General features: G+C 59.1%; 96 protein-coding genes, 1 tRNA gene and 1 pseudogene (1 of these 98 running past the window's edge). 59 read left to right on the top strand and 39 right to left on the bottom strand.

The genetic code is table 11. The features are described 5' to 3' along the window. From ACM6IO_RS05105 to wecB, 7 genes are all read right to left on the bottom strand, one after another. Positions 1 to 354: the 5' end (the start) of a heparinase II/III family protein gene (locus ACM6IO_RS05105; protein WP_414911061.1), read on the bottom strand. It extends 1,293 nt beyond the left edge of the window; the window shows 354 of its 1,647 coding nt (coding positions 1–354); its start codon is at positions 352 to 354; its stop codon lies beyond the left edge, outside the window. A gap of 55 nt (positions 355 to 409) precedes the next feature. Further along, complete coding sequence (asnB, locus tag ACM6IO_RS05100; protein WP_192226158.1) at positions 410 to 2,248, bottom strand: asparagine synthase (glutamine-hydrolyzing); 1,839 nt, start codon at positions 2,246 to 2,248, stop codon at positions 410 to 412. Continuing rightward, positions 2,248 to 3,795, bottom strand: a complete 1,548-nt coding sequence (locus ACM6IO_RS05095) for an O-antigen ligase family protein (RefSeq protein ID WP_192226160.1) — start codon at positions 3,793 to 3,795, stop codon at positions 2,248 to 2,250. The genes asnB and ACM6IO_RS05095 overlap by 1 nt, the downstream gene beginning before the upstream one ends. A 21-nt stretch (positions 3,796 to 3,816) precedes the next feature. Beyond that, positions 3,817 to 4,278 carry a serine O-acetyltransferase gene (locus ACM6IO_RS05090; RefSeq protein ID WP_008042166.1) on the bottom strand — a complete coding sequence of 154 codons (462 nt, stop codon included), beginning with the start codon at positions 4,276 to 4,278 and terminating at the stop codon, positions 3,817 to 3,819. A 2-nt stretch (positions 4,279 to 4,280) separates the two neighbouring features. Continuing rightward, positions 4,281 to 5,525, bottom strand: coding sequence for a hypothetical protein (locus tag ACM6IO_RS05085; protein ID WP_207285330.1), 1,245 nt, complete (start codon positions 5,523 to 5,525; stop codon positions 4,281 to 4,283). 144 nt (positions 5,526 to 5,669) lie between these two features. Continuing rightward, the gene (gene wecC, locus ACM6IO_RS05080; protein WP_192226166.1) at positions 5,670 to 6,935 is read right to left on the bottom strand and encodes a UDP-N-acetyl-D-mannosamine dehydrogenase; all 1,266 of its coding nucleotides are present in this window, start codon (positions 6,933 to 6,935) and stop codon (positions 5,670 to 5,672) included. 3 nt (positions 6,936 to 6,938) lie between these two features. Beyond that, on the bottom strand, positions 6,939 to 8,072 hold the full coding sequence (gene wecB / locus ACM6IO_RS05075) for a non-hydrolyzing UDP-N-acetylglucosamine 2-epimerase (RefSeq protein WP_008042169.1): 1,134 nt from the start codon (positions 8,070 to 8,072) through the stop codon (positions 6,939 to 6,941). Positions 8,073 to 9,250: 1,178 nt separating this feature from the next. Here wecB and ACM6IO_RS05070 point away from each other — a divergent pair. From ACM6IO_RS05070 to fabF, 4 genes are all read left to right on the top strand, one after another. Further along, entirely contained in the window at positions 9,251 to 11,245 is a 1,995-nt protein-coding gene (locus tag ACM6IO_RS05070) for a polysaccharide biosynthesis protein (RefSeq protein WP_414911060.1), read from the top strand. A gap of 112 nt (positions 11,246 to 11,357) precedes the next feature. Next, complete coding sequence (locus ACM6IO_RS05065; RefSeq protein ID WP_008042174.1) at positions 11,358 to 11,693, top strand: ComEA family DNA-binding protein; 336 nt, start codon at positions 11,358 to 11,360, stop codon at positions 11,691 to 11,693. Positions 11,694 to 11,897: 204 nt separating this feature from the next. Next, the gene (locus ACM6IO_RS05060) at positions 11,898 to 12,692 is read left to right on the top strand and encodes an SDR family NAD(P)-dependent oxidoreductase (protein ID WP_008031779.1); all 795 of its coding nucleotides are present in this window, start codon (positions 11,898 to 11,900) and stop codon (positions 12,690 to 12,692) included. 32 nt (positions 12,693 to 12,724) lie between these two features. Next, entirely contained in the window at positions 12,725 to 13,999 is a 1,275-nt protein-coding gene (gene fabF, locus ACM6IO_RS05055; protein ID WP_008042175.1) for a beta-ketoacyl-ACP synthase II, read from the top strand. Here fabF and ACM6IO_RS05050 read toward each other — a convergent pair. Continuing rightward, entirely contained in the window at positions 13,996 to 14,553 is a 558-nt protein-coding gene (locus ACM6IO_RS05050) for a TetR/AcrR family transcriptional regulator (protein WP_008042176.1), read from the bottom strand. The two genes, fabF and ACM6IO_RS05050, sit on opposite strands and share 4 nt — an antisense overlap. Positions 14,554 to 14,729: 176 nt before the next feature. Here ACM6IO_RS05050 and ACM6IO_RS05045 point away from each other — a divergent pair, with 176 nt between their 5' ends. Then, positions 14,730 to 15,383, top strand: a complete 654-nt coding sequence (locus tag ACM6IO_RS05045; protein ID WP_008042177.1) for a GntR family transcriptional regulator — start codon at positions 14,730 to 14,732, stop codon at positions 15,381 to 15,383. 15 nt (positions 15,384 to 15,398) lie between these two features. Continuing rightward, a complete protein-coding gene (locus ACM6IO_RS05040; protein WP_223436454.1) occupies positions 15,399 to 16,250 on the top strand; it encodes an urea carboxylase-associated family protein in 852 nt (283 codons plus the stop codon). A gap of 123 nt (positions 16,251 to 16,373) precedes the next feature. On the opposite strand, the gene ACM6IO_RS05035 is transcribed toward ACM6IO_RS05040, so the two are convergent. Together ACM6IO_RS05035 and eat are read right to left on the bottom strand one after the other, a co-directional pair. After that, a complete protein-coding gene (locus ACM6IO_RS05035; RefSeq protein ID WP_008031772.1) occupies positions 16,374 to 16,541 on the bottom strand; it encodes a DUF2897 family protein in 168 nt (55 codons plus the stop codon). 125 nt (positions 16,542 to 16,666) lie between these two features. After that, positions 16,667 to 18,031, bottom strand: coding sequence for an ethanolamine permease (gene eat, locus ACM6IO_RS05030; RefSeq protein WP_008042179.1), 1,365 nt, complete (start codon positions 18,029 to 18,031; stop codon positions 16,667 to 16,669). A gap of 394 nt (positions 18,032 to 18,425) precedes the next feature. Between eat and kdpF the strand changes: the two genes are divergently transcribed. The 6 genes from kdpF (at position 18,426) to ACM6IO_RS05000 (ending at position 26,549) form a co-directional block, all read left to right on the top strand. Further along, entirely contained in the window at positions 18,426 to 18,515 is a 90-nt protein-coding gene (kdpF, locus tag ACM6IO_RS05025) for a K(+)-transporting ATPase subunit F (protein WP_007899818.1), read from the top strand. 8 nt (positions 18,516 to 18,523) lie between these two features. Next, a complete protein-coding gene (kdpA, locus tag ACM6IO_RS05020) occupies positions 18,524 to 20,218 on the top strand; it encodes a potassium-transporting ATPase subunit KdpA (RefSeq protein WP_008042180.1) in 1,695 nt (564 codons plus the stop codon). Between the two features lie 10 nt (positions 20,219 to 20,228). Further along, positions 20,229 to 22,286 (top strand): potassium-transporting ATPase subunit KdpB, encoded by a 2,058-nt coding sequence (gene kdpB / locus ACM6IO_RS05015; protein WP_414911059.1) that lies wholly within the window; start codon positions 20,229 to 20,231, stop codon positions 22,284 to 22,286. A gap of 174 nt (positions 22,287 to 22,460) precedes the next feature. Further along, entirely contained in the window at positions 22,461 to 23,006 is a 546-nt protein-coding gene (gene kdpC / locus ACM6IO_RS05010; protein WP_008027289.1) for a potassium-transporting ATPase subunit KdpC, read from the top strand. 130 nt (positions 23,007 to 23,136) lie between these two features. Next, positions 23,137 to 25,794, top strand: a complete 2,658-nt coding sequence (locus ACM6IO_RS05005) for a DUF4118 domain-containing protein (RefSeq protein WP_414911058.1) — start codon at positions 23,137 to 23,139, stop codon at positions 25,792 to 25,794. A gap of 56 nt (positions 25,795 to 25,850) precedes the next feature. After that, on the top strand, positions 25,851 to 26,549 hold the full coding sequence (locus ACM6IO_RS05000; protein ID WP_032828669.1) for a response regulator: 699 nt from the start codon (positions 25,851 to 25,853) through the stop codon (positions 26,547 to 26,549). 130 nt (positions 26,550 to 26,679) lie between these two features. On the opposite strand, the gene ACM6IO_RS04995 is transcribed toward ACM6IO_RS05000, so the two are convergent. Further along, positions 26,680 to 27,720: a patatin-like phospholipase family protein gene (locus ACM6IO_RS04995; RefSeq protein ID WP_008042183.1), complete on the bottom strand. Its 1,041-nt coding sequence runs from the start codon at positions 27,718 to 27,720 to the stop codon at positions 26,680 to 26,682. Positions 27,721 to 27,942: 222 nt separating this feature from the next. Between ACM6IO_RS04995 and ACM6IO_RS04990 the strand changes: the two genes are divergently transcribed. From ACM6IO_RS04990 to ACM6IO_RS04980, 3 genes are all read left to right on the top strand, one after another. Continuing rightward, positions 27,943 to 28,221, top strand: coding sequence for a hypothetical protein (locus ACM6IO_RS04990; protein ID WP_008027298.1), 279 nt, complete (start codon positions 27,943 to 27,945; stop codon positions 28,219 to 28,221). A gap of 95 nt (positions 28,222 to 28,316) precedes the next feature. Then, positions 28,317 to 29,075 (top strand): CHAD domain-containing protein, encoded by a 759-nt coding sequence (locus ACM6IO_RS04985; protein ID WP_414911057.1) that lies wholly within the window; start codon positions 28,317 to 28,319, stop codon positions 29,073 to 29,075. 242 nt (positions 29,076 to 29,317) lie between these two features. Then, positions 29,318 to 30,115: an acyl-CoA thioesterase gene (locus ACM6IO_RS04980; RefSeq protein ID WP_192226186.1), complete on the top strand. Its 798-nt coding sequence runs from the start codon at positions 29,318 to 29,320 to the stop codon at positions 30,113 to 30,115. Here the strand turns inward: ACM6IO_RS04980 and ACM6IO_RS04975 are convergent, their stop codons facing one another. Next, positions 30,116 to 30,481: an Mpo1-like protein gene (locus tag ACM6IO_RS04975; protein WP_008027303.1), complete on the bottom strand. Its 366-nt coding sequence runs from the start codon at positions 30,479 to 30,481 to the stop codon at positions 30,116 to 30,118. Positions 30,482 to 30,685: 204 nt separating this feature from the next. After that, the gene (locus tag ACM6IO_RS04970) at positions 30,686 to 32,167 is read right to left on the bottom strand and encodes a methyl-accepting chemotaxis protein (protein WP_192226188.1); all 1,482 of its coding nucleotides are present in this window, start codon (positions 32,165 to 32,167) and stop codon (positions 30,686 to 30,688) included. Positions 32,168 to 32,346: 179 nt separating this feature from the next. On the opposite strand from ACM6IO_RS04970, the gene ACM6IO_RS04965 reads away from it, so the two are divergent. The 8 genes from ACM6IO_RS04965 (at position 32,347) to ACM6IO_RS04930 (ending at position 38,906) form a co-directional block, all read left to right on the top strand. Next, entirely contained in the window at positions 32,347 to 32,877 is a 531-nt protein-coding gene (locus ACM6IO_RS04965; protein ID WP_008042186.1) for a hypothetical protein, read from the top strand. A gap of 67 nt (positions 32,878 to 32,944) precedes the next feature. Next, complete coding sequence (locus tag ACM6IO_RS04960; protein ID WP_008042187.1) at positions 32,945 to 33,136, top strand: PLDc N-terminal domain-containing protein; 192 nt, start codon at positions 32,945 to 32,947, stop codon at positions 33,134 to 33,136. A 151-nt stretch (positions 33,137 to 33,287) separates the two neighbouring features. Beyond that, complete coding sequence (gene speE / locus ACM6IO_RS04955) at positions 33,288 to 34,163, top strand: polyamine aminopropyltransferase (protein WP_008027310.1); 876 nt, start codon at positions 33,288 to 33,290, stop codon at positions 34,161 to 34,163. A 216-nt stretch (positions 34,164 to 34,379) separates the two neighbouring features. Next, a complete protein-coding gene (locus tag ACM6IO_RS04950) occupies positions 34,380 to 34,613 on the top strand; it encodes a hypothetical protein (RefSeq protein WP_008042188.1) in 234 nt (77 codons plus the stop codon). Positions 34,614 to 34,832: 219 nt separating this feature from the next. Continuing rightward, positions 34,833 to 35,174, top strand: a complete 342-nt coding sequence (locus tag ACM6IO_RS04945) for a ribonuclease E inhibitor RraB (protein WP_008027314.1) — start codon at positions 34,833 to 34,835, stop codon at positions 35,172 to 35,174. A 553-nt stretch (positions 35,175 to 35,727) separates the two neighbouring features. After that, positions 35,728 to 37,137: a circularly permuted type 2 ATP-grasp protein gene (locus tag ACM6IO_RS04940; protein WP_008027316.1), complete on the top strand. Its 1,410-nt coding sequence runs from the start codon at positions 35,728 to 35,730 to the stop codon at positions 37,135 to 37,137. 12 nt (positions 37,138 to 37,149) lie between these two features. Then, positions 37,150 to 38,100 carry an alpha-E domain-containing protein gene (locus tag ACM6IO_RS04935; RefSeq protein WP_008042189.1) on the top strand — a complete coding sequence of 317 codons (951 nt, stop codon included), beginning with the start codon at positions 37,150 to 37,152 and terminating at the stop codon, positions 38,098 to 38,100. Next, the gene (locus ACM6IO_RS04930; protein WP_008042190.1) at positions 38,097 to 38,906 is read left to right on the top strand and encodes a transglutaminase family protein; all 810 of its coding nucleotides are present in this window, start codon (positions 38,097 to 38,099) and stop codon (positions 38,904 to 38,906) included. The genes ACM6IO_RS04935 and ACM6IO_RS04930 overlap by 4 nt, the downstream gene beginning before the upstream one ends. A gap of 120 nt (positions 38,907 to 39,026) precedes the next feature. Here the strand turns inward: ACM6IO_RS04930 and ACM6IO_RS04925 are convergent, their stop codons facing one another. After that, complete coding sequence (locus tag ACM6IO_RS04925) at positions 39,027 to 39,848, bottom strand: c-type cytochrome (protein WP_414911065.1); 822 nt, start codon at positions 39,846 to 39,848, stop codon at positions 39,027 to 39,029. A gap of 591 nt (positions 39,849 to 40,439) precedes the next feature. Between ACM6IO_RS04925 and ACM6IO_RS04920 the strand changes: the two genes are divergently transcribed. The 3 genes from ACM6IO_RS04920 (at position 40,440) to ACM6IO_RS04910 (ending at position 44,633) form a co-directional block, all read left to right on the top strand. Next, positions 40,440 to 41,645 (top strand): acetyl-CoA C-acetyltransferase, encoded by a 1,206-nt coding sequence (locus ACM6IO_RS04920; RefSeq protein WP_414911056.1) that lies wholly within the window; start codon positions 40,440 to 40,442, stop codon positions 41,643 to 41,645. A gap of 25 nt (positions 41,646 to 41,670) precedes the next feature. Further along, entirely contained in the window at positions 41,671 to 43,815 is a 2,145-nt protein-coding gene (locus ACM6IO_RS04915; protein ID WP_414911055.1) for a 3-hydroxyacyl-CoA dehydrogenase NAD-binding domain-containing protein, read from the top strand. 95 nt (positions 43,816 to 43,910) lie between these two features. Continuing rightward, positions 43,911 to 44,633, top strand: coding sequence for an amidotransferase (locus ACM6IO_RS04910; protein WP_008027324.1), 723 nt, complete (start codon positions 43,911 to 43,913; stop codon positions 44,631 to 44,633). Positions 44,634 to 44,739: 106 nt separating this feature from the next. Here the strand turns inward: ACM6IO_RS04910 and ACM6IO_RS04905 are convergent, their stop codons facing one another. The 3 genes from ACM6IO_RS04905 to ACM6IO_RS04895 all read right to left on the bottom strand — a co-directional run bounded on the left by ACM6IO_RS04905 (position 44,740) and on the right by ACM6IO_RS04895 (position 47,474). Then, positions 44,740 to 45,711, bottom strand: a complete 972-nt coding sequence (locus ACM6IO_RS04905; RefSeq protein ID WP_414911054.1) for a magnesium and cobalt transport protein CorA — start codon at positions 45,709 to 45,711, stop codon at positions 44,740 to 44,742. A gap of 137 nt (positions 45,712 to 45,848) precedes the next feature. Continuing rightward, complete coding sequence (locus tag ACM6IO_RS04900; protein ID WP_008027326.1) at positions 45,849 to 46,571, bottom strand: 1-acylglycerol-3-phosphate O-acyltransferase; 723 nt, start codon at positions 46,569 to 46,571, stop codon at positions 45,849 to 45,851. A 213-nt stretch (positions 46,572 to 46,784) separates the two neighbouring features. Beyond that, the gene (locus ACM6IO_RS04895) at positions 46,785 to 47,474 is read right to left on the bottom strand and encodes a crotonase/enoyl-CoA hydratase family protein (RefSeq protein WP_008027327.1); all 690 of its coding nucleotides are present in this window, start codon (positions 47,472 to 47,474) and stop codon (positions 46,785 to 46,787) included. A gap of 310 nt (positions 47,475 to 47,784) precedes the next feature. Between ACM6IO_RS04895 and ACM6IO_RS04890 the strand changes: the two genes are divergently transcribed. The 11 genes from ACM6IO_RS04890 to ACM6IO_RS04840 all read left to right on the top strand — a co-directional run bounded on the left by ACM6IO_RS04890 (position 47,785) and on the right by ACM6IO_RS04840 (position 56,450). Continuing rightward, positions 47,785 to 47,874 (top strand) — tRNA-Ser (locus ACM6IO_RS04890). A gap of 356 nt (positions 47,875 to 48,230) precedes the next feature. Then, on the top strand, positions 48,231 to 49,421 hold the full coding sequence (locus tag ACM6IO_RS04885; RefSeq protein ID WP_414911053.1) for a hypothetical protein: 1,191 nt from the start codon (positions 48,231 to 48,233) through the stop codon (positions 49,419 to 49,421). Next, on the top strand, positions 49,418 to 49,999 hold the full coding sequence (locus ACM6IO_RS04880) for an adenylyl-sulfate kinase (RefSeq protein WP_414911052.1): 582 nt from the start codon (positions 49,418 to 49,420) through the stop codon (positions 49,997 to 49,999). The genes ACM6IO_RS04885 and ACM6IO_RS04880 overlap by 4 nt, the downstream gene beginning before the upstream one ends. Further along, the gene (locus tag ACM6IO_RS04875) at positions 49,996 to 50,745 is read left to right on the top strand and encodes a class I SAM-dependent methyltransferase (protein WP_192416939.1); all 750 of its coding nucleotides are present in this window, start codon (positions 49,996 to 49,998) and stop codon (positions 50,743 to 50,745) included. Before ACM6IO_RS04880 ends, ACM6IO_RS04875 begins: the two co-directional genes overlap by 4 nt. Before the next feature lie 5 nt (positions 50,746 to 50,750). After that, on the top strand, positions 50,751 to 53,066 hold the full coding sequence (locus tag ACM6IO_RS04870; RefSeq protein WP_414911051.1) for a PEP-utilizing enzyme: 2,316 nt from the start codon (positions 50,751 to 50,753) through the stop codon (positions 53,064 to 53,066). Beyond that, positions 53,063 to 53,677: a gamma-glutamyl-gamma-aminobutyrate hydrolase family protein gene (locus ACM6IO_RS04865; protein WP_414911050.1), complete on the top strand. Its 615-nt coding sequence runs from the start codon at positions 53,063 to 53,065 to the stop codon at positions 53,675 to 53,677. Before ACM6IO_RS04870 ends, ACM6IO_RS04865 begins: the two co-directional genes overlap by 4 nt. 28 nt (positions 53,678 to 53,705) lie before the next feature. Beyond that, complete coding sequence (locus ACM6IO_RS04860) at positions 53,706 to 54,419, top strand: phosphocholine cytidylyltransferase family protein (protein ID WP_192226198.1); 714 nt, start codon at positions 53,706 to 53,708, stop codon at positions 54,417 to 54,419. 46 nt (positions 54,420 to 54,465) lie between these two features. Next, entirely contained in the window at positions 54,466 to 54,786 is a 321-nt protein-coding gene (locus ACM6IO_RS04855) for a YbjQ family protein (protein ID WP_192226200.1), read from the top strand. 178 nt (positions 54,787 to 54,964) lie between these two features. After that, positions 54,965 to 55,153 carry a hypothetical protein gene (locus ACM6IO_RS04850; RefSeq protein WP_032828671.1) on the top strand — a complete coding sequence of 63 codons (189 nt, stop codon included), beginning with the start codon at positions 54,965 to 54,967 and terminating at the stop codon, positions 55,151 to 55,153. A 312-nt stretch (positions 55,154 to 55,465) separates the two neighbouring features. After that, the gene (locus ACM6IO_RS04845; RefSeq protein WP_008027331.1) at positions 55,466 to 55,837 is read left to right on the top strand and encodes a hypothetical protein; all 372 of its coding nucleotides are present in this window, start codon (positions 55,466 to 55,468) and stop codon (positions 55,835 to 55,837) included. A 190-nt stretch (positions 55,838 to 56,027) separates the two neighbouring features. Beyond that, the gene (locus ACM6IO_RS04840) at positions 56,028 to 56,450 is read left to right on the top strand and encodes a glycine zipper domain-containing protein (protein ID WP_008027332.1); all 423 of its coding nucleotides are present in this window, start codon (positions 56,028 to 56,030) and stop codon (positions 56,448 to 56,450) included. 266 nt (positions 56,451 to 56,716) lie between these two features. On the opposite strand, the gene ACM6IO_RS04835 is transcribed toward ACM6IO_RS04840, so the two are convergent. Together ACM6IO_RS04835 and ACM6IO_RS04830 are read right to left on the bottom strand one after the other, a co-directional pair. Beyond that, the gene (locus ACM6IO_RS04835) at positions 56,717 to 57,112 is read right to left on the bottom strand and encodes a hypothetical protein (protein WP_223437745.1); all 396 of its coding nucleotides are present in this window, start codon (positions 57,110 to 57,112) and stop codon (positions 56,717 to 56,719) included. After that, positions 57,109 to 61,983 (bottom strand): RHS repeat-associated core domain-containing protein, encoded by a 4,875-nt coding sequence (locus ACM6IO_RS04830; protein ID WP_414911049.1) that lies wholly within the window; start codon positions 61,981 to 61,983, stop codon positions 57,109 to 57,111. The genes ACM6IO_RS04835 and ACM6IO_RS04830 overlap by 4 nt, the downstream gene beginning before the upstream one ends. Positions 61,984 to 62,244: 261 nt before the next feature. Between ACM6IO_RS04830 and ACM6IO_RS04825 the strand changes: the two genes are divergently transcribed. Beyond that, positions 62,245 to 62,940, top strand: coding sequence for an HAD-IA family hydrolase (locus ACM6IO_RS04825; RefSeq protein WP_414911048.1), 696 nt, complete (start codon positions 62,245 to 62,247; stop codon positions 62,938 to 62,940). A gap of 123 nt (positions 62,941 to 63,063) precedes the next feature. On the opposite strand, the gene ACM6IO_RS04820 is transcribed toward ACM6IO_RS04825, so the two are convergent. Then, the gene (locus ACM6IO_RS04820; RefSeq protein ID WP_008042294.1) at positions 63,064 to 63,810 is read right to left on the bottom strand and encodes a 3-oxoacyl-ACP reductase family protein; all 747 of its coding nucleotides are present in this window, start codon (positions 63,808 to 63,810) and stop codon (positions 63,064 to 63,066) included. Between the two features lie 126 nt (positions 63,811 to 63,936). On the opposite strand from ACM6IO_RS04820, the gene ACM6IO_RS04815 reads away from it, so the two are divergent. Then, the gene (locus tag ACM6IO_RS04815; RefSeq protein WP_008042295.1) at positions 63,937 to 64,860 is read left to right on the top strand and encodes a LysR family transcriptional regulator; all 924 of its coding nucleotides are present in this window, start codon (positions 63,937 to 63,939) and stop codon (positions 64,858 to 64,860) included. Between the two features lie 107 nt (positions 64,861 to 64,967). Here ACM6IO_RS04815 and ACM6IO_RS04810 read toward each other — a convergent pair whose 3' ends face one another. The 3 genes from ACM6IO_RS04810 to ACM6IO_RS04800 all read right to left on the bottom strand — a co-directional run bounded on the left by ACM6IO_RS04810 (position 64,968) and on the right by ACM6IO_RS04800 (position 68,591). Next, on the bottom strand, positions 64,968 to 65,696 hold the full coding sequence (locus tag ACM6IO_RS04810) for an aspartate/glutamate racemase family protein (protein WP_008027338.1): 729 nt from the start codon (positions 65,694 to 65,696) through the stop codon (positions 64,968 to 64,970). 57 nt (positions 65,697 to 65,753) lie between these two features. Then, positions 65,754 to 67,280: an NCS1 family nucleobase:cation symporter-1 gene (locus ACM6IO_RS04805; RefSeq protein WP_008042296.1), complete on the bottom strand. Its 1,527-nt coding sequence runs from the start codon at positions 67,278 to 67,280 to the stop codon at positions 65,754 to 65,756. Between the two features lie 570 nt (positions 67,281 to 67,850). Continuing rightward, positions 67,851 to 68,591 carry a phosphoadenylyl-sulfate reductase gene (locus ACM6IO_RS04800; RefSeq protein WP_008042297.1) on the bottom strand — a complete coding sequence of 247 codons (741 nt, stop codon included), beginning with the start codon at positions 68,589 to 68,591 and terminating at the stop codon, positions 67,851 to 67,853. A 173-nt stretch (positions 68,592 to 68,764) separates the two neighbouring features. Between ACM6IO_RS04800 and thrH the strand changes: the two genes are divergently transcribed. Continuing rightward, positions 68,765 to 69,382, top strand: coding sequence for a bifunctional phosphoserine phosphatase/homoserine phosphotransferase ThrH (gene thrH, locus ACM6IO_RS04795; protein WP_280163376.1), 618 nt, complete (start codon positions 68,765 to 68,767; stop codon positions 69,380 to 69,382). 87 nt (positions 69,383 to 69,469) lie between these two features. On the opposite strand, the gene pabB is transcribed toward thrH, so the two are convergent. The 5 genes from pabB to ACM6IO_RS04770 all read right to left on the bottom strand — a co-directional run bounded on the left by pabB (position 69,470) and on the right by ACM6IO_RS04770 (position 74,943). Continuing rightward, positions 69,470 to 70,807, bottom strand: coding sequence for an aminodeoxychorismate synthase component I (gene pabB / locus ACM6IO_RS04790; RefSeq protein WP_414911047.1), 1,338 nt, complete (start codon positions 70,805 to 70,807; stop codon positions 69,470 to 69,472). Between the two features lie 234 nt (positions 70,808 to 71,041). Next, the gene (locus ACM6IO_RS04785; protein WP_008027343.1) at positions 71,042 to 72,028 is read right to left on the bottom strand and encodes an alpha-L-glutamate ligase-like protein; all 987 of its coding nucleotides are present in this window, start codon (positions 72,026 to 72,028) and stop codon (positions 71,042 to 71,044) included. Then, complete coding sequence (locus tag ACM6IO_RS04780; protein ID WP_008042311.1) at positions 72,028 to 73,563, bottom strand: inactive transglutaminase family protein; 1,536 nt, start codon at positions 73,561 to 73,563, stop codon at positions 72,028 to 72,030. The genes ACM6IO_RS04785 and ACM6IO_RS04780 overlap by 1 nt, the downstream gene beginning before the upstream one ends. Before the next feature lie 5 nt (positions 73,564 to 73,568). Further along, the gene (locus ACM6IO_RS04775; RefSeq protein WP_008042313.1) at positions 73,569 to 74,105 is read right to left on the bottom strand and encodes an ATP-dependent zinc protease; all 537 of its coding nucleotides are present in this window, start codon (positions 74,103 to 74,105) and stop codon (positions 73,569 to 73,571) included. 712 nt (positions 74,106 to 74,817) lie between these two features. After that, entirely contained in the window at positions 74,818 to 74,943 is a 126-nt protein-coding gene (locus ACM6IO_RS04770) for a hypothetical protein (RefSeq protein WP_414911046.1), read from the bottom strand. A 420-nt stretch (positions 74,944 to 75,363) separates the two neighbouring features. On the opposite strand from ACM6IO_RS04770, the gene ACM6IO_RS04765 reads away from it, so the two are divergent. The 6 genes from ACM6IO_RS04765 (at position 75,364) to prpD (ending at position 83,940) form a co-directional block, all read left to right on the top strand. Continuing rightward, positions 75,364 to 76,083: a GntR family transcriptional regulator gene (locus tag ACM6IO_RS04765; RefSeq protein WP_177318157.1), complete on the top strand. Its 720-nt coding sequence runs from the start codon at positions 75,364 to 75,366 to the stop codon at positions 76,081 to 76,083. Next, positions 76,080 to 76,970, top strand: a complete 891-nt coding sequence (prpB, locus tag ACM6IO_RS04760; protein WP_414911045.1) for a methylisocitrate lyase — start codon at positions 76,080 to 76,082, stop codon at positions 76,968 to 76,970. Before ACM6IO_RS04765 ends, prpB begins: the two co-directional genes overlap by 4 nt. A 136-nt stretch (positions 76,971 to 77,106) precedes the next feature. Further along, positions 77,107 to 78,234: a 2-methylcitrate synthase gene (prpC, locus tag ACM6IO_RS04755; protein WP_008027431.1), complete on the top strand. Its 1,128-nt coding sequence runs from the start codon at positions 77,107 to 77,109 to the stop codon at positions 78,232 to 78,234. A 193-nt stretch (positions 78,235 to 78,427) separates the two neighbouring features. Then, positions 78,428 to 81,025: a Fe/S-dependent 2-methylisocitrate dehydratase AcnD gene (acnD, locus tag ACM6IO_RS04750; protein WP_192226214.1), complete on the top strand. Its 2,598-nt coding sequence runs from the start codon at positions 78,428 to 78,430 to the stop codon at positions 81,023 to 81,025. A 56-nt stretch (positions 81,026 to 81,081) separates the two neighbouring features. Continuing rightward, the gene (prpF, locus tag ACM6IO_RS04745) at positions 81,082 to 82,272 is read left to right on the top strand and encodes a 2-methylaconitate cis-trans isomerase PrpF (RefSeq protein WP_414911044.1); all 1,191 of its coding nucleotides are present in this window, start codon (positions 81,082 to 81,084) and stop codon (positions 82,270 to 82,272) included. 183 nt (positions 82,273 to 82,455) lie between these two features. After that, a complete protein-coding gene (gene prpD / locus ACM6IO_RS04740; RefSeq protein ID WP_414911043.1) occupies positions 82,456 to 83,940 on the top strand; it encodes a 2-methylcitrate dehydratase in 1,485 nt (494 codons plus the stop codon). Positions 83,941 to 84,033: 93 nt separating this feature from the next. Here the strand turns inward: prpD and ACM6IO_RS04735 are convergent, their stop codons facing one another. Next, a complete protein-coding gene (locus ACM6IO_RS04735; protein ID WP_414911042.1) occupies positions 84,034 to 84,972 on the bottom strand; it encodes a DMT family transporter in 939 nt (312 codons plus the stop codon). A gap of 94 nt (positions 84,973 to 85,066) precedes the next feature. Between ACM6IO_RS04735 and ACM6IO_RS04730 the strand changes: the two genes are divergently transcribed. After that, positions 85,067 to 86,476, top strand: a complete 1,410-nt coding sequence (locus ACM6IO_RS04730; RefSeq protein WP_414911041.1) for a PLP-dependent aminotransferase family protein — start codon at positions 85,067 to 85,069, stop codon at positions 86,474 to 86,476. Between the two features lie 111 nt (positions 86,477 to 86,587). Here the strand turns inward: ACM6IO_RS04730 and ACM6IO_RS04725 are convergent, their stop codons facing one another. Next, on the bottom strand, positions 86,588 to 87,406 hold the full coding sequence (locus ACM6IO_RS04725; RefSeq protein ID WP_008027418.1) for a pyruvate, water dikinase regulatory protein: 819 nt from the start codon (positions 87,404 to 87,406) through the stop codon (positions 86,588 to 86,590). Positions 87,407 to 87,580: 174 nt separating this feature from the next. On the opposite strand from ACM6IO_RS04725, the gene ppsA reads away from it, so the two are divergent. From ppsA to ACM6IO_RS04685, 8 genes are all read left to right on the top strand, one after another. After that, complete coding sequence (gene ppsA / locus ACM6IO_RS04720; RefSeq protein WP_008027416.1) at positions 87,581 to 89,956, top strand: phosphoenolpyruvate synthase; 2,376 nt, start codon at positions 87,581 to 87,583, stop codon at positions 89,954 to 89,956. Positions 89,957 to 90,134: 178 nt separating this feature from the next. Further along, positions 90,135 to 91,124 carry an alpha/beta fold hydrolase gene (locus tag ACM6IO_RS04715; protein ID WP_032832384.1) on the top strand — a complete coding sequence of 330 codons (990 nt, stop codon included), beginning with the start codon at positions 90,135 to 90,137 and terminating at the stop codon, positions 91,122 to 91,124. Between the two features lie 121 nt (positions 91,125 to 91,245). After that, entirely contained in the window at positions 91,246 to 91,737 is a 492-nt protein-coding gene (gene rraA, locus ACM6IO_RS04710; RefSeq protein WP_008037775.1) for a ribonuclease E activity regulator RraA, read from the top strand. 26 nt (positions 91,738 to 91,763) lie between these two features. Then, positions 91,764 to 92,759 (top strand): zinc transporter ZntB, encoded by a 996-nt coding sequence (locus tag ACM6IO_RS04705; RefSeq protein ID WP_008027409.1) that lies wholly within the window; start codon positions 91,764 to 91,766, stop codon positions 92,757 to 92,759. A 63-nt stretch (positions 92,760 to 92,822) separates the two neighbouring features. Next, complete coding sequence (locus ACM6IO_RS04700; RefSeq protein ID WP_007944521.1) at positions 92,823 to 93,071, top strand: hypothetical protein; 249 nt, start codon at positions 92,823 to 92,825, stop codon at positions 93,069 to 93,071. A 2-nt stretch (positions 93,072 to 93,073) separates the two neighbouring features. After that, the gene (locus ACM6IO_RS04695) at positions 93,074 to 93,898 is read left to right on the top strand and encodes a mechanosensitive ion channel family protein (protein WP_008027407.1); all 825 of its coding nucleotides are present in this window, start codon (positions 93,074 to 93,076) and stop codon (positions 93,896 to 93,898) included. An 86-nt stretch (positions 93,899 to 93,984) separates the two neighbouring features. Continuing rightward, positions 93,985 to 94,575 (top strand): RNA polymerase sigma factor SigX, encoded by a 591-nt coding sequence (gene sigX / locus ACM6IO_RS04690; RefSeq protein ID WP_017337463.1) that lies wholly within the window; start codon positions 93,985 to 93,987, stop codon positions 94,573 to 94,575. A 107-nt stretch (positions 94,576 to 94,682) separates the two neighbouring features. Beyond that, positions 94,683 to 95,717 carry an OmpA family protein gene (locus ACM6IO_RS04685; protein WP_008027405.1) on the top strand — a complete coding sequence of 345 codons (1,035 nt, stop codon included), beginning with the start codon at positions 94,683 to 94,685 and terminating at the stop codon, positions 95,715 to 95,717. Between the two features lie 151 nt (positions 95,718 to 95,868). Here the strand turns inward: ACM6IO_RS04685 and cobA are convergent, their stop codons facing one another. From cobA to ACM6IO_RS04650, 7 genes and pseudogenes are all read right to left on the bottom strand, one after another. Then, positions 95,869 to 96,639 (bottom strand): uroporphyrinogen-III C-methyltransferase, encoded by a 771-nt coding sequence (cobA, locus tag ACM6IO_RS04680; RefSeq protein ID WP_414911040.1) that lies wholly within the window; start codon positions 96,637 to 96,639, stop codon positions 95,869 to 95,871. A 10-nt stretch (positions 96,640 to 96,649) separates the two neighbouring features. Continuing rightward, complete coding sequence (locus tag ACM6IO_RS04675) at positions 96,650 to 99,367, bottom strand: molybdopterin-dependent oxidoreductase (protein WP_414911039.1); 2,718 nt, start codon at positions 99,365 to 99,367, stop codon at positions 96,650 to 96,652. Between the two features lie 20 nt (positions 99,368 to 99,387). Next, a pseudogene (locus tag ACM6IO_RS04670) lies at positions 99,388 to 100,587 on the bottom strand (NAD(P)/FAD-dependent oxidoreductase); the annotation flags it as partial. A gap of 413 nt (positions 100,588 to 101,000) precedes the next feature. Continuing rightward, positions 101,001 to 102,671: a bifunctional protein-serine/threonine kinase/phosphatase gene (locus tag ACM6IO_RS04665; protein WP_008037772.1), complete on the bottom strand. Its 1,671-nt coding sequence runs from the start codon at positions 102,669 to 102,671 to the stop codon at positions 101,001 to 101,003. Positions 102,672 to 102,678: 7 nt separating this feature from the next. After that, positions 102,679 to 103,890 carry a nitrate/nitrite transporter gene (locus ACM6IO_RS04660; protein ID WP_008027395.1) on the bottom strand — a complete coding sequence of 404 codons (1,212 nt, stop codon included), beginning with the start codon at positions 103,888 to 103,890 and terminating at the stop codon, positions 102,679 to 102,681. A 315-nt stretch (positions 103,891 to 104,205) separates the two neighbouring features. Continuing rightward, entirely contained in the window at positions 104,206 to 104,781 is a 576-nt protein-coding gene (locus ACM6IO_RS04655) for an ANTAR domain-containing response regulator (RefSeq protein WP_008027390.1), read from the bottom strand. Positions 104,782 to 104,796: 15 nt separating this feature from the next. Continuing rightward, positions 104,797 to 106,008, bottom strand: a complete 1,212-nt coding sequence (locus tag ACM6IO_RS04650) for a CmpA/NrtA family ABC transporter substrate-binding protein (RefSeq protein WP_414911038.1) — start codon at positions 106,006 to 106,008, stop codon at positions 104,797 to 104,799. A gap of 229 nt (positions 106,009 to 106,237) precedes the next feature. On the opposite strand from ACM6IO_RS04650, the gene ACM6IO_RS04645 reads away from it, so the two are divergent. After that, positions 106,238 to 107,257: a quinone-dependent dihydroorotate dehydrogenase gene (locus ACM6IO_RS04645; RefSeq protein ID WP_032832392.1), complete on the top strand. Its 1,020-nt coding sequence runs from the start codon at positions 106,238 to 106,240 to the stop codon at positions 107,255 to 107,257. Between the two features lie 243 nt (positions 107,258 to 107,500). On the opposite strand, the gene rmf is transcribed toward ACM6IO_RS04645, so the two are convergent. Then, positions 107,501 to 107,716, bottom strand: coding sequence for a ribosome modulation factor (rmf, locus tag ACM6IO_RS04640; protein WP_003223300.1), 216 nt, complete (start codon positions 107,714 to 107,716; stop codon positions 107,501 to 107,503). 531 nt (positions 107,717 to 108,247) lie between these two features. Here rmf and rlmKL point away from each other — a divergent pair. Both rlmKL and ACM6IO_RS04630 read left to right on the top strand, forming a co-directional pair. Further along, positions 108,248 to 110,518 carry a bifunctional 23S rRNA (guanine(2069)-N(7))-methyltransferase RlmK/23S rRNA (guanine(2445)-N(2))-methyltransferase RlmL gene (gene rlmKL / locus ACM6IO_RS04635; protein ID WP_414911037.1) on the top strand — a complete coding sequence of 757 codons (2,271 nt, stop codon included), beginning with the start codon at positions 108,248 to 108,250 and terminating at the stop codon, positions 110,516 to 110,518. 143 nt (positions 110,519 to 110,661) lie between these two features. After that, a complete protein-coding gene (locus ACM6IO_RS04630) occupies positions 110,662 to 113,052 on the top strand; it encodes a diguanylate cyclase (protein ID WP_414911036.1) in 2,391 nt (796 codons plus the stop codon). Between the two features lie 127 nt (positions 113,053 to 113,179). On the opposite strand, the gene dacB is transcribed toward ACM6IO_RS04630, so the two are convergent. Beyond that, entirely contained in the window at positions 113,180 to 114,640 is a 1,461-nt protein-coding gene (dacB, locus tag ACM6IO_RS04625; protein WP_414911035.1) for a D-alanyl-D-alanine carboxypeptidase/D-alanyl-D-alanine-endopeptidase, read from the bottom strand. Between the two features lie 234 nt (positions 114,641 to 114,874). Here dacB and ACM6IO_RS04620 point away from each other — a divergent pair, with 234 nt between their 5' ends. Beyond that, entirely contained in the window at positions 114,875 to 115,219 is a 345-nt protein-coding gene (locus ACM6IO_RS04620; RefSeq protein ID WP_008027379.1) for a YggL family protein, read from the top strand. Positions 115,220 to 115,343: the final 124 nt, after the last annotated feature.

Genomic DNA, 115,343 nt, shown 5'->3' with positions numbered 1-115,343 from the left:
CACAATCCAGCTGTTGACCAGGCGGGTGTCGAATGCAGTGGATGCCTGGTCGGATGCCGCCAAATGGTCGAGGTAATGCAGGTTGTATTGCCAGATTTTCGGGAGTGTCGTGTTGCTCCACTCGATGGGCGCTTTCATGCCCATGAAGTCGAACTGCTCGTCCGTCGTAAAGCGGGACGCACTCCAGCCCGGGGCTTTTGCCAGATCAAAGGCCGATCGCTTGCCGAATCCGGTTGCCGTAAATGGTTTTACTTTGGCGAAACGGTAATAGATCCGGTAGAAAATCTGCTTCAACCGTAACATTTTGGCTGTGTGGTAGAGCTTGAAAAGCCGAGATGTCAGCGCATTGCCCATAAAAATCACTTAAATAATGAAAGATGTCGTCGTTTACAAGCGGACCTGGAAGCTTTTACGCAAAGTTCAGTTTCAACCAACGTTCAAAGTACAGCACCTGCCACAGCTTGTACGTGTTGTTGATTGCGCCCGAAAAATGATTCGTCACCAGCTTTTCCACTTCTTCGCGCTCTAGATACTGATAAATCCGCTCGAACTCGCTGAGCAATCGCTCCGCTCCTATCCGACGGATAATGCCGTCGAGGGGAGGGTTGAAGCCGGTTTTCGGGCGATCCACAAGAGCGGCTGGAAGCAGGCTTTTCAATAGGCTCTTCAGAGGGGCCTTTGGCGCGCCATCCTTCAGCAGTTCTGCACTTGAGGTGGCGAAACCATTGGCAACGACTCGCTCATCGAGCAAAGGCACACGTAACTCGATACTGGCGAGCATGCTCGCTTTATCGGAAACACTGAGGTTGTGGCTTAGAAAGCCTGTCAGGTCAAAGTGTTGTGCACATTTTACTTTGTCTGCGGGATCGCCCTTGTAATTGACGAGCACGGACTCAAGGCGTTGCTTGTAATGCTGTTCCCGTTTCGAGTAATCGGGGAAAAAGCCTTTCAACTCCTGCCTGGAGAAATATCCCAGCATTCGTGAATACGCCAAAGGCCAGTAACTTTCCTGGGCATAGGACACCAGTCGTTCGAATTTTTTGTCGAGCTGCTTGGGAAACAGCTTGAATTTCAGCAGAGCATTCAGCACTGGGTAGAGCCGCCGAATCAGCCCGTGATGCTTCAGGACCTTGTAGCGTGGATAACCGGCGAATGCCTCGTCCCCACCCATCCCGCTGAGCATTACGGTGTATCCGCTCTTCCTGGCTTCTGTTGATAACCGATAGGTAGCCCAGAATGTGTAATCGGAAACCAGCTCTTCCGTATTCGCTGCCACGAAATCGATCGACTCGAACACGTTGGTGTTCGAATCGAGAATCTCCGTCACCACAAGTTTCTTGCCCAGGTGTTCAGCGATATCAGCCGAGAACTTCATATCGACAGCAGAATCTTCCGTCGCTTCGTACTTGGCGAAAAACAGATCTGCCTCACCCGTGTAACTGGCCAGAATACTGGAGTCAGCGCCGCCACTGAAAAATACGCCAACCGGAACATCCGCCTCCAATTGCCGTGTCACCGCGCTGCTCACATCTGCGGCGAGGTTTTGCTCGGTCTTGAAGTTCATCACGGTCTGGTAACGCTGGGTCTCGCAAGCGCCCGTGAGCAGATCGAACTCAAGGTAAGTCCCGGGCATCAATTTTTTGATGGCTTTGTAGCCGGTGTTCGGTTCGTAGAGGAAACCGTTATTGAAGAACTCGAAAACGTCATCGTGATCAATATCGGCGGTGACCTCCGAATAACTCTTGAGGCCGCGTATTTCCGAGCAGGCGTAGATGCCGTTCGCGCTGGAATAGCAGTACACAGGCTTGATCCCGATAACATCTCTTACCAGGAAGAATTTATTTCTGGCTTCATCCAGGATGACAAAAGTGAACATGCCTTCAAGCAGTTTGAAAGCGTGTTCCTTGTGCTCAACATAAAGCTGAAGAATGACCTCTGTATCCGAGGTGCCCTTGAATGAGTAGCCTTTTTCGATCAGCTGATTACGCAGTTCATGATGGTTGAATACCTCACCATTGAATACGATGCTGACGCCATTGCCGGCGAACATTGGCTGACTGCCGGTCGGCGAAAGGTCCAAGATGCTGAGCCTGTTATGTCCGAGGCCTACCTGGTAGTCCCCGACACTGGCGAAGTAAGTACCAGACGCATCCGGGCCGCGATGTTTGGTGACGGCCAGGCTTGATTCCAGCTGGCTCTGAACTCCGAGGACCTCGCGTTTAACAGCAAAAAAACTTAGGCCGCACATTATACAGATAGCTCCACATTTTTTTGATCGGCAGGCTCATGCCCAACAGGCTTTTCTTTGGTTTGAGTCGAGGCCGTGTGTGAATGTACGGCATGGGCGCTAGACGCACGGTTCTCTCGGGACCACTTATGCGCGAAGACCACTCCCCAGGCAGCAGCAAGCAACAGGTTGAACGAAATCAGACGGAATACCGCGAAAAACAAACCATAGACCGCCAGTGTCATGACGGCTGCACGAACAACTGTTAAATGTGCAGACTCAGATCTGAGGGACGTAAGACGATAGAGGACGGGGCCGGCGATGACCAACGAATAAACCAGAAAACCCAGAAGTCCGCCAACCATCAGCATGTAGAGCGGCCAGTTGTGTATGTACGCAACCATCTCGGTGAAGGAGACACCTTCAGAAGTTTCCCAGCGCATTCCATGCTTGATACCCATCCCGTTGCCCAGCACTGGATGGCTCAAGAACATTTCCCAGGCGATTTTGTATTCTTCAAGCCGGGACATTACGTTGAAGTCACCTTTTCGTTTCCAGGCGGCCCCCGATAACAAACTCAAGCGTCCGAGCCAAACCTGATCCATGCCAGTGGAAAAGATGAATGCAACGCCAAATACGCCCTGAGTGACCAAATTGGCCGACAACTTTACGCGCAAGTTTTTATGGGCGAAAAATGCATAGAGCGAAAAGAGCAGCATGACCAAAAGGGCGCTGATCAGCATGCTTCTTGTGAAGGTGATCAGTACGGCTGCCATGCAAAGCATGGCCACCAAAGCGCCGACAATAGTAATCCGCCGGTCTCGTGCCAACGTACTTACAACGAACCCCACAACCATGCCGACAGGCAGCAACGCATCTGTTGCTTGTGCCAGCAGCATGGTGATCCGGTCGCGCATCGGCCCCATGGCGTTGACGTTGTTCAAGGCCGCTTCTTGAGAGATTTTGACTTCCTCTCCGTTAGTCAGGATGAGCCAGTACGGTTGCCACATGTCGTGGTAGAAGTAGTAGAAAACGATGTAGCCGGCGGTCAGGAAAATCAGGGTTCCCACTGAAGCGCCGACCCAGCGGATCTTGCTTTCGTCACCGCTGACCAGTGCGCAGACAGGTATCAGTGCATATATAAACAGAAAGGGAATGACGCCCCTGATCCAGTCCAGCATCGGCACATGATTGTGCATGGCCACGGCCAGGTTGATGCTCAATATTCCCGCGCCTATAAGCAGCGGGATCCCGAAAAGGCGCAGTACGGACCTGATTCCGCAAGTGCGAAGCAACTTGATCAATGCAGCAATGAATATCACTGCCAGCAAAGCGGCGAACGATATTTCTTGAGCCCCTACTGACGGTGGGGCCGGGCGCAAGGCAAAGGCCAGCGGGAATAACGCCAACAGGCCCAGCCAAGGCGAAATAATGGCCGTCAGCACAAGCAGGGAAACACCAACAATGCCGGTGTAGAAAAGAACGCCAGGATCCTGCATAAGCAGAATGGAAATGCACGCGGCCGCTGCAATTGCCATGCTGTTTTTCATGCAGTCGTTACTACTCATTGCGATACTCCGTTCGCCATTTCAGGGGCGTATAGCTTTATAGTCTACAGAGGTCTGTCCAATCACTCGGGCTGGAATGCCGACAACGATTGAATTGTTGGGTATGTCTTTCAGTACTACGGCCGATGCTCCAATCTGGCAGTTATCCCCGATTTTAATATCGCCAATGATCTTTGCACCTGCACCGATGTAGCAGTTGTCTCCAATCACCGGGCACTTGTTGATCTCGCTGGTGACATAGCCTTCTGCAGCACCAATCGTAATTCCTTGGCCTAATACACAGCCCGTCCCGACTTTAGCGTTCGCGTGAAGTACGACACCAATGGCGCCGTAAGCGAAAATGGTGCCTTTTCCAAGATTGGCGGACACCGGAATGTATGAATTGAACAAAAGAAAAATCAGGTTGCGAATCAGGCCAGGTACGACGGGTACACGACGCTGATAAAACCAGTTTCCTACGCGATACAACTTAACTGCGTTCATTGTCAAAACCTCAAGGTGCGAAAGTCAGCCGGACGAAGCCGAAGTATCCCAACCGCAATGATCAAAAGAGAAAGCATGTAAAGAACGCCCCAGATCAAATTGACGTCTTTCAATACGATTGCGAAGGGGGAGAGTACAGAGACCCAGAATATGACCGGTAGACGGATTCCTGGTCGGCACAGCAAGTGCAAAAACAATAAATAGGCAGAGAACCCAAGCGCATAAAACAGTTCTGCCTGTTTCAGGCCCTGAACGAACAGGATCATCCCGGCCACAGCCAGTGCGCCCAGGACGAGGTTGGCGATGATGACTTTACGATGAAGCCCGGAAGCAACGAGATACCTTTCTGTCACCACGGCCCAGTACAGGACTGGCAGGCAAGGAAGCATCGCCAGGTAAGCGGAGTATTGCGGGAACAGCCATCCCATCGCATACCCGGACAAGCCAACCAGTGCGAAGTAGAAAAGGGCGACGGACATGATGATTCTGTATTGCTCTTGACGCTGTCCCCCGGAGACAAACGCAACAAATACAGCCCTGACATTTATAGGGAACAGGCTCGTCGCTGACTGAATGATCGACACGATCACCCGGAAGAGTCCAAGGTCCCGAACGGGCAGACTCTTCGAAAGAATGTAGGGCAGGATATTGGTAAACAGATTGAAGACCAGAGTGATGGATACCATTCTAGGCAACAAAAACAAGACGTTCTTGCAGGTGGACAATAACTGCCTGCCCACTGGCAGTTTTGCGCCATGGCTAAACAGCACCGCCACGGCAAACAGGCACGGTATCAGATTCGTCAGCAGCAGAATGTCCACGATGCTCAGCGGCAGGATCTGTTGATAACTGATGAACAAGAGGACGAAAAAAACACACAGAAAGAGAACGAGGTATCCGACTATCCAGCGCTGCAAACGGAGCCCGAACAGGGAAAGCAGGCACGCTGAACTGAGCAGCATGACACTCAGCAATAAAGGATTACCGATGTCGTCTACCAGACTGACCACACTGAACAGTAAAAAAATCAACGTCGCCATAAATAATGAGGTGACGAGGATGTACTCGGCTTCGACACTGGCAATAAGCTGCTCGTTAACGATGTCGAGAAGTTTTTGAAATAAAAATACCAGCACGTTGGCCTTGATGAACGCGCCATACGCATCCAGTCCATACAGGCCAGGAATAACAAAGTTTACAACCAGGCCACTTATCAGCGTCAGCACCTGAATTAGTAGATTGACCATGCCGGAACCTCTTAAACCTCATCATGACAAATTCGAGCACACGATCATCTAGAGTAAAAATCGCTGTCGCTTTATAGCGCAAAAAAATCAGGTGAGTGTATGACCCACCTGATTTCTGTACGCAATCAAGTTACCCCTGATTTTTCAGGTCCAGACTCCGCGGGTATCGATAACTTTCAGCGATGACAAGCGGGTTTTCGGGATGGTTTTAAACGCACTGTGATCTACGAGCAGAACGATAACGTTGGCCGAAGACAGGGCCTGATCGACTGGGCTCAGGGTTGCGATGCCTTCCAGGCGAGCAGGGAGGCGCTCGATGTTCGGCTCAACGGCCAGAACGGTGCCCGGATGATTTTTTGCAATCTGCACAGTGATCTCAAGGGATGGGCTTTCGCGCAGATCATCGATGTCCGGCTTAAACGCCAGGCCCAGACAGGCGACAGTGACGTCCTTCGCTGTTTTAGCCGGGTTCTCTTGCAGATACTTGCCGATTGCGAGTGCGACCTGATCGAGCACCCATTGCGGCTTGCTGTCGTTGACCTCCCGCGCAGCGCGAATCAAGCGCGCTTGATCCGGGGTCTTGCTCACGATAAACCAAGGGTCGACAGCGATGCAGTGACCGCCTACACCAGGGCCAGGTTGCAGGATGTTGACTCGCGGGTGGTGATTAGCCAGGCGGATCAGTTCCCATACGCTGATGTCGAGCTTGTCGCAGATGATCGACAGTTCGTTGGCAAAAGCGATGTTGACGTCGCGGAAGCTGTTTTCGGTCAGCTTGCACATTTCTGCAGTGCGCGCGTCGGTGATGATGCATTCACCTTCCACGAACGTTTTATACAGACGCATTGCAGCATCCGAGCACTTGGCGGTCAGGCCGCCGATGATGCGGTCGTTCTCGATCAGCTCGCGCAGCACATGGCCCGGCAAGACGCGTTCAGGGCAGTGTGCAATACGAACGTCAGAGTCTTCGCCATGCGTTTGCGGGAAGCTCAAGTCCGGGCGCGCTTCAGCCAGCCATGCGGACATTTGCTCGGTTGCGCCGACCGGAGAAGTCGATTCAAGGATGACCAGATCGCCTTTCTTCAAGACTGGAGCGATGGCTTTGCTGGCTGACTCGATGTAAGACAGGTCCGGTTCGTGGTCGCCCTTGAAAGGGGTCGGTACCGCAATAAGGAACGCATCGGCCGGTTCGGCAATGGTGGTTGCGCGCAGATAACCTTCGGTTACCGCTGCCCGCACGACAATGTCCAGATCCGGTTCGATGATGTGAATTTCACCGCGATTGATCGTTGCAACGGCGTGAGGATTCACATCGACGCCTATGACTTTTTTCTTGCGTGCGGCAAAAACTGCGGCAGTGGGCAGTCCGATGTAGCCGAGGCCGACTACGGAAATGGTTTCAAAGCTCATAGGTTAGCCTCTTTTAAATTGGGAAAGAGTTTCAAGAATCCGCGCGCACGCCTTGCCATCACCGTAGGGGTTGTGAGCGAAGCTCATCTGGCTGTAAGCGTTGGAGTCCGTCAGCAGGCTGCGCAAGTTGCCCGTGATAACGTCTATGTCGGTGCCCACCAGTTTGACAGTGCCTGCCTCGACGGCTTCCGGGCGTTCAGTGGTGTCACGCATGACCAGAACGGGTTTGCCCAGCGAAGGTGCTTCTTCCTGGATGCCGCCCGAATCGCTGAGGATCAGGTAGGAGCGGTCCATCAGGTACACAAAAGGCAAATAATCCAGTGGTTCAATCAAGTGAACGTTGTCGATGCCGGCCAGGAGTCGATTGACGGGCTCGCGAACATTCGGATTGAGGTGGACGGGATAAACGATTTCGACGTCGGGAAATTCTTTCGCCGTCGTGAGCAGTGCCTGGCAGATTTTTTCAAATCCGTCACCGAAGCTTTCGCGGCGATGGCCGGTGACCAGGATGATTCGCTTCCCTTCACCCAGGAAGGAGAATTGTTGGTGAAACTGTTGCTGCAGGGTGGCGCTGTTTTTAATTCTCGCCACGACGTCCAGCAGGGCATCGATCACTGTGTTGCCCGTGACGTGAATGCTTTGAGCAGCTACCCCTTCCCGGAGCAGATTCTGACTGGAGGTGTCTGTCGGGGCAAAGTGCAGGGCTGCCAGAGCGCCGGTCAACTTGCGGTTGGCTTCTTCTGGCCAGGGCGAATAGAGATTGCCCGTGCGCAGGCCGGCCTCGACATGAGCGACAGGGATTTGCTGGTAGTAGGCCGCCAGGGTAGTGGCGAAAGTAGTAGCAGTGTCGCCATGCACGAGGACGATGTCGGGCTTGAACTCGGCGAAGACCGATTTCATGCCTTGCAAAATAGTGGTGGTGACGTCCGTCAAGTCCTGGCCAGACTTCATGATGTTCAGATCGAAGTCAGGCGTGATCTCGAAAAGATTCAGTACCTGGTCCAGCATCTCGCGATGCTGGCCGGTTACACATACCTTGGCTTCGAAGCGTTCGTCCGCCGCGAGGCTTAACGCCAAAGGGGCCATTTTGATTGCTTCGGGGCGCGTGCCAAACACACACAAGGTTTTCAAAGTCATAGCTACACCGCTATTAAAAAATAAAAAAAATTATTGCGTGCACAGGCCTATCACGCGAATGAGAGAAGGGCGAATTCGATTGGTTTTTGCACTGTTTCCTTGTGCTGCACAGAACCGCTATTTACCGCTAACGGAGTAGCGGCGCAGGCACGCAGGGTTTTGCCGGGAGTCTGATCCACAGGCAGCCCGGTGTGCGGGCGCAGGATCATTGTCTGGCGCAGATTGTCTCTGGTTGCCAAGCGGCCATCGCCGAACCCTTCCAGTATCAGAGGAGCAAAAAACATGGGCGTCGGCGAGTGTAGGAGATGGATATCATTGTCCTTTGGGGCGCGCTGTTCAATCGATCTAATCCACCCCTTCCTGGAGACAGCCTGATCCCTCTCGAGAAGGTGCTCGCAGCGGGTCTGTTTACTTCCGCTGGCATGATCTCGATCGCGGAGTGACATCTTTGTCATCGGGGGTCAACCGTTCAGTTCGTGTTAGCCGGGTCTTTCGTCGGAGACAGAAGTTTCTTACAGCGTGTCCCTGCTCGCTCTTCTTTATCGCTAAGAACTGGAAAGCTTTTTAGGCGCCGCGGATTATAGCCTTCTTTGTCCGATGCTTTCCAAGGTTGCAGCTTGATGCGTCTTCGATGCAGTGAATTTTCTTCCGGATTGGTTGTCAGGGGGCCGGCCGATTGCCAGATGTGCCTCGCCAATCGTGAAAGGCCTGATGGCGAGAGACTATTCCTTGTGGTCATCTTGATCAGTTTTGATACAACACCGGAGGGGCGTAGCTGCGATTCTTATAGGCTGCGTGCAGTTCGGGGCATTGTATCAGGTAGGAACCGCGATTCCGGCACGTTCGTCATTTTTTACCGGCACCTGTCGGGGTAACCGAGGCCGCCCGGGTTGCCCTTGCGATTGATGGCAGTAATTTTGCCTGCAATCAGGGATTTCTGACGCAACACAGGTATTATATCGGGATTGCCTTCGGTAGCCTGTCAGGCCCTGCCTCCCTCCAGCTGTTTTGGTACAAGGGTGCCTGATCGAAGTTTCTTTTTTTGATGCAGTCCTTACGCTGGTGCGGCATTTGCCCGCGCTGGTATTTCATCGTAAATCGGCCGGTTTTCTTTGCGGGTTCAAAGGCAATAGTTTATTTTTTGATTTCAGGAGCTTGGTGAGGTGTTCGATAGGGTTATGGATAAAATAAGAGCTTTTTTGTTGAGCCTTCCGCGCCGACACAAGCGGGTCCTGCAGGTAGTTGCCGATGTTGGTTTGGTTTGGGTCTCGTTATGGATGGCTTTTGTCGTTCGTCTAGGGATCGACGAAATGAACAGCCCTGTTCAACAGCACCTCTGGTTATTTCTTAGTGCTCCCGTCGTTGCCATCCCGTTGTTTATTCGATTTGGCATGTATCGCGCCGTGATGCGTTATTTCGGTAATGATGCACTTATCGCGATAATTAAAGCCGTCAGCCTTTCTTCGCTTATTCTTGGCGTCATCGTCTATTTATATAGCAATCATCAAACGGTCGTGCCCCGCTCGATTATGTTCAACTACTGGTGGTTGAGCCTGATCATGATTGGTGGCTTGCGTTTGGCAATGCGCCAGTACTTTTTGGGTGATTGGTTCGCGGCGGCGCAACATGTGCCTTTTGCCAATCGTGATAATGGTTTGCCGAAAGTGGCCATTTACGGCGCTGGCGCCGCAGGTAACCAGCTTGTTGCGGCGCTGCGCATGGGCAGGGTGATGCGCCCGGTTGCGTTCATCGATGATGACGGAAGTATTGCCGGTCGTGTCATTTCCGGGTTGCAAGTGTTCAAGCCCAAGCATATCCAGCAACTGATTGACACGACAGGTGCTCAGGAAATCCTGCTTGCAGTCCCTTCGGCCAACCGTGGGCGCCGCCGGGAAATTCTGGGCTACCTGGAGCGCTTCCCGCTTCATGTGCGCAGCGTGCCCGGATTCATGGATCTGGCCAGTGGCCGGGTCAAGGTCGACGATATCCAGGAAGTGGACATTGCCGACCTCCTTGGGCGTGATGCGGTACCGGCTCAAGAGGACCTGCTGGAGCATTGCATCACCGGCCAGTCAGTGATGGTTACCGGTGCGGGCGGATCAATCGGTTCGGAACTGTGCCGGCAGATACTTGCTTTAAGGCCTACGACCCTGTTGTTGTTCGAACACAGCGAGTTCAATCTTTACAGCATCCTGTCCGAGCTTGAGCAGCGAATTGCGCGTGAATCGTTGTCCGTCAAACTGCTGCCGATCCTGGGTTCTGTCCGTAACGAGAACAAGTTGCTGGACGTCATGAAGACCTGGCATGTCGATACGGTTTACCACGCCGCAGCGTACAAACATGTACCTATGGTCGAGCACAATATTGCAGAAGGCGTGTTGAACAATGTCATGGGCACGTTAAATACGGCCCAGGCTGCACTTCAGGCCGGAGTTGCAAACTTTGTACTGATTTCCACCGACAAGGCTGTTCGCCCCACCAATGTAATGGGGAGTACCAAGCGACTTGCAGAGTTGACATTGCAGGCACTCAGCCGTGAAAAAGCCCCTGTGTTGTTTGGCGACAAGTCCAGTGTGTCTCGCGTCAACAAGACCCGTTTCACCATGGTCAGGTTCGGTAATGTGTTGGGCTCGTCAGGTTCCGTGATCCCGCTTTTCCACAAGCAGATCAAGGCTGGCGGACCGTTGACCGTCACACACCCGAAAATCACCCGGTATTTCATGACCATTCCCGAGGCCGCTCAGTTGGTGATCCAGGCCGGGTCGATGGGGCGGGGCGGGGACGTTTTCGTGCTGGACATGGGCGAGCCGGTAAAAATCATCGAGTTGGCAGAGAAAATGATTCATCTGTCAGGGTTGAGTGTCCGGTCGGACAAAAATATCCACGGTGACATTTCGATCGAATTTACCGGCCTGCGCCCGGGTGAAAAGCTCTACGAAGAGCTGCTGATCGGCGACAACGTTGCGGCGACCTCGCATCCGATGATCATGACGGCCAGCGAAGATTACCTGACCTGGGATGTGCTGAAGGCGCGGTTGGGCGAATTGCTGGCAGCGGTTGATCAGGATGATTATTCAAGAGTCCGCCAGCTTCTGCGCGAAACGGTCAGCGGCTATACCCCTGACGGCGAGATCGTCGACTGGATCTATCAGCAGCGTCGCCTCGAGCCCTGATTGTTTCACATCCTGTAACTGACACATTTTTGACAGGCTCCAGACATCACCTAAGTTTGGAAGGCAGCTTCGGAAAAGCTGCTTTCCCAATTGATGTCATGGAGCTTCATTTATGCGTACTGGCTACTTCTACTCTCTGATTTTTGCCCTCCTGAGCACTGCCTCTGTCGCCGCTATTGCTGCACCTGCGGCCAAGACGGAGGCGGGCACTGCACCTCTGGTCATGGAGGTCGCTCCCAAGGTTCAGTCCGAAAAGGTTGATTTGAATCAGGCCGACGCGTCGACGCTGCAACGGGAGTTGTCCGGCATCGGGGAAGCCAAGGCCAAGGCGATTGTTACCTATCGTGAGAGTAATGGGCCGTTTGCATCGGTGGACGAGCTGCTCGAAGTGAAGGGTATCGGCAAAGCCATTCTGGATAAGAACCGCGAAAAGCTTGAGGTGAACTAAGCTTGTAATTCAGCGCCATGGGCCGGTCATTGACCGGCCTTTTTGCATTCTGGCGTACGTGGCGATTTAGCGCCTTCCGTCGGCAGGTAAAAAATTACGGCTATCATATTGTGATTAGATTATGTCTATAATAAATTCGTTATCCGGCTTGGCGCTCTGAAGCGCAAGCGCTTTTCTTTTCCTTACGCATTCCAGGAGCACGTCATGAATTCTGTCCAGACCCAAGGTACAGCTCTTGTCACCGGTGCTTCATCCGGGATTGGTGCCATTTACGCTGAGCGCTTGGCAGCGCGCGGTTTTGATTTGTTGCTGGTTGCACGTGACGAACAGCGTCTTCAGGCCGCGGCGAGCAAGCTGCGCGCTGAGCATGGTGTTCAGGTCGAGGTGCTGAAAGCGGATCTCACGCAAAAGGATGATGTGCTGAAACTTGAGCAGCGCCTTCGCAGCGATTCGAGTATCAGTCTGCTGCTGAATAACGCGGGTGTCGCGGCAGATGGCTTGCTGGCCAACGCTGATCTGGATCAACTGGAACGTTTGATTCAATTGAACGTAACGACGGTCACGCGCCTGGCTTCGGCGGCGGCCGCCAGTTTTGCAAAAGCCGGCCGGGGTACGATCATCAACATCGCCTCGGTGGTGGCGTTGTTCCCCGAGCGCTTCAACGCCACTTACAGTGCCAGCAAGGCTTATGTGTTGAGCCTGACCCAGTCGTTGAATGCCGAGCTGGATGGCACCGGGGTCAAAGTACAAGCGGTGTTGCCAGGCGTGACGCGCACCGAAATCTGGGAGCGTTCCGGTATTGACGCAAGCCAGATCCCGGCGGACATGGTCATGGAAGCGGGCGAGATGGTCGATGCATCGTTGTCGGGGCTGGACCAGGGAGAACTGATCACCATTCCTTCGTTGCCGGATGCCTCCGACTGGGATGCGTTTGTCGCGGCGCGTCTGGTGATGGCGCCGAATCTTTCCAAAAGCAAGGCCGCTTCGCGTTACAAGTGAGGCACCCTCCATTGGCTTGAGGTAGTTGCGGTATGAGTGAACGTCGAGTGGTTGTAACGGGCATGGGTTTGGTGTCTCCGCTGGGTAGCGGGGTCGAAGCCGTCTGGGAGCGTCTGTTGGCCGGGCGTTCGGGATTGCGCAACCTGCCGGACGAAGTCGTGGCTGATCTGCCGGCCAAGGTCGGTGGCGCAGTGCCGACGCTGGCCGAAGATGCCGAGGCGGGTTTTGACCCGGATCGTGCGACGCCACCCAAAGAGCAGAAGAAGATGGACCGCTTCATTATGTTTGCCATGGAGGCGGCACGTCAGGCGCTTGAGCAGGCCGGTTGGCAGGCACAGGACGCCAATGCCCAGGAGCGTACGGCGACCATTATCGGTTCGGGGGTCGGTGGTTTCGGCGCGATTGCCGATGCGGTCCGCACCACCGACAGTCGTGGCCCGCGGCGTTTGTCGCCTTTCACCATTCCCTCCTTTCTGGTCAATCTGGCCGCGGGCCATGTGTCGATCCAGCACGGATTCAAAGGCCCCCTGGGTGCTCCGGTAACGGCGTGCGCGGCCGGGGTTCAGGCGATTGGCGATGCGGCGCGGCTGATCCGTTGCGGGGAGGCGGACATTGCGGTGTGTGGCGGTGCGGAGGCGTCGATCGATCGTGTCAGTCTCGCCGGGTTCGCTGCGGCTCGCGCGTTGTCCAGTGGATATAACGAAACCCCGGAGCGTGCTTCGCGTCCGTTCGACCGTGACCGCGATGGTTTTGTCATGGGTGAGGGCGCAGGTCTTCTGGTGATCGAATCCCTGGAGCATGCATTGGCCCGTGGCGCGCAACCGCTGGCGGAACTGGTCGGTTACGGCACCAGCGCCGACGCCTATCACCTGACCGCCGGCCCCGAAGATGGCAGTGGTGCGCGACGGGCGATGTCACTGGCGCTGGCTCAGGCGGGCGTTGCTGCGGCACAGGTGCAGCACCTCAATGCTCACGCAACCTCGACGCCGGTTGGAGATCTGGGCGAGTTGGCGGCCATCAAATCGTTGTTCGGCACGGATAACAAGATTGCGGTCACGTCGACCAAGTCGGCCACCGGGCATTTGCTCGGCGCGGCGGGCGGGATCGAGGCGATCTTCACGTTGTTGGCGATCCGTGATCAGATCGTGCCGGCCACCCTCAACCTGGATAACCCGGATCCGGCGGCGCAAGGCGTGGATATCGTCCGTGGTCAGGCGCGACCGATGGCCATCGAGTATGCGCTATCCAACGGTTTCGGCTTTGGTGGGGTCAATGCCAGCGTGCTCTTTAAACGCTGGCAGGGTTAATCCCGGGGCTTTTTGAGAAAATCGCGCGTGACGTCGAGAATCCGCTGGGCCAGATCGGCGCTCTCGACACTGCGCGACAACAGCAGCGCCCCGACCATTGCGGACATGATGAAGATGCTCTGGTCGGCGGCATCATCACCTTCAAGGGTGCCTTGTATTTGTTCGAGCCGCGCATTGAGTACTACATCGGAGGTCGGACTTGGCTGTCCGCGCAGGCCGAGTTCCGATGACATTGTCGGCAACGGGCACCCTTCATGGGGCGAAGTCTGGTGCCATTCGGACAAGTACGCGTCAATGAATGCCTCGAGTGGGCGTTCCTGAGCGAACAGTTCGGCGCAGATGACTTCCACCTCGGCGCCTGCAGCCTGCAGGGCCTTTTCTACCAGCTCATCCTTGGACTTGAAATGCGAATAGAAGCCGCCGTGAGTCAAGCCCAGCGCTTTCATCAGGGGCTGCAAGCCGGTCGCGCCAATACCGTCGCGGCGAAATCGCGCTGAAGCTTCCTTGATGATGCGTTTGTGGGTCTGAGCTTTATGGTCCTGCGAGTAACGCATCTGGTATCTCCGCAACAATGCGCCATCTTAACCAATGGAAATGGGATGGTGACTGTACTTCTATTTCTAAAAAGCATGCAGATGCGTCCAACTCCTTCATGACGTCTCGAATGAATTGGCACGGATAGTGATTACCCGTTAGCTGACGATTGTTGAACAATCATGAGGCGATAAGTATGAACAGCGGACTGTCCCTGGCCGACCACATCACCCTGGAGTTACGCGCTGACATCATTGGCGGTCGTTTACTGCCCGGCATGGCGCTGGTGGAAAACGATCTGGTGTCAGCCTACAACGCTTCCCGCAACACCATTCGCGAAGCCTTGCATCGGCTGGGGCAGGAAGGTCTGACCCGTTATGTGCGCAACAAAGGTGTGATGGTGCGTCGCTTGGGCGTCGACGATGTGCGGGATCTGTTCAACGTCCGCCGCACGCTAGAGTTGCAGGCCATCAGTGCCAGTCAGCCGCTGCGCGATTATCAGTCCGACCGGATGCTCGAAGCCCTGGAAGCCACCGAACTGGCCCGGGAGCGCGAGGACTGGCGCGCCGTGGGCACGCACAGCCTGGCGTTTCATCAACACATCGTCGGGTTGCTGCGCAGCCCGTTGTTCGATGAGTTCTTCACCAATGTCGTCGCGCAACTGCGCCTGGTGTTTTGCGCCGCGCCCGATGAATCACGGTTTCAGGCGCCCTGGCTGGCGCGTGACCGGCAGATTCACGAGCTGCTGGCCGAAGGCGACAAACGCGCCGCCGAGGACGCCATGAGCCGCTATCTCGACGATTCCGAGCACCTTCTGTTGCAAATGCTTGCCCCTTCTTCCCATCACTGATCGAGGATTCGTGCCATGTACAAAGACTATCCAGCGGCCTACCAAGTCAGCAAAGGTTCGGCCTTGCAGGTGGACAAAGCCTTCTATGAAAAGATCCGGGATGCGAAGGAGGGGCGCACGCTGATCGAGCAGTTCGAAGTGCCGATCCGCACCGGCCGCGCCTGGCATGTCCCGGCCGGGCACGTGTTTCGCGTGACCACGCCGGTCGGCCCGCAAGTCGGGGATTTCAACGTCTGGAATGCCAACGATCCGCGTGAACGCTTGTGGGCTTCACGCACGCGGCAGTTGCAGGGGGCGCATGTCAGCACTCACGACCGGCTCTGGTCGAACCTGCCATTCTTGCGGCCGCTGGTGACCATCACCGATGACAGCCTGGCCGACTACGGCATTGACGAACATGGTGGGCGCCTGCACGACTTGCTCGGCACCCGCTGCGATCCCTATGTGAACAAAATGCTCACCGGCGAAGACTTCCACCATCACTGCCACTCCAACCTGACCCGCGCAGTGTTGCCCCATGGCCTGACCGAGTTCGACGTGCATGACGTGCTGAACATTTTCCAGTGCACCGGCCTCAATCACGACGACATGTACTTCATGAAAGCCTGTCCGGCGCAGAAGGGCGACTACCTGGAATTCTTTGCTGAGATTGATCTGTTGTGTGCGCTGTCGACCTGCCCGGGGGGCGATCTGTCGCTGGCCATGTGGGGGCCGGACGCGCAGGACCCGCTGAGCGTGTGTCGCCCGCTTGGGGTGGAGATCTACAAACTGGAGGATTCACTGCTCGAAGGCTGGAGCCAGCCGGAGCGTGCGGCGTACAAAGGGCTGCATGGCTTGCACATCGCCAAGGCCGATTGGGAAAAATAGCCGTCACCTGTAGGAGCGAGCCTGCTCGCGATGGACGTTAACGATAACGCGTTTATTCTGAATAAACGCGTTGTTCTCAGGTGCATCGCGAGCAGGCTCGCTCCTGCAGGGATCAGGTTTTTTTCAGCGGTCCTGCGCATCCTTGGCATCCGCTTGCGCGTTGCGTTCAGCGACGCGCTTGCGTTGCTCATCGGTCAGTTCGACCTTGTGGGCGGTGTCGCGCAACAACATCAAACCACCCACGATCGAGCCGATTGCAACGATCAGAATCAACCAGGCATACCAGGGCATAGGGCTCTCCTTGAGGGCAGGCCGATTGGCGGGTTTCGCCAATCGATCGTGCATACCACTTTGAGCGATTCAATTTCGCAGTGGTTCCATTCTATGCCTGATCGACTCGCAACACCTGCTGCGATTCAGAGCCCGGTCAACATCGCGTCCGCCGGTGCATCGGCGCGCAATTGCGCGGTCAGCATGAAGTACACGAAACCCACGGCCATGAAGCCGAGGAAAATCAGGCCGATCAGCGCGTTGAACCACGCCATCGCCACCAGGCACACCACCGCCAGCGCCAGTGCAATGGCCGGCACCAACGGATAGCACGGCGCGCGGAAAGTGCGCTCCAGGTTCGGCTCGGTTTTACGCAGCTTGAACAGGCTCAGCATGCTCATGATGTACATCACGATCGCGCCGAACACTGCCATGGTGATCATCGCGGCGGTGAGCGTCATGCCGCCGAGGTTGATCAAGCCGTCGCTGTAGATCGCCGCGATCCCGATGACACCACCGGCGATGATTGCCCGGTGCGGCGTCTGGAAACGCGAGAGTTTGGCCAGCGACGCCGGCAGGTAACCGGCTCGCGCAAGGGCGAAGAACTGCCGCGAGTAACCGAGGATGATCCCGTGGAAACTCGCCACCAGACCGAACAGGCCGATCCACACCAGCATGTGCAACCAGCCGGAGCTTTCACCGACCACGGTTTTCATCGCTTGCGGCAGCGGGTCGTTGATGTTCGACAAAGTGCGCCAGTCGCCGACGCCGCCGGCAAAGAACATCACGCCCATGGCCAACAAAACCAAGGTCAAAATGCCGCTGATGTACGCCTTGGGAATCGTGCGTTTCGGGTCCTTGGCTTCTTCGGCGGCCATGGCGGCGCCTTCGATGGCGAGGAAAAACCAGATGGCAAACGGAATCGCCGCGAACATCCCGGCAATCGCCGGTGCGCCGAACACATCGGAGCCGGCCCAGCCGTTCAGCGCGAAGTTACTGAAGCTGAACGCCGGCGCAACCACGCCCATGAACACCAGCAATTCAGCCACCGCGAGTACGCAGACGACCAGCTCGAAGGTTGCCGCCAGTTTCACCCCGAGGATGTTCAGGCCCATGAACACGATGTAGGCGCCGACCGCTGCGTGTTTCGGGTCGAGGGCGGGGAATTGCACGTTGAGGTAGGCGCCGATCGCCAGTGCGATGGCCGGTGGGGCGAAGACGAATTCGATCAGCGTCGCCAGCCCGGCGATCAATCCGCCTTTCTCGCCAAAGGCGCGGCGGCTGTAGGCAAAGGGACCGCCGGCGTGGGGAATCGCCGTGGTCAGCTCGGTGAAGCTGAAGATGAAGCAGGTGTACATCGTGGCGACCATGAAGGACGTCACCAGAAAACCAAGTGTGCCCGCCACGCCCCAGCCGTAACTCCAGCCGAAATACTCACCGGAAATCACCAGCCCGACCGCGATGCCCCACAGGTGCAGCGTGCCCAGCGTGGGTTTGAGTTGTGTGTTCATGCGTTTGCTCCCTGAACGGTTTGGACAGCTCGGGGGAGGGCGTGTGCAGTGGGCGTGCCAGTGTGGTGATGGCAGTCGTAAAGCGTAAAAAGGTGTCGTATCGGGGATGTTCGGCGCTGGATGGATGGGTTTTATGCATCAGTTGGGGGCGTTGGTGTCTGTTATGCCGTCTTCGCGGGCAAGCCTCGCTCCTACAGGGGATCGGCGCATTCAAAACTGTAGGAGCGAGGCTTGCCCGCGAAGGGGCCCGCCCAAACACCGCTGTAACAAAGGCATAAACCCACTCTTTACACTTTCTTTATGCACAGCCAACCCCCTCGATCTCGCTCCTTTACAGCCTTCCTTCCGACAATGACTCCACACGCGGCAATACGCCGTAACACGGAGAACTTCCATGAGCGTTCTGGACGGGGTGTCACTGCTGTTGGCAGTGGGGCTGTTCATTTATCTGTTGGTTGCGCTGTTGCGCGCGGACCGGAACTAGGAGCGGCTATGCACAGTTATGACTATTGGCTGATCCTGGCCTTCTTCGCCGTGGTGCTGATCCCGGCACCGTTTCTCGGGCGGTTCTACTACAAGGTCATGGAAGGCCAGCGCACCTGGCTGACACCGATCCTGGGACCTGTGGAGCGTGGCTGTTATCGGGTGGCCGGCGTTGATCCGCAAGCCGAACAGAGCTGGCAGAAATACACCCTGGCCTTGCTCGCCTTCAACCTTGCGGGCTTTTTGCTGTTGTTCGTGATCCTGTTGTTCCAGGACCACTTGCCGCTCAACCCGCAAAACCTGCCGGGTCAGGAGTGGACGCTGGCGTTCAACACCGCCGTCAGTTTCATGACCAATACCAACTGGCAGGGCTACAGCGGCGAAGCCTCGCTGAGCTACCTGAGCCAGATGGTCGGCCTCACCGTGCAGAACTTCGTCAGCGCCGCCACCGGCCTCGCTGTGCTGGTTGCGCTGTGTCGCGGCATCGGTCGCAAATCGACCAAAACCCTGGGCAATTTCTGGGTCGACATGACCCGCGCCACCCTCTACGGCCTGCTGCCGCTGTGCCTGCTGCTGGCGCTGTATCTGGTCTGGCAGGGCGTGCCGCAAACTTTCGCGCAGTACGTGAATGCGGTGACGATGCAAGGCGTCGATCAGGTGATCCCGCTCGGCCCGGCCGCCAGTCAGATTGCGATCAAGCAACTGGGCACCAACGGTGGCGGCTTCTTCGGCGTCAACTCGGCGCACCCGTTCGAGAACCCGACAGCGTGGAGCAACCTGTTCGAAGTGGCCTCGATCATTCTGATCCCGGTCGCCCTGGTGTTCACCTTCGGTCATTACGTCAAAGACCTGCGTCAGAGCCGCGCGATCATCGCCTGCATGCTGGCGCTGTTCCTGATTGGCGGCGCGACTTCGCTGTGGGCTGAATACCAACCGAACCCGACCCTGAACAACGTCGCCGTCGAACAGACCGCGCCGCTGGAAGGCAAGGAAGCGCGCTTCGGCACCACCGCCACGGTGTTGTGGTCGGTGACCACGACCGCCGCGTCCAACGGCTCGGTCAACGGCATGCACGACAGCCTCAACCCGCTGAGCGGCATGGTCGCGATGGTCAACATGATGGTCGGCGAAGTGATCTTCGGCGGCGTCGGTGCCGGGCTCTACGGCATGTTGCTCAACGTACTGATCGCGGTGTTCCTCGCCGGCCTGATGATCGGCCGCACCCCGGAATACCTCGGCAAGAAACTGCAGGCCAAAGAAGTGCAACTGCTGGTGGTGACTTTGCTGGTGATGCCGGTCGGCGTGCTGGTGCTTGGCGCGATTGCCGCGAGCCTGCCCGGTCCGGTGGCCTCGGTGAGTAACCCCGGTGCCCACGGTTTCAGCCAGTTGCTGTACGCCTACACCTCGGCCAGCGCCAACAACGGTTCGGCATTCGGCGGCTTCGGTGCCAACACCGCGTTCCACAACCTGATGCTCGGTCTGGGCATGTTGATCGGTCGCTTCGGTTACATCCTCCCGGTACTGGCCCTGGCCGGCAGCCTGGCGATGAAGAAAACCGCACCGATCGGCCAGAACAGTTTCCCGACCCACGGCCCGCTGTTTGTGACGTTGCTGACCGTGACCATTTTGCTGGTGGGTGGTTTGACCTTCCTGCCGACATTGGCGCTGGGTCCTATCGCTGAACATTTGAGCATGGGCTTCTAAGGAGTCAATGATGAATATGCCCGTAAGTAAAGCCGCCACCGTCAAGGCGCCGGAACAACCGAAAACCGCGATCTCGGCCCTGTGGCGTCCGGCGCTGGTGCAAGCCTTCGTCAAGCTCGACCCACGGCAATTGCAACGTGCGCCGGTGATGCTGGTGGTCGAACTGACCGCCGTCCTGACCACCGTGCTGTGCTTCATTCCCGACAGCGCCGTGCCGACCTTCGTCGCTGCGCAAATCGCCTTGTGGCTGTGGTTCACCGTGCTGTTCGCCAACTTCGCCGAAGCCTTGGCCGAAGGTCGCGGCAAGGCTCGCGCCGACAGCCTCAAGGCTGGCAGCGAAGGCTTGAGCGCACGCCGTAAAACCGGCAACGGCGCCTTTCAAGTGGTGCCGGCCACCAGCCTGCGCAAGGGCGATGTGGTGCGCGTCGAAGCCGGGGAAATGATCCCCGGCGACGGCGAGGTCATCGAAGGCATCGCGGCGGTCAACGAAGCGGCGATTACCGGTGAATCCGCGCCGGTGATCCGTGAATCCGGCGGCGACCGTTCGGCCGTCACCGGCAACACCCGACTGGTCTCCGACTGGCTGCTGGTGCGCATCACCGCCAACCCTGGCGAGTCGACACTGGACCGCATGATCGCTTTGGTCGAAGGCGCCAAACGCCAGAAAACCCCGAACGAAGTGGCGCTCGACATTCTGCTGATCGGCCTGACGCTGATCTTCCTGCTGGTGGTCGTGACCCTGCAACCGTTCGCCCACTTCGCCAACGGCAGCCTGCCGCTGGTGTTCCTGGTGGCGTTATTGGTCACGCTGATTCCGACCACCATCGGCGGTTTGCTCTCGGCCATTGGTATCGCCGGCATGGACCGTCTGGTGCGCCTGAATGTGATCGCCAAATCCGGGCGCGCCGTGGAAGCGGCGGGGGACGTGCACGTGTTGCTGCTGGACAAGACCGGCACCATCACCTTCGGTAACCGTCGTTGCACCGCGGTGTATGCCACACCGGGTGTGAGCGCCAAGGAGCTGGCCGAGGGTGCGCTGTTCGCTTCGCTGGCCGATGACACCGCGGAAGGCAAGTCCATCGTCGAGTACCTGCGCGGCATTCATCCACAACCCGAGCCTGCCACCGAAGTGCTGACGGCGGTGCCGTTCAGCGCCGAGACTCGCTTGTCCGGTGTCGACTATCAGGGCCGTGTGTATCGCAAGGGTGCGGTGGATTCGTTGCTGGCGTTCGTCGGCCTGAAACGCACCGATCTCGCCCCGGCACTGTCCCGGGAAATCGACAAGATCGCCCAGAGCGGCGGCACGCCGTTGCTGGTGTGCGCCGACGGTAAATTGCTCGGCGCGATCCACCTCAAGGACGTGGTCAAGCCAGGCATCCGCGAGCGTTTCGCCGAGCTGCGCAAGCTGGGGATTCGCACCGTCATGGTGACCGGCGACAACCCGCTGACCGCCGCGGCGATTGCGGCCGAAGCCGGTGTGGACGACGTGCTGGCTGAAGCTACGCCGGAGAAAAAACTGGCGCGCATTCGTCATGAGCAGAACGACGGTCGTCTGGTCGCCATGTGCGGCGACGGCGCCAACGACGCCCCGGCACTGGCCCAGGCCGACGTCGGCATGGCGATGAACGACGGCACGCAAGCGGCGCGCGAAGCGGCCAACATGGTCGACCTCGACAGCGACCCGGCCAAGCTGCTGGACGTGGTGCAGATCGGCAAGGAATTGCTGGTGACTCGCGGTGCGCTGACGACGTTTTCGATCGCCAACGACGTCGCCAAATACTTCGCGATTCTGCCGGCGCTGTTTGCCTCGATCTACCCGCAACTGGGTGTGCTCAACGTCATGCAACTGAGCAGCCCACAGAGCGCGATCCTGTCGGCGATCGTGTTCAACGCCTTGATCATTGTGGTGCTGATTCCACTGGCCTTGCGTGGCGTGCGCGTGCAAGCGGCGAGTGCGGCGGCGTTGCTGCGCCGCAACCTGTTGATCTACGGACTGGGCGGGATTCTGGTGCCGTTCGTGGGCATCAAGGCGATCGACATGCTGTTGACGGCGTTGCATCTGGTTTGACCCGATTTGGCGGTGTGTCAAACACACTGCCTTCGCGGGCAAGTCGAAACGTCGCACCGCTCGCTCCTACAGGTGTTCACACCGCCCTGTAGGAGCGAAGCTTGCTCGCGAAGAATGCACCACGGTTCATCTATATGAACACCGAATCTGTTCACCGAATTCGAGGATTTTGAAATGTCCACAATGATACGTCCGGCCCTGAGCCTGCTGGTCCTGATGACCCTGATCACCGGCGTCGCTTACCCGTTGGTGGTCACTGGCGTCGCGCAGGTCGCGTTCCCTGACCAGGCCAATGGCAGCCTCGTGCGTGACGCCGACGGCAAAGTCCGCGGCTCTTCGCTGATTGCCCAGGATTTCACCGGTGACGCCTGGTTCCATCCGCGCCCGTCGGCCGGCGCTTTCGCCACGGTATCGAGCAGTGCCAGCAACCTGTCGCCAAGCAACCCGGCCCTGGCCACTCGGGTGATCGACGATGCCAACAAACTGCTGGTGCCAGGCCAGGGGCCGGTGCCGTTGGCGCTGCTGACCACTTCTGGCAGCGGGCTTGATCCGCACTTGCCACCAGCGGCGATTGCCTATCAACTGGCGCGTGTTGCGGCGACGCGGAATCTGCCGGTGTCTACGCTTCAGAATCTGCTGGCCGCGCACATCGAACAGCCGTTGGTGGGGCCGCCGGTGGTGAATGTGTTGGCGCTGAACATGGCGTTGGAAAAGTTGTAAATCGGTGGCGCCGCCAATCGCTAGCAGGCTAGCTCCCACATGGAATGCATACCCCCTGTGGGAGCTAGCCTGCTAGCGATGGCGATAGAACAATCACCACATCAACACCTGAAATAAGAGATCCCCAAACATGAGTGACTCCGGCCGCGCCGACGCGCTGTTAGCAGACCTGCCCCGCGATGGCCGTGGCCGGCTCAAGGTTTTCCTCGGTGCCGCGCCCGGTGTCGGCAAGACCTACGCCATGCTGCAAGCGGCCCACACTCAACTGCGCCAGGGCGTAAAAGTCATCGCCGGCGTGGTCGAAACCCACGGCCGTGCCGAAACCGAAGCGCTGCTCGGCGGCTTGCCGCAGCAACCGCTGGTGCGCTCGGAATACCGTGGCGTGATGCTCGAAGAAATGGACCTCGACGGCCTGCTCGCAGCCAAACCGAAACTGGTGCTGGTCGACGAACTGGCCCACAGCAACGCGCCCGGCAGTCGACACGCCAAGCGCTGGCAAGACATTCAGGAATTGCTCGCCGCCGGCATTGACGTGTTCACCACGGTCAACGTCCAGCACCTGGAAAGCCTCAACGACCAGGTGCGCGGCATCACCGGCGTGCAGGTCCGCGAAACCTTGCCGGACTGGGTGCTGCAAGAAGCCTATGAACTGCTGCTGATCGACTTGCCGCCACGCGAGCTGCTCGAACGACTGCGCGACGGCAAGGTCTACGTGCCGGAGCAGGCGCGGGCGGCCATCGATGCGTTTTTCACCCAGACCAACCTCACCGCCCTGCGCGAATTGGCGATGCAGACGGCGGCGGCCCAGGTCGATAACGATCTGGCGCAAGGGTATCGCCAGCTCGGCCAGGCGGCACCTGCGGTACGCGGTCGGCTGCTGGTCGGTGTCGATGGCGATGCTCAGGCCGAACGCCTGGTGCGTCACGCCAGTCGTGTCGCCCAGCGTCGGCATTTGCCGTGGAGCCTGGTGCACGTGGATAACGGCAGCGTGCGCGACGAGCAATCGCGCCTGCGTCTGCAAAGTGCCCAGCAACTGGCCGAACGTCTCGGTGGCGAAGTGGTGTTGTTGCGTGCCGGCGAAGTTGCGAAAACCCTGATCCAGCACGCCGCCGAACGCCGCGCCAGCCTGGTGTTGGTCGGTCAGTCCCGGCAGCGTTTGCGTCGGCGCCTGTTCGGCGGTGGTCTGGCGTCACGCTTGCTGCGCGATGCACGTGGACTGGAAATCAACGTCCTCGACAGCGATCACGAACAGCATCAGCCGCGCCAGCGTTCGGCGCAGTCACTGGTGTGGTTCGACTATGCGCTGGCGCTGGTTGCAACCGTGCTCGCCAGCGCACTGGCCTGGGCCGTGGCGAGTGTCTTGCCGCTGCCGAACATCTCGCTGGTGTTCCTCGCCGCCGTGTTGCTGGTGGCGGTGCGCAGCAGCCTCGGCCCGGCGCTGGCCTGTGCGGCGCTGTCGTTTCTGACCTATGACTTTCTGTTCATTCCGCCGAATTTTTCCTTCAGCATCCAGCGCGAAGAAGACGTACTGACGCTGCTGTTTTTCCTGCTGATGGCTGCGCTCACCGGCAACCTCGCGGCGCGCCAGCGCCGGCAATTGCAGGCGTTGCGCGATACGCAGGAAGAGACCACCGAACTGCTCGACCTGTCGCGCAAACTCACCGCCGCCACCGACCGCCAGGCCGTGGTCAGCGCCGCCGCGCAGCACCTCAACGGCTGGAAAGACGTGCAGCTGTGCCTGCTCAATCGCGACGGTCAGGCGGGTTGGAAAGTCGAAACCGGTGGCCCGCTGGAATTCACCGAAGCCGAACGCGCCGCCGCCGATTGGGCCTGGCAACACGATCAACCGGCGGGCGCGGGCACCGGCACGTTGCCGTTCGGGCGTTGGTGGTGGTGGCCGCTTTCGGTGGAAGATGGGCCGCTGGCGTTGCTCGGCGTCTGTGCCAAAGAAGGGCAGACCTTGAGCGGTCAGCGTCGACGCTTGTTGACTGCGCTCAGTCAGCCGCTGGCCCAGGCGCTGGCACGCGCACAATTGGCCGAAGACCTGGAAGCGGCGCGGCTGCACGGCGAAACCGAGCAACTGCGCAGTGCCTTGCTGGCCTCGGTGTCTCACGATCTGCGCACGCCGCTGACCTCCATGCGCGGCAGCATCGACAGCCTGTTGGCGCTCGGCGAAGCCATCCCGCTGGAGGATCGCCGCGAACTGCTTGAAGGCACGCGTGATGAAGCCGAGCGCCTTGATCGCTACATTCAAAACCTGCTGGACATGACCCGCCTCGGTCACGGTGCGCTGAAGCTCGCGCGGGACTGGGTGTCACCGGCCGACATCGTTGGCAGTTCGCTCAATCGCCTGCGTGCGGTGCTGGCACCGTTGCAGGTCAACACCGATGTGCCCGCGCAACTGCCGCTGCTGTTCGTCCACGCCGCGCTGATCGAGCAGGCGCTGGTCAACGTGCTGGAAAACGCCGCACGGTTTTCACCGGTGCATGGGCGTTTGCAATTGCGCGCCGGCGTGGATGAAAGCGAACTGTTCTTCTCGGTCAGCGATGAAGGCCCGGGCATTCCGGAGGAGGAGCGGGCGAAGATTTTCGACATGTTCTACACCGCCGCACGCGGTGATCGTGGCGGGCAGGGGACCGGGCTGGGGCTGGCGATCTGTCAGGGCATGGTCGGCGCGCACGGCGGGCGCATCAGCGTCGATGACGGCATCGACGGGCGCGGCACCTGCATCACCCTTCACTTGCCCTTGCAGGAACAACCTTCCTTTGAAATCGAGAGCGGACAGTGAGCACTGAAAGTGAAGCCTGATACCCTTTGGACATCTCCATGCCGCGACCGGAAACCATGAGCCAGACCGCGACCATTTTGGTCATCGACGACGAACCGCAGATCCGCAAGTTCCTGCGCATCAGCCTCGCCTCCCAAGGCTACAAAGTGCTGGAAGCCGGCACCGGCACCGAAGGCCTGGCGCAAGCGGCATTGAACAAACCCGACTTGCTGGTGCTCGACCTCGGCCTGCCGGACATGGACGGCCAGCAAGTGCTGCGCGAGTTCCGTGAATGGTCGACGGTGCCGGTGCTGGTGCTGTCGGTGCGCGCCGGTGAAGGGCAGAAGGTCGAAGCGCTGGATGGCGGCGCCAATGACTACGTGACCAAGCCGTTCGGTATCCAGGAATTTCTGGCGCGGGTGCGTGCCCTGTTGCGTCAGGCGCCGGTGGGCGAGGCGCAACAAGCGGCGTTGACGTTCGGCCCGTTGACGGTGGATCTGGCGTATCGCCGGGTGCTGCTCGAAGGCGTCGAAGTGGCGTTGACCCGCAAGGAATACGCAGTGCTGGCGCAACTGGCGCGGCATCCGGGAAGGGTCATCACCCAGCAGCAATTGCTCAAGGATATCTGGGGGCCGACCCATACCGAAGACAGTCACTATCTGCGGATTGTGGTGGGGCATTTGCGGCAGAAGCTGGCGGATGATCCGACGCAGCCACGGTTTATCGTGACCGAGGCGGGGGTTGGGTATCGGTTGTTGAGTGAGGGTGGGCTTTAGTTTTGTGTTGGGTGGGATGACGCTTTCGCGGGCAAGTCGGATCGCCGCACCGCTCGCTCCTACAAGGCTGCACTCGACCCGTAGGAGCGAGGCTTGCCCGCGAAGAGGCCCTCACATTCACCCGAGACCCTCAGGAATCCCGCTCATTCTCATACCGATCCAAGGTGTCCCGCGCAATCTCGCGCCCCAGCGCGATCAACTCCGGTGCCTTGTAAAACTCGAAGAACCGGCACACCCGCTTCGGCACGTTGATCAGAATATCCGGCGGATAGCCGGCGATCTTGTACTGCGCCAACGACGTCTGCATCACCTCGAAACTCTGGTTGATCAAATCCAGCAAGGACGCCGGTCCCACGTTGTCGATGATGAATGAACCGGTGGCCGACTTCGGCGCGCCGTCGCGTTCAGGGGCGGCTGCCGGTTGCTGGGCTTCGGGTTCGGCGGACTCGACCCAGGGATTGATCTCGGCCGCCTCGGCCATCAACGCTTCCTTTTCCAGCAACAGCAATTGTTCTGCCTGTTTGCGGCGGAACGGCATTTTCGAACCCAGCGAGTTGATCAGGCTGTCGAACCGGGTCCTGAACGCGGCAGGGCGCTGGATCACCGGCAATTGATAGTGACGCTGGTTGGTGGAGTTGAGGTTGACCGCAATGATCAGGTCGCAATGGCTCGACACCACGGGCACGATCGGTAAAGGGTTGAGAATGCCGCCGTCCACCAGCATGCGATTGCCTTGCATCACCGGGGTGAACAGGCTCGGGATGGCCGCCGAGGCGCGCATCGCCTGGTGCAGACAACCTTCCTGAAACCAGATTTCCTGTTGGTTGGTCAGGTCGGTGGCCACCGCCGTGTAGGGGATGCGCAAGTCTTCGATATTGATTTCGCCGACGATCTTGCGGATCTGCCCGAAGACCTTCTCGCCGCGAATCGCCCCCAGCCGAAAACTGACGTCCACCAGGCGCAACACGTCGAGGTAATCCAGGCTTTCGATCCAGTTACGGTATTCGTCCAGTTTGCCGGCGGCATAAATCCCGCCGACCACCGCACCCATCGAACAGCCGGCAATGCAGGAGATGTCGTAGCCACGCCGTTCGATCTCTTCAATGACCCCGATATGGGCATACCCTCGGGCCCCACCTGAGCCCAGCACCAGTGCGACGCGCTTTTTCATGAATCGCCCTCGTCTGACAAGGTTCAACAATGCACCCATCGAGGGGCGCGCTTCAATCGTCAAGGTCGCTTGGCAGGGTGAAGGCGTCGTTTTTTCGACACTCCATGGCGGCAGATGGTTATTCTCCCGAGCGCTATAGTTTCGGCGGCGGGAGCAAGGCACTTTTCACGCGCCGGACCGTCTTACCTGCAAGACTGTTTTCCTATTGTTGAGGTGTGAGTGATGAAAGCTTGGATCTGTGTGCCCTTGATTGCGCTGGCACTCGCCGGTTGTGCCGGCAAAACCGCTTACCGTGACAGCTGCGGCAACGGGCTCGATGCGGCGTGGCGTGAGCTGGACCTGGCCAAGGCCGAAGGTTTTGCCGGCACCGTCAGCTACTCCAAGGCCCTGTCGTTGCTGACCGGCGCCAAGACCCAGCAGCAATTCGAAGCGTTCGAAGGCTGCGCCAGGAAAGCCGAGAAGGCGCGCTTTTATATTCGTGAGTCACGCGCTGGCCGTTAAACAAGGCGCTAATCTGTAGGAGCCGGCTTGCTGGTGAAGGCGTCATCACGGCCGCCATCGCCAGCAAGCCGGCTCCTACAATTGGAGTCAATCACATGATTAATCGGTTGGTGGCTCAAGTTCTGGGCCTGGAAGTCCGTTTGCTGGCCTGTCAGGCCCGATTGAATGCCCGCACCGACCCGGAAGCGTTGCACGATCTGCGCACCACGGTTCGCCGTTTGCGCAGCCTGCTGCGACCATTGCGTGGCTTGCCCGGTGTCGAGCAACTGGAAGCGGCAGCATCGGCCGTGGGGCAATTGACCACGCCGTTGCGCGATCGCGAAGTGCTGGCGGCGTATTTGCTCGAGCACGATCAACCCGAGGCGGCGCAACGGCGCATGGCGCAGATGGCCGAGGCTTACCCGGCGGTTGCGGCGAGTCCTGAGCTGTTGCAGTTGCTGATGATCCTTGACGCCTTTCCGCGCTTTATACGCGCCTCGCAGCGTCAGGGTTTGCTCAAGGGTTTGCGTCAACGCATCGAGAAACGCCTGGCCAAACAATGGAAGAAACTCGATCAGGCACTGCACGATCCCGCCCATGATCGCCATCGCCTGCGCTTGCTGATCAAGCGCGTGCGTTATGGCATCGAGGCGTATCCCGAGCTGGATCGCTTGCCGAAACCGGCGCTGCCCAGATTGAAGTCGGCCCAGGCCTCTTTGGGCGATTGGCACGACTGCTGGCAATGGTTGGCCCGGGCCGAACAGGAACCCGATTTGCAACCTTGCGTGGCGGTCTGGAAAACCACCATGGCCCAGGCCGAGGGCCGTGCGGATCGTGTGCTCGACAAACTCAGTGCCAGCTGTTTCAGATCCTGAAACCACCACAAATCAAAATGTGGGAGCGGGCTTGCTCGCGAAGAGGCCTTGTCAGTCGACATAAATGTTTAATGTGACGGCCTCTTCGCGAGCAAGCCCGCTCCCACAATGGATCATCGTTGAATTTGAAATCGATGTTCGACATGCGGCTCATCTGTCAGTAATTTTGGCCAGAATAGGCGCTGTGCCATCCTCGCAGGCTGGTTAACATCCCTTCATCCTTTTCTGCCCTTGAGGTTTCCATGCGCTTTTCCGATCTGCTCGACGCCGTCCGCAGCCAGCCGCTGGAGCTGTCTATTCCGGCCGAATGGGCGCAGGGTCGCGCCAGTTTTGGTGGCCTGGTGGCCGCCTTGCAATACGAAGCCATGCGCGCGAAGGTGCCGGCGGATCGTCCTGTGCGTTCGCTGGCGATCACCTTTGTCGGGCCGGTCGAGCCTGAAGTGCCGGTCAGTTTTGAGGTCGACGTCCTGCGCGAAGGCAAGGCGGTCAGCCAGGTACTGGGTCGGGCGATGCAGAAGGGCCAGGTGGTGACACTCATCCAGGGCAGCTTCGGCGCTTCGCGACCGTCCGAAGTGGCGGTAACAGCCACGCCGGCCCCCGAAATGAAGCACTGGGACGATTGCCAGGAGCTGCCATTCATCAAAGGTGTACTGCCGGAATTCATGCGCCATCTGGCGATGCGCTGGAGTGTTGGCGGCCTGCCGTTCACCGGCAATAAATCCCGCGAGATGGGCGGTTGGGTGCGCTTGCGCGGGGATGTGAAGGAAGAGGCGGTCAGTGAGGCGCATATTCTGGCGCTGGTGGACGCCTGGCCCCCATCCTTGATGCCGCACCTGACGAAACCGGCGATGGGCAGCACGCTGACCTGGACCATCGAATTCGTCCAGCCGGTGCTGGAATTGAGCACGCTGGACTGGTGCAAATACCTCGTTGAAATCGAACATGCCGCTGACGGCTACGGTCACGCGGCGGCGCAGCTGTGGAACGCAGAAGATCAGTTGATTGCCATGAGCCGGCAGACGGTGACGGTTTTCGCCTGATCAGTGACGACGGTGGCGCTCACGCCAGGCGCGCCACCAGCCGCCGCTGAGGAAAAACCGTGGAAAGGTCAGGAACTGCTCGACCAACAAGCGCGACACCGCGTCTTTGCGATCACTGAACGGCTCGGAGGCTTGCGCCTCCAGGCTGTGACCGTGGCGTTGCAGGCCCAATGCCGCGAGCAGGCCGATGACGCCAATCGCGAAATTCGCAAAGCTCAGGCTGAACACCCCGCAAACCAGCAGCAGAAACGCCACGATGAACAGCGGCACGGCAATCAGGTGCAACACCAGATTGGCCGGGTGCTGGTGATTGTCCGGGTACGCGCGCCATTGCCAGGCGGGAAGGTTGGGGTGACGTTTGCCCATGATGCTGATCCTCGATCCATGTTGAACACATGATTGAAGAATAGGCGCGGCATGGGCGGGCGGCGAATCAAGGATGGCTATCGGAGTGATAGGTGTTCATGTTCGGAATTGATGTTGCTCACACAGACGTCTTCGCGGGCAAGCCTCGCTCCTACAAAGGCTGCGCACGACTTGTAGGAGCGAGGCTTGCCCGCGAAGAGGCCCTTAAAGTTTCAACTGCCCAATGGCCTTGCTCAACTCCCCGGCCAGCGCCGCCAATTCATTACTGGTCGTCGCCGAGTCCACGGTCTGCTTAACGGTGTTCTCGGTCACATCGCGAATACTCACCACCGCCCGATTCATCTCTTCCGCCACTTGGCTCTGCTGTTCCGCCGCCACGGCGATCTGCGTATTGCTTTCGCGCATCTGCGCCACTGCGCTGGTGATTTCGGCCAGTGCGGCGCCAGCCTCTTGCGCCTGTTGCACGCAGTCGTCCGCCTTGAACGAGCTTTCCTGCATGAAATCCACCGCGTCCCGCGTACCGGCCTGCAACGCCGAAACCATGAGGGTGATCTCGTCGGTCGAGGTCTGCACGCTTTTGGCCAGGTTGCGCACTTCATCGGCGACCACGGCAAAACCACGACCCATTTCCCCGGCCCGGGCTGCTTCAATCGCCGCATTCAGCGCCAGTAGATTGGTTTGCTCGGCGATGCTGTGGATCACATTGACCACGCCGTTGATCTTCTGGCTGTCTTCGGCCAGACGCTGAATCATCTCGGCCGTCTGCTGGACGCCGGTGGACAACCCGGCAATCGACTTCTGCACGCGGCTGACCACTTCCTGGCCGCTGCCGGCCAGGGTGTCGGCGGTTTTCGAAAGGTCGCGGGTGGCACCGGCGTGCTGGGCGATGTGGTAGACGGTGGCGGTCATTTCGTTGATCGCCGTGGCAGCCTGATCGGTCTCGCTTTGCTGACCGAGCATGCCGTGGCGCACTTCGTTCATGCTCGATGCCAGCCGAGCGGCACCGTCATCCAGTTGTCGTGCGGTGCTGGCGACGGTGTTGACCACCCGCTGGTAACCGGCCTGCATCGCGTTGAACGCGCCGGCCATCTGCCCGACTTCGTCCGTGCAGGCCAGTGGCACACGGGCGGAGAGGTCGCCGGTTTTTTCGACGTGGAGCATGACGTCTTTCAACGTATTGAGCTGGCTGAGCAGAAAGCGGATCAACAATTGCGACGCACCGAGCATCGCCAGCATCAGGATGAACACCGCCACGGCGTAGTTGGCGAAACGTTCTTCGAACACCTGGCTCAGGCTCGGGCCATAAGCAATCACGGCGACGTGTTGGCCGTCGGTACGCGTGAACACTTCGGCGCCCATCAACGGGTTGTCGCCGAACAACGGCATCGAGTTGATCTCGACCCAGCCGTTGCTGTCCGTCAGTTCCAGCACGGGTTGATCGTTGAGCAACGGCGCGTGCCCACGACTGAACGTCAGCAGGTTGACGGCCTTGGGCAGCGCTTGCCCGGCCGGCCAGGCGCCGAGCAGGCGTGCCTGTGCCTGGGCGGACACTTTGGATGCGTGACTGCGGGCCTGTTGTTCGAGCTGTACGGCATACAGCACCAACAACAGGGTCGTGACGAAGGCGACAGCATTGACCGCCCAGAATTTATATTTCAGCGAGATGTTGCTAAGCCAGGCACCCATGGAGGTCTTCTCTGATAGCGGAAACAGTATTGGCAAGGTGCCAGCATTGTGCCGCGGCCCCGTGCGCCGGATCTTGATATGGGTCAACATTCCCGGTCACGCTCGCGCACAGGAACTGCGGGACGTAATGCGCTATCCTTCGCGCCTTCAAAATTCCCTCGCTACAGGATTCCGCCCCCATGAAAGCCGCACTCGTCGAACTCATCAGCAAAATCAGCTCCGGGTGCATGAGCGAAGACGAAATCCTCAAAGTCGCCGACGAAGCGGCCCAGGCCTACGCCGATCCAGAGGCTTTTCTGACAGCCAATCCGGACATTAACTACGACGACACCTTCCCGATTCCGTTGGGCGAGTGGGTCGTCGTCGGCAGCCTGCCGGAAACCGTGCTGTTCCAGGCTGACACCTATATGGACCTGTTCGCGCAGATCGTCGCTTCGTTTGGTCCGGGCGTGGATTTCAACATCAAACCCAAGCAACTGGCCAAGACCGAAGCGCTGACCGCGCTCAATCGCATCCAGGTGCAAATGGGCAGCATGAACAAGGAAAACGGCGGTTATACGCTGATGAATTTCAGCCAGTTGCTCGACGACGAGCTGCAAGTGGTGCTGGTGTACGGCAACGACGTACCGCGCGTGCTCGAGCTGTGCGCCGAGGTCGGCATTGCTGCCGCTCCTTCCCTGGAAGCCCTGAAAGTCGCCATCCACGTTTGATGGCATGAAACGAAACCCCTGGGGCCGACTATCCTGAGAGGGCACACAACGCTTAGGGAGCGACACCATGGGTTCCACGTTCAACGGCCTGGTGGGCCTGATCATCCTTGTCCTGGACATCTGGGCAATCATCAACGTGCTGAAAAGTGGCGCCGACACCGGGATGAAAATCATCTGGGTCCTGCTGATCCTGCTGCTGCCGGTCCTGGGCCTGATCATCTGGGCCATCGCCGGGCCACGGGGCAACGTGCGTATTTGATGGTTTCCACCTTCCTTGTAGGAGTCAGAAGGTTCGACCTGTCATCTTCCGCGACGTAGAATGCGCGCCTTTCCCGGGCAATCGAGCTGATCGATTGGCCATCATGGGCGGGTAACCGTCCGTTGCCACCGCATTCATCGGAGCACTTCCCATGAGCAACACTCCTACCAGCGATTACCTGGAAACCCTCTACGAAGGCTATGGCCAGCGTTTTCGCATGGAAAAACTGCTGCACGAAGTGCGCACCGAACACCAACACCTGGTGATTTTCGAGAACCCGCGCATGGGCCGCGTCATGGCGCTGGACGGCGTGATCCAGACCACCGAAGCCGACGAATTCATCTACCACGAGATGCTCACCCACGTGCCGATCCTGGCGCACGGCAGCGCCAAGCGCGTGCTGATCATCGGCGGTGGCGACGGCGGCATGCTGCGTGAAGTGGCCAAACACCGTAACGTCGAGCACATCACCATGGTCGAGATCGACGGTACCGTGGTCGACATGTGCAAAGAGTTCCTGCCGAACCACTCCAAGGGTGCATTCGATGATCCGCGCCTGAACCTGGTGATCGACGACGGCATGCGTTTCGTCGCCACCACCACTGAAAAGTTCGACGTGATCATTTCCGACTCCACCGACCCGATCGGTCCGGGCGAAGTGCTGTTCTCGGAAAACTTCTACCAGGCCTGCCGTCGTTGCCTCAACGAAGGCGGCATCCTGGTGACCCAGAACGGCACGCCGTTCATGCAGATCGAAGAAGTCAAAACCACCGCCGGCCGCCTGCGCAGCCTGTTCCCGGACTGGCACTTCTACCAGGCCGCCGTGCCGACTTACATCGGCGGTTCGATGACTTTTGCCTGGGGCGCGACCAACACCGCTTATCGCAAATTGTCCCGCGAAACCCTGCAACAGCGCTTTGCCGGTAGCGGCATCGTCACCCGCTACTACAATCCGGAAATCCACATCGGCGCGTTCGCCTTGCCGCAATACGTGTTGCAGGCCGTGAACAAGCCAAGCAACGACTAAAAGTACACAAAACCCCTGTAGGAGCGAAGCTTGCTCGCGAAGGCGGCATATCAGTCAATAAACATGTCGACTGAAACACCGCCTTCGCGAGCAAGCTTCGCTCCTACAGGGACCGTGTTTTTCATGCTTGCACGGCGTAATCTGTTTGAACGAACGGTCTGGGTAAAAGTCCAGATGGATGTAAGCCCATTTACGGGTTTGTTCGAGGAGGCAGTGATGCAAAAGTGGAAAATCACTTTCGTGGATGATCACGGTGAAACAGCCAACGAAGTTTTTGAGTGCGACGAATGCCCGGACAACGAGCACGCCGCCAAACTGATCAAGGAACGTCTCCTTCCTGTCGTCGCCGAACTGGATCTGAACGATCTGGAAGGGCGAACTGCTGATGCAAGCGTCAAGAATCTTAAAGCCCAGAACAGCATCCAGATCCTCGGCATTACTCCCGTCTGATACCCCCTCTGGAACACTCGTGAAATAACCAGGCCTTGGCAGCGGCTCCGACTTGGGGCTACTCTGCAAGCGAGATCAGCGAATGGATCGCTAAGGTCTGGTCTTGTCAGCTACATGCTTGTTTCCCATCGGCAATTTGCTTGCCGCAGCGCTCGCACCCTTCGGTTGCCGGCGTCGGGAGTACGGAAAGTCTATCCATCGGTATCAGGAGGACGTTTCATGAGCACAGCCTATCAAGAAGACATCAGCAGCTCGGTTCTGCGCCGCATGAAAGAAGGCGGTTTCGACTTTTCACGTTTCCATCCCATCGAGTTCTACGCCATTTTCCCGGACGAGGAGCGGGCACGCAGGGCGGCAGGGCATTACTGCGGTGAATCCATGAATGCACAAATCAGCGTGCGCGACGACGGCGCCTGGTCCCTGGAACTGAGCAAAGTGATGTACGCCACCTATGACGGCATCGGCGACTTTGAGCAGGACTTCGAGGCGGTGGTCGAGCCTTTGGGTGGCATCATCGAAGGATGGGGCGTCAAGCAGGAGGTACGAGGGCTACTCGCATAACACTATGAACAGCGACAACATCCACTAACGGCTGACCTTCGGGTTGGCCGTTTTCGTTTGCGGCGATCAAGCCCCCTGTAGGAGCCAGCTTGCTGGCGATGGCGCCCTGCGAATCACCGCAGAATTTCAGTCCCCATCGCCGGCAAGCCGGCTCCTACAGAAATCCGGCGTGCCACAAATCACCGCCCCCTGTAGGAGCCAGCTTGCTGGCGATGACGTCCTCCCAATCACCGCCAAACCATCGCCCACAAATCCCGAAACAAAAAAAAGCCGCCTGAGCAAGGCGGCTAAAAGGGAAGTTCGGTGAGCATTTCCAGCGAATGCGCGAATTATCCGCATCCCCCTCCGGGCAGTGAAATCAACTCTGACTATGCTGGTGATAGGCGACAGCATTGCTTCGCAATGAAGCGGGGGCGATCAGGTTGGGGCATTTGCCGCACAGGATTGGTGCGGTGTTAATCATGTGAATATCCAACCGATTGATATCAAAGCGTTTCTGCCGATGGCACGGGCCTTGCGAAGGCCTGGATGTCCGGGTGACAAGGAGTACGGCATGATCCGCACCTATTTTGATGAGATGTACGATGCCGGCGGCCAGGTCCGCCCGCATTATCGGGAGTTTGCCCGTTGGCTGGCCGAAACGCCTGACGAGCTTTTGGCACAACGGCGACGCGAGGCCGATCTGCTGTTTCATCGCGCCGGGATTACTTTCACGCTCTACGGGGACGAGCAGGGGACAGAGCGCCTGATTCCCTTCGACACCATTCCGCGCAGCATCCCCGCCAGTGAATGGCGGATCGTCGAACGCGGCTGCATCCAGCGGGTCAAGGCGCTGAACATGTTCCTCGCCGACCTCTATCACGAGCAGCGCATCATCAAGGCCGGCATCATCCCGGCCGAACAAGTGCTGGCCAACGAGCAATACCAGTTGGCGATGCAGGGGCTGGATCTGCACCGGGATATCTATTCCCACATTTCCGGCGTCGATCTGGTGCGCGATGGCGACGGCACGTACTACGTGCTCGAAGACAACCTGCGTACACCGAGCGGCGTGAGCTACATGCTCGAAGACCGCAAGATGATGATGCGCCTGTTCCCCGAGTTGTTCTCGGCCCAGCGCATCGCCCCGATCGATCATTATCCGAACCTGTTGCTCGACACCCTGAAAAGCTCCAGCCACCTCGATAACCCGAGCGTGGTGGTACTGACGCCGGGTCGCTTCAACAGCGCGTTTTTCGAGCATGCATTTCTCGCTCGGGAAATGGGCGTGGAGCTGGTGGAAGGCGCGGACCTGTTCGTGCGTGATGACAAGGTGTTCATGCGCACCACGGACGGGCCGAAAGCGGTGGATGTGATCTACCGCCGTCTCGACGATGCATTCCTCGATCCGCTGGCGTTCAATCCGGACTCGATGCTTGGCGTTCCGGGGCTGCTGTCGTCGTACCGCTCGGGCAATGTGGTGCTGGCGAATGCCATCGGCACCGGGGTGGCGGACGATAAGTCGGTGTATCCGTTTGTCACCGACATGATCCGTTTCTACCTCGACGAAGAGCCGATCCTGAAGAACGTTCCGACGTTCCAGTGTCGTAATCCCTCCGAACTGTCCCACGTGCTGGCCAATCTTCCAGAACTGGTGGTCAAGGAAACCCAGGGCTCCGGCGGTTATGGAATGCTGGTGGGACCGGCGGCGACGGCGGCGGAAATCGAATCCTTCCGCGAGCGAATCAAGGCCAAGCCCCATGCCTACATCGCGCAACCGACGTTGTCCCTGTCGACCTGCCCGACCTTTGTCGAAAACGGCATCGCCCCACGCCATATCGACCTGCGTCCGTTTGTATTGTCTGGCCGCGAAACCCGGGTTGTGCCCGGCGGTTTGACCCGTGTCGCCCTGCGTGAAGGCTCCCTGGTGGTGAATTCCTCCCAGGGCGGCGGAACCAAGGACACCTGGGTGGTCGAGGATTGAAGGAAGCCTGCCATGTTAAGTAGAACTGCCTCGGATTTGTATTGGATGTCGCGTTACCTGGAACGGGCGGAAAACCTCGCACGGATGCTCGACATCAGTTATTCGCTGTCGCTGATGCCGCAGGATGGCCGCGGTGACGGTCTGCACGAACTCGCCATGCCGCTGCTGATCACCGGCACCCTGGACGATTACCTCGAACGCCACGGCGAGTTGCATGCCGAACGGCTGCTGCACTTTTTTGCCCTGGACGCGGCCAACCCGGCGAGCATTTACAGCTGCCTCGGTTCGGCGCGGGCCAGCGCCCATGCCGTACGGGGGCGAATCACCGCGGACATGTGGGAGAACATCAACGCCACCTGGCTGGAAATTCGCGGCATCGCCGATCAGGGCTTGAGTCGCTACGGCATGAGTCGTTTCTGCGAGTGGATCAAGGAACGTTCCCACCTGTTTCGTGGCGCGTCCTACGGCACGATCATGCGTAACGATGCGTTCCGGTTTATTCGTCTGGGCACCTTTATCGAAAGGGCGGACAACACCTTGCGCCTGCTCGATGCACGCTACGAAATGGCTGGCGATCAGGCCGAAGCGGTCAGCGACGGCACGGCTCACGCCTATTACCAGTGGAGTGCCTTGTTGCGGGCGTTGTCGTCGTTCGAGGCCTACACCGAGATCTACCGCGACGCGCCCGGCGCCCGGCATGTGGCCGAACTGCTGTTGTTGCGCGCAGATGTCCCGCGATCCCTGCGTGCGTGCACCGAAGAAATCGACCAGATCCTCGCTCAACTGCCGGGGGCCAATGGCCGTCCTGCGCAACGTCTGGCCGCCGAGATGGACGCACGCCTGCGCTACACCGGCATCAACGAAATTCTCGACGAAGGCCTGCACGCCTGGCTGACCGAGTTCATCCCGCTGGTGCGCCAGTTGGGTAACGCCATACACAGTTCCTACCTGGAGGCTGCATGAGACTTTCCATTAGCCACGAGACCACCTATCACTATGAAGATCAGGTGCGGGCGAGCATCCAGTACCTGCGACTGACCCCTCACGACAGCGAGCGCCAGCACGTGCTCAGTTGGCAGCTCGACCTGCCGCGCCCGGTGCGCGCGCAACTCGATCCGTTCGGCAATATCCTGCACGTGCTGACCATGGACGAGCCGCATGAAGCGATCATCATCGGCGCCCGTGGCCAGGTCGACATCGACGAACTGCGTGAAGCCGAGCACGAGAGCCAGTCGGCGCTGCCGTTCCTGCGCTTCACGCGCCTGACCGAGGCCGACGAAGCCTTGCGTGAGTTCGCCGAGAAGGCGTGCAAAAAGCGCCGGGACCGCGCGGCATTGATCGACTTGATGCATGGCCTGAATTCGCACATGACCTACACGCCGGGCTCCACCGAAGTGGACACCAGCGCCGCGCAAGCCTTCGCCGGGCGTTCGGGTGTCTGTCAGGACCACACCCACGCGTTTCTCGCCTGCGCCCGCAGCCTGGGAGTTCCGTCGCGTTATGTGTCGGGCTATTTGTACAGCGAGAACAGCGAGCATCTGGCCAGCCACGCGTGGGCGGAAGCCTGGCTGGATGACGCGTGGTACAGCTTTGACGTGACCAATGAACTGGCGCGACCGGAGCGGCATTTGAAACTGGCGGTGGGCCTGGATTACCTGGATGCCTGCCCGGTACGCGGGATGCGTCGGGGCGGCGGGTGCGAGCAGATGCACGCAAAGGTGTTTGTGTCGCCGACGCCGATGCCGGTGATTTCAGTGCAGCAGCAATAGGTCTGTTCGCCGCAAAAACCTGTGGGAGCGAGCCTGCTCGCGATAGCGGTCTGTCTGTCACATTCATGTTGAATGTGCCACCGTCATCGCGAGCAGGCTCGCTCCCACATGGAAATAGTGTCAGGGCTTGGTTTTGCGCCCGGCCATGTGCTTCAAATACCCCACCAACATCTCCAGATCCCCATTCGGCAAAACCGCCGCCGAAAACCCCGGCATCTTCGCCTGCGGCCACTGCCGCAAACTCTGCGGATCGCGGATGTAGCGCTTCAAAAAATCCGCCCCGAAATACTCGGTCGGGTTAAACGGAATGTTCAGATCCGGCCCGAACTGCGCATCCCCGGCACCGTTCAATCGATGACACGCCAGACAATTCTTCTGAAACAGCGCAAACCCCACATTCACCGGGTCGTCCGCCTTCAGCGCCGGATCCGGCAGCAGGGCAGGGAAGCGCTCGGCCACCGGCGCCATGCGTTTGATGTCAGCCACTTGAAAGGGCCATTGCTCGGGACTGATATTGCCCGCCTGAGGATCCGTCCATACCAGATAAAACGGCCCGGCACTCGGCTTGTCTGCCGACAGCGCCGGCCACGGTTTTGTCGGGTCTTCAATCGCCAGCCACGCTCGCGCACCTTGGCTGTTGAGCAACGGCGCGGCAGCCAGTTCGGCAGCAAAACCATCCAGTGCCACAGCTTGCAGGTGATCGTCAGGCTTGATGCCGCTCAACAACGCCGCCAGGGGCACGGCGCGATAGCTCATGTCCCGTTTGTAGGAAACGTCGTTGGTAATGGTGATGGTCTGAACCAGAGGATGCTTGAGCAACTCCTCGGTCTGCCAGGTGCGGCTGTGTGCGCCCAGCTCCAGGTTCAGCTGTGCGGCATAAAGGGGCGAGCCGAACAGCAAGGCCCCGAGCAGAATGAGCGTTTTCAACAGATCGCCGTCCATGTCGTGGAAGTGCCGCAAAGGTTGGCACACCCACGCCGGCCCGGGTAGCGAGCCAGTCACATTTTTAAGAGGCGATGGAAACTGTGCGCCGATTTTTTAATAAAGACTCAGCCGATCACCTTCGTCAGGTTCGGCAAAATCAACAGCAACGTAGTAGCGAAAAGAATGAGCCCGGCTTGACGTACTTTCGAATGTTTGAACATGGCTTGACCGCCTTTTTTGTTATTTCCTGATGCCTGCCTGCATATCTCCATGACGGCAGAGCGTTGCACTTCCTGTAAGGCGAGCGCCTCGGCAAAACCCGACGACAACTTCGCATATGTTCACCTTAGGGCCCGCGTCACTCGTGACTTAGATCCCTTTCGTATGGAGCGCGCACTTATTGCTTTAAAAAAGGCATGAGGCCTATTGCCAGCTTCTTTGCCGCCCTTTTGCTAGACATCTCGGTGTCCTGAAACGATCAATCCGGTAGCACACTACCGTCCGTCTGAGCGTGTCCGTCAACGTCAGTGAGCATTGCGGTCATTGAATCGGCGGTGGCTCGGCATAAGGTGAGGGCTCAGTATTTTCACCGCCAGGTTCGAGGACGTCATGACCCAAGCTTTGATTTTCGACGCTTTACGCACGCCCCGTGGCAAGGGCAAGTCCGATGGTGCCTTGCACAGTGTCAAACCGGTGAACCTGGTGACGGGGTTGCTCAAGGCGCTGCAACAGCGCACGGCGCTGGACACCAGTCAGGTCGACGACGTGGTGTTGGGCTGTGTGACGCCGGTCGGCGATCAAGGTGCGGACATCGCCAAAACGGCCGCACAGGTGGCCGATTGGGATGTCAGCGTCGCGGGCGTGCAGATCAACCGCTTCTGCGCGTCAGGGCTGGAGGCCGTCAACCTCGGGGCGATGAAAGTGCGTTCCGGCTTCGAAGACCTGGTGGTGGTCGGTGGCGTCGAGTCGATGTCCCGGGTGCCGATGGGCAGCGATGGCGGCGCCTGGGCGCTGGACCCGGAAACCAATTTGCACAGCCATTTCACCCCGCAAGGCGTCGGCGCCGATCTGATCGCCACCCTCGAAGGCTTCAGCCGCCAGGACGTCGATGCCTACGCGCTGCACTCCCAGCAAAAAGCGGCGCGTGCCCGGGCCGACGGTTCGTTCAGCAAATCGCTGGTGCCGGTGCAGGATCAGAACGGCATCATTTTGCTCGATCACGATGAGTTCATTCGCGCCGACTCCACCCTGGAAGGCCTGGGCAAACTCAAGCCAAGCTTCGAGATGATGGGGCAAATGGGTTTCGACGCCACGGCATTGCGGGTCTACAGCCACGTTGAGCGGATCAACCACGTGCACACGCCGGGCAACAGTTCGGGGATCGTCGATGGCGCGGCGTTGATGCTGATCGGCTCCGAAGCCAAGGGACGTGCACTGGGCTTGCAGCCACGGGCGCGAATCGTCGCCACGGCGGTCACCAGCACCGATCCGACGATCATGCTCACCGGCCCGGCGCCGGCCACCCGCAAAGCGTTGGCCAAGGCCGGGCTGCGGGTCGAAGACATCGACCTGTTCGAGGTCAACGAGGCGTTTGCCTCCGTCGTGTTGAAATTCATCAAGGACATGGCCATCGACCCGGACAAGGTCAACGTCAATGGCGGCTCCATCGCCATGGGGCATCCACTGGGCGCTACAGGTTGCGCAATCCTCGGCACGCTGCTCGATGAACTGGAAACCCGGCGCCTGCGCTTTGGCCTCGCGACCCTGTGCGTCGGCGGCGGCATGGGCATTGCCACCATCATCGAACGCCTCTGAGCCACGATTTCAAGGAATCCTCTTCATGACTGAAGCCATTCGTTACGAAAAAGGGCAGGACCAGATCGTCGTCCTGACCATCGACATGCCGGGCCAGAGCGCCAACACCATGAACGCGGTCTACCGCGAGGCCATGGCCGCTTGCGTCGCCCGACTGGTTGCCGAGAAAGACAGCATCGCCGGCGTCATCATTACCTCGGCGAAGAAGACCTTCTTCGCCGGCGGCGACCTCAATGAACTGATCAAGGTCGGCAAGCCTGAAGCCAAAGCGTTCTACGACATGGTGCTGACGCTGAAGGGCCAACTGCGCACCCTGGAAACCCTGGGTAAACCGGTAGTCGCCGCAATCAACGGCGCGGCGCTGGGGGGTGGTTGGGAAATCTGCCTGGCCTGTCATCACCGCGTGGCGCTGGACAATTCATCGGTGCAGCTCGGCCTGCCGGAAGTCACCCTCGGCCTGTTGCCGGGCGGTGGCGGGGTAGTGCGCATGGTGCGGATGCTCGGTCTGGAGAAGGCCTTGCCGTATCTGCTTGAAGGCAAGAAAGTCCGCGCGCAACAAGCCTTGCAGGGAGGTTTGATCGATGAGTTGGCGCTGGATCACGATGAGCTGCTGAGCAAGGCGCGCGCCTGGATTCTGGCCAACCCGACAGCGGTGCAACGTTGGGATGTGAAGGGCTATCAGATTCCGGGCGGTACGCCGTCGCATCCGAAAGTCGCGCAGATGTTGGCGATTGCACCGTCGATCCTGCGCACTAAAACCCAGGGCTGCATGCCCGCACCAGAGAAGATTCTTTGCGCCGCTGTGGAAGGCGCTCAGGTGGATTTCGACACGGCGCACCTGATCGAAACCCGCTACTTCACCGAGCTGACCACCGGCCAGATCTCGAAGAACCTGATCGGCACGTTCTGGTTCCAGCTCAACGAGATCAATGCCGGCGGTTCGCGACCTCAAGGGTTTGCACCTTACGTGACGCGTCGCGTGGGGGTTCTGGGCGCGGGGATGATGGGAGCCGGCATTGCCTTTGTCAGCGCCTCGGCCGGTATCGAAGTGGTGCTCAAGGACATCAACCTGGCGGCAGCAGAGAAGGGCAAGGCTCATTCGGCGGCGTTGCTGGACAAGAAGATTACCCGGGGACAGTTGAGCATCGAACAGCGGGACGCAGTGCTGGCGCGGATCAAAACCACTGAAAATGATGCCGATCTGGCCGGTTGCGACCTTATCATTGAAGCCGTGTTCGAAGACCGCGAACTGAAAGCCAGGGTCTCTTCAGCCGCACAACAGGTCGTCGGCCCGGACGCGGTGATCGCTTCCAACACCTCAACCCTGCCGATCAGCGGGCTCGCCACCGCCGTACCGGATCAGAGCAAATTCATCGGTCTGCATTTCTTCAGCCCCGTGGAAAAAATGCCGCTGGTGGAAATCATCAAGGGCGCCCACACCAGCGACGAAACCCTGGCTCGCGGTTTCGATTTCGTCCTGCAAATCAAGAAGACCCCGATTGTGGTCAACGACAGCCGCGGCTTCTTCACCTCACGCGTGTTCGGCACCTTCACCAACGAAGGCATTGCCATGCTCGGCGAAGGTGTGAGCGCAGCGATGATCGAAACCGAAGCGCGCAAGGCGGGCATGCCCATCGGGCCTCTGGCGATCTCCGACGAAGTATCCCTCAGCCTCATGAGCCATATCCGTCAACAAACGGCCAAAGACCTGCAAGCGGAAGGGAAACCACTGATTGAGCACCCGGCGTTTGCCGTGATTGACTTGCTGCTCAACGAATACAAGCGTCCGGGCAAAGCGGCAGGCGGTGGTTTCTACGAATACCCGGCCGGTGGCCAGAAGCACTTGTGGCCAGGGCTGAAAAGTCGTTTCGAGAAGGCTGACGGGCAGATTTCGCCGAAGGACGTGCGTGATCGCCTGCTGTTCGTGCAAGCCATTGAAACTGTGCGTTGCGTGGAGGAGGGCGTGCTGACCTCGACTGCGGATGCCAACGTCGGCTCGATCTTCGGCATTGGTTTCGCGGCCTGGACCGGCGGCGCGCTGCAGTTCATCAACCAGTACGGCGTGAAGGACTTCGTCGCACGTGCGCAATACCTGGCCGAGCAGTATGGCGAACGGTTCGCGCCACCCGCGCTGCTGCTGGAGAAAGCGGCCAAAGGGGAGGTGTTTTAAGGGACCGATGACGACTCGTGGGGCTTGCCTTGGAACGGTGTTTCGAGGCAGGCTCTGGGGTGTGCATTATTCCCATCACGTGTCAGGTATTTTTTATGTCGTTACGCATCTGCATTCTGGAAACCGACATCCTGCGTCCGGAACTGGTCGATCAATATCAGGGTTACGGGCAGATGTTCCAGCGTCTGTTTTCGCAACAACCCATCGCGGCCGAGTTCACTGTCTACAACGTGATGCAGGGCGAATACCCCAGCGATGATGAGGCCTTCGACGCCTATCTCGTCACCGGCAGCAAGGCCGATTCCTTCGGCACCGACCCGTGGATTCAAACCCTCAAGGCTTACCTGCTGACCCGCTACGAACGCGGCGACAAACTGCTGGGCGTGTGCTTCGGCCATCAGTTGCTGGCGCTGCTGCTGGGCGGCAAGAGCGAGCGTGCGACCCAGGGCTGGGGCGTCGGCACCCACAGTTACAAACTCGCCGCCAAGGCGCCATGGATGAGCCCGGTGCGCGAAGAGTTGACGTTGTTGATCAGCCACCAGGACCAGGTGACGTCGTTGCCGGAAAACGCCACGGTCATCGCTTCCAGCGATTTCTGCCCGTTTGCCGCTTACCACATCAACGACCAGGTGTTGTGCTTCCAGGGGCACCCGGAATTCATTCACGATTACTCGCGAGCCTTGCTGGATATTCGTCAGGAAGCGTTGGGCGAGCAGGTGTATACCAAAGGCATGGCGAGCCTTGAGCATGAGCATCATGGCGCAACCGTTGCGGAGTGGATGATGCGGTTTGTGGCGCATAAACCAGAAACTGTTTAACGCTAAAAGCTTCGCGGGCAAGCCTCGCTCCTACAGGTACTCTTGTAGGAGCGAGCGGTGCGGCGATCCGACTTGCCCGCGAATGTCACTGACGACTCGGTTGTGGCTACAACCACCCCGACTTCTTGAAACTCGCCCACAAACTCACACACCCCACCGCAATAAACCCCAGCACCCCGAAATACCCGTAATGCCAGGTCAGCTCCGGCATGTTCTGGAAGTTCATCCCATAGATCCCGGCCACTGCCGTCGGGAACGCCAGAATCGCCGCCCACGCCGCAAACTTGCGCTGCACCACGCTCTGCCGTGACGCCTCCAGCAACACCCCGACTTCAATGGTCTGGCTGGCAATGTCCGCCAGGGTCGTCAGGTCTTCCATCTGCCGGGTCACATGGATCTGCACATCGCGGAAGTACGGGCGCATGTTCTTGTCGATGAACGGAAAACTCAGCTTCTGCAGCTCCTCACCGATTTCCACCATCGGCGCCGCGTACCGCCGCAAACGCAATACATCGCGGCGCAGACTGTGGAGTTTTTGAATGTCGCGCTCGTTCAGGGAGCTGCACATGACGTTACGTTCCAGCTCATCGATCTCTGCATGGATCGCTTCGCCCATCGGCTGATAGTTTTCAATCACAAAGTCGAGGATGGCATAGAGTACGAAATCTTCCCCGTGCTCCAGCAACAGTGGACGCGCCTCACAACGCTGGCGGACATAAGCGTAGGACGCCGAATGACCGTTACGCGCAGTAATGATGTAACCGTTGCCGGCAAAGATATGAGTCTCGATGAACTCAAGCTTTCCTTCATGGCGGATCGGCGAATACGTGACGATAAACAGCGCATCGCCAAAGGTTTCCAGCTTCGGTCGACTGTGTTTTTCCAGGGCGTCTTCAATGGCCAGTTCGTGCAGGTTGAACTGGCGTTGCAGATTGAACAGCTCCTGGGCATTCGGCTCTTCGAGGCCGATCCAGACAAAGTGACCAGGCTTGGCGGCCCAGGCAGCGCCTTCGTCGAGGGTGATATTGGTGACCTTCTTACCAGCGCTGTAAACCGCAGCAGCAACAACTCTACCCATGATTCAGCTTCACTTCTTATTAGTAGCAGGCAGTGTTCAGCTTATCCTTCTATACCGCTTGAGAGTCAGTGAAATCTGCAGAGTTCGAAGGCAAAAGTTCGCAGGCAAAAGAAAACCCGCACAGGGCGGGTTTCGTTTCACGCGGCTTGCAGTTGCCGATCCATCGAGGCGATGCACTCGCGCATCTGCTCGCGGCACTGGGCGATCAGCAGCGGCATGTCGTCCAGGCTCAATCCGGCAGTTGGAATGGCCGGCAAAGAACGGATCAGAATTTTTCCACTGCGCCAGCGGTTCAATCGCATGTGTTTGACGTAACTGCTGACACACACCGGGACGATCGGCACGCCCGCCGCGATCGCCATCTGGAACGCGCCTTTCTTGAAGGGCAGCAGGTCTTCGCCCAGATTGCGCGTGCCTTCCGGGAACACCCAGATCGAGGTGTCTTCATGTTGCAAGGTGTGCGTGGTAGTCAGCATCGACTGGCGTGCCTTGTGCGCATTGCCACGGTCGATCAACACATTACCGGCCAACCAGAACAGCTGACCGAACAACGGCACCCACTTCAGGCTCTTCTTGCCGATGCACACGGTGCGGCGGGGCACCACGTTGCCGAAAACAAACAAGTCATAGTTGGACTGGTGGTTGGCGATGATCACGCAGCTCTCGGGTTTGTCCATCAATGGCCCGACGTCGGCCTTCACTCGCAAACGCAAAATGCACATTGCCGGCCACGCATAGAGGCGCGCGCACAAACGGCTGTTGTCCGGGTTGAACGGGCGAAACAGCCCCAGAATCACCCCCAGCACACCAGCGAGAATAAAGTGCAGGCCCATCAATAACATACGAAACACGAACAGCATTTACAGGCCCCACCGGGACAAAAGGTGGCGCAGTGTACGGATGTGCACTGTTTTCGGCAATTGCCTCTATAGATGTAGGAGATAGCCGATGTTTGAGCGCATGTTTCCGACTAGTTGGTCAGATCTGTTCTAGAGGGGTTGTAGACTTTTCCACAGAGCGTGTATGAAAAAGCCCGACACCACGGTCGGGCTTTTCGGTGCAGTATCTTTGGGTTAACCCAAATGCTCCTGATCCTGGATGATTGCGTTGTCCAGGGTGTCCAGCAGTGCCTTGCGCACTTTCAGCTTGGTGTTCTTGTGCGCGGTCATGTTGATCTTCTTCAACTGACGAGCCGCTGCCAGCGCCGCGCCTTGCAGCTCTTCGGGCGACACCACCAAGTCGAGGAAACCGGCATCCACGGCACTCTTCGGGTTAAACATCTCACCGTTGATCACCGAACGATGCAGCGCTGCCTTGCTCAGGCGATCACGGGCGATCTCAATGCCGGCGTGGTGCATGGTCATGCCGATCTGCACTTCGTTCAGGCCAATGCTGAACGGGCCGTCGACACCAATGCGGTAATCCGCCGACAACAACAGGAACGCGCCCTTGGCCACTGCATGCCCAGGGCACGCAACAATCACTGGAAACGGGTGCGACAACAGACGACGGGACAATGTCGAGCCAGCCGTCACCAGCGATACGGCTTCTTTAGGGCCTGCTGTCATCACCTTCAGGTCATAACCGCCCGACAGAATTCCTGGCGTACCGGTGATGATCACCACTGCACGATCAGTCACTGCCTGATCCAGCGCAGCATTAAACGCAGCAATCACGTCCGGAGAGATGGCATTGACCTTGCCGTTGCTCAAGGTCAGGGTCGCGATACCGTCTTCGAGGTGGTAGGAAATCAACTCACTCATGACGCTATTCCTTGTATGAAAGTTGGGGCAGACGTTACCCACCGCCGCAGGCCAGGTAAAGCGCCGTGACTGACCCGCCAGTCACCCTTTCCCCCGCCGGGCAAGCGTAGCCCGCCGCTCCCGCCGTGCATTCCCCTCTCTATATAGGAGAGCACGAAGCCAGAGATTGGCAGGTTTGCCATGGCCCGGAATGCTCCCGGAACCTCCAAACCGCTAAGCACATGAAAATTCTGCAAAAAAAGTTTGCCATCAGAAAAGCTTTCGACTACATTAGCGCGCCTCGACAGACAGAACATGTTTGAAGAGATACGGTGAAGTGTCCGAGTGGCTTAAGGAGCACGCCTGGAAAGTGTGTATACAAGAAATTGTATCGAGAGTTCGAATCTCTCCTTCACCGCCAAATTCGATGTAACCAGAACCCCTGATTTCGAAAGAAGTCAGGGGTTTTGTGGTTTCTGGGTGTCTGGATTTCGAGGCGGCACGTTGGCCGCGACAAGGGTAAAAATGCTCGCCTGGTGGGGTGTCAATTTGCCAGCGTATGATATATTGGCGCCGTTTATGTGATCAGGATCAAAGCCTTATCATTGATTTTCAATGAAAATTGATACGACTTTAGTCTGATTCGCTTAACAACAAGGATGTACACGTGCGAAAGGGATATGCACTTAGGCAGGATCAAATGCTTTCCCCTTTTTTGCGCGTTTACTTGGCCTAAGCCTGGCTTGCCTGGGACAGCTTTGAAGGTGCGCGTTTTATATGCAAAGCGTTTATTTGATCAGTAACGTCAATAATGGCGGAAAAACCTATCTTGAGTACTTGCTGCCAGCGCTAAATGCTCTTCGCAATCACTACAACTGCATTGTGCTTCAGACAAACATTGTCGGTATCAGCAAGTTTGAAGCGGAACAGTTTCTAGGCTGTCCAGTTGAAGAGGTGGGGCTGGATGATATTGGAAAACTGAAATCACAAGTAATTATCTCGAACGATGCTTCTATCGGGAAATTACTTGATGAATCAAACTTCACCATTTTTATTGCGCACGGCAATGTAGGGATGCCCCTCGCGGATGTTTACTACTGTTCCGGCTGGACATCCTATTGGGATGCAATTGTTTCCTCCTCCAGATCGCTTTTTGATTTGATTAAAACAGGCATGTACTACTTCAGGCGGGACAGAGTCGCCTTGCGTCTGGAGCGTGAACCGGACCGATCACGTACGGACCTTCGAAACACTAGTGCAGTATCCGTACTGCCAATCAAAATTCCCGACATGTTCAGTGCGCCCCCTGAGTTTCGGTGCATGTCCGAGGAGTATGTTGTTGGCCTTCTGCCTACCCAGATAGGTATTTGCCCGAGTGGCGCTTCTCTGTTTGAAAACATGGAGGTGGTCATTAACTCGGTGAAATCCCAGATTCCTCATGCGAAGATTATTTTTCGGCCGTATATGACGGATTTTGACCGTCCCTATGTAAAAGAGTTGTGTGAGCAACTTGCCCGGTACCCGTGGGTTTCAATTGACGATACTAAAGGCAGCAGTAAAGACTTCTATCGGATATGTGACACGATCATCACTGATGCCTCCAGTGGTGGTGTGTCCTTTATGCTGAATACGTGTAAGCTGCCGATTTATTATGTTCCAGTGGGTCACGATAGCAGTCCAATCGTCGAAGCCTGGCTGGAACAAATGGAGGGCTTGTTGCCGATCGCTAAAAATGGCGATGAGCTTAAGGATATGGTGCTTGGATTTAAACTGCTTACTTCAGAGCAAAAGTACTTCATTTATAAAAAGTTCTACGACTCAGAGTACAGCGGGCTTCATCATCCGGATGAGGTGTTTCTTGAGTTGGTTAAAAGCCGACATGAGTCCCGTTTTCGTTACTGTGTGATCGACTCTTTTGGAGGCGCTCACGACAATTTCATTAGCGACCCTGAAAGAGCGCCGCAATGATCGTAAGTAACTTCCAGGCTCCCAGTGTTGATATGAATACCTCTATCGGCGAGGTCGTGTGGATTACCGGTTTGTCGGGTGCCGGTAAATCAACGCTGGCCCATGAGTTTGTTGCCAGGCTTAGAAGCGATGGTCATCCGGTTGTCATGCTGGATGGCGATGAACTGCGTGATGTGTTTGGCGCAAGTGCGGCCAATGCGCAAAACCACGGGCGTGAAGGGCGGTTGGCGCTGGCCATGCAATACGCTCATTTATGCCGGGTCATAGCGGCGCAAGGGTTCACGGTGGTGATCGCCACGATTTCGCTGTTCCGCGAAGTTCATGCGTGGAACCGTGCCCACCTGCCTGGTTATTTCGAAATCTATTTGAAGGTGCCGATGGAGGAGCTGCGCCGTCGGGATCCCAAGGGCATCTATCGCCGGTTCGATGCGGGCGAGTTGCACAACGTCGCGGGGCTCGATTTGTCGATTGATGAACCGGGCGCGGCAGACTGGGTGGTGGAGTTCGACCCCCACCGCCCTCTATCTATGTTGACTGATGACTTACTGCACCATTTTTATAAAAGGAAGTTGGTATGAAAACGGAATGGGATTACACCACACTGGCTGACGCTTACTTGAAGCGTCCTGACTACGCCGATGCTGCGATCGATGCAATGCTTTCGATTGCAGGCGCCGAGAAAGGCGACAAGTTCTGCGACGTTGGAGCCGGGGTTGCGCACCTGACCTTAATGTTGGCTGCGCGAGGCCTGGACGTTGTTGCGGTGGAACCTAATGATGCGATGCGAGCGAATGGCATCAAGCGTACCGCGGACCTGACTCATGTCAGTTGGCATGAAGGCACAGGCGAAGTAACAGGGCAGCAGTCGCAAGCTTTCGACATGGTCACTTTCGGCAGTTCCTTCAATGTCTGTGACCGTGAACAGGCTCTCAAGGAAACCGCGCGCATTCTCAAGCCGCGAGGCTGGTTCGCCTGTATGTGGAATCATCGTCATCTTGAAGATCCTGTCCAGGCCCGAATTGAAGCGATCATTAAAGAACGGGTTCAGGGTTACGGCTACGGTACTCGTCGTGAAGATCAAACGGCAGTGATTGATGCCAGTGCGCTGTTCGGTCCTGTTGTTCATCTTGATGCGCGTGTCATTCACGAACAAACCATTGAGGAATGTCTGGAGGCGTGGCGTTCTCACGCAACGCTTGAGCGTCAGGCCGGTGCGAATTTCCATGAGGTGATTAGCGCAATCGATGACTATTTGAAGGGCCTGGGGACTGCCTCGATCCAGATTCCGTACTCAACCAATATCTGGGTTGCTCAGCTGAGATAATCCTGATGGCTCTGCGATTTTCCACCAAGGCCGGTACGCTTGCCGGCCTGCAAGAGCGGCTGACTTCGGCGCGCATTGCTCCGTTGCTGTCTTTCACCGTAAGGGATTGGCAAATGGGCCGGCAAGCCTGTTTTCGCGACATTCAGGGACGCTTGGACGCCGGCCCCTGGATCGTGCGCTCCAGTTGTCTGCGCGAAGACGGCGTACAAGCATCCGGTGCGGGGGCGTTTCTCTCTGTACTTGACGTCAATGAAGCAGGGTTGGAATCGGCGGTTGAACAGGTCATCGCCAGTTATGGCGATGCCAACCAGGCAGACGAAGTTCTGATTCAACCGATGTTGAGTAATGTCGTTCGGTCCGGCGTTGCCTTTTCCCACGACCCGAATACCTGTGCGCCCTATCGGGTGGTGAACTGGACGGAGGGCCGTGACACTGCATCTGTCACTGGCGGTCTGGGTGGCCGGCTTTGGCAGCAGGCGGCTCACAGCAAAGTGCCGCCACCGCCAGATATGCTGCCCATCATGACCTTGCTCGAAGAGTTGTTGGGGTTGTTCGAGGGGGTGCCGGTCGACTGTGAATTCGCTGTCACGCGGGAGGCTGAAGGCGAGGTGTTGTGGTTATTGCAAGCCCGACCACTGATTTTGCCAGCACGCCCGGAGTCCGAAACAACTCAAGCCGATCGGCTGGAAAATATTCAACGCAAAGTAGCGCGGGGCATGCGACCGCACCCGTTCCTGATCGGCCAGCGTACCGTTTATGGTGTGATGCCGGACTGGAATCCGGCCGAAATTATCGGTATCCGTCCCAAACCACTGGCGCTTTCGCTTTACCGGGATTTGGTGACTGACTCGATCTGGGCCTATCAACGCCATAATTACGGCTACCGCAACTTGCGCAGCTTTCCGCTGATGCCGCATTTTTTCGGGCTGCCGTACATCGATGTTCGATTGTCTTTCAACTCGTTCATCCCGGCAGACCTGGATGAGGGGTTGGCGGGGCGTCTGGTCGACCACTATATCGATCGGCTGCTGTCCGAGCCGACGCTGCACGACAAAGTGGAGTTCGAGATTGTGTTCTCGTGCTACACACTGGATTTGTCGCAGCGGCTGGAGCGCCTGGCCAGTGCCGGTTTCCTGGAGCATGAGCTGGAAGCCATCAGCAGCAGTTTGCGCAAGTTGACCAACCGCATCGTCCATCCCAAGGATGGCTTGTGGCGCGCAGATGCCAACAAACTCGATACGCTGAATGCGCGACGTGAGGCTTTGCTGGCCTCCAACGCCGACCCTCTGGAACGGATTTACTGGCTGTTGGAGGATGCCAAACGCTACGGGACCCTGCCATTCGCCGGTCTGGCTCGCGCCGGCTTTGTTGCGGTGCAGATGCTCAAATCCCTGATGACGGTGGGCGTGCTCTCGCAGGCTGACTACGATTGTTTCATGGGTGGGGTGTCGACTGTCAGCGGCCAGTTGGCGCGTGACCGCGCGACATTGGACAAGGCGACGTTCCTCGCACGCTACGGCCACTTGCGCCCGGGCACCTACGACATCCTTTCGCCTCGCTACGATGAAGCGCCGGAACTTTACTTTGACTGGACTCAGCGTCCGTCCGTCCCGGAGCCCGTACAACCGTTTTCGCTGACCCTTCCACAAATGCGCGAAATCGTGAAGCAACTGGAGTCACACGGCTTGCAGCCCGACCCTGTCGGCTTGCTGGACTTCATGCAAGCAGGAATCGAACTGCGCGAGCTGGCCAAGTTCCACTTCACCCGCAATCTCTCGGATGCGCTGGCATTGATCGCGCAAGTGGGCGCCCAGCACGGCATAAGCCGTGAAGACATGGCCTATTGCGACATCAGTGTCTTCAAGGAACTGCACGTTGCGGCAGCCAACACGAGCGATGTGCTGTTGCGCAGCATTGAGCAGGGCAAGGCCCGCCACGCAGAGACTCTAAAGGTATCGTTACCGCCGGTGATCACCCGGCCTGAGGATGTCTGGTCTTTCGAATGGCCGGAAACAGCCCCCAACTTCATCACCCAGAAGCAGGTGACTGCCCCCGTGGTGGGCAGTGACGACCGAGAAATACTCGCCGGCGCGATTGTCTGCATTCCCAACGCGGACCCCGGGTTCGACTGGTTGTTTGCCTACCCGATTGCCGGGCTGATTACGGCTTGGGGCGGCGCGAACTCGCATATGGCGATTCGTGCAGGAGAACTTGGCTTGCCGGCAGTGATCGGTGCCGGCGAAGTCCTCTATCGGCGCTGGTCGGCGGCTCAACGCTTGCACCTGGATTGTCCGGGGCGCTGCGTGGAGATGCTGGCATGAAAGTCGTTGCCATCAGCCAGCGTGTGGACGTATTTCCCGAGCGTGGTGAAAGCCGCGATGCAATTGACCAGCGTCTGATCAGCTTTCTACTGGATGCCGGCTTTTTGCCGGTGCCGGTACCCAACGGGTTGTGTCTGCAAACCGCTGACGGACGGCTGACTCAGGACGCCCTGCATGACTGGCTGCACACGGTATCGCCACAAGCCATTGTGCTTTCGGGGGGAAATGACATCGGCCAGTGTCCGGCGCGCGACCTGACTGAAGGCAGATTGCTTGCCCATGCACGATCCCTCTGCCTGCCCGTGCTTGGAATTTGCCGGGGCATGCAGATGATTGCGCACTGGTCGGGCGGCGAGCTGAAAGCGGTGAACGGTCATGTGCGAACCCGGCATGAACTGTCAGGAAAAATCGTTGCCGAGGTGAACAGTTATCACGGTTTTTCGCTTGCCGCTTGCCCGGAAGGTTTTGAGGTCCTGGCGTGCAGTGGGGATGGGGAAATCGAAGCCATCCGGCACCGCAACCTCCCTTGGGAAGGCTGGATGTGGCACCCGGAGCGAGAGGACGTCTGGGCTGCGCACGACGTTCATCGACTGAAGCAATTGTTCGGTTAATAAAGATATTTCATGAGGTAGGACTGTTGTGAAAGCCATTATTCTGGCTGCCGGACGTGGCAGCCGCATGAAAAGTCTCACGGATGAACGTCCGAAATGCATGGTCGAATTGCGTGGCAAGACACTGCTGGAGTGGCAACTTTTGGCGCTGCGCGGTGCAGGCATTAGCGAGATAGCCATCGTGACCGGCTACAAGCGCGAGGTGTTGGCAGACCAAGGGCTGATCGAGTTCCATAATCCTCGCTGGGCGCACACCAACATGGTCTCCTCATTGGCGTGTGCTGAAGCCTGGTTGCAGGATGCTCCGTGCATCGTGAGTTACTCCGACATCTTTTACAGCCCCGCAGCAGTCCAGTCGTTAATGACATGCAAGGCTTCCCTGGCCGTCACCTATGATCCGAACTGGCTGGCGCTCTGGACACAGCGCTTTGGTGATCCGTTACTGGATGCCGAAACGTTCCGCCTTGCCTCCACCGGCACCTTGACCGAAATCGGCAACAAACCGACTTCAGTCGATGATGTTCAGGGCCAATACATGGGGCTTCTACGCTTCACGCCTGAGGGGTGGGCAGAGGTCGTCCGGCTTCGCCAGGCCTTGACCCCGGAACAAAGAGACAAGGTGCATATGACGAACACGCTTCAACACGTCATTGACGCGGGGCGGGTCCCGATACACGCCGTTGCATACACTGGCGAGTGGGGAGAGGTGGACTCTTCAGAGGATCTCTTTGTGTATCAATAATTGAGGTTTCAGGCCTTGAGTGACTATTTATGAAGAAGGAATGCCCATGATCACCACCACCACCCACGCCATCGAAGGCCGCCAAATCACCGCTTACCTCGACATCGTCAGCGCCGAGTCGGTGCAGGGGGTCAACGTTATCCGTGACATGTTCGCCGGGATGCGGGATTTTTTCGGCGGGCGCTCTCAAACATTGGAGCGTGCATTGAAGGAGGCGCGGATTCAGGCCACCGACGAGATCAAGGAACGGGCGCGGGCACTGCAGGCCGACGCGGTGGTGGGGCTCGATTTCGAGATCAGCATGCCGGCCGGCAAGGGCGGCATGGTGGTGGTATTTGTGACCGGGACGGCCGTCAAACTGAGGTGAGTCAGGTAACGATTTGTGTGTTTGTTTTGTAGGAAGCCGTGCGGGCCATTCGTCGGGTGTTGGGGAATCTGAATTACAAGTCCGGTAATGACCGGCTAGTCTCAAAAGCTTGGTGGTCGATATGTTTCAGGCAAAAGGGCTTGCCGGTATCGATCCCGCTTTTGAAAGGGGCGAAAAGATGGCTGATCCGTATATCGAAGACGACGGTGCTGAATTTCCAATCAACAATAGCGTGCGGTGTGGCCAGACAGACTATGTGGTGGCTTACGGTGACGATCAGGTCAAGCTTGGCAAAATGAAATCCCAGGTGCCCCAAGGGCCCAAGGCGAAATTTTTACCCAAGGTTGCGGCACCCGTCAGGAAGTAATCCATCCTCTCCAGACCCCGTCATTGAGCGGGGTTTTTTATGCCTGCAACCTTTTTTGCGGCGTGTGTTTTTCGGTCTGGGTTTTCACAAAGTTTTCACAAGGCCTTACGTAATCTCAACTCATCCGTTAGAAAGCAACACCTGGCCCGTCTCCCCAGCGGGCTTTTTTTTGTCTGTCATAAAACCTTTTCCATAAAAGCTGTCCAACCGTCGCCGATGGTGAGGTTGGGGCTGTGTGTCTGGACTTTTTCGCCGCTAAAGCATTCAATCTCGACCCTTTTTGATTTCCCCCTATTTTTTGAGGTTCTTGTCATGCGTTTAACACTGCCCGCTCTGGTTCTGGGGCTTTTGGTTGCTCAAGGTGCAATGGCTGCTGGCGACGGCACTGCCGCACTGGGTGGCGGTCTGGGTGGCGCGCTGGGTAATGTGGTCGGCCAAAGCATGGGCGGCAGCACTGGCGCTGCGATTGGTGCTGGTGTCGCGGGCGCCGCGGGCAGTGCTGTTGGAGCACGCAAAGGCAGCCGCACCAAAGCGGCCATCGGCGGCGGCGTGGGTGCTGCGGGCGGCTCGATAATCGGCAACAGCCTGGGCGGCAAGACCGGTTCGACCATCGGCGCAGGCCTGGGCGGTGCTTTGGGCGGCGGCGTGGGCAGCAACTTGGGCAAGGGCCACAAGGGCCACTGATCCTGATCGATCCGCTCAAAAAGCCCGGCTTGATGCCGGGCTTTTTGTATCTGGCTGTTTCTCTTTCGCAGCTTTTGCATCTTTAGCTGTCCAACGGTCATCGTTGGCCGGATTCAGTGGGGGCAGGTGCTAGACTCCGCCCATCCGCAGCGAATTCTTTTCTCCCGATGCGGAATTAGAGGTTCATATCATGCGTTTGACATTGTCCACATTGTTTCTGGGACTTTTGGTTGCTCAAGGTGCGATGGCTGCCGGTGATGGCACCGCTGCTGTTGGCGGTGGTATCGGCGGTGCATTGGGTAACGTGGTAGGTCAGCAAATGGGCGGCAGCACCGGTGCCGCGATTGGCGCAGGTGTAGGCGGCGCGGCGGGTAGCGCTGTTGGTGCACCTAAAGGCAGTCGCACTGAAGCAGCGATCGGTGGTGGTTTGGGCTCGGCGGGCGGCTCGGTGATTGGTAACAGCATTGGCGGCAAGACCGGTTCGACCATTGGCGCAGGTCTCGGCGGCGCAGCGGGTGGTGCGCTGGGCAACAACCTGGGTACTGACAGCGGCGATTCTCATTCCGGCAACGGGCACAAACACAAGCATAAGCACAAGAACAAACACCACTGATTCGACGATCAGTGACAGCAAAACCCGGCCTGGTGCCGGGTTTTTCATTTTTGCGAGTGTGACATCGGACCGGGACCTGCGTCCGCAGGATGATGAGGCGGGGGGGGGGGGGGGGCAGGTGCCTGACGGTGATGTAAAGCGCATTGATGTTGAAACGGATTCTGATGATCCCGATATCTCGGGGAATGAGTGCTCGGTTGAGCCGAGCTTACAGCTAGGCTGTTACTTTTAGCCATGTTTTTGGAAACTAACGTGGATGAACAAAGTTATTCTTTTTTTGATTCAATCCATTTCCTGTAGAAATTTCGTTGGACCTCCGGATCATTCGTCAGGTTGTCTTCGTCATAGTCAAAAATGTAAATGACATCGTCGAGAGACGCTTTTTTACCTAGGGTTAATTCGTACGCTTTCAGTCCGAGGGACATCTGTGACGACATGCTGGAAGGGTGGACATTGGCCTTTGATCCTTTGCAAAGAAATTGTATGTAGGGGTTGTCTTCCCGAATCCGTCCAAAGCACCTGTAGAAGTCTGTATCTGCATACGTTTTATTGAAGCCATTTTTCATTACAAGGGTTATGGATATGGCTTTGTTGTCGCAGATGAGTTGAGCTGTTTCCTTAGTGCCATTGATACTGATCACTAATTTCACTTCGGATGTCATTTTCTGATTTTCCTGTTTGGGTTGGGGATGGAATAGCCAAACTCTCTGCCGTCATCAATTATCAACGTTGCTCCGAGGATATCCTCATTTTTGATGCGGTTTGGTATGGCTATCTCCTTCTCTCTATCGAATTGGTACATCGCACCCAGCTCTTTTATCAAGTCGTATCCGGGGATTTTTTGGAGCGTGTAGAGATAACCAATTTTCGTATTGAAGCCAGTGGCAAAGGTTTTTCCCGCATCTCTTGAAGTTGATGTGCTAATGAAATTGCTTGGCGGATGGTCGCTGTCTATAGAGTGCAGCAATAGATCATTGCTTTTACCTTTACTTTTAAAGCCATTTTCGAATACATCATCAGGCTCTCGGTCATCTCCGCGGTACAAGTAATCATTTTCTCCCTTCGGCTTCGGTAATGGGGGCTCAGCACCTTTTACGGTTACTTTTTTGGTTGGATTCTCAACCCCCTCAACCGACCCGCACCCACCCATCCCCGGGCAATCACTCAACCCCAGCGGATCAACCCACCCCGTGGGGCTCAACACGTACCGATACCCGTTCAGGCCACCGGCCAATCCGACCGGGTCCGGCGTCAGATACCGCCCCACATCCGGTTGGTAATACCGATGCCGGTTGTAGTGCAAACCTGTTTCCGGGTCGAAGTACTGGCCCTGAAACCGCAGCGGCTGGTCGAGGATCTGGTGGGTGTCGCGGTTGAGGCGGGTGAGGCGGCCGTAGGCGGTGTATTGGGCGGACCAGACGATTTCGCCGCTGTAATCGGTGAGTTCTTGCGGTGTGCCGAGGTGGTCGAGTTGGTAGTAAAACGGGCAGGCGTTGCGCGGGCCTTTGCCGTCGAGCATGGCCAGCGGGCGAAAGCTGCCGGGCTCGTAGACGTAGCTGCGGTAGTGCTCGCGACTGCTTTCGGCGACGAGGTTGTCGCCCTGCCAAAAAAACTCGGTGGTGTTGCCGTCGACGTTTTTGCTGATGCGACGGCCGAAGGCATCGTAGCGGTAGATCGCCAGGCTGCCGTTGGGCAGGGTGATGCCGATCAGGCGATGCTGGCAGTCGTAACGGTACTCGGTGACCAGTTTTTGTGCAGTGCCGCGGCATTCGCGGATCAGGTTGCCGAAGGCGTCGTAATCGTAGTGGCGGTCACCTTGCATCAGCAGGCGATTGCCTTTGACCATGGCCGGACCGGGGCGGTCCTGCATCAGCAGGTTGCCGGTCGGGTCGTGGGCGAAGTTTTCCGGTTGGTGATCTCGGGAGTGGCGGACGCGGATCAGGCGATCGAGCGAATCGTAGAGGTAGCTGCGCTGACCGTGCCGCGTGTCGGCAATGTGGTCGAGGTTGCCGTTGGCGCTGTAGGCAAAGTCGCGGCGATACAGAGGTTGCAGGTTTTGGCGGACAGCGTGGGCGTTCAGTCGACCTTGATTGTCATACTGATAATCGCTGAGCAGCAGGCCCTGTTGACGGTTCTGTTCGCGGCCGGCGAAAAAGGTGTGAGCGGTCAGTCGGGCGCCATTGAGGTCAATGGCCGTCAGTGCGCCGCCCTTGGCATGGTGGTAATCGAGTTTGCTGTTGTCGGGCAGGCGCAGGTGGTTGAGCTGGCCACAGGCATCGTAGCCATATCGCAGCGTGCCCCAGCCTTGGTGTTCGGTGACTAGCCGACCCTGTTTGTCGTATTCGAACTCCAGCGGGTGATCGTGACCGTCATCGACGCTGACCAGCCGGCCAAGGCTGTCGTAGCGATATTCGACATTGACACCGTCGGGCAGCGTCTTGACCAGCAGCCGTCCCGTCGAATCCCGTTGATAGCCCGTGACCCATTGCGAGCCGTCGTCGCCGAACTCGGTTTTTTTCAGCAGCTGTCCATTGAGGTCGTAGGCATACGCGGTGCGTTGGCCATCGAATCCGGTTTCCTGTCGGATCAATCCATTGAGCGTGTAGTCCAGCAGATATTTCCCGCCGGACTCATTCTCGATTTCGGTCAGCAACAACCGTGCGTTGTCGTACCGATAAAGCAGTTGTGTGCCATCGGGATTGATCCGACGGCTGACCAGATGCAGATCATCGGCATATTCAAAGCGCGTGGTGCGCCCCAGTTCATCCCGTTCGGCGGTGACCTTGCCGTAGGCGTTGTAGCTGAAGGCGCGACTGGCACCTGTAGGAAGCGTCGTCTGAAGCAGTCGTCCAACGGCATCCCATGAGTAGCGTGTGACGGCACCGTGTTCGTCCTGGCGGGTAACCTGCCGGCCCAACGCATCGTAGGAAAAGCGCCGCTGACCGCCACCCGGCAAGGTCTCTTCGATCAGTTGACCCAAGGCATTCCGGACGAAGACATGCCGACTGTTGTCCGGAAAGCGGATCGACAGCAGCAGGCCTTTTTCGTCGTGGTGGTAGTGGGTGACATGCCCCTCGGGGTCGGTCGCCTCGATGACCTCACCCTGAGCATTGCGCTGATACTTCCACACGGCGTTGCCGCGATACCGCGCATGCAGGAAACCATTGCGGTATTCGTAGGACGTTGGCTCACCTTCGGGTGGAATCAGGGCAATCAGCCGTCCGACATCGTCATAGCGGTAGCGGGTCATTGCCCCGAGCGGATTCTTTTCGGCAATCAGCCGCCCCTGGCCGTCATAGACATTGAGGTGTTCCGCCCCGTCGGGTTCGACCCTTCGCACCAGGCGCGCCCGGTCGTCGTGCTGGTAAAACGCTTCGCTGCCATCAACGTTTTTAACCTGCACGCCGCCGTTGTCATCCCAGACATAGCGCGTGTCCATCTGCGAAAACGACGCCCAATGTCGGACGCATCGCGCAGACTTACCGGACCTTTCCCACTCCCAGAAGAAGCTCGCGCCACCGGCCAATTGCCGCTGCAGGATGACGTGCTGGTCGTCATAGTCGTAGCGTTCGCTTTCGCCGGCGGCGTTGGTCGCTTCGATCAAGCGATGACAGGCGTCGTAGCGGTAGGTCACCAATATCTGTTCAGTGCGCCAGGCATCTTCCAGGGTGTCGGCGGGATGAAAGCGCTGATACTCGACGGCGGCGAGGTGTCGGCGGTCGTAGCGCAATCGCAGCGAGCGTCCGGCGCCGTTGTCGAGGCGCATGATTCTGTCGGCGTTGTCCCGTTGCACTGTCAGACGGTTGCCATAGGCATCGCTGATGGCTGTCAGTCGACCTGTACGAAAGTGGTAAAAACGCGTTGCTTCGCCTGCCATTGCGAGGATCAGTTCCTCCGGCTCATCCCCCAGGAAAATCGCCGCCCGCGACAGGCTGTTGTGAATGCTCGGGCGTTCAACCTTGGGCAAAGGGAAGGTCGTACGACGGTTTTCGTGGTCGATCCATCTAACCTGTTCGCCGTCGATTTCCAGCCGGTGTGCAAGGGCATGACTCCAGCCAAATCCGAGCCCGCAGTCGATTCCGACAGCACTGGTGCGATACACGCGGATGAACTCGAACGGCAACCGACCATCCAGCGAACCATCAATCAGGGTCAGCAGTTCCTCGCCGGTGACCATCGATACCGGGCAGCCGTTGGTTGTGGTTCTATCCGCTGAATCGACGTTGTCGCCGTTTGGGTTTTGCGCGGGAGCAGGGGCGTCGTCGCGGTGTTCCTGGCGGCTCAGGCGGGTCTTGGCTTCGGACTTGTCACGGGCAAGGGCGACCGGGTTGTTCACCCGCACAATCGGTGATTCACCGGTGGTGATGTGCAACGGAGTCGCCGGCACGGGTTTGAGCGGCACGTTCCGCGCGTTGACCATCAGCGGTTTGAGGGCGCCGGCGTGGCGGGTCAGATCCGATCTGTTCGCAAGCTCAGCCAGGCGCAAACTCGCGGCAGCCAGCCATTGTCGGGCTCGCTCGGACTTGATCTTGCCCAGCACCTTGGCGCTGATGCCGAGTTTCAGGCCTGTAGGACCTGTGAGGCGCACCAGCAGGAAAGCGATGAGTATTTCTGTACGAATTTCCGCGACCACTTCGGCGATGTACTGCGGCGGCAACATCCGCAGCCAACTGGTGAAAGCCGCGAGATGAATGAACATCAACGGCTCATCACTCAACACCAGCATCACATTGGCGATGGCTTCGGCCGAAGCGTTCAGCAGTGTCTCGAGCTCAACCTCGGTCAGGTATTCAAGAAGCTTTTCACTGTTGGCCTGCAGGTCCGCGATCAGGGCGTAGATCTGCTTTACGTCATCCCACAAACCGTGCAGCGACTTCTCGAATCCGCGCCAGTCGGCCCGTTGCAGCATGCCGTAGCGTTCAGGGAAACCGGCCTCGGAAAACCCCGCCCATAAAGGCTGGAATTCACTCGTCCACTCGTTGCGCAACCAGCCTTCAAGCTCATCGATCACGCTTTGATAGGAGGCATGAAGCGCCTGGACATGAGCGGTGGAAACATTGGGAAAGAATGTGATGCGGTAACGATGACCGCGCCAACACTCAGGGATTTCGAGGATGCCGCTTGGGCCGATGGTGTGATGCACCGGTTCGCCAAAAGTCATCTCGCCGTTGCTCTCTTCAATGATCGGTTCGAGCATCACCGGCGTATCACCAATGGGCACAAAGCGAGCCGCGTCGAACATATGCACGAGGGTCAACGGACCGCTGGCCGGGCATGTGGCGATCGTCGAGCTGACGGGGGCGGAGGAATTCCTCGGTGTGCTCAAACGAACGTCGTTGCCGACCTTGAACACTTGCTCGACCTCCAGCGCCCATCCTGTCCAGAAGCTTTCCGCCCAGGCCTCGTAGTCGTTGAGGCACAGGCGAAAATCGCCGAGCAGAGCTTCAACGTCCGGGTGCTCGGGGTTCATGGCTGCCACCACCAACAGGCCGATGGCGTTGTTCAAGGCCAGGACCTTGTCAGGGTTGAACATTCGCAGTCCCTCGCGCGGATAAATTGGGGTCGCGAGACTTTGCGGGGGATCAACGAGGAAAGAAGTCGGGAAAGGAGGTGTTTGGTGTAGGGCGAATCGCTAAATCATGCTCAGCGATTCGGCGAAGGTTTTGTCACCGTCGGGAGATTGCCCGTTGCTCTCTGCCGGCCGCGCTCGCTATGCTGCTGAACCCTTTAATCAAATCCCGGAATCAGCCGTGCCTGAGCCGACCGGGGTGTCATTAAAAACGGATCAGATGCGATGAATGCACCGCTGAAAGAGTTCGGCCCGATCAAAGCCGTGATTTTCGACATGGACGGCTTGCTGCTGGACACCGAGGGCATTTACACCGAAGTCACGTCGATGATCGCCGAGCGATATGGCCGGACTTTCGACTGGAGCGTCAAACAGAACATCATCGGCCGTGGTGCGGGTGATCTGGCGCGTTATGTGGTTGAAGCGCTGGACCTGCCGATTACCGCCGAGGAGTTCCTGGTGATCCGCGAGCCGCTGATGCGCGAGCGTTTTCCCACCGCGCTGGCGATGCCCGGTGCCGAGGAGCTGGTGCGGCACTTGAAGGCCAACAACATTCCGATCGCGGTGGGCACCAGTTCGTCGCGTCTGTCGTTCGGCCAGAAAACCACTTTGCACCGTGACTGGTTTGCGCTGTTCGACTTCGTCGTGACAGCCGATGACCCGGAAGTCGGTGCGGCCAAACCGGCGCCGGACATCTTCCTCACCGCAGCACGCCGCCTGGGCGTGGCGCCCGGGGATTGCCTGGTGTTCGAAGATTCGCCGTTCGGCGTGACTGCGGCGAAAGCGGCGGGGATGACGGCGATTGCGATTCCCGACGCCGCGATGGCCGACGAAAAATACGCACACGCCGATGGCATTCTTCGTACGTTGAAAGCGTTCAAGCCGAGTGAGTGCGGTTTGCCTGCGCTCAACTGGGCTTAACACAGTGTAAATGTGGGAGCGGGCTTGCTCGCGAAAGCGGTGTGTCAGGCAACATTAATGTTGAATGATACGACGCCTTCGCGAGCAAGCCCGCTCCCACATTTTTGAATTGCGCTTAACTCATCAGGCGCCGAAACCACCGTCGATGGTCAGGCTGGCACCGGTGATGTACCCGGCTTCCGGGCCTGCAAGATAAGCGACGAAGCTGGCGATTTCTTCAGCTTTACCATAACGACCCACAGCCATCAGCGGGATCAGGCTTTCGGCGAAGTCGCCGCTGGCCGGGTTCATGTCGGTGTCGACCGGGCCCGGTTGCACGTTATTGATGGTGATGCCCCGTGGCCCAAGGTCGCGTGCCAGGCCTTTGGTCAGGCCGACCAGTGCCGCTTTGCTCATCGCGTACGGGCCACCGCCGGCGAAGGGCATGCGGTCGGCGTTGGTGCTGCCGATGTTGATGATGCGACCGCCTTCGGTCATGTGTTTCGCGGCGGCCTGGGTGGCGATGAAGACGCTGCGTACGTTGATCGCCAACGTCTGGTCGAAGTCTTCGAGTTTGAAATCTTCCAGTGGGGCAACGGCCAGCACGCCAGCGTTGTTGACCAGGATGTCCAGGCGACCGAAGGCTTTGACGGTGGCGCTCACCGCATCGCGAATCGCCTCGGCGTCGGCACTGTCAGCCTTGATGGCCAGTGCTTTGCCGCCGTTGGCGGTGAGGCTGTTCTGCAGTTCTTCGGCCTTGGCCGTGGAGCTTACGTAGGTGAAGGCAACCGTCGCGCCTTCAGCGGCCAGGCGTTTGACGATGGCAGCGCCGATGCCGCGGGACCCGCCTTGAATCAAAGCCACTTTGCCGCTGAGGTTCTGAGTAGTCATGTCGATCTCCAAAGTCGCCGTGGCGAGATGCCGCGGTTGATGGAGCCTAGTATTGATTCAGGATTACAGGCTGTGTAGACGGTAATTACGATAGTCTGTGTAAACCAAAAGTTTATAGTGGCGCTTATGGAAACCTTCAGCAGTATCGAATGCTTCGTGCGCAGCGCCGAAGTCGGCAGCTTTGCCGAGGCCGCGCGACGCCTGAGCCTGACCCCGGCGGCGGTGGGCAAGAGTGTGGCAAAACTTGAGGCCCGGCTCGGTGTGCGGCTGTTTCAGCGCAGCACCCGTAGCCTGACGCTGACCGAGGCCGGTCATCTGTTTCTCGGCGAAGTCAGTTCCAGCCTGCACACGATCCAGAATGCCGTGGCCAATCTCGCGAGCGCCGAAGGACGTCCGGCGGGAACGCTGAAAGTCAGCATGGGCACGGTGTTCGGGCGGTTGTATGTGGTGCCGTTGCTGGGCGAGTTTCTGAGGCGGTTTCCGGCAATCAATCCGGACTGGCATTTTGATAACCGCCAGGTCGATCTGATTGCACAAGGGTTCGATGCCGCGATTGGCGGTGGATTCGAGCTGCCGCAGGGCGTGGTCGCGCGCAAGCTGACACCGGCGCATCGGGTGTTGGTGGCGTCAGCCGAATATCTGGCGGGGCGCGAAGTGGTCGTTGAACCGGATGATCTCAAGCATCACGACGGGATTCTGATTCGGTCGCCGCAGACGGGGCGAGTGCGGTCCTGGCAATTGACCAGCCGCACCCAGCAACACAGCCCTTTGACGCTAAAGGCGCGGATGACCATGAGCGATTCCGAAGCGGCGTGTGCGACGGCGGCTCAGGGGTTGGGGATCGCGTTGGTGAGCATGCCGTTTGCTTCGGGTTATCTGGAAGCCGGGACGTTGCAGCGGGTATTGCCGGACTGGTTTGTCGACGATGGCAACATTTCCATTTACTACGCTGAGCACAAATTGTTGCCGGGCAAGACGCGGGCGTTTGTGGATTTCATTATTGAGCAGTTTGCGGAGCAGGGGTTGGCATCGCGGTTTAGTGCGGTTTGAGCCAGGATTGAGACCGAGTCGGCCCTTTCGCGGGCAAGCCTCGCTCCTACAGGGATCACACGTATTCTGTAGGAGCGAGGCTTGCCCGCGATGAACGATAACGCGGTCTACCGCCCAAACCGCCCAGGCCAGCCAATAATGTGTTTCGGCCGAGGCGTCGCATACGTCCTTACCTTCGACGTCGACAACCCCAATCGCACCAGCGACTCGGCAATCGTCACCGCCGCCGTCACGCCATCCACCACTGGCACCCCGGTGCGCTGACGAATCTGCTCGTCCAGCCCGGCCATCCCGCCGCAACCGAGGCAAATCACCTCGGCCTTGTCTTCCAGTACTGCCAATTCCGCCTGACGAACAATCGCCTCAAGCGCCCGTTGCGGGTCGGACTCCAGCTCCAGCACCGCCAGACCACTGGCCCGCACGGATGCGCAACGGTCCCACAGCCCTGAGAGTTTCAGCCGATCCTCGATCAACGGCACGGTACGGTCCAGCGTGGTGACCACCGAATAGGCATGACCGAGGAACATCGCCGTGCTGGCGGCAGCGTCGGTGATGTCCACCACCGGTACGTTGAGCAGTTCCTGCAACCCTTCGCGACCGTGCTCGCCGTAACCGGCCTGAATCACCGCATCGAAGGGTTGATCGTAGGACATCACTCGATCCATCACGGCGATGGCAGCCAGGTAGCTTTCGAAATTGCCTTCGATGGAGTCGGCGCCGAAGTGCGGTGTCAGGCCGATGATTTCGGTGCCAGGCGCGGCCACGGCTTGAGCCGAACGGGCGATGGCCTGGGTAATGGATTCGGTGGTGTTGACGTTGACCACGAGAATTCGCATGGAAAGTCCTTATAGCGGGGTGGTTCTGCGGCCCGACGGTGCCGGGCCGTCATGGGGTTAATGGCTGACGTTATCGACCGCGATGGCTTCGCCGCTGACATCCGCGTAGTGCGGCTGCCGCTTGGCGATGATCAGGTAGAGCATCCCGGCGATCCCGGCACCGATCAGCCAGGAAAACGGCGATACGAGATGGAAACCCGGCACCAGCGCCAGGACGATGGCGATCAGCGCTGCAGGAATGAACGCCGCCACCGCACGTAAATTGACGCCTCGGCTGTAGTAATAAGCGCCGTCGGGGTCTTCGCTGTACAACTGCGGCACGTTGATCTGACCTTTTCGTACAAGCCAGTAGTCGACCATGATCACCCCGTACAACGGGCCGAGCAGGGCGCCGAGGCCGGACAGGAAATACACGATCACCAACGGGCTGTTGTAGAGGTTCCACGGCAGGATCAGCACGGCGATGGTCGCGCTGATCAGCCCGGCACGGCGAAAGGTCAGGTATTTCGGTGCCAGGTTGCTCAGCACGAAGGCCGGGGCGACGAAGTTGGCCATGATGTTCACCGCCACGGTGACGATCAGGAAGGCCAGGCAACCGAGGACCAGAAAGAAAGTATTGGGGATCGACGCGATGATTTCCGTCGGGCTTTCGATGATCCGGCCATTGATCTGAAATTGCGCACCGCAGAGCAGGACGGTGATGCCGGCGAACACCAGAATGTTCACTGGCAGGCCCCAGAAATTTCCGACCTTGATCGTCTTGCGGCACGGCGAAGAGCGGGCGAAGTCGCAGAAGTTGAGGATCAGTGTGCCGTAGATCGCCAGCCACAACGCGCCACCGGCAAAAATATTGCGCCACATCTCGCCGCCAGTGAGCGGCTCACGGATCGACCAGGCGATGGTCGCGTTGGCCTGGGTGTACATCCACGCGGCCAGGGCGGCGACGGTCAGCAGAATCACCGGACCGGCGAACGCTTCATAGCGCCGCACCATCTCCATCCCGTAGGCAAGGATCGCCAGTTGTACCAGCCAGATCGCGACGAAACACACCCAGCCCAGGCTCGACAGACCGAGGATCGAGTTGTGGTCGTAGTCGGCGAATCCCGGATGCACCGCCGTCAGCAGCACGCGAAACACCACCGAGGCGAGGTACGTCTGAATGCCGAACCAGGCGATGGCGATAACGGCGCGGATCAATGCAGGAATTTGCGCCCCATGGATACCGAAACTGATCCGGCTGATGACCGGAAACGGCACACCGGTTTTCTGGCCCATGTAGCCGGAGAGGTTCATGAAGCAATACACCAGCGCCGCGCCGATCCCGAGCGACAACAGAATCTGCCAGCCGCCCAGACCTAACGCATACAGTCCGATGGCGAAGGAGTAGTTGGCGATGTTGTGAACGTCGTTGGTCCATAGGGCAAAAATGCTGTAACGGCCCCAGCGCCGGCCTTCGGCCTTGGTCGGCGCCAGGTCTTTGTTGTGCAGGCGCGGGCTGAGCACCACGGGGTCTTGAAACGTTTGAACGGGGGAAGAGGAGGGCAGATCCAGCGCGATGTTGTTATTGGAGAGGCTAGTACGCATTCCGGCAGGCTCCGAGCTTGGCGTCGCGATGACTGTGCATGAGCGTGGGCTCGACAAATCTTCGTCGCGGACAACAAGCATCATTGGTTACGGGGCATCTGCAGCCTGTACGGGATAGGGCGCTTCAGGCTTGCGGATCTAAAGTGTGTGTATGTTTTGAAGTGATTGTATACAAAACATGTATGCACTTAAGCCAGATCCATGCCAGTCAGCGATCTATAAAATTCACCAGTAATTTCGTTTTGTTATCTGTAATTGGCAAGTGACTGAAATAAAGACGATATAAATTGACCGATTGAACAGGTATTTATTTTTCGGTGGGATTCGCAAAGGTGTGAACGAGGGAGTGTCGGGCGGGATGAATGTAACTTTTCAGGGCGTAGAAACGAAAAGTGCACACATAAATGGCACCTATGGTGACATTCGTGTGTACACATTCATTCAGGTCAGTCACGAAACCTGTAGGAGCCGGCTTGCTGGCGATTGCGATCTTTCAGTCAATGCAGCTGTGACTGACACACCGCTATCGCCAGCAAGCCGGCTCCTACAGGGGGGGCTTGCTGTATGGGATCAGGCTTTTGACTTGCTGATGATATTCCCCGCATGCAACCCGCATTCTTTCTGCGTCGCCTCTTCCCACCACCAGCGACCTTCACGCTCGTGCTGGTTCGGCAGCACCGGGCGGGTGCACGGTTCGCAGCCGATGCTGATGAAGCCGCGCTCATGCAGGCTGTTGTACGGCAGCTCGAGCATGCGGATGTAGCCCCAGATCTCTTCGCTGGTCATTTGCGCCAGCGGATTGAATTTGTACAGGGTGCGTTCCGGGGTAGAGAAGGCGGTGTCGATTTCCAGCACCGCGACGGCGCTGCGGGTGCCGGGGCTCTGGTCCCGACGCTGGCCGGTGGCCCAGGCGGTCACGCCCGAGAGTTTACGGCGCAGCGGCTCGATCTTGCGGATGCCGCAGCACTCGCCATGGCCGTCCTTGTAGAAACTGAACAGGCCTTTTTCCTTCACGAACGGTTCGAGTTTCGTGTAGTCCGGCGACACCAGCTCGATGTCGATCTTGTAGTGCTCGCGCACTTGATCGATGAAGCGGTAGGTCTCGGGGTGCAGGCGGCCGGTGTCGAGGCTGAACACTTTGACGTTCTTGTTCAGCTTCCAGGCCATGTCTACCAGCACCACGTCTTCGGCGCCGCTGAAAGATATCCACAGGTCATCGCCGAACTCGGCAAACGCGAGTTTCAGGATGTCCTGGGCGGATTTGTTGGCATAGGTCGTGGCGAGTTCCACGACATCGAACGATGGGCTCATCAGGGCGGCTTCCTACAGGTCGGTGGCGCTGGGCGCTCTATATGGCCTTGATGGTAACAAAATCCTGCCACCACTGGCGCGCCCTCTGCGTTGCGCAGGTCAGTGCGAGTCGCTAGAGTTCGGCAGTCCTTTTGCTCGCTCGACTCAATAATCAATACAAATGGGAGTGTCTTGTGGAAATTGCCTGTCTGGATCTTGAAGGTGTGCTGGTCCCGGAAATCTGGATCGCCTTCGCCGAAAAAACCGGAATCGAATCCCTCAGGGCCACCACTCGGGATATTCCCGACTACGACGTGCTGATGAAGCAGCGCCTGCGGATTCTCGATGAGCATGGCCTGAAACTCACCGACATCCAGGAAGTGATCGCCACGTTGAAGCCGCTGGACGGCGCCACCGAGTTCGTCAACTGGCTGCGTGAGCGCTTTCAGGTGGTGATTCTGTCGGACACGTTCTACGAGTTCTCCCAACCGCTGATGCGCCAATTGGGTTTCCCGACCTTGCTCTGCCATCGCCTGATTACCGACGATGCCGGGCGGGTGACGAGCTACCAGTTGCGTCAGAAAGATCCGAAACGTCAGTCGGTTCTGGCGTTCAAGAGTCTTTATTATCGGGTGATTGCGGCGGGGGATTCCTACAACGACACCACGATGCTGGGCGAGGCGGATGCGGGGATTCTGTTCCATGCGCCGGATAACGTGATTCGCGAGTTCCCGCAATTCCCGGCGGTGCATACGTTTGAGGACTTGAAGCAGGAGTTCATCAAGGCTTCGAATCGGGCGTTGAGCCTGTAGGCGTTTTCGAGGACGCCTTCGCGGGCAAGCCTCGCTCCTACAGAGGGCGGTGATCACCTGTAGGAGCGAGGCTTGCCCGCGAAGCTTTCAAAGGTTTTGCAGGGTATCGAGCAACACCTTCACCTTGGTGATCGACTCCTGATACTCGGCCTGCCACTGCGAATCCGCAACGATCCCGCCACCGCCCCAGCAACACACCTGCCCATCCTTGACCAGCAAGCTGCGGATCGCGATTGAACTGTCCATCTCGCCGCGCACATCCAGATACAGCAACGAACCGCAGTACAAACCGCGCCGGGTCGGCTCCAGTTCATCAATGATCTGCATCGCGCGAATCTTCGGCGCCCCGGTAATCGAACCGCCGGGGAAGCTGCCAGCGATCAGGTCCAGCGCATCCCGGTCATCTGCCAGTTCGCCGGTCACGCTGCTCACCAGATGATGCACATTCGGATAGCTTTCGAGACTGAACAACTCCGGCACCCGCACCGAGCCAATGCGGCACGTACGGCCGAGATCGTTGCGCAGCAGGTCGACGATCATCAGGTTTTCCGCGCGATCCTTGGGGCTGGCCAGGAGTTCGGCGGCGTTCGCCGCATCTTCGGCTGCGTTCTGGCCACGAGGGCGAGTACCCTTGATCGGGCGGGTCTCCACGTGGCGGTCGCTGACTTTGACGAAGCGCTCCGGCGACAGGCTCAGCACTGCGCCACCGTCGGGCAGGCACTGGAAGCCGGAGAATGGCGTCGGGCACGCCGCGCGCAACGCGCAGTACGCGGCCCACGGATCACCTTGGCACTCGGCGCGAAAGCGTTGGGCAAAGTTGACCTGGTAGCAGTCGCCCGCCTGAATGTATTGCTGAATACGTTCTATCGCCTGGCGATAGTCATCAGCGCTCAGGTCGGCGCTCATCGGTGCCTTGAGCTTGAATGATTCGATCGTTTCAGCCACGGGATGACTGAACAGCGTGATCAGGCGTTGACGTTCGCTGTCGATCAGCGACGGGTGGAACACCAGCTGACTGGTCATCCGTTGGTGATCGCTGATCAGAGCCCAGTCGTAGAGCCCGAAACGCGCATCCGGCAATTGCAGATCGTCCTGTGCCTGGCTCGGCAGGTTTTCCAGGTGGCGGCCGAAATCGTAGCTCAGGTAGCCGATCAGGCCACCGGCGAAGGGCAGGTCAGGTGCCAGCGCCGCCTCACCGAGTCGTGTCAGATTGTCGCGAAGGCGTTGCAGGAAATCGCCACCGCTTTCGTCAGGCATTACCGCCAGTTGTTCCAGTGGCCAGGCACTGAGGAGGTCATAACGCCCGCGATCAGCCGTTGGCCGGCCACTGTCGAGCAGCACGGCGCCGGGGGCATGACGGATCGCCGCGAAGTACTCGGCGGGGTTGGCGCGATAGGGCAGCGGATGTACGGAACAGGTCAGCATGGGCGGGGCAGATCAGCCATCGAGGCGGGGGTGGCGATTGTAGTCCCCTCGGGGAATTGCTCCTAGAGGGGATGTCGGGGATTGGCAGATTGGGGGGGCGGGGTTGAATGATTTGGTGACTGTGAGTAAGTCTTCGCGGGCAAGCCTCGCTCCTACAGGGGTAGCGCAAAACCTGTAGGAGCGAGCGGTGCGGCGATCCGACTTGCCCGCGAAAGGGCGCGACTCGGTCCCGGATCAACCCTCAACCGCAGGAATATGCCCAAACATCTCCTGCACAAACGCCATGCGTTCCTCGACGGTCTCGGTAATCCCGCGTGCTTTCAACTCTTCCAGCCGCGCCTCGACAGCATGGGTGCGCAACGTCAGGCCGCAATCGTTGGCGATCTGGATGTTCAACCCCGGCCGGGCATTCAGCTCAAGAATCAGCGGGCCTTTCTCCTGGTCCAGCACCATGTCGACCCCGATGTAACCCAGTCCGCACAGCTCGTAACAGCCGGCCGCGAGTTTCATGAAGCCGTCCCAGTAGGGCAGTTGCACACCGTCCACCGCGTTGGTGGTATCCGGGTGCTTGGCGATGATGTTGTTCAGCCAGGTGCCGCGCAGGGTCAGGCCGGTGGCGAGGTCGACGCCGACGCCGATGGCGCCCTGGTGAAGGTTGGCCTTGCCGCCGGACTGGCGCGTCGGCAAGCGCAACATCGCCATGACCGGATAGCCCATCAACACGATGATGCGAATGTCCGGCACGCCTTCGTAGCTGATGCTTTTGAAGATCTGGTCGGGGATCACGCGGTATTCGATCAGTGCACGGTCACGATGGCCGCCCAGCGAATACAGGCCGGTGAGGATGCTGGAGACATGGTGCTCGATTTCCTCATGGCTGATGATCTTGCCGGACACCGTGCGATAACGCCCCTCGAAGCGGTCGGCAATGACAATGATGCCGTCGCCACCGGCGCCCTGGGCCGGTTTGATCACGAAATCGCTGCGCCCGCCGATGATTTCGTCGAGGTTGTCGATTTCCTTCTCGGTGGAAATCACGCCATACAGTTCCGGCACATGAATGCCGGCGGCGATGGCGCGCTCCTTGGTGATGATCTTGTCATCGACAATCGGGTACAGGCTGCGCTTGTTGTACTTGAGCACGTAGTCCGCGTTGCGCCGATTGATCCCCATGATGCCCCGGGCTTCCAGGGCTTTCCAGGTCTTCCAGAAGCCAAACATCAGGCGTCAGCCTTCTTCAGGAAAGCCTTGAAACGCACCAGTTCGGTCAGGCGGTAGCCGCGATAACGGCCCATCGCCAGCATGAAGCCCACCAGGATCAGCAGGATTGCCGGGAAGGTGAACACGAAGTAAACCAGCTCAGGCACGCTCATGATCAGGTGCGCCAGGGACGCAGCGAACAACGTGCCGATAGCCACTTTCATCGCATGCCCGGAGCCGCGTTCTTCCCAGGTGATCGACAGGCGTTCGATGGTCATGGTCAGAATCACCATCGGGAACAGCGCCACGGACAACCCGCGTTCCAGGCCCAGCTTGTGGCTGAACAGGCTGATCGCCGCGATCAGCACCACCACAAACGTCAGCACCACCGACAGCCTCGGCAGCATTTGCAGCTTCAGGTGTTCAAGGTAGGAGCGCAGCGACAGCCCTAGCGCGGTGATGATGGTGAACAGGACGATGCCGAACCCGAGCTGGGTTTCGCGGAAGGCGAGGGCGATCAGCACCGGGGTAAAGGTACCGAGGGTCTGCAGGCCGATCAGGTTGCGCAGGATCAGGATCACCAGCACGCCGATCGGGATCATCACCATGATCATGAAAGTCTGCTGGGTTTGCAGCGGCAGGCCGTACAGCGAGTATTCGAGGAAATTGGCGTCGGTGTTTTCGTCGGTCAGCTTGGCCAGGCGAATGGCGTTCATTTCGCTGTTGTTCATGCTGAAGGTGACGGTGGCCTTCTTGCCGCCATCGACGGTGATCAGGTTTTCGTCACCGGTCCACCACAACAGGCGGTCGGTCGGCAGGCCTTGCTCGCCGGTTTCCGGGTTGAAGTACAGCCAGTCGGTGCCGTTGAAGCTGCGCAGCCAGAGTTCCGGGGTTTGCGGCTGGTCGGCCACGAGGCGGATGGTGTGGACCTTTTCCACCGGCACGTGGGCGATGGACAGGACCAGTTCAACGATTTTGGCCTTGTGCCCGCTGGACGGATCGCCGCCCAGCAACAGTTTCACGTTGTCGTCGTTGACGTTGTTGACCCGCTTGATCGCTTCGCCGATGAAGGTTTCGACGTCGGCCGAGTGCTGTCGGATCGGCGCGAGCAAGGCTTCAGCGGCAACTTTTTCCGCGCCTTCGACGGCGATGCTGTCGCGGAAGGTCGGGCCTTTGACCTTGGATTTTTCCCCGGTGTAGCGCTTGGTCAGCACCAGGCGGTAATAAAGGGTCTGGTTGCCTTTGGCCCGGCGTGCCGACCAGGTCACCTTGCGGTTACCGTCGATACGGTTCACGGCCACGCCATAATTATTGGAGATGAAACTTTCGTTGAGGCTGACGAAATCACGGCTCAGCGGTGGCACGAACATCTGGATCTTGACCGGGTCTTTGGCACTGGCGACGAACTCGACCTTGGCGTCGATGTTCCACAAGTCGTCGGTGGCATCTTCGGTCACGGGAATGCCGAGCACGAAGATCTGATAGGCCGTAACTGAAATGCCCAGCACCACCAGGATGGCGATCAGCATTTTCAGATGGAGGGTAAGAGAGCGCATTGGAATTACTCTGCGGTATGAGCGTCGGTGGCGCAGGCGGGTTTGCCAGCAGCGTATTTAAGACTGGGGTCGACCAGCGCATCAAAGCGCTTGAGCGCTTCGGAGCCGATCAGGAGCGGGTATTGGAAAGCGCTGCGGTCGGTAAGGTTCACTTCGATACTGCGTAACGCCGAGCCCATGCAGATATCCAGCTCGATCACCGGACGGGCGGTGTACTTCTTGCCTTCTTCCGGGTCGTAGTCGCCGGCACGGCGCTTGATCTTGCTGACGCGGGCCAGTGGTCGTTCGATCGGGTGCGAGTGAGCTGCGTCGATCGCCAGATAGAAGCGCACCCAGGACTCGCCATTGCGTTTGAAGCGTTTGATGTCGCGGGCGCTCAGGGAGGCGGTTTTCGCCCCGGTGTCGAGTTTGGCTGCGACTTCCAGATTGATGCCGTCCAGCGAGGCGTACTCGTTGAGGCCGTACACGGTTTTTTCCCCCGCCGCGGCGACACCGGGCAGGCAAAGCAGATAAAGGAAGGTGGGGAAGGGCTTGAGTCTCATAAATCCTGGTGCGCAGCGGTCCGTGTTTCGATTCAAGGCCCTGGCATCGCTGCGCAAGCTCCCTCGTATGCCTATCAACTATTTGTGACAGTTCGTGCAGATGTCACAAACAAATGCGGGCGGCATTCTAGCACGGTGGTTTTATGGCGCCAGCGCTGGGCTCTTGGGTTTGGTGTTTGGGTAATGGGGGTTTATCCGTTATTTGGGTGATGGTGGGGATTGGTTTCGCCCTTACGGCGAGTCACTTGGAAAAGCCCCAAGTAACCAAGGGCTCTTGCCCCTTTCGTTCGGTGCCTCGCTGTGGCTCGGCATGCCCTCGCTCCGGTCCTGCTCCGTGGGCCCGCCGCCATCGGCCATCCCTGGCCGGGGGCGGCTAACCCGGCATCCATGCCGGGTTGCCCACTACGCAGAACCTGCGCTCGGCCTCTCGAGGGGGCGACTACCGCCACAGCCGCCGAGGCGGCCTGAAAGCCGACCTGGCTCTTTGGTGTACGCGTTCCCTCATTCCGGATATGTACACCGATCCCCTGTAAGAGCCGGCTTGCTGCGGGCGGCGTTCCGACGATGGCGTCTGCCCAGCCAATACATACGCTAACTGACCCACCGCTATCGCCAGCAAGCCGGCTCCTACATGGGATTGGGTTCACACGGTCGAAATTGTAGGAGCTGGCTTGCCGGCGATGGACGTAAACGATGACGCGGGCTGTCTGGATCAACGCGGTGTCTGGGCGTTTTTCGCCGGCAAGCCGGCTCCTACAGGGATCTGCGTGCGCTTTTGATTTTCACCACTCATCAGGCCGAGCGTTAGCTCGCCTTTGTTTTTGATCTTGCGGTGCACGCCCCCTCGAGAGGCCGAGTGGAGGTTCTGCGTAGTGGGCAACCCGGCATGGATGCCGGGTTAGCCGCCCCCGGCCATGGATGGCCGATGGCGGCGGGCCCACGGAGCAGGACCGGAGCGAGGGTATGACGAGCATTAGCGAGGCACCGAACGAAAGGGGCAAGAGCGCTTGGTTACTTGGCGCTTTTCCAAGTAACCCGCTGTAAGAGCGGAACCAATAGCTGCCGTTACCACAACAACGGATATGTACACCCTCAAAAAAACCAACCGCCTGACACAAAGCCTTCGCGAGCAAGCTTCGCTCCTACAAAAAGCAGATAGGTTATTAGACGATTGTCGACAATACCTATTTATCCTTTGACTATTACCCTGCTATTCGCTAGTTTTTGCCGCGTCAGCTTACAAGGTGTCGACAATATGCTGGATCAACTCGATCCCCCAGTCATAGCCCAAGACGATTCGGAAACACTTTCCGAGAACGTCTTCCGGCGCATTCAGGCGGCCATCGTCAAAGGCGAGATCGCCCCGGGCAGCAAAATCTCCGAACCGGAACTGGCGCGCACCTACGGCATCAGTCGCGGCCCGTTGCGCGAAGCGATCCACCGCCTGGAAGGCCAGCGCTTGCTGGTTCGCGTGCCGCACGTCGGCGCACGAGTGGTTTCCCTGAGCCATGCCGAGCTGCTGGAACTCTACGAAATCCGCGAATCCCTCGAAGGCATGGCCTGTCGCCTGGCCGCCGAACGCATGACGGTCGAAGAAATCGACGAACTGCGCCGGGTCCTCGAAACCCACGAGCGCGACGCCGCGTTTCAGGCCGGTGTCGGCTACTACCAGCAGGAAGGCGATTTCGACTTCCACTACCGAATCATCCAGGGCAGCGGCAACCGCACCCTGACGCAGATGCTCTGCGGCGAGCTTTATCAACTGGTGCGCATGTACCGCATCCAGTTTTCCACCACGCCCAATCGCCCGCGCCAGGCCTTTGCCGAGCACCACCGGATTCTCGATGCCATCGCCGACCGTGACGGTGAACTGGCCGAGTTGTTGATGCGCCGTCACATCGGCGCCTCCAAACGCAATATCGCCCGTCACTACCAGGACGGCGCTAACCCGACAGCCACTGAACGAGGTGAGTCATGAGTTCCAACAAGAGCACTCCAGGCCAGCGTTTCCGCGATGCGGTCGCCAGCGAACATCCGCTGCAAGTGGTCGGCGCGATCAACGCCAACCACGCGTTGCTGGCCAAGCGCGCCGGTTTCAAGGCTATTTACCTGTCGGGCGGCGGCGTTGCTGCCGGCTCCCTCGGCGTGCCGGACCTGGGCATCACCGGCCTGGACGACGTGCTGACCGACGTACGCCGCATCACCGACGTCTGCGACCTGCCATTGCTGGTGGACGTGGACACCGGTTTCGGTTCCTCGGCGTTCAACGTCGCCCGTACCGTGAAGTCGATGATCAAGTTCGGCGCGGCAGCGATTCACATCGAAGACCAGGTCGGCGCCAAGCGCTGCGGTCACCGTCCTAACAAAGAAATCGTTTCGCAGCAGGAAATGGTCGACCGCATCAAGGCGGCGGTTGATGCGCGCACCGATGACAGCTTCGTGATCATGGCCCGCACCGACGCCCTGGCCGTTGAAGGCCTGGAATCCGCACTGGATCGCGCCGCAGCGTGCATCGAGGCCGGCGCCGACATGATCTTCCCGGAAGCCATCACCGAGCTGGATATGTACAAGCTGTTCGCCAGCCGTGTGAAAGCGCCGATCCTGGCCAACATCACCGAGTTCGGCGCGACGCCGCTGTACACCACCGAGCAGTTGGCCGGTGCCGATGTGTCGCTGGTGCTATACCCATTGTCCGCGTTCCGCGCCATGAACAAGGCCGCGGAAAACGTCTACACCGCGATCCGCCGCGACGGGACGCAACAGAACGTGATCGACACCATGCAGACGCGCATGGAGCTTTACGATCGCATCGACTACCACACGTTCGAGCAGAAGCTCGATGCGTTGTTCGCTGCTAAAAAGTAATGAAAGCCCTGTAGGAGCGAAGCTTGCTCGCGAAGACGGACTGACATTCAAAATCAATGTCGTCTGAGACACCGCTTTCGCGAGCAAGCTTCGCTCCCACAAGTTTCCCTAACAAATTCAAAAACTGGAGACAGCAATGGCCGAAGCAAAAGTACTCAGTGGCGCCGGGCTCCGTGGCCAGGTTGCCGGGCAAACCGCACTGTCCACCGTGGGCCAGTCGGGCGCAGGCCTGACCTATCGCGGCTACGACGTTCGCGAACTGGCGGCTGACGCCCAATTCGAAGAAGTGGCCTACCTGCTGCTGTACGGCGAACTGCCGACCCAGGCGCAACTCGCCGCTTACGTGAGCAAACTCGGCAAGCTGCGCGACCTGCCGCAAGCGCTGAAAGAAGTGCTGGAACGCATCCCCGCCGACGCCCACCCGATGGACGTGATGCGCACCGGTTGCTCGTTCCTGGGCAACATCGAGCCGGAGAAGGATTTCTCCGAGCAGCATGACAAAACCGACCGCCTGCTGGCCGCGTTCCCGGCGATCATGTGCTACTGGTATCGCTTCAGCCACGACGGCAAACGCATCAGTTGCGTGAGCGACGAGCCCTCCATCGGCGGCCACTTCCTGCACCTGCTGCACGACAAGAAACCGAGCGAGCTGCACGTCAAAGTGATGAACGTTTCGCTGATCCTCTACGCGGAACACGAATTCAACGCCTCGACCTTCACCGCACGGGTGTGTGCATCGACTTTGTCCGACCTGTTCTCCTGCATCACCGCCGCCATCGGCTCCCTGCGCGGTCCGCTGCACGGCGGCGCCAACGAAGCGGCGATGGAAATGATCGAGCGCTTCAAATCGCCGGAAGAGGCGATCAAAGGCACCCTCGGCATGCTTGAGCGCAAGGACAAGATCATGGGCTTCGGCCACGCGATCTATAAGGACAACGATCCGCGCAACGAGGTGATCAAGGGTTGGTCGAAGAAGCTCGCTGAAGAGGTGGGTGACACCGTCTTGTTCCCGGTTTCCGAAGCCATCGACAAGACCATGTGGGAGCAGAAAAAACTGTTCCCCAATGCCGACTTCTACCATGCGTCGACGTACCACTTCATGGGCATCCCGACCAAGTTGTTCACACCGATTTTCGTCTGCTCGCGCCTGACCGGCTGGGCGGCTCATGTGTTCGAACAGCGTGCCAACAACCGCATCATCCGCCCGAGCGCCGAATACACCGGCGTCGAACAGCGCAAGTTCGTGCCAATCGAACAACGCTGAATGGTGGGGGCGGGCACCGAGCCGTGAACCTTGTAGGAGCGAAGCTTGCTCGCGAAGGCGGTCTGACATTCCAAATCAATGTCGACTGGTACACCGCTTTCGCGAGCAAGCTTCGCTCCTACAGGGGGGCGGTTTTCCAATCAAATTCTGGTGCCGCCCCGCCTTTTGTTATTACCGTGACCGAGTCCTGACGATGAACACTGAATTCCGTAAACCGCTGCCCGGCAGCCATCTGGATTATTTCGACGTCCGTGCGGCAGTCGAAGCCATCCAGCCCGGCGCCTACGACACTCTGCCGTACACCTCCCGCGTGCTGGCGGAAAACCTGGTGCGTCGCTGCGACCCGGCCACGCTCACCGAATCCCTGAAGCAATTCATCGAGCGCAAACGCGACCTCGATTTCCCATGGTTCCCGGCCCGTGTGGTGTGCCACGACATCCTTGGCCAGACCGCATTGGTCGACCTCGCCGGCCTGCGTGACGCCATCGCTTTGCAAGGTGGCGACCCGGCGCAAGTGAACCCGGTGGTGCCGACGCAACTGATCGTCGATCACTCGCTGGCCGTCGAGCGCGGTGGCTTCGATCCACAGGCGTTCGAGAAAAACCGCGCCATCGAAGACCGTCGCAACGAAGACCGTTTCCACTTCATCAACTGGACCAAAAAAGCCTTCAAGAACGTTGATGTGATCCCGCCGGGCAACGGGATCATGCACCAGATCAACCTGGAGAAAATGTCGCCGGTGATTCAGGTGCGTGACGGCGTGGCGTTCCCTGACACCTGCGTCGGCACCGACAGCCACACCCCGCACGTCGATGCGCTGGGCGTGATCGCCATCGGCGTCGGTGGCCTCGAAGCGGAAAGCGTCATGCTCGGCCGCGCATCGTGGATGCGCCTGCCGGAAAGCGTCGGCGTCGAACTGACCGGCAAGCTGCAACCAGGCATCACCGCCACCGACATGGTGCTGGCGCTGACCGAGTTCCTGCGCAAGCAAAAAGTCGTCGGCGCATGGCTGGAATTCTTCGGCGAAGGCGCTTCCGCGCTGACCCTCGGCGACCGTGCAACCATCTCCAACATGGCCCCTGAATACGGCGCCACGGCGGCGATGTTCTACATCGACCAGCAGACCATCGACTACCTGAAACTCACCGGCCGCGAAGACGAGCAGGTGCAGTTGGTCGAGAACTACGCCAAGACCACGGGCCTGTGGGCCGACAGCCTGAAGGGCGCGCAATATGAGCGCGGCTTGACCTTCAACCTGTCCTCGGTGGTGCGCAACATGGCCGGCCCGAGCAACCCGCACGCCCGCGTCGCCACCTCCGATCTGGCCGCGCAAGGCATCTCCGGCCAGTGGGACGATGTGCCCGGCCAGATGCCGGACGGCGCGGTGATCATCGCCGCCATCACCAGCTGCACCAACACCAGCAACCCGCGCAACGTGATCGCTGCCGGCCTGCTGGCGCGCAACGCCAACAAGCTCGGGTTGACCCGCAAACCGTGGGTCAAATCGTCCCTGGCACCGGGCTCGAAAACCGTAGCCTTGTACCTCGATGAAGCGGGCCTGACTGACGAACTGGAACAGCTCGGTTTCGGCGTCGTGGCTTTCGCTTGCACCACTTGCAACGGCATGTCCGGCGCGCTCGATCCGGTGATCCAGCAAGAGATCATCGACCGCGACCTGTACGCCACGGCCGTACTCTCCGGCAACCGCAACTTCGATGGCCGGATTCACCCGTACGCCAAGCAAGCGTTCCTCGCTTCGCCGCCGTTGGTGGTCGCGTACGCCATCGCCGGCACCATCCGTTTCGACATCGAAAAAGATGTGCTGGGCCTGGATGCGAACGGCAAGGAAATCCGCCTGAAAGACATCTGGCCGAGCGATGAAGAAATCGATGCGGTGGTGAAAGCCTCGGTGAAGCCGGAGCAGTTCCGTCAGGTCTACATTCCGATGTTCGCCATCCACGAAGACACCGGCCCGAAAGTCGCGCCGCTGTACGACTGGCGCGAGATGAGCACCTACATCCGCCGTCCGCCGTACTGGGAAGGTGCGCTGGCCGGTGCGCGTCCGCTCAAGGGTATGCGCCCGCTGGCGGTGCTGCCGGACAACATCACCACCGATCACCTGTCGCCGTCGAACGCGATCATGCTCGACAGCGCCGCCGGCGAATACCTGGCGAAAATGGGCCTGCCGGAAGAGGACTTCAACTCCTACGCCACGCACCGCGGTGACCACCTGACCGCGCAACGCGCCACCTTCGCCAACCCGAAACTGTTCAACGAAATGGTCCAGGAAAACGGCAAGGTCAAGCAGGGCTCGCTGGCCCGCGTCGAGCCGGAAGGCAAGGTCATGCGCATGTGGGAAGCCATCGAAACCTACATGGAACGCAAGCAGCCGCTGATCATCATTGCCGGCGCCGACTACGGTCAGGGATCGTCCCGCGACTGGGCGGCCAAAGGCGTGCGTCTGGCCGGTGTGGAAGCGATTGCCGCCGAAGGTTTCGAGCGCATCCACCGCACCAACCTGGTGGGCATGGGCGTGTTGCCGCTGGAGTTCAAGCCGGGCACCAACCGTCACACCCTGGCCATCGACGGCAGCGAAACCTACGACGTGATCGGTGAGCGTACGCCGCGCGCCGAGCTGACGCTGGTGATCCATCGCAAGAACGGCGAGCGCGTCGAGGTGCCGGTCACCTGCCGTCTCGACACCGCCGAAGAGGTGTCGATCTACGAGGCCGGTGGCGTGCTGCAACGCTTCGCCCAGGACTTCCTCGAAGAATCGGCCGTCGCCGTCTAAAACATGCTGTGCGGGCACGGAGTTTCAGATTCCGTGTCCGCTTTGAAGGAGCACCAATGGCTCACGCACCTCAAATCAAAATCCCCGCCACCTACATGCGTGGCGGCACCAGCAAAGGCGTGTTTTTCAGCCTGAAAGACTTGCCCGAAGCGGCGCAGGTTCCAGGCCCGGCGCGCGATGCCTTGTTGTTGCGGGTGATCGGCAGCCCCGACCCGTACGACAAGCAAATCGACGGCATGGGCGGCGCGACCTCCAGCACCAGCAAAACCGTGATCCTGTCGAAAAGCATCAAGGCCGATCACGATGTCGATTACCTGTTCGGCCAAGTCTCCATCGACAAACCTTTCGTCGACTGGAGCGGCAACTGCGGCAACCTGTCCGCAGCGGTCGGTTCGTTCGCCATCAGCAACGGTCTGGTCGATGCCAGCCGCATTCCGCACAACGGTGTGGCGGTGGTGCGCGTGTGGCAGGCCAATATCGGCAAGACCATCATCGCCCACGTGCCGATCACCAACGGTGAAGTGCAGGAAACCGGTGATTTCGAACTCGACGGCGTGACCTTTCCGGCGGCCGAAGTACAAGTCGAATTCATGGACCCGGCGGCAGAAGAAGAGGGCGGCGGTGGTTCGATGTTTCCGACCGGCAACCTGGTGGATGACCTCGAAGTGCCCGGCGTCGGGACCTTTAAGGCGACCATGATCAATGCGGGTATTCCGACCATCTTCGTCAATGCCGAAGACATCGGTTACACCGGCACCGAGTTGCAGGGCGCCATCAACGGTGATCCGAAAGCGCTGGCGATGTTCGAAACCATTCGTGCGTATGGCGCGTTGCGCATGGGGCTGATTTCGAATCTGGATGAAGCGGCCAAGCGTCAGCACACGCCCAAGGTTGCCTTCGTGGCCAAACCGGCGGATTACGTTGCCTCCAGCGGTAAAGCGATTGCTGCGGGTGACGTCGACTTGCTGGTGCGTGCGTTGTCGATGGGCAAGTTGCACCACGCGATGATGGGGACTGCTGCGGTGGCTATCGGCACTGCTGCCGCCATTTCCGGCACGCTGGTAAACCTCGCTGCGGGCGGTATCGAACGTAACGCCGTGCGCTTCGGTCATCCGTCCGGCACGTTGCGCGTAGGCGCTGAAGCCAGCCAGGTGAACGGCGAGTGGACCGTCAACAAAGCCATCATGAGCCGCAGTGCGCGGGTGCTGATGGAAGGCTTCGTGCGCATACCTGGCGACGCCTTCTAACCCGACACCGAACCCTGTAGGAGCCGGCTTGCTGGCGATCCCGTCAACGCGGTCTGCCTGACATACCGAGTCGTCTGAATCGCCAGCAAGCCGGCTCCTACAGGGGACCGCATTTCAATTATAAGAATGTGATTTACCTGAACCGAGGTCCCATCAACGAACCACTTTACGAGTGAATCGAACATGAGCACCAACGTCGACCTGAACAACCGCCCCGACTACGACACGGTCCTGCAGGACATTGCCGACTACGTCCTCAACTTCAAAATCGAATCCAGAGAAGCCCTCGACACTGCCCGCAATTGCCTGATGGACACTTTGGGCTGCGGCCTCCTGGCCCTGCGCTTCCCCGAATGCACCAAGCACCTTGGCCCGATTGTCGAAGGCACCGTCGTCCCGTTCGGCGCTCGCGTGCCGGGCACCCGCTACCGTCTCGACCCGGTCAAGGCAGCCTGGGACATCGGCTGCATCGTGCGCTGGCTCGACTACAACGACACCTGGCTCGCCGCCGAATGGGGGCATCCCTCCGATAACCTCGGGGGCATTCTTGCGGTGGCCGATCACCTGTCGCAGAAGCGCCTGGCCAATGGCGATGCGCCGCTGACCGTTCGCGGCGTACTCGAAGCGATGATCATGGCCCACGAGATTCAAGGCGTGATTGCGCTGGAAAACTCCTTCAACCGTGTAGGCCTCGATCACGTCATCCTGGTGAAAGTTGCCTCGACCGCCGTCACCGCCAAACTCATGGGCGCCAATCGCGAGCAGTTGCTGTCGGCGTTGTCCCATGCTTTCGCTGATGGTCAGGCGTTGCGCACGTATCGGCATGCACCGAATGCCGGGTCGCGCAAATCCTGGGCGGCGGGCGATGCCTCCAGCCGGGGCGTGCGTCTGGCCGATATCGCGATGCGTGGCGAGATGGGCATCCCCGGCGTATTGACCGCCAAACAGTGGGGCTTCTACGACGTATTGTTCAGTCACAGCAACAACGACCTGGCGCTCAAACCTGAAGGCAAACGTGTGTTCAGTTTCTCCCGTCCGTACGGCAGTTACGTGATGGAAAACGTGTTGTTCAAGATCAGCTTCCCGGCCGAATTCCACGCACAAACCGCCTGCGAAGCCGCTGTCACCTTGCATCCGCAAGTCAGGAATCGCCTGCACGAAATCGACAAAATCGTCATCACCACCCATGAGTCGGCGATCCGCATCATCTCCAAGGTCGGCCCGCTGGCCAATGCGGCGGACCGCGATCATTGCCTCCAATACATGGCCGCGGTGCCGTTGGCGTTCGGCAATCTGGTGGCTGAGCAATATGAAGACGAGTTCCACGCGGCGCACCCGATCATCGATGTGCTGCGCGAGAAAATGGTCGTCGTCGAAGACCCTCGCTTCACTCGCGAATACCTGGAGGCTGACAAACGCTCGATCACCAATGCGATTCAGGTGTTTTTCAAGGACGGCTCCAGCACCGAGAACGTGGTGGTGGAGTACCCGATCGGCCATCGCCGGCGCCGCACCGACGGCATTCCGTTGCTGGAAGACAAGTTCAAAGCCAACCTGGCGACACGCTTCACCGGCCAGCGCAGTGCCGAGATTTTTGCCTTGTGCAAGGATCAGGCAGCGCTTGAAGCCACACCGGTGAACCGCTTCATGGACCTGTTCGTAATTTGATTGAATGCACAGACCTGTAGGAGCCAGGCTTGCCGGCGAAGGCGCACTCAAGGACGCCTTCGCCGGCAAGTCGGATCGCCGCACCGCTGGCTCCTACAAGGTCCGTGTCAGCCATTTTTCCAGCGGCAATTTGGTGATCGCAAACCCGGTCAACAGAATCGCCGAATAGATCATCAACTCTCGCGAAAGGCTTTGCCCCTCATACCAAGCGCCGATCACCACCGCGAACACCGGAAAAATGATGAACACAAACGACAAAATGATCGGGCTCAGCCGCTTGAGCAGCAAAAAATAAACGATAAACCCGCCCACCGACGCCACCAGTCCCAGGTAGAGCAGGGCGCCCCAGGAACGCAGGCTGATCCCATCGAACACCGGCGCTTCGACATTCAGCCCCGCGACAAACAGCATCAAGCCCGCAATGCCGATCGGCAGCGTGTTGTAGGTAATCACGCTGATCGCCGAGCCGTGTTTCTTGGTCACCACGTAACACAACGCATGCATCACCGCCGCACAGAGAATCGCCAGCACGCCGAAGAGTTCTGCGTGGTCCAGATGCAATCCCTGGCTGCGAATAATCATGAACAGACTGCCGAAGCCGATGGCAATGCCGAGCACTTGTGACGGGTAGATTTTTTCCCGCAGAAACAGCGCGGAAAACAGCAGGATGAACACCGGCATGCAACTGAACAGCAGGGCTGTCAGGCCTGATGAAACGTGCATCTCGCCGTAATTGAGCAAGTAATACGGCAGGCTGAAATACGACAGCGTCACGAACAGGAAAAACCAGCGGCTTTCCTTGGGGAACATCAACGGCTCACGACGGATGTGGGCGAAAGCAAGGAACAACGGAAAGGCGATCAGGAACCGCAGCCCGGCGGCCGTCAGCGGTGGCACCGTTTCAACCGCAATCTTGATCCCGAGCCATGTCGTTCCCCAGCTCAGGCACACGATCAGAAACAGGACGCTGGTGATCAGCGCGGCTAACCAGGGTTTTCCAGTGCTTGAATTCGCGCTGAGAGCGATGGACATGATCGAGTTCCTTTTTTGTTGTCGGAATTGACCTGCATCTGCAAAAGGTCTATCCCTGATTGAACCTGCTTAAAGCACGCTATTCGGGACTTAAATGAGTGTCAAAGTAAGTATTGCCATGGTGTCAATCCTGCGCGACGGGCTCGTCAACGGACTGGGCGTGAAGTACAAGCGCCTGGCGGACGCCGTGGAAAAAGCGATCGTTGAAGGCGTGATCGAGCCCGGCTGCAAACTGCCGCCGCATCGGCTGTTGGCCGACAGCCTCGGCGTGACCATTGGCACCGTCAGCCGTGCTTACGGCGAACTCGAACGCGTAGGAAGGGTGGTCGCTCGCGTAGGAGATGGCACTTACGTGCGTCAGCGCGGGATGGAACGTCAGCGCGATGCTGGCTTTCGCAATGTCAGCGAAGAGCCGCAGGCATGTTTCGACATGAGCCGTAATCAACCGATTCCGGGGCAGGAAGCACTGCTTTTAAGCCAGAGCTTGCAGGCGTTGGCGCTCGATCCCGATGCCTTGCAGAGCATCAGCGGCTACACCGCCGATGCCGGATCGTTACGCCATCGTGCGGCGGGCGCGCACTGGTTGCGGCACCTGCAATTTGTGCCGGATGCCGAGCAGGTCGTATGCGTGAACGGCGGCCAGCACGGTCTGTTATGTGCCTTGATGGGGTTGCTCAAGGCGGGCGATACCGTGGTCACGGAACACCTGACTTACCCGGGGTTGATCAGCGTTGCACGCATGCTTGGGATCAAACTGATCGGCGTCGCGATGGATGACGAAGGGTTGATGCCGGATGCGCTGGAAGACGTTTGCCGCAACCATCGTGTGTCGGCGCTGTACTGCACGCCGACGATCCAGAATCCTACGGCGGCGGTGATGTCTGTCTCACGGCGAGAGGCGATTGCCGAGGTCTGTCGGCAGCACAATCTGCTGATCTTTGAGGATGAAGCCCACGCGGTGTTGGCTCGGCAGCGACCGTTACCCTTGAGTTATTTCGCCCCGGAGCGCTCGGTGTTGATCGGCAGCCTGAGCAAAGCGGTTTCGGCGGGGTTGCGCGTCGGTTATCTGCATGCGCCGCAACCGTTGATCGGGCGCTTGAGCGCGGCGGTACGCGGAACGTGCTGGATGGCCAGTCCGTTGGCGCTGGAGGTGGCGAGCCTTTGGATCGAAAACGGTAGTGCGGCGCAGTTGCTGGCTCGGCAGATTATCGAGATCGGTCGGCGCAAGGCGTTGGTCTGTGGGGTGTTGGAGGGCGTGGCGTACAAAACCCATCCCGACAGCCCGCACTTCTGGATCGAAGTGCCCGAGCCGTGGCGAGCGTCGCAGATTGCGGCGGAACTCAAGGAAAACAATTACCTGGTCGCCACCGCCGAGGCGTTTGCGGTCGGGCATGGGGCGGTGCCGCAGTTCATTCGGGCGAGTGTGTGTAATTCGGCGGGGGATGATGGATTGTTGATTCGAGGGTTTGAAGCGTTGAACGGAGCAATAACAGAGACCGTGTAATCGTTCTTCGCGGGCAAGCCTCGCTCCTACAGGGTTCGCGGACATCCTGTAGGAGCGAGCGGTGCGGCGATCCGACTTGCCCGCGAAGGCGGCCTGAAGGGCGCTAAAGAGCTACTTGAACCGCCGCTCCACACCTTTCTCCACCAGAATCTTCGCCGAAATCTCTTCCACCGAAAAATGCGTGGAGTTGATGTGCGCAATATTCTCGCGGCGGAACAGATTCTCCACCTCGCGCACTTCAAACTCGCACTGCGCGTAGCTCGAATAGCGGCTGTTGGGCTTGCGTTCATTGCGGATCGCGGTCAGGCGGTCCGGGTCGATGGTCAGTCCGAACAACTTGTGCTGGTGGGCGCGCAGGGCGTTTGGCAGCGTCAGGCGCTCCATGTCGTCTTCGGTCAACGGATAGTTGGCCGCGCGGATGCCGAATTGCATCGCCATGTACAGGCACGTCGGTGTCTTACCACAACGCGACACCCCCACTAGGATCAGGTCGGCCTTGTCGTAATAATGCGTGCGCGCACCGTCGTCGTTGTCGAGGGCGAAGTTCACCGCCTCGATGCGTTCCATGTAATTGGAGTTGCCACCGATAGAGTGAGACTTGCCGACAGTGTAGGAAGAATGCTCGGTCAGTTCCTGTTCAAGCGGTGCCAGGAAAGTCGAGAAAATGTCGATCATGAAACCATTGGACGTCGCGAGGATCTCACGGATGTCCTGGTTGACGATGGTGTCGAATATGATCGGCCGGAAGCCGTCGGTTTCGGCGGCCTTGTTGATTTGTTGTACCATGGCCCGCGCTTTATCCACGTTGTCGATGTACGGCCGCGTGAATTTGCTGAAGGTAATGTTTTCGAACTGCGCCAGGAGGCTTTGACCCAGGGTTTCGGCGGTAATGCCGGTGCCATCGGAGATAAAGAAAGCAGATCGTTTCATTTGCACCTTGGGCCTTAAGCTAGTGACGAATCTTGGATATGATAGGCGCGGTTTGCCGGCCTCGAGTGGCCCGCATTCTCACTTATTTTCCAGGTCCAGGCCATACAGCCGGCAAATGCTCCTTTCGAGCGCCGGCTTCTGAGCTTTTCCAACACAGTTAGTGGAGAGATCACCTTGGTAGAGTACGTAGTTTCCCTCGATAAGCTCGGCAAACACGATGTTGAGCATGTGGGGGGCAAGAACGCATCCCTGGGCGAGATGATCAGTAACCTTGCAGGTGCCGGTGTATCGGTGCCCGGTGGCTTCGCCACGACAGCTCAGGCTTATCGTGATTTTCTGGAACTGAGCGGCCTGAACGATCAGATCCACGCCGCCCTCGACGCCCTGGACGTCGATGATGTCAACGCCCTGGCCAAGACCGGCGCCCAGATCCGTCAATGGATCATGGAAGCCGAGTTCCCCGAGAAGCTCAACACCGAGATCCGCACCGCGTTCGCCACGCTGTCGGCCGGTAACCCTGACATGGCCGTGGCCGTGCGTTCTTCCGCTACCGCCGAAGACCTGCCGGACGCTTCCTTCGCCGGTCAGCAGGAAACCTTCCTGAACATCCGTGGTGTCGAAAACGTCATTCGCGCCGCCAAAGAGGTGTTCGCTTCGCTGTTCAACGACCGTGCGATCTCCTACCGCGTGCACCAGGGCTTCGACCACAAGCTGGTCGCCCTGTCGGCTGGCGTGCAGCGCATGGTCCGCTCCGAAACCGGCACTGCCGGCGTGATGTTCACCCTCGATACCGAATCGGGCTTCCGTGACGTAGTGTTCATCACCGGCGCCTACGGCCTGGGTGAAACCGTCGTACAAGGCGCGGTGAACCCGGATGAGTTCTACGTCCACAAAGGCACGCTGGCCGCCGGTCGTCCGGCCATCCTGCGTCGCAACCTGGGCAGCAAAGCCATCAAGATGATCTACGGCGAAGTCGCCACGGCCGGCAAGTCGGTCAAGACCATCGACGTCGACAAGGCCGATCGCGCACGTTTCTGCCTGAGCGACGCCGAAGTCAGCGAACTGGCCAAACAAGCGATGATCATCGAGAAGCACTACCAGTGCCCGATGGACATCGAATGGGCCAAAGACGGCGACGACGGCAAGCTCTACATCGTTCAGGCCCGTCCTGAAACCGTGAAGAGCCGCACCCAGGCCAACGTCATGGAACGTTACCTGTTGAAAGAAACCGGCACCGTGCTGGTTGAAGGTCGTGCCATCGGCCAGCGCATCGGCGCCGGCAAGGTCCGCATCATCAAGGACGTGTCCGAGATGGACAAAGTCCAGCCAGGCGACGTGCTGGTTTCCGACATGACTGACCCGGACTGGGAACCGGTCATGAAGCGCGCCAGCGCCATCGTCACCAACCGTGGCGGTCGTACCTGCCACGCGGCGATCATCGCCCGCGAACTGGGCATTCCGGCCGTGGTCGGTTGCGGCAACGCCACCCAACTGTTGAAAGACGGCCAGGGTGTGACCGTTTCCTGCGCGGAAGGCGACACCGGTTACATCTTCGAAGGTGAGCTGGGCTTCGACATCAAGAAAAACTCCGTGGATGCCATGCCGGACCTGCCGTTCAAGATCATGATGAACGTCGGCAACCCGGACCGCGCCTTCGATTTCGCGCAACTGCCGAACGCCGGTGTGGGCCTGGCCCGTCTGGAATTCATCATCAACCGCATGATCGGTGTGCACCCTAAAGCGCTGTTGAACTACGACGGCCTGCCGCAGGAAATCAAGGACAGCGTCGACAAGCGCATCGCTGGCTACAACGATCCGGTCGGCTTCTACGTCGAGAAACTGGTCGAAGGCATCAGCACGCTGGCGGCTGCGTTCTACCCGAAAAAGGTCATCGTGCGTCTGTCGGACTTCAAGTCCAACGAATACGCGAACCTGATCGGCGGCAAGCTTTACGAGCCGGAAGAAGAAAACCCGATGCTGGGCTTCCGTGGCGCCTCGCGTTACATCAGCGAATCGTTCCGTGACTGCTTCGAACTCGAGTGCCGCGCCCTCAAGCGTGTGCGCAACGAGATGGGCCTGACCAACGTTGAAATCATGGTGCCGTTCGTCCGTACCCTGGGCGAAGCGAGCCAGGTCGTCGACCTGCTGGCCGAAAACGGTCTGGCCCGTGGCGACAACGGTCTGCGCGTGATCATGATGTGCGAACTGCCGTCCAACGCGATTCTGGCGGAAGAATTCCTTGAGTTCTTCGACGGTTTCTCCATCGGCTCCAACGACCTGACTCAGCTGACGCTGGGCCTGGACCGTGACTCCGGGATCATCGCTCACCTGTTCGACGAGCGTAACCCTGCGGTCAAGAAGCTGCTGGCGAACGCCATTGCCGCGTGCAACAAGGCGGGCAAGTACATCGGTATCTGCGGTCAGGGTCCTTCGGACCACCCTGATCTGGCCAAGTGGCTGATGGAGCAGGGCATCGAAAGCGTTTCGTTGAACCCCGATTCCGTACTGGAAACCTGGTTCTTCCTGGCTGAAGGTCAAGCTTCGGCTTGATGGTGTGGGAACGGCTCGCTCACTGTAGGAGCAAGCGGTGCGGCGATCCGATTTGCCCGCGATGGCGTCTTCAAAATCGCCATCGCCAGCAAGCTGTGCTCCTACAGGGGGTGGCCGTTTTAAGAGATTGAAGTAGGGCGGGCTCCTCTGGATGCCGCCCTTTTTTGTGCAAGAGACTATGCAAAGCAGCAGCAACCTATTTCCTGTCGCCCTGATCAGCGCCGAGCGGCGCGGCGATCTGAGCGAAGACGTCTATCGTTTGAAACCCGGCAACAGCCCTGACGGCACCGTGGAACTGGCCGTGACCCGTCTGGGCATGGCGGACGCGCCCGCGCACGGTGGTGTTCCGGTGATTCTGTTGCACGGCAGCTTTTCCAATCGGCGCTTCTGGTTCTCCCCAAAAGGCCTGGGGTTGGGCGCCTATCTGGCGCGTCTGGGATTTGATGTGTGGATCGCGGAAATGCGCGGTCATGGCCTGTCCCAGCGCAACCAGAACTATCGCAAGAACCGCGTCGCCGACTACGCTCGTTACGATCTGCCGGCCATTGGCGCGTTCGTACGTGAGCAGAGCGGCCAGGTTCCGCACTGGATCGGTCACTCGCTGGGTGGCATTACCCTGGCGGCAGCCTTGGGTGGCGGGTATATCGGTGAACCGGTCGTCGCGTCTGCGGCATTCTTCGGTACGCAAGTCAGCCGCACCTATTGGCCGTTGAAAATTCCGCCGGTGGAGTGGAGCGGGCGCTTCATTCTCAAGCGTTTCGCCCAACTGTCCGGTTCACGGCTCAAGCGCGGTCCGGAGGACGAGCCGATTGGCCTGGCCCTGGAAAGCATGCGTTGGTATGGCCTGTTCGGCCGTTTTGGCGATGCCGACAAGGATTGGTGGGCCGGATTGGCTGACGTTCAGAGCCCTGTGTTGGCCGTGAGTGCCGTCAGCGATCATCAGGATCCAGCGTGGGCGTGCCGCAAGTTGTTTGATCAGATCGGTTCCGAGCACAAGCAATTCATCAACCTTGGCCGCGAGCAGGGCTTTGGCGACAATTTCGGTCACGTGGAAATGTTGGTCAGCAAAGCCGCTCAAGCCGAAGTCTGGCCGTTGGTGGCGCGTTGGCTGTCGGATCAGCACACGCCTTTGCTCGGTGAAAAAGCGGATTTGGCCTCGGCAGTCTGAGCCCGATGCTCTATCAAGGGCATTCCGCTCTGATCGGCTTGCGGCTAAGATATGACGCATTGAGCTTTTCTGGTCACTTTGCGACATCCTCGATTGTCTTCCTCTTTACAGGAGTTTCTCGATGAACCATTACCTCACGCCTGACCTGTGCGACGCCTATCCGGAACTGGTACAGGTGCTGGAACCGATGTTCAGCAATTTCGGTGGCCGTGATTCCTTCGGCGGCGAAATCGTGACCATCAAGTGCTTCGAAGACAACTCGCTGGTCAAGGAGCAAGCCGAACTCAAGGGTAATGGCAAGGTGTTGGTGGTCGATGGTGGCGGTTCCCTGCGTCGCGCGCTGCTGGGCGACATGATCGCCGAGAAAGCCGCTAAAAACGGTTGGGAAGGGATGGTGATCTACGGGTGCATCCGCGACGTCGATGTCATCGCGCAGACTGATCTGGGCGTTCAGGCCCTGGCCAGTCACCCGATGAAAACCGACAAGCGTGGCATTGGCGATCTCAACGTTGTGGTGACGTTTGCCGGTGTGACGTTCCGTCCAGGCGAATACATTTATGCGGACAATAATGGCGTGATCATCTCGCCAAGCCCGCTGAAGATGCCTGAATAAGCGTTGCACCAACCGAAGGGGTGAGGATGTTCGAGGAAGAAAACGCGCAGTGGGGGCTGGTGCATGCCCTGGTGCTGGATGGTAAAGGCGGCGCGCGTTCGATAGCCCGGACTGAACTCGATGACTTGCAGCTTCAGGCCCATGAAAGCCTGTGGCTGCACTGGGATCGCAGTCACCCGCAAACCCAGACCTGGCTGCGCAAATCCAGCGGTCTGAGCGAATTCAGCTGTGATCTGCTGCTGGAAGAGAACACCCGTCCGCGTCTTCTACAGCTTTCCGACAGCGAACTGCTGCTATTTTTGCGTGGGGTCAACCTCAACCCCGGGGCCGAGCCGGAAGACATGGTCTCGGTGCGGATCTTCGCCTCGGCACAGCGGGTTATTTCCCTGCGCCTGCGTCCATTGCGCGCCACCGACGAGTTGCTGGTGCAGCTCGCGGAAGGCAAGGGGCCGAAGACCGCCTCCGAACTCATCCTTTATATGGCCCAGTACCTCACCAACAAAGTGCAGGATCTGGTCAGTTGCCTCTCGGAAGTGGTCGATGAGGAAGAAGAAAAACTGGATGCCGACGAACGGTATTCACCCGAGCATGACTCCATTTTGCAGATCCGTCGCAGGGCTGCTGCGCTGAAACGTTTCCTGGCACCGCAGCGGGATATTTTCGGACAACTGACCCGGATAAAATTGCCCTGGTTTGTCGAAGATGACGGCGACTACTGGAACGAATTGAACAACAGCCTGACCCGCTATCTCGAGGAGCTGGAATTGACCCGGGAGCGGGTGGGGCTGGTCCTCGAGGCCGAGGACAGACGTTTGAGCGTGCGTATGAATCGCACGATGTACCGCTTCGGGATCATCACCGGAATCTTTTTGCCGATGAGTTTTCTGACCGGTCTTTTGGGTATCAACGTCGGCGGTATTCCGTTCTCTGCCAGCCCGTATGGCTTCCTGATTGCCTGCCTGATGATGATCTCGGTGGCACTGGGGCAGTGGTGGTTATTCCGACGTTTGCGCTGGGTATGACGATGCGCCATGTGACCCGGGTAAATTTGACCGCGTCTTTCACAGACATCACGAGAGGTGCGTATGCACGATCCGTTTGAACAGTCTTTGCGTGACATGCTGAACGCTTCGCCGTCCACCCGCGACGACGATGCGTGTCTTGGGCGCGTCCTGAAAACCGCCAACCGCCAGGTCGGCGCCGGCGATCTGTTCAGCCTGCTGGGCCGCTGGTTGCCCGCGCTGATGATTGCCTTGAACAACGGATCGGCTCACGTCTCGCCGGTTTCCCGTCACCGTAAACCTACCGTTCGCACTGCTGATAAGGCTGATTGAATATGGAACTTGATCTCTGGACTCAGAGCCTCGTCACTGCAATGACTGCGTTATGGACCAAGGTTGCGAATTTCATTCCGAACCTGTTCGGCGCACTGGTCGTGCTGCTGTTGGGTTTCGTCGTGGCGAAACTTTTGGATACTTTGCTGTCCAAGTTGCTCGCCAAGCTCGGTCTCGACCGCTTGATGGGCGGCACCGGTCTGACAAAATTGCTGTCCCGGGCCGGCCTTCAAGTGCCGATTTCGACGCTGATAGGCAAAATTGTCTATTGGTTCGTTTTGCTGATTTTTCTGGTTTCTGCAGCAGAATCGCTTGGACTTGAGCGAGTTTCGGCTACGCTGGACATGCTTGCGCTGTATTTGCCGAAAGTGTTTGGCGCCGCGCTGGTGCTGCTGGTAGGTGTTTTGCTGGCACAACTGGCCAATGGGCTGGTGCGGGGTGCGGCAGAGGGCGTAGGGCTGGATTACGCCGCCGGGCTGGGGAGAATTGCCCAGGGCCTGGTGATTATCATCAGTATTTCGGTCGCAATCAGCCAGTTGGAGGTCAAGACTGACCTGCTCAACCATGTGATTGTGATTGTTTTGATTACCGTTGGTCTGGCGGTAGCGCTGGCCATGGGGTTGGGAAGCCGGGAAATTGCCGGTCAGATTCTTGCGGGAATCTATGTGCGTGAGTTGTATCAGGTTGGGCAACAAGTGCGTGTTGGCGAGGTCGAAGGTCAGATCGAAGAGATCGGCACGGTTAAGACCACATTGCTGACCGATGAGGGTGAGCTAGTCTCTCTCTCTAATCGGATTCTCCTGGAGCAGCATGTGAGTAGCCGCTAACCCGGCAAACCCTGCTAATGTATGCCGCCGCAAAATGCCCTGAAGGGCTGCGGCGGACATTGACCTGACTGTCGGCCAGACTTGTTTTGAATAAAGCTCAATCGCTCTCCACGCGCTACGACCCCCGCGAGCTCTCTGATGAGGAGTTGGTCGCGCGCTCGCATACCGAGCTGTTTCACGTAACGCGCGCCTATGAAGAATTGATGCGCCGTTACCAACGAACATTATTTAACGTTTGTGCACGATATCTTGGGAACGATCGCGATGCAGACGATGTCTGTCAGGAAGTGATGTTGAAGGTGTTGTATGGCTTGAAGAACTTCGAAGGTAAATCGAAGTTCAAGACATGGCTATATAGCATCACGTACAACGAGTGCATCACACAGTATCGGAAAGAACGGCGAAAGCGTCGCTTGATGGACGCATTGAGTCTGGACCCCCTCGAGGAAGCGTCTGAAGAAAAGGCGCCGAAACCCGAGGAGAAGGGCGGGCTTGATCGCTGGCTAGTGTATGTGAACCCGATTGACCGTGAAATTCTGGTGCTACGATTTGTCGCAGAGCTAGAGTTTCAGGAGATCGCAGACATCATGCACATGGGTTTGAGTGCGACAAAAATGCGTTACAAACGCGCTCTAGACAAATTGCGTGAGAAATTTGCAGGCATTGCTGAAACTTAGTTCGGCGCAAATATCTCTTACGTGTAGGCAAGTTCTGATAGACTTGCCGCCGAGTTGTCCCCCGGTTTGCGGGACTGCTTCACAATCACCAGATGGGGATTTAACGGATGAAACTGAAAAACACCTTGGGCTTGGCCATTGGTTCTCTTATTGCGGCCACTTCGTTCGGCGCATTGGCACAAGGCCAAGGCGCAGTTGAAATCGAAGGCTTTGCAAAGAAAGAGTATTACGATAGCCAGCGCGATTTCAAAAACGACGGCAACCTGTTCGGTGGTTCGGTTGGTTACTTCCTGACCGACGACGTTGAACTGCGTCTGGGCTACGACGAAGTGCACAACGTTCGTAGCGAGTCGGGCAAGAACATCAAGGGCTCCAACACTGCCCTGGACGCTCTGTACCACTTCAACAACCCAGGCGACATGCTGCGTCCGTACGTTTCGGCCGGTTTCTCTGATCAGAGCATCGGTCAGAACGATCGCGGTGGTCGTAACGGTTCCACCTTCGCCAACGTTGGCGGCGGTGCCAAGCTGTACTTCACTGACAATTTCTACGCCCGTGCCGGCGTTGAAGCTCAGTACAACATCGACCAAGGTGACACCGAGTGGGCTCCAAGCGTCGGTATCGGTGTGAACTTCGGTGGCGGCTCCAAGCCTGCAGCTGCTCCAGTTCCAGCACCAGCTGAAGTCTGCTCCGACAGCGACAACGATGGCGTTTGCGACAACGTTGACAAGTGCCCGGACACCCCAGCCAACGTAACTGTTGACGCTGATGGCTGCCCAGCAGTTGCCGAAGTCGTTCGTGTTGAGCTGGACGTTAAGTTCGATTTCGACAAATCTGTTGTTAAAACCAACAGCTACGGCGACATCAAGAACCTGGCTGACTTCATGAAGCAGTACCCATCCACCACCACTACTGTTGAAGGTCACACTGACAACGTCGGTCCTGACGCTTACAACCAGAAACTGTCCGAGCGTCGTGCAAACGCCGTTAAGCAAGTTCTGACCAACCAGTACGGTGTTGAATCGTCCCGCGTTCAGTCTGTTGGCTACGGCGAATCCCGCCCAGTTGCTGACAACAAAACTGACGCTGGCCGCGCTGTAAACCGTCGCGTAGAAGCGCAGGTTGAAGCTCAAGCTAAGTAATTAGCCCGCAGCTCTGAGAAAAGCCCGGCTTAGGCCGGGCTTTTCTTTGTCTGCGATTTGGGTTTTCGAATCATCTGGATCACTGGAATCCCGCGAATCACTGAAACCTGTAGGAGCCGGCTTGCCGGCGATGGTCGTCAACGATGACGCGTTAAGCCTGACACGCTGCGGTGATCTCAAGTTCTTCGCCAGCGAGCTGGCTCTTACAGGTTTCGGGGCGTGCCGCTACAACACCGATCACCAGAATCGCCGGGCTTTTCAACTCAAAGGCGCAGGCATCTTCCTCCATCGCTGTCAGATCGCTCCGACATTCCCGTTGATGCGGCAGGGAAGCGTTTTCAATCATCGCCACCGGCGTATCCGCCGCCATCCCTCCGGCCAGCAGTTGCTCGCGAATTTCACTGAGCTTCGCCACGCCCATGTACACCACCAGCGTTGTGCCACTTTGCGCCAGGGCTTGCCAATTCAGGCTGCTGCCATCTTGAGTGTGGGCCGTGACCAGCGTCACGCCGCGCGCCACGCCCCGCAGGGTCAACGGAATATCGCATTGCGTCGCACCGGCCAGCCCGGCGGTGATGCCATTGACCAGCTCCACGTCGACCCCGCGTTCGCGCAGCCACTGCGCTTCTTCACCGCCCCGCCCAAAAATGCATGGATCGCCACCCTTGAGCCGCACCACGCATTTGCCGTGGCGGGCATAACGCAGCATCAATCGATGAATGAACGCCTGAGGTGTGGAGCGACAACCACCGCGCTTGCCCACCGGAATGATCCGCGCCTGCGGGCAATGTTCCAGCACGGCACCGTTCACCAGGTCGTCGATCAGCACCACATCCGCTTCGCTCAACGCCCTGACGGCTTTGAGGGTCAGCAATTCCGGGTCACCAGGACCCGCACCCACCAGCCAGACTTTTGCGTTCATAGTGTTTTCCTCACGAGATGACGGCGATCGGCTGCGCCGTGGCGGCCAGCAAACGCTTGATTTCCGGGACGCACGAGCCGCATTGCGTGCCGCAGCCCAATTCCTGTTTCAACCCCTGCAAATCCAGGCCCCGACGGATACCGGCACAGACCGCGCCTTGGCTGACGTTTTTGCAGTTGCAAAGGGTTTTAGTGCCGGCAACCGATGTGGTGGCGTTGCCTGGTGGTGCGCTCAGCGGTGCAAGCAGCCAGCGCCGCAGTTGTTCATCGGCGCGACCTTCTTGCCAAAGGTCCTGCAGCCAGTGCTGTGCGAGGGTTTCACCGGCCAGGCGAATCGCGGTGATCCGGCCATGCTCGATCCGCACCCGTTTGCCGATGGCGCGCCGTGGGTCGTCGTACGCCAGGACCGGCCCTTCATTGAGCCCAAGGCAGCGGTCGATTTCGCATAACAATTGCGGATCTGGCGCTGTGGCGCTGGCAGCGCGTATGAGCAGCGCAGGGCGCTCACGACCGGTGAGGCTGAGGCTGACGTAGGAAAACGCCTCACAGAGCGGTCGTAGCGTCTCAAAATGCTGTTGAACATCGCCCTCAATCAGTACGAAAAGGTTCCAGGGCAAATGCACGGGGTCGATTCGTACGCCGCTGTGTTTGAGTTCCGGTTGTTTCGACAACGGATCGAATGCCGGTTGGGTGAGCGCATTGACCCCGCCCTTCAGGAACCGGTCGCCCCAGTGCATCGGCAGAAACGCCTGGCCCGGACGCACGCTGTCATCGCTGCCGACGGCGACAATCACCGCGCCGCGACGGCTTTTCAAGCTGACCAGTTCTCCCGGTTGCAGTCCTTGGCGATGCAATTCATCCGGGTGCAGGCTCAGCACGGCCTCGCTGACATGACCGAACAACTGCGCAGCAGTGCCGGTGCGGCTCATGCCGTGCCATTGATCGCGCAGGCGGCCGGTGATCAGGGTCAGCGGGAATTGCCCGTCGCGTTGTTCCTTGGCAGCAAGGTACGGATCGGCCACGAATCGGGCACGCCCGTTGGCGGTCGGGAAAATTCCGTCCCGATACAGTCGGGCCGTCCCTTCACGGGCGCCGGCGGGAAACGGCCATTGCTGTGGACCGAGACGATCAATCAGCTCATGACTGATACCGGACAAATCCAGATCCCGGTTGCGCGTCAGGAGTTTGTACTCATCGAAGACCTGCGCCGGGGTGTCGAACGCAAACAGACTGGGTTGTCCGGGACGCAGGTGTTTTTCCAGGCGCTGTGCGAAATCCACTGTAATTGCCCAGTCGGAACGCGTTTCTCCGGGAGCGACAATCGCCCGGCGAACGTGGGAAATCCGCCGTTCGGAGTTGGTCACCGTGCCGTCTTTTTCGCCCCAACTGGCGGCAGGCAGCAGTAGATCGGCGAACGCGGCGGTTTCGGTGGTGCGAAAGGCTTCCTGCAACACCACGAACGGGCAGGCTTGCAGCGCCTCGCGCACGGCGCTCTGGTCCGGCATCGATTGCGCGGGGTTGGTGCAGGCGATCCACAGGGCTTTGATGGTTCCGTTACGAACCTGCTCAAACAATTCGATCGCGGTGAGCCCGGTGTTTTCCGGCAGTTGATCCACGCCCCAGTAGGCTGCGACTTCTGCGCGATGCTCGGCATTGGCCGCTTCGCGATGGCCTGGCAGCAGGTTCGACAGGCTGCCGGTTTCGCGGCCACCCATGGCATTCGGCTGACCGGTCAGGGAGAAAGGTCCTGCGCCGGGACGGCCGATCTGCCCGGTGGCCAGGTGCAGGTTGATCAGCGCACTGTTTTTCGCACTGCCGGCGGTGGACTGGTTCAGTCCCATGCACCACAGCGACAGAAAGCTCGGCGAGGTCCCGACCCACTCGGCGCATTGCTGCAGTTGCTCAACGCTGATCCCGCACAGCTGCGAGACCATGGGCGGCGTGTAATCGCGCACCAGGTTTTTCAGTTCAGCCAGGCCTTCGGTGTGGGCCTTGATGAAGTCGCGGTCGATCCAGTCTTCCCACAGCAGCAGGTACAAAATCCCATGGAACAAGGCGACATCGGTGCCGGGAAGAATCGCCAGATGCAGGTCAGCCAAGTCGCAGGTATCCGTACGACGCGGGTCGATGACGATGACTTTCATCTGTGGTCGGCGGGATTTGGCCTCTTCCAGGCGACGAAACAGGACCGGGTGGGCGTAGGCCATGTTACTGCCGACGATCATCACGCAGTCGCTTGTCTCAAGGTCTTCGTAACTGCATGGCGGTGCGTCGGCACCGAGGCTGCGCTTGTAGCCGACCACTGCCGATGACATGCACAGGCGCGAATTGCTGTCGATGTTGTTGGTGCCGACCAACGCTCGCGCCAGTTTGTTGAAGCTGTAGTAATCCTCGGTCAGCAACTGCCCTGAGATGTAAAACGCCACGCTGTCCGGGCCATGTTCGGCGATGGTTTCGGCGAACACGCTGGCGGCGTGATCGAGGGCGGTGTCCCAGTCGGTGCGGCTGCGGGCCAGGCCTTTGCCCAGGCGCAGTTCCGGGTACAGCGCTCGGGCCGCGAGGTCGCCGGTCAGGTGCAGGGTCGAGCCCTTGCTGCACAGCTTGCCGAAGTTGGCCGGGTGGGCCGGATCGCCGCTGACGCCGAGGATGCGCTCGCCGTCATGCTCGATTAGCACGCCGCAGCCGACCCCGCAGTAGCAACAGGTGGAGGCGGTGATCTGGCGGTTCATCAGCTGGCTTCCCGCATGGTTTCACCAAACATCAGGTGATTGCGGATTTCGTCGATATTCCGGTTCTCGCGAATCTGCCGGAAATACCAACCGCCATCGGCCGTGTCGCCGTACAGGCAGGCCCCGACCAGCACGTCGTCCTTGATCACCAGTTTTTTGTAGATCCCGCCGATCGGGTCGGAAAGGGTGATGGTTTCGGTGCCTTCGCCGCCCATGAAATCGCCGGCGGAGAACAGGTCAATGCCGGTGACTTTCAATTTGGTCGAGGTCACCGAGCCTTTGTAGCTGGCGAAGCCAAGCTGTGCGAGATGGTTGGCGCAGACCTTGGCCTGTTCGAACAGCGGCGCCACCAGGCCGTAGGCGATGCCGCGATGGCTGGCGCATTCGCCGATGGCGTAAACCCGTGGGTCGTAGGTTTGCAGGGTGTCGTTGACCAGAATCCCACGGTTGCACGGGAGGCCGGAGCGCTCCGCGAGTTCGGTCGCGGGGCGGATGCCGGCGGCCATCACCACCAGGTCGGCGGGGATGCGGTCGCCGTTCTTGAACTCGACCGAGCCGACCCGGCCATTGCCGGCATCGTGCAAGGCCTGGGTTTGCTCGCACAGGCGAAAGTGCAGGCCACGGTCCTCAAGCGCGGTTTGCAGCAAGCGGCCGCTGACGCTGTCGAGTTGCCGTTCCAGCAACCATTCGCCGTTGTGCACCACGGTGACGTGCATGCCGCGCAGCATCAGGCCATTGGCCGCTTCCAGGCCGAGCAGGCCGCCACCGATGACCACCGCGTGCTTGTGGGTTTTTGCGGTGTTGATCATGGCTTGGGTGTCGGCGATGTCGCGGTAGCCGATCACGCCGTGCAACGTGTTGCCCGGGATCGGCAGGATAAACGGGGTCGAGCCGGTGGCAATCAGCAGGCGGTCGTATTCGGCCTCGGTGCCGTCGTCGGCGATGACCCGACGTTTGATCCGGTCGATTTCTACGACTCTGCGGTTGAGCAGCAACTTGATGTTGTTGTCTAGGTACCAGTCCAGGTCGTTGAGCGCGATCTCTTCGAAGGTTTGCTCGCCGGCCAGTACCGGCGACAGCAGGATGCGGTTGTAGTTGGTATGGGGTTCGGCACCGAAGACCGTGATGTCGTACAGCTCGTTGCTCAGCTTGAGCAGCTCTTCCAGGGTGCGAACCCCGGCCATGCCGTTGCCGATCATCACCAGTTTTAATTTTTTCATCAGGTTCTCCGGGGAGCTCGGACCCGCCTCGACAGGGCGTTCAGGTCGTGCTCGACAAATTTTGCGCAAACAAAAAAAGGCGTCCCGCTAGTTGCCTAGCGAGGACGCCTTTGTCCTGGTCCCGTTCTCTCGGGAAGCGCATCCTTCGTCGTTGAAGGCTGGGCTTTATGTCTGTTGAGAGAGGTAATGCAGTGGTTGTGCCAAGTTGACCTACACCCGGTTTTGTTGGCTCGGAGTGCTTAATCAAAGGGGGCTTCTGCACCGAATCGAAGCGTGGTGCCCGCTAATGGAGCGGGTTGCTGATGGATTTGTGTTGGTTGTTAGTCCGCCTTCGCGAGCAAGCTCGGCTCCTACAGGTCGATCAACCCGCAACCTGTAGGGGCCGAGCTTGCTCGCGAAAGGCGCGACTCGGTCTAGCCGCGAAACAGCAAAACCAGCAGCACCACATTCACCAGCAGCGCCACCAACGCCAACGTCCGCCAGACCTTCACTGGCTCGCGCTCCAGCAGCGGCCGGGGCCGTACGCTCAAACTGCGTCGTTCACCCTGTTCCAGCACCAATAACCATTCTTCCGCGGTTTCGAATCGCTCCGCCGGGTCCGCCGCCACCGCGCGCTCCAGGCTTTGTGCGATCCACTCGGGCAGGTCCGGGCGGTAGCGACTGGCGCTGACCGGTACACCAAACCGTGGACGCTGGAACGCTTCGATTTCGCCGTAGGGATAATGCCCGGTGAGCAGGAAATACAAGGTCACGCCGGCCGCATACAGATCCTGTTGCGGGCTCGGCGCGTCACCGCGAAAAGCTTCCGGCGCAATGTAACTGGGTGTTCCGGGCAGGGTTGATGCCTGATCTTCAGACAGACCAGGGCAGTAGGCCAGGCCGAAATCCAGCAGCCGCAGTTCGCCGTCATCCCCCAGCAGCAGATTCTCCGGTTTGATGTCGCGATGCAGAATCTGCCGTCGATGCAACATCCCGACCGCCCGCAGCAAACGTTCCGCCAGATCCTGCCATTGGGCCAGCGGCAGCGTTGTGGTTCGCTCAGCCAGTTGCGCCAAAGTCGAGCCGGAATATTCACGCATCACGTAGTACAAATGCTGACGCTGGCTGGCGGCATGGACTTCAGGGAAATGCCGGCCGGCCACGCGCTTGAGAAACCATTCCTCCGACAGCAAGGCTTGCCCGGCCAGGTGATCGTCGCGCAACGCGCCGGGCAGGGTTTTCAGCAGCCAGGGTTGTTGCTGTGCGTCGCGCACCCGATAGAGCAGCGACTGCTGGCTCTGGCCGAGTATTCCTTCGACGTGCCAGCCCTCAAACGTCTGGCCTGGTTTCAGCGCTGGCGGCAGTGGCCATTGTTGCACATGAATCAACGCATCGCCGATGCTCGTTTCACCGAGGGCATCGACCCGCACCAATAACGCGCTGGCGTTGTCCTGACTGCCCGCCAGATGCGCCGCATTCACCAGGGTCTGCGCGGCGCTGTGCAGATCCGGTTGATCGCGCAGGATCGCCGCAATCGCGGTGTCGCCCAGCACAGCCCAGATGCCGTCGCTGAGCAGCACGAAATGCTCATTCAGCCGCAATTCGCCATCGAGAAAATCCAGCACCAGATGCTGATCGAGGCCGAGCGCCCGTTTGAGCACATGCTGCATGCCCGGTTGATCCCAGACGTGGTCCTCCGTGACCCGCTGCAATTGATCGGCGTGCCAGCGATAAACCCTGCAGTCACCGACATGCGCCAAGGTAAAACGCCTGCCGCGCACGACCAAGGCACTGACCGTGGTCAACAGCGGTTGCCCACCGCCATTGGCCTGCAACCAGCGATTTTGCGCCAGCAGCAAACGATCCAGTGCCTGGGCGACACCCCAGGTTTCCGGGGTGGCGTAGTAGTCCAGCGCCAGCGCCTGCAAGGTCGAACGTGCCGCGAGGCCGCCATCGGCGCACTGGCTGACGCCGTCGGCGATGGCGAACAGGTAACCCTTGCTCGCCGCCAGCGCCGGGGCCGGCGTCACCAGGCGCAGGGCGTCCTGGTTCTCCTCGCGCGGACCGATGGCGCTGGCTTCGGCAAAACTCAGTTGCAGGCTCATTCAGCCCTCACACCCGCGCAGCAGTGACGGCCGCCGAACCCCAAGTGGTTCTCCAGCGACGCTTCACGCCGTGCAGACCGAACCAGGCGAGGACGCCGAGGCTGGCGAACAACCACAGCGCCAGTTGATAACTGCCGGTGCTTTGCTTGATCGCGCCCATGCCCGCCGCGAGGGCGAAGCCGCCGATACCACCGGCCATGCCGATCAAACCGGTCATCACACCGATCTCGCGACGAAAACGTTGCGGGACCAATTGGAAAACCGCGCCGTTACCGGCACCCAGGCCGAGCATCGTGCAGACGAAAAGTGCCAGCGCCGCGTAGGAACTCGGCAAGTTGAAACCCACCGCCGCAATGCAGATCGCCGCCACCGTGTACATCGCCAGCAGTGTGCGAATCCCGCCGAAGCGGTCGGCCAGTGCGCCGCCCAGAGGACGCATCAAACTGCCGCCAAACACGCAGGCCGCCGTGTAGTAACCGGCAGTCACCGGGCTCAGGCCGTATTGGTCGTTGAAGTAGCCGGGCAGGGCGCTGGCCAGGCCGATGAAGCCGCCAAAGGTCACGCTGTAGAAAAACATGAACCACCAGCTGTCGCGGTCACCCAAGGCTTTGAAGTAGTCGGACACCGACTTGGCTTTCGGCCGCTCAGGGGCGTTTTTGGCCAGCCAGGCGAAGACGATGATGGTCAGGATCAGCGGGATCAGCGCGAAGCCGAACACGTTGCTCCAGCCGAACGCGGCGGCCAGCACCGGAGCGATCAGCGCGGCCAGCACGGTGCCCGAGTTACCGGCCCCGGCGATGCCCATGGCCTTGCCTTGATGCTGCGGCGGATACCACTGCGATGCCAGCGGCAGGGCCACGGCGAACGACGCGCCCGCCATGCCGAGGAACAAGCCCAGCAGCAGCGCTTGTTCGTAACTTTGGATGCCGTGCTTCCAGGCGACGAACAGGGCGCAGATGACGATCACCTGGCCGATCAGCCCGGCGGTTTTTGGCGACAGGCGATCCGCCAGCATGCCCATGATAAAGCGCAGTACGGCCCCGGCCAGAATCGGCGTGGCCACCACCAGCCCGCGTTGTTGGGTGGTCAGGTGCAGGTCGGCGGCAATCTGCACCGCCAGAGGGCCGAGCAGGTACCAGACCATGAAACTCAGGTCGAAATAGAGGAAGGCCGCGAACAGGGTCGGGGTATGGCCGGATTTCCAGAAGCTTGAATTCATCGCGCACCTCAGCTGTGAGTCGTCTCGAGAAGGAGTCATGAGCTTGCAGGTGGGGGGCCGCAACGGCCGCACCACCGGCCCCGGTCTGTGGGGCCAAAACAAAAAAACGCCGCCACCCGATTCGCCATGGGCAAATGAGGTGAGCGACGTCTTTGTCGTAGGTGGGGCAACCGCCGTTGGTTACCTGTAGTGATTGCTTAGCGAGATTTGTGCCAACAGTCCGAGATCGAGTCGAGCCCTTCGCGGGCAAGCCTCGCTCCTACAGTTCGAACGCAATTCTTCTGTAGGAGCGAGGCTTGCCCGCGAAGGCGTCCTTCAGCCGAGCAACTCACTCATCGCAATGATCTGCTCCGCCACCTGAATCAGCTTCTGCTGCCGGCTCATGGCCTGGCGGCGCATCAGTGTGTAGGCCTCTTCCTCGTTGCAGTCCTTCATCTTCATCAGCAGCCCCTTGGCCAGCTCGATGCGCTTGCGCTCGGCCAGTTGCTGGTCGCGGGCGTGCAGTTGCGCGCGCAGGGCCTGGTCGCTTTCGAAGCGTGCCATGGCCACGTCGAGAATCGGCTGCAAGCGTTGTGCGTGGATGCCTTCGACGATGTAGGCGCTGACCCCGGACTTGATCGCCTGGCGCATCACGTCGGGGTCATGTTCGTCGGTAAACATCACAATCGGCCGTGGCTGGTCTCGACTTACCAGCACCACTTGCTCCATCACATCGCGGCTCGGTGACTCGGTATCGATCAAAATCACATCCGGACGCACCGTTTCGACGCGCGCGGGCAGGTCGATGGTCAGGCCGGACTCGTCGATGACCTCGAATCCGGCTTCGGTCAGGGCAGCCTTCAAGCGGCCGACTTTCTTCGCGGTGTCGTTGATCAGCAGGATACGCAGCATGTTCGTAGTCTCCTGTCAGCGGCTGGCGAGTAGGGGCGAGCTGTCGCTCATGGCGTGCAGTTTGAAGCTGCGGGCATACCCGGCCGGGTCCGAGCCGTCCCAGATTTTGCCGTCGATCAACTGGCTGCTGCGCATTTCCCTGGCCGAAGAATCGACACCGACCGCGCTGGCGGCCTCTCGATACAAGTCTAGTTGCTGGACCTGACGGGCCACGGCGAGGTAGTCCGGGTCGTCGCGCAGCAAACCCCAGCGGCGGAACTGGGTCATGAACCACATACCATCGGACAGATAAGGCTGATTGACCTCGCCGGCGCCATGGAAGCGCAGCGCGTGCAGGTCTTGCCAGCGGTTGCCGAGGCCGTCGGCGTAGTCGCCGAGCAGGCGCGGTTCGATGCAGTCGAGCGGCGCGTCCAGGTATTGGGGGGCGCTCAGCAACTGCGCGGTGCTGCGGCGATTCTCGACGCTTTCTTCAATGAAGCGGCTGGCCTCCAGAATCGCCTTCACCAGCGCCCGGGCGGTGTTGGGGTATTGCTCGACGAAGGCGCGGGTGCAGCCGAGGACTTTTTCCGGATGATCGGGCCAGATGGTCTGGGTCGTTGCCATGGTGAAGCCGAGATTGTGTTTCACGGCGCTGGCGGACCACGGTTCACCGACGCAGAAACCGTCGATTCGCCCGGCTTGCAGGTGCGCGACCATTTGCGGCGGCGGCACCACCACACTGTCGACGTCATGCAGCGGATGAATGCCCTGGCTCGCCAGCCAGTAATACAGCCACATGGCGTGGGTGCCGGTCGGAAAAGTCTGGGCGAAGGTGAGTTTTGGGCGAGTTTGGTGCACGTGGCGGTCCAGTGCTTCAGGACCGGTCACGCCCAACGCCTGCAAGCCGTGGGAAAGGTTGATGCTCTGGCCGTTCTGGTTCAGGCCCATGAGCACCGCCATCTCGGTCGGCGCCACGCCGCCGATGCCCAGGTGCACGGCGTAGATCAAACCGTACAGGCTGTGGGCGGCATCGAGTTCGCCGCTGACCAGTTTGTCCCGCAGGTTGGCCCAGGAAGACTGGCGCTTGAGATTCAAGGTCAGGCCGTAGGGCTGGGCGAAGCCCTGAGTGGCGGCGACCACCACCGAGGCGCAATCGCTCAAGGCCATGAAACCGAGGTTGATGTCGGTCTTTTCCGGGGCATCGCTGCCGTTGACCCAGGCCAGTGGGCCCGCTGTGGTTTCATTCATGGCAAAACACCTTCCAAAAAAAACGTCGTCCCAGGCCTTCGCGCAAGCAAAGCCGGGTGACGACGCCATTGTCCTTCCACTCATCCCGTCGTTGGCATGAGTGCTGATGCCTGTGTTGGTGCAAGGCATATGCCATCGCTTGCTGATTTTGTCGCGCGCCTCGCTTGCGACCCCGATGCCCGGCTATAATCGCCGCCTCATTTCGCCGCCATTCGAGTCAACGCCGCCCATGTACACCCTGGCCCGTCAGCTGTTGTTCAAACTTTCCCCGGAAACCTCCCACGATCTGTCCCTGGACCTGATCGGCGCGGGCGGGCGTTTGGGCCTCAACGGCTTGCTGTGCAAGGCCCCGGCAAAAATGCCGGTGAGCGTCATGGGCCTGGACTTCCCGAACCCGGTGGGTCTGGCGGCCGGTCTGGACAAGAACGGCGCGGCCATCGACGGTTTTGCCCAGTTGGGTTTTGGTTTTGTCGAAATCGGCACCATCACGCCGCGTCCGCAGCCGGGCAATCCGAAACCACGGATTTTCCGTTTGCCGGAAGCTGAAGCGATCATCAACCGCATGGGCTTCAACAACCTCGGCGTCGATCACCTGCTGGCCCGCGTGGCTGCGGCCAAGTACAAGGGCGTGCTGGGCATCAACATCGGCAAGAACTTCGATACCCCGGTCGAGCGCGCGGTCGACGACTACCTGATCTGCCTGGACAAGGTCTATGCCCACGCCAGCTATGTGACGGTCAACGTCAGCTCGCCGAACACCCCGGGCCTGCGCAGCCTGCAGTTCGGTGATTCGCTCAAGCAATTGCTGGCTGACCTGGCGACTCGTCGTGCCGAGCTGGCGTTGCGTCACGGTAAACATGTTCCGTTGGCGATCAAGATCGCACCGGACATGACCGACGAAGAAACCGCGCAAGTCGCTCAAGCGCTGATCGAAACCGGGATGGACGCGGTGATCGCCACCAACACCACTCTGAGCCGCGTTGGCGTCGAAGGCATGGAATACGGTGACGAGGCGGGCGGTCTGTCCGGGGCGCCGGTTCGTGACAAGAGCACCCACACCGTGAAGGTGCTGGCGGCCGAGTTGGCGGGTCGTTTGCCGATCATCGCCGTGGGCGGCATCACCGAAGGCAAGCATGCCGCCGAGAAAATCGCGGCGGGTGCGAGCCTGGTGCAGCTCTATTCCGGCTTCATCTACAAAGGCCCGGCGCTGATTCGCGAGTCCGTGGACGCCATCGCCGCCCTGCGCTAAACCCTGTAGGGCTGGCTCGCCGCCTTGCGTAAATCCTGTAGGAGCATGGCTTGCCAGCGAAGGCGTCCTCAAAATCGCCTTCGCCGGCAAGCCGTGCTCCTACAGGGGGCGTGTTTGGCCAAACTGCAGGCATAAAAAAGGGCCCCTTGAAGGAGCCCCTGGGCCGAAGCCCGCCGCCCGGATGGGGCGTGCGTGGTAAGTCGTTACGTAATCAGGTTGTCGTGTCGGAGTGTGTGCCCTGTGTTAGCCGACGGCGTGAAGTTCGTTGAGTCTATGGATTCCCGCAGTGCCGGTCATACCGTCCCAGTTGTCGCCGCGTCCTTCTCGCCAGCCGTTAATCCAGGCTTGGCGTACTGACGGTAGAGTAAATGGGCAAAGCTCACGGGATTTGCCACCAACGCCATATTGATATCCGCGCAAAAATGCTCTTTCCAACGGATCACGCTTAAGTCTTCTCATAGGGTGTTGCCCTCACTTGTTGACTGTATGTATCGCGTTGACCTCAATCGAGGTCTGGCAGAAATGTCTGCCGTTGGGGGGCTCGCTGCCGGCGTGGCGAGCCAAGGTGTTGACGTCCGTTGTGGCGCCAACCTGTATTGAGTTCTAACCAATGCGTCACATCGAGGGAATGATCGTTTTGTCATAAGGACGTAACCATAAAGATGCTATGGCCATAAGTAACACGATGTTTGTCCCGTGTTTATTAGCCAAAGCCCTGTATGATCGGCCCCCCGCAGGATGATGGGGTTAATCCTTTAGTGAGAATGCCTCGCGTTGGTCTCGGGCATTATTCGACGAAGGGTCGAGTTATGACATTTTGTTGCATCAACTTTTTTATCTGCCCGTGCATCTAAGCTCTTCTAACCTGAGCAGCACGGGTGGGACGGCACACCTTCGTGCCACGCGGGCGCTCTTTTAGAAAAGCGCCTGATTGAAAACCGGGCCGGCAATGCGTTGTCGGTTCACTTAGCCAAAGGCTCTGAAATTCCAATGTCCGATCAATTCGAAATCTTCCTCACTTGCCCCAAAGGCCTCGAAGGCCTGCTCATCGAGGAAGCCGTCGGGCTTGGCCTTGAAGAAGCGCGTGAGCACACCTCTGCCGTGCGCGGCATGGCGACCATGGAAACCGCTTATCGCCTGTGCCTGTGGTCGCGTCTGGCGAACCGGGTGCTGCTGGTGCTCAAGCGTTTCCCGATGAAGGACGCCGAAGACCTGTATCACGGCGTGCTCGATATCGAGTGGCAAGACCACATGCTCAACGACGGCACCCTGGCCGTCGAGTTCAGCGGTCACGGTTCGGGCATCGATAACACGCACTTCGGCGCCCTGAAAGTCAAAGACGCCATCGTCGACAAACTGCGTACCCCGCAGGGCGACCGTCCGTCCATCGACAAACTCAACCCGGACCTGCGCATTCACCTGCGCCTGGACCGTGGCGAAGCGATCCTGTCCCTCGACCTCTCCGGCCACAGCTTGCACCAGCGTGGCTATCGCCTGCAGCAAGGCGCGGCGCCGCTGAAGGAAAACCTCGCGGCCGCCATCCTGATCCGTTCCGGCTGGCCGCGCATTGCTGCCGACGGCGGCGCGCTGGCTGACCCGATGTGCGGTGTCGGTACGTTCCTCGTCGAAGCGGCGATGATCGCCGCCGATATGGCACCGAACCTGCGTCGCGAACAGTGGGGTTTCACCGCGTGGCTTGGCCACGTGCCGGCGCTGTGGAAAAAGCTTCACGAAGAAGCCACCGAGCGCGCTGCGGCCGGTCTGGCCAAGCCACCGCTGTGGATTCGTGGCTACGAAGCCGACCCGCGCCTGATTCAACCGGGCCGCAACAACGTCGAGCGTGCCGGCCTGAGCGAGTGGATCAAGATCTACCAGGGTGAAGTCGGCACCTTCGAGCCGCGTCCGGACCAGAACCAGAAAGGCCTGGTGATCTGCAACCCACCGTACGGCGAGCGTCTGGGCGACGAGGCGAGCTTGCTCTACCTCTACCAGAACCTCGGCGAGCGTCTGCGTCAGGCCTGCCTGAACTGGGAAGCGGCGGTGTTCACCGGCGCGCCGGACCTGGGCAAGCGCATGGGCATCCGCAGCCACAAACAGTATTCGTTCTGGAACGGCGCGTTGCCGTGCAAGCTGCTGCTGATCAAGGTCACGCCGGATCAGTTCGTCACCGGCGAGCGTCGCACCCCGGAACAGCGTCAGGTCGAGCGCGAACAGGCGGAATACGATCAGGCGCCAAACGAGCCGCAAGAACGCCAGTACAACAAAAACGGTAACCCGATCAAACCGGCCGCGGCACCCGCCCCGGTGATCGAGCAACCGCGTTTGAGCGAAGGCGGGCAAATGTTTGCCAACCGTCTGCAAAAGAACCTCAAGGCGCTGGGCAAGTGGGTCAAGCGTGAAGGCATCGACTGCTATCGCGTCTACGATGCCGACATGCCGGAATACTCGATGGCCATCGACCTGTATCAGGATTGGGTCCACGTCCAGGAATACGCCGCGCCGAAATCCATCGACCCGGAAAAAGCCTCGGCGCGCATGTTCGATGCTCTGGCAGCGATTCCGCAGGCGTTGAACATCGACAAGAACCGCGTAGTGGTCAAGCGTCGCGAGCGTCAGAGCGGCACCAAGCAGTACGAACGCCAGGCGGCGCAAGGCAAGTTCGTCGAGGTCAACGAAGGTGGCGTGAAGCTGCTGGTCAACCTCATCGACTACCTCGACACCGGGCTGTTCCTCGACCACCGGCCAATGCGCATGCGCATCCAGAAAGAGGCGGCCGGCAAACGTTTCCTCAATCTGTATTGCTACACCGCGACGGCCAGCGTCCATGCAGCCAAGGGCGGCGCACGCAGCACCACCAGCGTCGACTTGTCGAAAACCTACCTCGACTGGGCGCGTCGCAACCTGTCGCTGAACGGTTTCTCCGACAAGAACCGTCTGGAGCAGAGCGACGTGATGGTCTGGCTGGATGCCTGCCGTGACGAGTTCGACCTGATCTTCATCGACCCGCCGACCTTCTCCAACTCCAAGCGCATGGAAGGGATCTTCGACGTGCAGCGAGATCAGGTGCAGTTGATCGACCTGGCCATGGCACGACTGGCGCCGGGTGGCGTGTTGTACTTCTCCAACAACTTCCGCAAGTTCGCGCTCGAGGAAAACCTCACCGAGCGTTACGCGGTCGAGGAGATCACGACCCAGACCATCGATCCGGACTTCGCCCGCAACGGCAAGATCCACCGGGCCTGGAAAATCACTGCGCGTTGACAGTTTTTTGCATTGGATCCACAGAGCCTTGATTTTTAAAGGCTCTTGGCTTCTTTCAGTGCTGGTCAAATTGATGGCTAATAGCTATAACTCATCGCATGGCCAATGGGCTTTTCCGGCACCTGGCGTTTTGAGTTGCCTCTATGTCGTTGCACGCCGTGCGCCCAAAGATCCTGGGTTTTATCAGTGAAGACGTCTCGGCCTGGCTGGTCGCGCTGTTTGTATTGGTCGTCGGCGGGGTTCTCACCGGGTTGCTCGCCTGGTCGACCCTGAATCTGTTTCACCAACAATTACGGCAACGTTTCCAACTGCTGGCCAGTGAACGTTACAGCCGTATCGAAGAACGCTTCGAAGATCAGGAGCAGCGCCTCGATGGCCTGCGCCGGTTCTTTGTCAATTCCGATTCGGTTGCCCGTGAGGAATTCGACGGTTACACCCAACCTTTGCTGCACCGGACTCAGGCCTATTCATTCGCCCTGCGGGTCAGCCGTGCCGAGCGGGCGGAGTTTGAGCGTCGGGTGCGGAAAGAGGGGGTACCCGATTTCAACATTCGTGAGCTCAATGCCGACGGTCAGCTGCAATTGGCGGCGGAGCGCGATGAGTATGTCGCGGTGCTGTACAGCCAGACCCAGAGCAAGCTCGGCTCACCGTTGGGTTACGACCTTGCCGCGCAGCCCCTGCGCCGTGCCACCCTGGACCGGGCGGACCAGCATGGCCAGATGGCGGTGTCGCAGCCGATGCATCTCGTCGCCATCGAGCCGGCTTATGCGCGGGGCGTGTTGTTGGTGGCGCCGGTCATGCCACGCAAAAGTCCAGACACGAAACCTTACGGTTATGTGATGGCGGTGATCAGCATGCGGCAGTTGCTGGCCGATGGCTTGCCTGAAGCGGGCCGCGATTATCTGTCAGTGCGAATCCTCGACCTGTCCATCGACGATCAGCACGAAGTGCTTTACGAATCGCCCAACGGCCCTGCCGTCAGTGAGTTGTCCGCGACCCGGCTGCTGCGGCTGGCCGACCATGACTATCAGGTCGACATCCAGCCCAGCGAGGCCTTCCTGCAAGCCAACCACTCTTCGGTCAGCAGCCTGGTGGTGCTGGGTGGTTTGCTCAGTCTGCTGCTCAGCTCGCTGCTTTATGTGTTGGTCAGTCAGCGGCAACGCGCGCTGAAAATGGTCGAGCAGCGGACCCAGGAGTTGCGCGCCCGAGAGCAGGAGCTGCGCGGTACCCATGGTCAACTGCGTGGCGTATTGAATGCCGCGACCCAGGTGGCGATCATCGCCACCGACCTGCGCGGCGTCATCAGCACGTTCAACGCCGGGGCGGAGCAGATGCTCGGCTACTCAAGCGTGGAAGTGGTGGGGCACATGACCCTGGAAAACCTGCACCTGCCCCGGGAACTTGCCGCGCGTTCGGCCGAGTTGAGTGCACGTTATGGCAAACCGATTCCGACCTGCCAGGCGATGTTGGTCGAGGGCGGCGAGGAGGGCGGTCACGAGGCGCGGGAGTGGACGCTGGTGCGTGGCGATGGCAGCCAGTTGACGGTGAACATGCTGGCGACCCCGGTGCTCGACGAGCAAGGTTTGTGGGTCGGGCACCTGGCGATCTGCATCGACGTCACCGAGCGCAAGCGCGTGTACGAAGCGCTTGCCGCACGGGATTTGCTCTTGAAGAAACTCAGCGCCCATGTGCCCGGCGGGATTTACCAGTTCAAGATGGAATTCGACGGGCGCTTCAGTGTGATCTACGCCAGCGACGGCATCCGCGATATCTACGAACTCGAGCCGGATGTCTTGTTGCTCAACGCCGAAGCGATTTTCACCCGGATTCACCCCCAGGACACCACCCGGGTCCGCGCTTCGATCCGGGCGTCGGCGGACACGCTCAGCCCGTGGCGCGAAGAGTACCGCGTGCAGTTGCCGACGCGGGGGGTGCGCTGGGTCCGTGGCGAAGCGACCCCGGAGGAACTGCCCGGCGGCGGCGTGCTCTGGCATGGCTATATCTCGGACATCTCCGACCTCAAGCGCGTCGAAGAAGAGCTGCGGGCGCTGTCGATCACCGACTCGCTGACCGGGATCCACAACCGGCGCTACTTCCAGGAACGCCTGACCACCGAGATGGTTCGTGTGGAACGCGGTGGCGGCGAGTTGTCGGTGATCATGCTCGACATCGACCATTTCAAGCGCATCAATGACCAGCATGGCCACGCCGTGGGCGATCGGGTGTTGCAGGCGGTGTGCGAGCGCATCGGCAATCGCCTGCGTCGCACCGATGTGTTCTGTCGCCTGGGCGGTGAAGAGTTCATGGTGCTCTGCCCGGACATCGATGGCGAACAAGCCTATGGGCTGGCGCTGGAGTTGTGGCAGGGCTTGCGCAGTTCACCGATCGACGATGTCGGGGTCGTCACAGCGAGTTTCGGCATTGCCAGTTGGCGTGTCGACGAGGGCGCGGATGCGTTGCTGCTGCGGGCGGACTCGGGGGTGTATGCGGCGAAACAGGCGGGACGGGATCGGGTTCAGGGCGAGATGAATTAGCTGCTGGCTGCACGCGATTAATGTGGGAGCGGGCTTGCTCGCGAATGCGGTGTATCAGTCGACATTAATGCCGAATGACACACCGCATTCGCGAGCAAGCCCGCTCCCACATTGGATCTGCGGTGTTTTAGAGAACCGAAGCGGTATCCGGCAGTTTCGGCTGGCGATACAAGTCCAGCAGCACCTGATCCAGCACCGACGATGCGCCAAACGGGGCCTTGTCGTTGAGGATCGCCACCACCGCCCAGGTGTTGCCATTGACGTCGCGGCTGAAGCCGGAGATCGCGCGCACGGTGTTCAGGGTGCCGGTCTTGACGTGGGCTTCGCCGCGCATCGCGGTGGTCTTCAGGCGTTTGCGCATGGTGCCGTCGGTGCCGGCAATCGGCATCGAACTGATGAACTCGGCAGCGTACGGGCTATGCCACGCGGCTTGCAGCATCGCCGCCATTTCACGGGCGCTCACGCGTTCTGCGCGGGACAGGCCGGAACCGTTTTCCATCACCAGGTGCGGCGCGGTAATGCCTTTCTTCGCCAGCCACTGACGTACCACGCGCTGGGCCGCTTTGGCGTCATCGGCGTCGGCGTCGGTGCGGAATTTCTGGCCCAGGCTCAGGAACAGCTGCTGCGCCATGGTGTTGTTGCTGTATTTATTGATGTCGCGGATGACTTCCGCCAGGTCCGGCGAGAAGGCACGAGCCAGGACCTTGGCGTCTTTCGGCGTGGGCGCCAGAACGTCCTTGCCCTGAATGCTGCCGCCCAGTTCCTTCCAGATCGCCCGGACGGCACCGGCGGTGTACGTCGCGTGGTCGAGCAGCGACAGGTAAGTCTGCGAGCTGCAGCCATCGCCCAATTGCCCGCCGACGGTCACGGTGACGCTGCCGTCGGCCTGGGTCACCGGGTTGTAACGCACGCCACCGGTGCATTGCTTGCCGTTGACGGCCTTGACCTGGTTTTCGATGCGGATGCTGGCAATCGGCGGCTCTACCGAGATCAGCACTCGGCCGTTGTCGTTGCGCGCGACGAAGCGCAGGGCCTTGAGGTTGACCAGCAGCGAATCGGGTTTGACCAGGAACGGTTTGTTCTCGTCATTGCCGTCATCGTTGAACTCCGGCAGTTGCGGTTGCACGAAGAAGCCACGATCCAGCACCAGGTCGCCGGTAACTTGCGTCACGCCGTTGGCCCGCAGATCGCGCATCAGCAGCCAGAGTTTTTCCATGTTCAGCTTCGGATCGCCGCCACCCTTGAGGTAGAGGTTGCCGTTGAGAATGCCGCCGCTGAGGGTGCCGTCGGTGTAGAACTCGGTTTTCCACTGGTGGTTCGGGCCGAGCATTTCCAGCGCTGCATAGGTGGTCACCAGTTTCATGGTGGACGCCGGGTTGACCGAGACGTCAGCGTTGAAAATGGTCGGGGTGCCAGGGCCATTGAGCGGGATCATCACCAGCGACAGGGCATTGTCCTGCAGCTTGCTGGCCTTGAGGGCTTTTTCTACGTTGGGCGACAGCGCGGTGTTGATGGTGGCGGCGGAAACGGGGAGGGCCAGCGGGAGAAGAAGACTGGCCAGCAGCAGTGGACGCAAAGATTTGATCATCTGAAATAAAACCCTACAGCCGAGGGGGAAAAAGACGAGGGCATGAAGATAATTTCCCTCAGTGGTCATGAAAGTGTCGGCATTATGCCCCAAGGTGTAGCGGCTTGTGCCGTGCCCGCGCCTTCTAATCCGCTATTTTTTTACCGGCGGTAACGCGTTGCGCCCAGAGAGTCGGGCAATTGGCGGCTTAAACTGCTAAAGTGCCGCCCGTTATTACTTATGAGGATTGTTCCAATGGCGACTAACCGTTCCCAGCGTCTGCGCAAAAAACTGTGCGTCGATGAATTTCAAGAGCTGGGTTTCGAGCTGAACCTGGATTTCAAAGAAGATTTGGCTGATGAAGCCATTGATGCTTTCCTCGACGCGTTCCTGAAAGAAGCCATGGAAGCCAACGGTCTGGGTTATGTTGGCGGCGACGACTTCGGTCTGGTTTGCCTGCAGAAACGTGGCTCGGTGTCCGAAGAGCAGCGTGCAGCTGTTGAAGCCTGGCTCAAAGGCCGCAGCGAACTGACTGAAGTCACCGTCAGCCCGCTGATCGACGTCTGGTACCCGGAAAAGCCGATCAATCCGGTAGCTTGATGTCATAAAAAACGGCGACCCAAGGGTCGCCGTTTTTTTATGCCTGCTTTTTGATGGTGCATGGGTTGGCAGCCATGGCGATCTCGGGAATGCCTTCGCGGGCAAGCCTCCCGCCGACAAGGGC

The sequence above is a fragment of the Pseudomonas sp. IT-P44 genome (assembly GCF_949768225.1).
GTDB classification, from domain to species: Bacteria; Pseudomonadota; Gammaproteobacteria; order Pseudomonadales; family Pseudomonadaceae; genus Aquipseudomonas; species Aquipseudomonas migulae.
Note: the sequence above shows the minus strand (reverse complement) of the source record. Positions and strands in the feature narration are given on the sequence as shown.

Coding starts and splice junctions, on each gene's coding strand:
- asnB (WP_192226158.1), bottom strand. CDS start 2,248: ATGTGCGGCCTAAGTTTTTTTGCTGTTAAACGCGAGGTCCTCGGAGTT.
- ACM6IO_RS05095 (WP_192226160.1), bottom strand. CDS start 3,795: ATGAGTAGTAACGACTGCATGAAAAACAGCATGGCAATTGCAGCGGCC.
- ACM6IO_RS05090 (WP_008042166.1), bottom strand. CDS start 4,278: ATGAACGCAGTTAAGTTGTATCGCGTAGGAAACTGGTTTTATCAGCGT.
- ACM6IO_RS05085 (WP_207285330.1), bottom strand. CDS start 5,525: ATGGTCAATCTACTAATTCAGGTGCTGACGCTGATAAGTGGCCTGGTT.
- wecC (WP_192226166.1), bottom strand. CDS start 6,935: ATGAGCTTTGAAACCATTTCCGTAGTCGGCCTCGGCTACATCGGACTG.
- wecB (WP_008042169.1), bottom strand. CDS start 8,072: ATGACTTTGAAAACCTTGTGTGTGTTTGGCACGCGCCCCGAAGCAATC.
- ACM6IO_RS05070 (WP_414911060.1), top strand. CDS start 9,251: ATGGATAAAATAAGAGCTTTTTTGTTGAGCCTTCCGCGCCGACACAAG.
- ACM6IO_RS05065 (WP_008042174.1), top strand. CDS start 11,358: ATGCGTACTGGCTACTTCTACTCTCTGATTTTTGCCCTCCTGAGCACT.
- ACM6IO_RS05060 (WP_008031779.1), top strand. CDS start 11,898: ATGAATTCTGTCCAGACCCAAGGTACAGCTCTTGTCACCGGTGCTTCA.
- fabF (WP_008042175.1), top strand. CDS start 12,725: ATGAGTGAACGTCGAGTGGTTGTAACGGGCATGGGTTTGGTGTCTCCG.
- ACM6IO_RS05050 (WP_008042176.1), bottom strand. CDS start 14,553: ATGCGTTACTCGCAGGACCATAAAGCTCAGACCCACAAACGCATCATC.
- ACM6IO_RS05045 (WP_008042177.1), top strand. CDS start 14,730: ATGAACAGCGGACTGTCCCTGGCCGACCACATCACCCTGGAGTTACGC.
- ACM6IO_RS05040 (WP_223436454.1), top strand. CDS start 15,399: ATGTACAAAGACTATCCAGCGGCCTACCAAGTCAGCAAAGGTTCGGCC.
- ACM6IO_RS05035 (WP_008031772.1), bottom strand. CDS start 16,541: ATGCCCTGGTATGCCTGGTTGATTCTGATCGTTGCAATCGGCTCGATC.
- eat (WP_008042179.1), bottom strand. CDS start 18,031: ATGAACACACAACTCAAACCCACGCTGGGCACGCTGCACCTGTGGGGC.
- kdpF (WP_007899818.1), top strand. CDS start 18,426: ATGAGCGTTCTGGACGGGGTGTCACTGCTGTTGGCAGTGGGGCTGTTC.
- kdpA (WP_008042180.1), top strand. CDS start 18,524: ATGCACAGTTATGACTATTGGCTGATCCTGGCCTTCTTCGCCGTGGTG.
- kdpB (WP_414911059.1), top strand. CDS start 20,229: ATGAATATGCCCGTAAGTAAAGCCGCCACCGTCAAGGCGCCGGAACAA.
- kdpC (WP_008027289.1), top strand. CDS start 22,461: ATGTCCACAATGATACGTCCGGCCCTGAGCCTGCTGGTCCTGATGACC.
- ACM6IO_RS05005 (WP_414911058.1), top strand. CDS start 23,137: ATGAGTGACTCCGGCCGCGCCGACGCGCTGTTAGCAGACCTGCCCCGC.
- ACM6IO_RS05000 (WP_032828669.1), top strand. CDS start 25,851: ATGAGCCAGACCGCGACCATTTTGGTCATCGACGACGAACCGCAGATC.
- ACM6IO_RS04995 (WP_008042183.1), bottom strand. CDS start 27,720: ATGAAAAAGCGCGTCGCACTGGTGCTGGGCTCAGGTGGGGCCCGAGGG.
- ACM6IO_RS04990 (WP_008027298.1), top strand. CDS start 27,943: ATGAAAGCTTGGATCTGTGTGCCCTTGATTGCGCTGGCACTCGCCGGT.
- ACM6IO_RS04985 (WP_414911057.1), top strand. CDS start 28,317: ATGATTAATCGGTTGGTGGCTCAAGTTCTGGGCCTGGAAGTCCGTTTG.
- ACM6IO_RS04980 (WP_192226186.1), top strand. CDS start 29,318: ATGCGCTTTTCCGATCTGCTCGACGCCGTCCGCAGCCAGCCGCTGGAG.
- ACM6IO_RS04975 (WP_008027303.1), bottom strand. CDS start 30,481: ATGGGCAAACGTCACCCCAACCTTCCCGCCTGGCAATGGCGCGCGTAC.
- ACM6IO_RS04970 (WP_192226188.1), bottom strand. CDS start 32,167: ATGGGTGCCTGGCTTAGCAACATCTCGCTGAAATATAAATTCTGGGCG.
- ACM6IO_RS04965 (WP_008042186.1), top strand. CDS start 32,347: ATGAAAGCCGCACTCGTCGAACTCATCAGCAAAATCAGCTCCGGGTGC.
- ACM6IO_RS04960 (WP_008042187.1), top strand. CDS start 32,945: ATGGGTTCCACGTTCAACGGCCTGGTGGGCCTGATCATCCTTGTCCTG.
- speE (WP_008027310.1), top strand. CDS start 33,288: ATGAGCAACACTCCTACCAGCGATTACCTGGAAACCCTCTACGAAGGC.
- ACM6IO_RS04950 (WP_008042188.1), top strand. CDS start 34,380: ATGCAAAAGTGGAAAATCACTTTCGTGGATGATCACGGTGAAACAGCC.
- ACM6IO_RS04945 (WP_008027314.1), top strand. CDS start 34,833: ATGAGCACAGCCTATCAAGAAGACATCAGCAGCTCGGTTCTGCGCCGC.
- ACM6IO_RS04940 (WP_008027316.1), top strand. CDS start 35,728: ATGATCCGCACCTATTTTGATGAGATGTACGATGCCGGCGGCCAGGTC.
- ACM6IO_RS04935 (WP_008042189.1), top strand. CDS start 37,150: ATGTTAAGTAGAACTGCCTCGGATTTGTATTGGATGTCGCGTTACCTG.
- ACM6IO_RS04930 (WP_008042190.1), top strand. CDS start 38,097: ATGAGACTTTCCATTAGCCACGAGACCACCTATCACTATGAAGATCAG.
- ACM6IO_RS04925 (WP_414911065.1), bottom strand. CDS start 39,848: ATGGACGGCGATCTGTTGAAAACGCTCATTCTGCTCGGGGCCTTGCTG.
- ACM6IO_RS04920 (WP_414911056.1), top strand. CDS start 40,440: ATGACCCAAGCTTTGATTTTCGACGCTTTACGCACGCCCCGTGGCAAG.
- ACM6IO_RS04915 (WP_414911055.1), top strand. CDS start 41,671: ATGACTGAAGCCATTCGTTACGAAAAAGGGCAGGACCAGATCGTCGTC.
- ACM6IO_RS04910 (WP_008027324.1), top strand. CDS start 43,911: ATGTCGTTACGCATCTGCATTCTGGAAACCGACATCCTGCGTCCGGAA.
- ACM6IO_RS04905 (WP_414911054.1), bottom strand. CDS start 45,711: ATGGGTAGAGTTGTTGCTGCTGCGGTTTACAGCGCTGGTAAGAAGGTC.
- ACM6IO_RS04900 (WP_008027326.1), bottom strand. CDS start 46,571: ATGCTGTTCGTGTTTCGTATGTTATTGATGGGCCTGCACTTTATTCTC.
- ACM6IO_RS04895 (WP_008027327.1), bottom strand. CDS start 47,474: ATGAGTGAGTTGATTTCCTACCACCTCGAAGACGGTATCGCGACCCTG.
- ACM6IO_RS04885 (WP_414911053.1), top strand. CDS start 48,231: ATGCAAAGCGTTTATTTGATCAGTAACGTCAATAATGGCGGAAAAACC.
- ACM6IO_RS04880 (WP_414911052.1), top strand. CDS start 49,418: ATGATCGTAAGTAACTTCCAGGCTCCCAGTGTTGATATGAATACCTCT.
- ACM6IO_RS04875 (WP_192416939.1), top strand. CDS start 49,996: ATGAAAACGGAATGGGATTACACCACACTGGCTGACGCTTACTTGAAG.
- ACM6IO_RS04870 (WP_414911051.1), top strand. CDS start 50,751: ATGGCTCTGCGATTTTCCACCAAGGCCGGTACGCTTGCCGGCCTGCAA.
- ACM6IO_RS04865 (WP_414911050.1), top strand. CDS start 53,063: ATGAAAGTCGTTGCCATCAGCCAGCGTGTGGACGTATTTCCCGAGCGT.
- ACM6IO_RS04855 (WP_192226200.1), top strand. CDS start 54,466: ATGATCACCACCACCACCCACGCCATCGAAGGCCGCCAAATCACCGCT.
- ACM6IO_RS04850 (WP_032828671.1), top strand. CDS start 54,965: ATGGCTGATCCGTATATCGAAGACGACGGTGCTGAATTTCCAATCAAC.
- ACM6IO_RS04845 (WP_008027331.1), top strand. CDS start 55,466: ATGCGTTTAACACTGCCCGCTCTGGTTCTGGGGCTTTTGGTTGCTCAA.
- ACM6IO_RS04840 (WP_008027332.1), top strand. CDS start 56,028: ATGCGTTTGACATTGTCCACATTGTTTCTGGGACTTTTGGTTGCTCAA.
- ACM6IO_RS04835 (WP_223437745.1), bottom strand. CDS start 57,112: ATGACATCCGAAGTGAAATTAGTGATCAGTATCAATGGCACTAAGGAA.
- ACM6IO_RS04830 (WP_414911049.1), bottom strand. CDS start 61,983: ATGTTCAACCCTGACAAGGTCCTGGCCTTGAACAACGCCATCGGCCTG.
- ACM6IO_RS04825 (WP_414911048.1), top strand. CDS start 62,245: ATGAATGCACCGCTGAAAGAGTTCGGCCCGATCAAAGCCGTGATTTTC.
- ACM6IO_RS04820 (WP_008042294.1), bottom strand. CDS start 63,810: ATGACTACTCAGAACCTCAGCGGCAAAGTGGCTTTGATTCAAGGCGGG.
- ACM6IO_RS04815 (WP_008042295.1), top strand. CDS start 63,937: ATGGAAACCTTCAGCAGTATCGAATGCTTCGTGCGCAGCGCCGAAGTC.
- ACM6IO_RS04810 (WP_008027338.1), bottom strand. CDS start 65,696: ATGCGAATTCTCGTGGTCAACGTCAACACCACCGAATCCATTACCCAG.
- ACM6IO_RS04805 (WP_008042296.1), bottom strand. CDS start 67,280: ATGCGTACTAGCCTCTCCAATAACAACATCGCGCTGGATCTGCCCTCC.
- ACM6IO_RS04800 (WP_008042297.1), bottom strand. CDS start 68,591: ATGAGCCCATCGTTCGATGTCGTGGAACTCGCCACGACCTATGCCAAC.
- pabB (WP_414911047.1), bottom strand. CDS start 70,807: ATGCTGACCTGTTCCGTACATCCGCTGCCCTATCGCGCCAACCCCGCC.
- ACM6IO_RS04785 (WP_008027343.1), bottom strand. CDS start 72,028: ATGTTTGGCTTCTGGAAGACCTGGAAAGCCCTGGAAGCCCGGGGCATC.
- ACM6IO_RS04780 (WP_008042311.1), bottom strand. CDS start 73,563: ATGCGCTCTCTTACCCTCCATCTGAAAATGCTGATCGCCATCCTGGTG.
- ACM6IO_RS04775 (WP_008042313.1), bottom strand. CDS start 74,105: ATGAGACTCAAGCCCTTCCCCACCTTCCTTTATCTGCTTTGCCTGCCC.
- prpB (WP_414911045.1), top strand. CDS start 76,080: ATGAGTTCCAACAAGAGCACTCCAGGCCAGCGTTTCCGCGATGCGGTC.
- prpC (WP_008027431.1), top strand. CDS start 77,107: ATGGCCGAAGCAAAAGTACTCAGTGGCGCCGGGCTCCGTGGCCAGGTT.
- acnD (WP_192226214.1), top strand. CDS start 78,428: ATGAACACTGAATTCCGTAAACCGCTGCCCGGCAGCCATCTGGATTAT.
- prpF (WP_414911044.1), top strand. CDS start 81,082: ATGGCTCACGCACCTCAAATCAAAATCCCCGCCACCTACATGCGTGGC.
- prpD (WP_414911043.1), top strand. CDS start 82,456: ATGAGCACCAACGTCGACCTGAACAACCGCCCCGACTACGACACGGTC.
- ACM6IO_RS04735 (WP_414911042.1), bottom strand. CDS start 84,972: ATGTCCATCGCTCTCAGCGCGAATTCAAGCACTGGAAAACCCTGGTTA.
- ACM6IO_RS04730 (WP_414911041.1), top strand. CDS start 85,067: ATGAGTGTCAAAGTAAGTATTGCCATGGTGTCAATCCTGCGCGACGGG.
- ACM6IO_RS04725 (WP_008027418.1), bottom strand. CDS start 87,406: ATGAAACGATCTGCTTTCTTTATCTCCGATGGCACCGGCATTACCGCC.
- ACM6IO_RS04715 (WP_032832384.1), top strand. CDS start 90,135: ATGCAAAGCAGCAGCAACCTATTTCCTGTCGCCCTGATCAGCGCCGAG.
- rraA (WP_008037775.1), top strand. CDS start 91,246: ATGAACCATTACCTCACGCCTGACCTGTGCGACGCCTATCCGGAACTG.
- ACM6IO_RS04705 (WP_008027409.1), top strand. CDS start 91,764: ATGTTCGAGGAAGAAAACGCGCAGTGGGGGCTGGTGCATGCCCTGGTG.
- ACM6IO_RS04700 (WP_007944521.1), top strand. CDS start 92,823: ATGCACGATCCGTTTGAACAGTCTTTGCGTGACATGCTGAACGCTTCG.
- ACM6IO_RS04695 (WP_008027407.1), top strand. CDS start 93,074: ATGGAACTTGATCTCTGGACTCAGAGCCTCGTCACTGCAATGACTGCG.
- ACM6IO_RS04685 (WP_008027405.1), top strand. CDS start 94,683: ATGAAACTGAAAAACACCTTGGGCTTGGCCATTGGTTCTCTTATTGCG.
- cobA (WP_414911040.1), bottom strand. CDS start 96,639: ATGAACGCAAAAGTCTGGCTGGTGGGTGCGGGTCCTGGTGACCCGGAA.
- ACM6IO_RS04675 (WP_414911039.1), bottom strand. CDS start 99,367: ATGAACCGCCAGATCACCGCCTCCACCTGTTGCTACTGCGGGGTCGGC.
- ACM6IO_RS04665 (WP_008037772.1), bottom strand. CDS start 102,671: ATGAGCCTGCAACTGAGTTTTGCCGAAGCCAGCGCCATCGGTCCGCGC.
- ACM6IO_RS04660 (WP_008027395.1), bottom strand. CDS start 103,890: ATGAATTCAAGCTTCTGGAAATCCGGCCATACCCCGACCCTGTTCGCG.
- ACM6IO_RS04655 (WP_008027390.1), bottom strand. CDS start 104,781: ATGCTGCGTATCCTGCTGATCAACGACACCGCGAAGAAAGTCGGCCGC.
- ACM6IO_RS04650 (WP_414911038.1), bottom strand. CDS start 106,008: ATGAATGAAACCACAGCGGGCCCACTGGCCTGGGTCAACGGCAGCGAT.
- ACM6IO_RS04645 (WP_032832392.1), top strand. CDS start 106,238: ATGTACACCCTGGCCCGTCAGCTGTTGTTCAAACTTTCCCCGGAAACC.
- rmf (WP_003223300.1), bottom strand. CDS start 107,716: ATGAGAAGACTTAAGCGTGATCCGTTGGAAAGAGCATTTTTGCGCGGA.
- rlmKL (WP_414911037.1), top strand. CDS start 108,248: ATGTCCGATCAATTCGAAATCTTCCTCACTTGCCCCAAAGGCCTCGAA.
- ACM6IO_RS04630 (WP_414911036.1), top strand. CDS start 110,662: ATGTCGTTGCACGCCGTGCGCCCAAAGATCCTGGGTTTTATCAGTGAA.
- dacB (WP_414911035.1), bottom strand. CDS start 114,640: ATGATCAAATCTTTGCGTCCACTGCTGCTGGCCAGTCTTCTTCTCCCG.
- ACM6IO_RS04620 (WP_008027379.1), top strand. CDS start 114,875: ATGGCGACTAACCGTTCCCAGCGTCTGCGCAAAAAACTGTGCGTCGAT.